Source organism: Devosia sp. MC521 (assembly GCF_014127105.1).
Lineage (GTDB): Bacteria > Pseudomonadota > Alphaproteobacteria > Rhizobiales > Devosiaceae > Devosia.
In genome coordinates, this window is the sequence record NZ_CP059902.1 from 1,209,182 (window position 1) to 1,322,476 (window position 113,295).

Sequence of the window (113,295 nt, forward strand, 5' to 3'; positions counted from 1 at the left end):
TGACCAATCGCTGTCTTTGGCTTCGCCGACAAAGCTTGCACTGGTGTGCAAAGTTAGGGGGATGTCTTCGAGCGTGTATCGCAGGTTGACGACGCCGACGTGGGCCGGACGACGAACTTCGATTTCACCATCAGCTGTTCGGGCGTGCGTATAGGTGTAGCTGGCGGAGGCGACAAAGCCATTGAGGAAATCGAGCGTGCCGGTCAGTTCCAGCCCTTGGCGTGTGCTGATACCGGGAAGATTTATGACGGTCGATGTCCCGGAGGAGCTGGCCGTTTTGATCAGATCTTCTAGTCTTTGATTGAAGTAGGTCGCATCGACAATCAGTTGGCCACCGAAGAGCGACTGCTCAACGCCAATGTCCCACGCAAAGCTCTGCTCTGGACGCAGATTTGGGTTCGGTGTGAACGTGCTGCTGCCGCCGTAGAACTGCTCGTAGAATGAGGGGTTAGAAGAGCCCGTGCCAAGGGAGGCGTGAAGACGCGTTCCAGCCTCGGGGATTTGCCAGGCAGAGCTAAGGCTGTAGCTGGTAAAATCCTCAAATCGATCATTGAGGTCGTGGCGCAGGGCAGCGGTAAGATAGAACTGGTTCGCGAAACGTCCGCGATACTCCCCGGTGAAAGCATGGCTCGAGCGCGTGAACATGTCGGCGTCGTAGGAAGACTTGTAGGTCTCTTGGGTCAGGTCGTAGCCGCCAGTGATGGTGTGTTCGGCATTGAGAAGGTCCGGCGTATAGAAGCGATGGCCGAGCTGATAGCTGCCCTTGTAACGGCGCGTTGTCGCGTCGGAGTCGCCCCATGCGCCGCCCTGAAACAGCTGGTCAACCTGATTTGCGCTGAAGCGCGCGGTTTGGAACCAGCTCGCGTCCTCATTCGTCCAGCGGCCGCCGAGCGAGCCGAGAAGCTCGCTCGTTCTGGTTGTGTCACCGCTGTCGTTCAATACGCCAAAGCTAACCTCATTGTCGCCTTCGGCGAGGGTGTTGGCATAGCGAAGATTGCCGTCGAGGGTGACGGACGGAGAAATGTCAGCGCGGAATTTGAAATTGGCATCAAAATGCTGCGCACCGTCTTTTTCATCGCCAATGCTGGAGATGTTAAAGCCGTCGGTCTGGCGGCTGGTAACACTGCCGGACCACGTGAAATTGTCCTGACCATATTGTAGCAGGGCCGAGCCCATCTTGGTGCCGTCACTGCCAAATTCGGTGCCGAGCGTGGTGCGTAACCCGCTGCGAATGCCGGGTTTGGTGACGATATTGATGACGCCCGAAATGGCATTGCTGCCCCAAAATGCGCCCTGCGGGCCGCGCAGAACTTCAATGCGCTCGACCTCGGCGATTTGCAGGCGGCCAAAGTCGAAGTCGCCATCGGATGCCGAATTGGCAACGACGCCGTCGATCATGACGAGGGTGTGGTTGGCTTCGCCGCCGCGAATGCGGACTTGAGACAAGGAGCCAACCGAGCCGCTGCTCGATACGGCCAGACCGGGCACTTGGCGCAGTACGTCGGCGATATAGGGGGCCTTGCTGATTTCAAGCTGCTTGGCGTCGATGACGGTGAGGGAGCGGCCCATCTGTTCGCGCTGCATGGGCGAGCGGTCGGCCTGAATAATGATGGTGCCGAGCACGGCATGCTGAGCAAGCGCGGGGGTGGCGCTGACAATGCAAGCGCTGGCGACAGTGGCCAGCAGTGCTCGTGACAGTGGGGAGATTGGAAACTGACGAAGCGTCGCCATGGCAAGTCCTCTTGCCGATCCGCCCGATCAGCACCCAGTGGATATCAGTTCCATGGCAGGTCTCCTGGCTTGCGGGTCAACCGAGCGCTCGCCTTCCCAGCTTTCGCCAGTGGCATGAGTAGCGCACGTCGCCGCTTACAGTTGCGGGGGCAGCTCCGGACTAAGGTCACGCCTTTACCGGATTCCCTATTATCCCCTCGCGGGGACCGTGGACCGCCTATCAATGCGTTTCCGGGGGAGGGGTGTCAATGTGGGCGAGGAGGAAGTTGCTGCGGCGATCCGCGCGGGCCTTGCAAAGCACTCTGCAGGCGTAAAAAAAAGGCCGCCAAAGGCGACCTTTCGTATTCTGATCGTAGCGTCGAATTACGACTGCAGCGACAGGTTGATTGCCGATTCACGACCGTCACGGCCGGTTTCGACTTCGTAGGTGACCTTGTCGTTTTCGTACAGGCCATCAACGCCCGAGCGCTGAACAGCAGAAATGTGTACGAAGTGGTCCTTGCCGCCGTTGTCGGGGGTGATGAAACCAAAACCCTTAGTGGCGTTGAAGAACTTGACGGTACCGGTGATGGAAGCCATTTTTATTTCCTTAAAGCTCGGAGCCGAAGCTAAACGAGCAATACTCCAAAGCGACATGCCTGGGAGCCTAACACGTTTGCAAGGTGCATCAGAAAGCCAAGGACCGGTAGAACCGGCAGAAAGGCAGCCGACTTAGGCTGAAAACGTATGAGCACTTTATGCCTGAATTTCATGGTCACAACAAGGCGAAACAGAAGAAATTCTCACTGACGCTACTAACGCCCTGTATGAATTCGCTTTTCCCGAGGCTTAAAGCGCCTGTTCTCGGCCTGAATGCGATCTTGAGCCGCTGATGTATCTAGCGAAATTTCCCCAGCGGAATAGCGCTGTCGATTGGTGAAATGGCCGGGAAAGCGGGACGCTGTGCTAGAGTTAGCGCTTATTGATCCCCGTTTTGAGTGACAAAGCCCAAATGAATTCTTCCCGTGTGGACACGCGAATCCTGATGTCGCGCCTAACCCGTTTGGGTGAGGTTGGGCGCGACGAGCGTGGTGTTCTGGCGCGTTTGGCGTGCTCTGACGCGGATCGGCAAGGGCGCGATCTGCTTTTGAAGTGGGCGCGCGAGTCGGGTTTTGAGACGCGTTGCGACGCGATCGGCAATCTTTTCATTGTCTACAATCCGAGTGGGTCGGACGAATCGCCGATTTTGATCGGGTCGCATATCGACAGCGTGATCAACGCGGGCATGTACGACGGTTGCTACGGCGTTTTGGCCGGGCTGGGCGTGTTGGAAACAATCAAAGCCGAGGGGGTGGCGATCAATCGGCCGCTCGCGCTGGTTGCTTTTACCAATGAAGAGGGTGTGCGGTTTACGCCTTCGCTGTTTGGTGCACGGGTTTTTACCGGCGTTTTGTCGCTCGAGGCCGCCTACGCAACGGCGGATCGGGATGGCGTTACTGTTGGAGAAGAGCTCCTGCGCATCGGCTATGTCGGCACGGATAGTTTCCCAACGCCTGCTGCCTATGTGGAACTGCACATAGAGCAAGGGCCGGTGTTGGAGGCTGATAAGCGCGACATTGGCGTTGTGACCGGTGTGAACGGGGCCTTTTCGATCCGCGTAAGTTTTGATGGTGTTGCCAATCATGCCGGGACAACGCCTATGCGGTTGCGGCGCGATGCGGGGCAGGGCGCAGCGCGGTTTATGCGCTTTGTTGATGAACTGGCGCGGGCACATACGCCCGAATTGGTGGCGACGGTGGGGACATTCTCACTTGAGCCGGGCGCCATTAATGTCATTCCCTCGCGCGCTGTTATGACTGTAGATTGCCGGAGCTCGAAGTCGGAGCTTTTGCGCATGGCGCGTGAGGCGATGGCAGCTGAGTTGGCGGCGATCTCTGAAGAGACTGCGCTGGGCACACACATGGCGGTGTTGGGAACCAGCGAGCCGGTTGATTTTGCACCAGATCTTATCGATTGCGTGGAAGAGACTGCCGTGGATCTTGGTTATTCCCATCTGCGTCTGCCCTCCGGAGCGGGGCATGATGCGCAGATGATGGCGGCGGTTTGTCCCGCCACCATGATCTTTGTGCCGAGCCTTGGCGGCATCAGCCACAATCCCCTTGAGCATTCTTCTGAAGAAGAATTGGCTAAGGGGGCCGCGGTATTGCTCGGGGTCGTTGAGGAATTGGTGACGCGTTAAGGCGTCGCCACTCCTTAGTACGGTCGTAGCATTGGGGCGGTGCCTGTAGGTCGTTCAGGGTTAGGACGGAATGCGGGCGATGACTTTGATTTCGAAGTCAAAACCAGAGAGCCAGTTCACGCCGACCGCTGTCCAATTTGGATAGGGCGCTTCTGGGAAAAATTCCGCGCGGACGGCCATGATATCACCGACCTGATTTTCTGGGTCGGTGTGGAATGTCGTTACGTCGATGATGTCTTCCAGACCCGCTCCAGCTGCGGCGAGAACCGCCTGAAGATTTTGGTAAGCACGTCGAACTTGATCAGCAAATACAGGCTCTGGCGTGCCATCTTCGCGACCGCCAACTTGGCCGGAGACAAAGAGTAAATCGCCCGAGCGCGTGGCAGCGGAGTAGCGGTGCGCCTCATAAAGGGCGTGACGGTTCGCCGGGAAAACCGGTGTGCTTGTGGGCATAAGAATTCTCGCATGTGTTGGTCGTCCGCTATGGGACGGCGCGCCTCGATGTGATATACGGCGCGTATGTGAATAGATACAGATACGCGCCGTATGTCAACTGGCATACGCAGTGTATGTGAGTTGGTATTTGAAATGGCCCGCAAAACCCGCGCTGAAATGATGGTAGAGACACGCGCCAAGTTGCTGGCGGCGGGGCGCAAGGCCTTTGCCGAGCACGGCTATGCTGACGCGTCGATGGATACGCTGACGGCTGATGTGGGGCTAACGCGGGGCGCGCTCTATCATAATTTTGGCGACAAACGCGGGTTGTTGGCTGCAGTCGTCAATGCAGTCGACACAGAAATGGCGGCGCGTGCCCACGATGCCGTTCGCGCGAGCAATCCTGCCAATCTTTGGGAGCAATTGGTTGCCGAAGGCATTGCCTATATGGAGCTGGCCACGGACCCGGAAATCCGCCGAATTGTGCTGCTCGATGGCCCGGCGGTTTTGGGCGACCCGTCACAGTGGGAAAGCCAGAGCGCTTGCCTCGTTGGTACGCGTTCGATCTTGGTGACGTTAATGGAAGAGGGCGTGGTCAAGCGGATGGATATTGAAGCGGCGGCGCGTTTGATGAACGGCGCAGCTCTCAATGCGGCGCTTTGGGTGGCGGCAAGTTCCGATCCCGATATGACCCTGCCGAAAGCGCGAGACGCCTTCCGGCATCTGATGAGTGGATTTTTAGCGCAGTGATATGTGCCGCCACCGAACCTGCGCCTGACTAAGGGGGAGGGATCGGGGCGGTGTTTGAGTAGCGCTGTAAACTAGGCCGAGAGCGTGGCTTGCACTTGCGCGATGTCCGGCAGGGCGGTGCGGGCGCCGACAGCAGAGACGCTGATCGCGGCGGCGGCACAGGCAAAGCGCAAGGTTTCAGCCAGAGATGCGCCGGCGAGATGAGCCGCGAGGAATGCGCCGTTGAAGCAATCGCCTGCGCCGGTGGCGTCAACCAAGCTGGTTGGGAAGCTGGACTGGGTGAGAGCTTGGTCGCGGGATACCGAAATTGCGCCTTCGGCGGCGCGGGTGACGGTGATCAGCTGCGGGCCGAAATCGAGGAGCTTTTCGACAGCGTCTGGCGTGAGGGGTTCGGCGGAGGTTGCCAGAAAACCGGGCTCATTCATGAAGACGATGTCGGACAGTTTTAGGAGCGCTTCGAGGCGTTCGCGATTGGGTGCAACAGCGGCTTCAATATCGATAGCGACAAGGCAGCCATCGGCGCGGGCGAGCCGAGAAATCGCGGTGAACTCTTCGATGTCATAGGGCATCGCATAGACAACGCGGGACTGCTGGACGGCTTTGGTGAGGCTGGCCTCATCGAAGGCAACGCCCGGCATGGGCGCGTAGACCAAAGCCTTTTCGCCTTCAGCGTTGACGATGATCATTGCGGAGGCGGTTGGGTCGTCCGAGACCGTCATATAGTCGTTGGAGATGCCGAGTTTGGCATTCTCTGCGAGCAGCATGGTGCCGTCAGCATCGGCGCCGACACGTCCGAACGCGGCAGTCTTGAGGCCGAGGCGGGCTGCGGCGCAAGCAACGTTTGCCGCTGTGCCGCCCCCAAATACGCCGAGCTTGCGACCCAAGAGCTTCTCGTCGGCCAGAGGGACCCGGTCGGCGAGATAGATATGGTCGGCGTTTGGATCGCCGTAAGCGAGCAGATCGATGGCGCGCGGGCTTGCCATGCTTAAGCGGCCTTCAACTGCGTTGCGGCTTGCTTGATCTTCCGGCGGGCGACGCGCTCCTGACGAATGTTGAACCCAACGAGGGCAATCAGGGTGAGGGTTGGCGGGATCATGAAGATGATCTGCGAGGGAACGTCAAACGCGCCGAGGCGTGCCGCAAAGACGGTCGATGCGCCAAAGACAAGCGCGGCAACCAGCGTGCCCCAAGGATTACGAGCGCCGAGGAACACTGCCGCAAGGGCAAGGAAACCGCGACCGCCGGTCATGTCTGCTTGGAACAGGTTGAGGTAGCCCATCGATAGGAAGACGCCACCAAGGGAAGCCAGAAGGCCGGAGAGCAGAAGAGCCGAATACTGGATTTTGCGGACCGAAATGCCCGAGGCGAGGGCGGCTTCGCGGTTTTCGCCGACAGCACGCAGGCGCAGTCCAAAGCGTGTGCGGTAGAGCAGGATGGCCAACAACGGCGCGGCGATCAGGGCGATGTAGACGATCATATTGTGGCCGTTGCCACCATCGCCGTTAAAGATCGGATCGAGCCAAGGCACGCCTTCAAGGAAAGGCATGGAGATATTAGGCAGCATAAAGGTCGTGAGCTGCGCTGTCGAACCCTTGTCACCCGTGAGGCTAAACAGCAGGAAGACGGTCAGGCCAGCGGCCAGAATGTTGACGCCGATGCCTGCAACGATGATGTCGGCGCCCAACTCAAGATGGAACACGGCCAAAAGGCCGGACACGAGAACGCCTGCGCCAACGCCACACACGAGGCCAAAGAGGGCGTAGAACCAGATCGGCGAGCCGGGGAACCAGATGGCGGCATAACCCGAAGCGATTGCGCCAAAGAAGGCCGCAATCAGCATAATGCCTTCAAGCGCGACATTGGTGGAGCCCGCCAGGTCGGAAATCAGGCCGCCCATGGCAGCCAAAATGATCGGGGCAGCTGCGCGCAGGACGGCGGCGAGCAAGGTGCCGAAGGTGACACCCCATGCGGCGAGTTCGAAAGTCATGCGCTGACCTCGGTGGTAGAAGACTTAGCCTTGCGCTGGAACAGCTTGGCGAAAAGGGCAGGGCCAAAGCGTTCAGCAACAACGAAGATGATGATGAAGGCCTGAATGATCATGACCATTTCACGGGTCACGTCAGTCGAGCGTTCCATGATCTGAGCGCCCACACGTAGATAGGCGTAGAGCAGCGCCACCAGCGGCACCGCCAAGGGATTATTGCGAGCCAGAAGCGCCACAACCATGCCCTCAAAACCAATGCCGGGGGCCAAATCCATCGGCAGGTTTTTAAGAAGGCCGTTGGCCGTGTGGAAACCCGCGAGACCTGCAAAAATGCCGCCGATGCCCATGGAGAGTGCAGTGGCCCAGCGCACCGGCACGCCAGCATATTTCGCAAAGCGCGGGTTTTCGCCGATCAGGTTGATCTCGAAGCCGGTTTTGGTCCGACGCATGATCAGCCAGACGATGATCGCGGCCGCGATAGCGAGGAAAATAACCGGGGTGACATTGGTGCGGTTGATCAGGATCGGCATCAGGGCTTCTTCCGGGAACGGCCCGGTTGTGATGAAGCCTGCTGTCGGATCGCGCAGCAGATAGGTGATGCAGAAGCGGTAGAATTGGAGCGCGATGACATTGAGCATCAGCGTCGCCACGATTTCATTGGTGCCGAAGCGAGCCTTCAGGGCCCCGGGGATCAGGCCCCAGATAAAGCCCGAAGTCATCGCGGCAAGGCAAGCGGCCGGCAGCACAACCCAGGACGGGCCTTGCAGCGTCATGCTGACAGCACCAGCGGCGAGAGCGCCGAAGAACAGCTGGCCGTCTGCGCCCATGGTGAACTGTTTGGCGCGGAAGGGGATCGCAACCGCTAGCCCCAGCAGGGTTAGCGTGGTGGCGTCTTCGAGCAGCGAACCGACGCGGGTGAGGCGCTTGATGGAAAGCTCGCCATCTTCAAACGAGATTTCGGGCCATGCGCCGGTGAGCAAGACCTTGAACGCGCCGACCGGGTCTTCGCTGGCGAAGGTGGTCATGATGAAACCGCAGAGCAAAGCTGCTGCGATAACGAAAACGAGGCGTCCGACGCGGGAGATCATGGAGCCTTTGGCAGAAGCTGGCGCGCTCATGAAGCTGTACTCTGAAGTTCGGTAGCAAAGGGGGCGCTGAGCTGGGCAGAGGCGTCTGGCTGACGCTTGAGGCCGGTCATGTAGAGCCCGATTTCGCGCTGATCGACGGTGTCGGCGCGGAAGTGAGCGGTGATCTCGCCCTTGAACAGGACCGCGATGCGATCCGAGAGGGCGAGCACTTCTTCAAGGTCGGCGGAGATCAGGAGCACTGCGCAACCACGGTCGCGCGCGGCAATGACTTCGTCGCGAAGGCCTTGGGCCGCGCCGATGTCGACGCCACGGGTGGGCTGGGCGGCGATGAAAAAGCGGGGCTGAGACGAGAGCTCGCGCGCCATGACCACTTTTTGCATATTGCCGCCGGACAGCGCAGCAACCGGGGTTTTGCCCGATGATGTTTTGACGCCGAACTTCTTGATCAGCTCAACGCCGCGCTGCTTGATATAGCTCGTGTTCAGCCAGCCAAACTTGGAGGTTGGGGCGTGATAATAAGACGTGGCGGCAAGGTTCTCGTCGATGGAGAGCGTTGCAGCGACGCCATCGCTGAGGCGATCTTCAGGGACCGCCGCCATGCCCATTTCGCGCGCCTTACGCACGCCCAGGCCGACAAAGCTGTCGCCACCGATTTCGGCAGTGCCGGAATGCGGATCGGCGAGACCAGAGAGAACGCGGGCCAAGAAGTCCTGACCATTGCCTTCAACGCCAGCGATGCCGAGGATTTCGCCCGGCGCGACGTCGAGGGTAACGTTGGAGAGTTCGATCGTGCCTTGATTGTTGATGTGACCGAGATTGCGGACCACCACGAGTGGGGTCTTGTCGCGGGCATCAACGCGCGGCACAGGGGGGATCGAGAGGGGGCGACCAACCATCATTTCAGCGATGGTTTTATGATCGATATCGACGGTGTCGGCTGCGCCAGTCACCTTGCCATCGCGCAGGACGGTAAGGCGATTGGAGATCGCTTTCACTTCCGCAAGCTTATGGGTGATGATGACTACTGTCACGCCGGACGCCACGAGGCGCTGGATCGCGGCAAACAGCTCATCGCATTCTTGCGGAGTTAGCACTGCTGTGGGTTCATCCATGAGGATGATGCGCGCGCCGCGGTAGAGCGTCTTTAAGATTTCAACGCGCTGCTGGGTCCCGATAGAACAATCGGCAACTTTGGCAGCGGGGTTCACGTCGAGACCATAGGTCGACGCGAGATCGGCGACCGCCTTTTCAGCGGCAGCGCGGTCCAGCAAGCCATTGGACTGGCGCGGCTCTTGGCCCAGCACGATGTTTTCGGCAATGGTCAGTGAAGGCACCAGATTAAGGTGCTGCGCCACCATGCCAACGCCAGAGGCAATCGCCTGACTGGGGTGGGTGAAGCGGGCAGGCTGACCATTGATCAAAATCTGACCGGAGGTTGGGGTTTCAAGGCCATAGATCATTTTCATGATCGTGGACTTGCCAGCGCCATTCTCGCCGCAGATCGCGTGGATTTCTCCAGCACGAATGGTCAGCGAGACGTGTTCATTGGCGAGCGTGCCATTGGGATAGCGCTTGGTGACGTCGCGCAACTCAATAGCAGGGGCGCCCTCGGAAATCGAAGGGGCGATGTGCATCTAAAAATCTCCGAGGGCAGATAGGCTTAGAGAGTTGTTGGGACGTCGATAGAGCCGTCGATGATCTTGGCTTCGATGGCCTTGATCTCTTCCATCACGTCAGCTGGAACGACAGCATCGGTGTACTTGTTGACGGCGATAGCGATCGCGCCTTCCTTCAGGCCAAGCGATTCAGCCGAGCCGAGCTTGAGCTCGCCCTTCTGGAGCTGCTCGAAAGCGTAGACGACAGAATTGTCGACCTGCTTGAGGACCGAGGTGAAGATGCGCTCTGCGGTTTCCGGACGGGATTCTTCGAACAGAAGAGCCTGATCAGAATCGACGCCGATGACATAGCGGCCAGCTTCAACAGCGGCTTCAATGGTGCCCTGACCCGAAGCGCCTGCGACCTGGAACACAATGCTTGCGCCCTGATCGTACATGGCCTTGCCGATTTCCTTGCCAACGGCAGGATCAGCGAAGGAGTTCGAGTACTGCTTGAGGACTTCGATTTCCGGGATGATCGACTTTGCGCCAGCTTCGTAGCCAACGAGGAAGTCATCGATAACCGGGATCGGCATTGCGCCGACAACACCGAGCTTGGAGCCTTCGGCAATGTCTTCAACGCCAGCCGTGGTGAGACGAGCCGACAGAGCGCCAGCAACGTATGCGCCTTCGTTCTGACGGAAGAGGATGGAATAGACGTTTTCACAGCCGCAAACGGCGTAGTCCACGGTGCCGTCAAAGACGACGAAGCGGATTTCTGGGAATTCTACCGCGATCTTTTCGATCAGCGGGACCATGGTGAAGGTGCCTGCAACGATGGTGTCGTAGTCGCCGCTTTCAGCGATATCGAACAGCGCTGCTTCCCAACGGGTTGGGTCGTAACCGCCTTCGACGGTCTTGGTTTCGATGCCCATTTCAGCATTGATGCGCTGAATGCCGCGTTCCGCGGAGTCGAAGAACGACTTGTCGCCGAGAGTGCCGTTGATGAAGTAAACGACACTTTCCGGGGCGCGCTGCAGATCTTCCGCCATCGCGCCACCCGCAGTCGCCAGCGTCAGTGCGCTAACAGCAAGACCTGCGGCCTTCAAAACCTTCAACATGAGCTCTCCTAAGCTACTTCGTGAGTTGGCTGAACTGGTTAATCCTGGTCGTGTAGCGATACGTCGATACGTAGCGCATCACGCAGTATTCGATGGGCTGGCGGCGATCGGACAAGGTGACCCGCTCACACAGCAGCAGGGGCGAGCCCTGCTCAACATTAAGATGGGACGCGTCTTCAGGCCCTGCGGCAATTGCGCCGAGGCTCTCAAGTGCTTCTGCCAGCGCGATATTAAATCGAGCGCGGAGCAGCTTATAAAGGGAACCAACCTCAGCAAGCTCGCTTAGCGTGAAAGAGCTGTTTTGGGGTAGGTTCAGATAGGCTTCCTGCAAACCAACGGGCCGGTCGTCGACCGTTCGAATGCGGACGACTTTGGTGATGAGGCGCTTGGGCTCAATCTCAAGCACACCAGCGATAGCAATGCTGGCCGGAAATTGTTCGACAGAAAGAACGGTTTGACCTGCGGTTTCGCCACGCTTGCTGGTGTCGACCGAGAAGCCATCGATGAACCGCGACATCTGCTGGACGGCCGGTGGGGATACAAAGGTCCCGCGCCCATGATCGCCGTAGACGACGCCGATCGTCTCAAGAAGTTTCAGTGATTTACGGACGGTGTCGCGACTGACTTGGTAGCGCAGGGCGAGATCGCGCTCGGCGGGCAGCGGCCCATCGGCGGCAAATTCACCTGTTTCGATCGCCCCGCGCAATTGTTCTGCGAGGCGGCGGTAGAGCGGTCCATCTGTGTTCAGTGCAGAAGAGGTCATGAGAGATCCCTGTCGGACGGGGCGTGCTAAGTGGCACGTACCAATAAGTCAACTTCACGGATTAGTGATTAAATATCAGGCAGGGCTGCGCAAAATTTGACTTCGGTGGTACGTACCAATAGAAGCCGGGGTGATATTTTAGGGAGTCTTTTGTATGGCTGAGCTGCCAAGCTTTATTGCGTTTACGGGTTTGGATAACCCCGCGCAGATCGGTGATTTGCGGGAGCTTTCAGCGCGTTACCCGATTGAATGGGGCGTCTTGGTGGATGATGCGCAGACAGAAAAGCCGCTGTTTCCAGATGCAGAAAAACGCAAAGCTTTTGTGACAGCTGGTGGGCTGCGCTTGGCAGCCCACGTGTGCGGAGAACAGGCACGCCGCATCGCCAACGAGCCAGACAGCGTGGACGTAGAACTATTTGGTTATTCCCGCGTCCAAGTTAATCACAGCTTTACCGGGAGTTCGGCCGCCCACATTGAGAACACCGTCTATTTCGGGCGGAAGATCGGGGTTCGCTCGATGCTGCAGTTCAGCAAAGAGACGCCTAGCGATTCTCGGCTCGATTGGTTGTTCGATGTGTCCTTCGGCACAGGCGTAGCTCCAACCGCGTGGCCGACGCTGGCGAAGAACGGTCCCTTCGTGGGCTTCTCGGGCGGGATCGGGCCAGACACGGTCAAGGATGTGCTGAAGGCGATCGATGCGCCGCAGGGCGTTCAGTACTGGATCGACATGGAGTCGCGCATCCGCACCGACGGTTATCTTGATCTGAACAAGTGCGAGGCCGTGTGCCGGGCAGTTTACGGTTGATTTCAGGCTAAAAAGCAGATGTGAAAAGGGGCGGTATAGACCGCCCCTTTCTTGTGCCAATTACGGGTGTGGTGCTGGTGCAACGGCCAGCTCGGCTTCAGGCGTTTCCTCCGGATGGATACGGAACCACGCCACGTAAAGCGCGGGCAGGAATACGAGCGTGAGGATGGTGCCCACCAAAATTCCGCCGATCATGGCGTAGGCCATCGGTTCCCAGAACACTTCCGTCGCAATCGGAATAAGACCCAAGCTGGCAGCGAGCGCAGTGAGGATGATCGGGCGCACACGGTGTTCCGTGGCGTCGACGACGGCGTTCCATGCATGCATCCCCTCAGAGCGCAGATGCTCGATCTGCACGATCAGGATCACCGAATTTCGGATGAGGATGCCGACAAGCGCCAAGACGCCGAGAATGGCGACAAAGCCCAGAGGTTTGCCGAAGGGCAAGAGCGCCGCGACGACGCCAATGACCGCGAGAGGGGCCACAGCGAAGACGAGGATGAGGCGCGAGAAGCTCTGCAGCTGGATCATGAGCACGGTGGCCATGATGAAGAGCATCAGCGGCACCACCGCAACGATCGGCGTGATCGATTGCTCGCTGCTTTCCACCTCACCACCGGTGACGACAGAGTAACCCGCGGGAAGCGATTGGGCGAAGTCAGCGACCAATGGGGCCAATGCGCTGGCAACGCTGGCGGGCTGGATCGTGCCGACAACATCAGCATTGAGCGTGACGGTTGGCGCACGGTCGCGGCGGTTTATGACCGGTTGTTCCTGCTCATAGCGCAGAGTAGCAATCGAAGAGAGCGGGATGGAGCGACCATCGCCCGTTGCCAACTGCATGTCTTGCAGGGGTTCTATAGACCCACGATCAGTGGCTTCAGAGCGTCCGGTGACAGTGACGAGATAGATATTGTCTCTAATCTGCGTAATGGGCTGCCCCGATGTGACGCCATTGAGGGCGGTAGAGATGTCGCTGTTGGAAATGCCCAGCTGACGGGCCTTATCCTCAAGCACATCGACCTGCACAACTTGCATGCTTTCCATCCAATCATAGCGAACCGGACCGAGGTCTGGATTCTGGCTGATGACGGCGGCGAGACGCTGCGCTTGAGTGCGGAGGGTTTGGATGTCCGGGCCGCTCACACGGTACTGGATCGGGCGGGTGACAGGCGGGCCGAGTGCCAGACGGCGCACATAGGTATCAGTGCCGGGGAAGGTCTGCTGCAGATAGGCCTCGATTTCCGCCTTCACCCCGTCACGGACTTTAAGCCCTTTTGTGACAATGACTGTCTGGGCGATGTTGGGCATAGCCACGGGCACATCAAGGGTCAGAACGAAGCGTGGCGCGCCTTCCCCTATGTGGCTCGAGTAGTGATCGATATTCGGGTTTTGAGCGAGGAGATCGGATTCGAACTTGGTGACCTGCCGTTCAGTTTCGGCGATCGAGGCGTTTTGCGGCAACGTCCATTCCACGATCAACTCTGGGCGATCCGACGATGGGAAGAACTGCTGCGGAACAAGGGTCATGCCGAAGAGGGAGGCGCCAAAGAGCGCAATGGTGACGACAATCGTGAGCCATCGATGGCGCATCGCCCCTTGAATGAGGGCTGAGAAGGCACGCATGGCACGGCTCTTTTTGCCAGCCTTGTGCTTCATCTGCTTTGGCAGAATGGAAACGCCAATGAGCGGGGTGAACAGCACGGCCACAACCCATGAAACCAAGAGGGCTATTGCCAACACCACGAAGAGCGTGAAGGTGAATTCGCCAGCCTGGGATGAGTTTAGGCCGATAGGGACAAAGCCCGCCACAGTGACGATAGTGCCGGTGAGCATGGGGAAGGCGGTGGAGGTGTAAACCGCCACGGCAGCCTTTTTGAGAGAGTCTCCTGCCTCAAGTCGAGACACCATCATTTCTACGGCAATCATGGCGTCGTCGACCAAAAGCCCGAGCGAGATGATGAGGGCGCCGAGCGACACACGTTGAAGCGAAATGTCGAGATAGCTCATGAAGAGGAAGGTGATTGCGAGCACGAGCGGGATGGAGAGGGCGACCACCATGCCGGCACGCAAGCCGAGGCTGACGAAGCAGACCACGAGAACAATGCCAACAGCCTCAAACAAGGCTTTGGTGAAACCGTTGACGGCTTCTTCAACCACGTGCGGCTGATCAGAGACGCGATGGATCTCGACGCCATAGGGCAGTTCGCCAACGATGCGTTCGACTTCGGCAGTCAGCTCTTCGCCGAAATGCAAGAGATTGCCACCAGCACGCATGCCAATGGCGAGGCCAATTGCTGGCTCCCCATTGTAGTGGAAGAGCGCCGTTGGTGGGTCGGTATATCCGCGCTGAACGCTGGCCACGTCGACGAGACGGAAGAACTGGTCGCCGATCCGCAGATTGACGCGCTCAAGACTTTCTTCTGAGGAGAATTGTCCACCCACGCGCACCGCAACCCGCTGAGCGCCTGCCTGGATGACACCCGATGGGCTAATCGCGTTCTGATCCTGCAGGGTCGCAATGACCTCGGCAGCGCTGACACCCATTGCAGCAAGCTGACGGGAGGAGAATTCGAGGTAGACCTGCTCACTCTGGGCGCCGATGAGTTCGACAGTGCCAGCTTCTTTGAGAGTTAAAATCTTGGACCGTGCATCTTCGACATAGTCGCGCAACTGACGATGGGTCAGGCCATCGGCCGTGAAGGCGTAGATATTGCCATAGACGTCGCCGAAGCGGTCGTTGAAGAAGGGTCCTTGTACGCCTTGGGGGAAGGTGCGGGCGATGTCGCTGACCATGGCGCGCACTTCGAGCCAAGTCTGGCGAACGGTCGCCGCCGGGGTCTCATTGCGCAGATTGACGAAAATTGTCGTCGAGCCAGCGGTGGTTGTCGAGCGCGTGAAATCGAGCGTCTGCAAATCCTGCAGTTCGCGTTCAATGCGCTCCGTAACCTGTGTCGCCATTTCTTCAGGTGCAGCGCCGGGCCAGGCAGCGGCAATGACCATGGTGCGGATGGCAAAGGCCGGATCTTCCTCACGACCAAGGCTTAAATAGGAGAATACACCCGCCACCATGGCGACGATCATGAAGTACCAGACCATAGAGCGGTGCTGGAGGGCCCATTCGGAGAGGTTGAAGGACTTCATTTTTTGCTCTCCAGAATGAGTTTGACGGACTGGCCGTCGGTCAGGCTGTTGACGCCCGCGACGACCACGCGCTCGCCGGCCTGTAAGCCGACGCTGACGATTGCACGCCCAGAAGCTGGCGCACCGCGGAGGACGACTTCTCGATAGTGAACGGTGGCGTTGGGTTCATCGACAATCCAAACGCCGGTTTTGCCATCTTCGAATTTGACAGCACTTGCGGGAATGGTGAGTTGCTGCTTGCTGGATGCCACCAAAGCTGCACTCGCCGTTGACCCCAGCCAAAAGGCTTCCACTTCGGTCTCAATACCGATTTTGATGCGCCAAGCCCGCGTTATCGGGTCTGCTTGGGGGGCGATCTCGCGTACCGTTCCGGGGACGCTCGTTTCAGGGGTCAATTGAGGCCAAATCTGAAACTCTGTGCCGACCGAGACCTCACCCATGAGGCTATCGGGCAGGTCAAGGACGAGATCGCGCGTTGTTGGGTCGGCTAGGATGATGATGGATTGCCCGGCAGCGACGACCGAGCCTGCTTCGGTGTTTACGGCAGTGACAATGCCGTCGAAGGGGGCGAGCAGAGTTGTGTAGGAGAGCTGTTCGTGCGTTTGGCGCAAGCGAGATTCAGCTTGGACGAGCATCGCCTTTGCCCCTGACGTCTGCTGTTCAGCAAGCTCAAGACTGGCAATGGAGACGACGTCCGTTTGCGTAAGGGTGCGCAGGCGCCCTTCAGCGGCGGCGGCATTGGCGTATTGGGCTTTTGCCGAAGCGAGATCGGCGCGTGCGGTTTGAACCGCTAGGTTTTGAGTGGTGGCGTCGAGATTGGCGAGAGGTGTTCCCTCGCTGACTTGCGCACCCAGATCGACCTGACGTGTGACTAAGGTTCCACCGACGCGAAAAGCAATCGAAGCCGATACGCGCGGGGAAACCACACCAACAAATTGTGGGGCAGACGCGTGCTGCTCTGTAACGAGTTGGGTGAGTACGGGGCGCACGGTTGCGATGTCGCCCGGCGCAGCGTCTTCAGCCCATGATGGTATCGACAGGCACAGCGCAAGCGCCGAGGCGGTCAGGAGAGTGACGGACTTCATGGCTGGGCCACCTCTCGGGTATCGACAACGAGGCCGGGGGACAGGAACTGACCGCCGGAGACGACCACCTTCTCGTTATCCTCAAGCCCATCGGCAAGGATCGCGACGCCGCTCTCGTAGCGTTCGACAGCGACTGCTCGCAGAGAGACTGTGTTGTCGGCGGAGACGAGCCAAACGGCCACTTGGCCATCAGCTAGCGTCAGAGCCTGCATCGGTAGGGTAACGTGATCGTCTTGTCTGACTTGCAAGCGGACGGAGACTGGCACGCCTAGGGGCAGGCTGGGGTCAACTTCAACTTTCACCGGGACAGTGCCTGTCGCGTCCAAAGCCGGAGCAATTTCGGCTATGCGTCCGGTGGTGATGGCGGCTGGATTTGAAATGGGGGACACCGAGACCTGTTGGTTCATGTCCCAGCCAGATATTGCGGCTTCCTGCACATTGATCCGGGCGTTGCGCGGGCCATCTTCTGCGATGAGAAAGACAGGAGCGCCTGCTTGGACGACTTCGTCGACATTGGCGAGTTTGCGGATGACCACACCATCCGCACGCGCCTTGAGTGTTGTGTAGCTGAGAGCTTCCTGGGCGAGTTCGAGCTGCGCCTGCGCACTCTCAGCTGTGCCGGAGGCCGTTTCCCAAGCCGTCTTCGCCCCATCGAGCGCGCTTCGCGTCGTCAGTCCCTGATCCCAGAGAGATGTCTGTCGATCGAGCGCAGTCTTGGTCTGCGCCAGGCGTGATTGCGCTGCCGTGACACCCGCCTGTGCCGCGTCAACATCAGCTTGGTATTCTGCAGGGCTCATGCGCGCTAGAACTTGCCCGGCCTGTACGCGCTGGCCGACGTCTACAGTGAGCGTCGAAAGTCTGCCGCTGATCAGAAAGGCGGCAGACGCTTGAGCTTTGGCTTCGACCGACCCTGTGAGGGTTTGTGAAAGCGTTCGGAGCTGATGAGTGACCGTTACGACCTCGACGAGCGGGGTCGGTTTGGTCGCAGTATTCGCGGGAGCGTCACACGCGGCGAGGCCGGCAATGCTGGCCAATGCGGCAAGTTTGAGTAGTGAGGGGGTGTTAAGCATCGGCTTTAGCGTCCTTCAGCCGGGAGGAATTGAGCGAGGTAGAGGAGGCGAGCGGTATCTGCCATGCGCGCCGCGAGATCGGCAGGCGTGCAGAGCAAATCCCCTCGGATCCAGCGCACGACGAGCCACATCGACCCGCCTGCGATAACGTCAGAGAGTTGGCTGAGTTTTTCACTTGCCAAGGGACTGAGATCGTCGGTCGTACGGGTGAGCATGCGCTGGCTGACGAATTGAACGAGCTCTTCGAAGAACGCCGCGGTGGCTGCGCCTTCGATAGAGCGCAAATAGAATGCGCGGTGGGCGTCGATGTGAATGAGGGCGGGCAGGGCATGTTGCGTCACGGTCTGCTCGATGGTCTCTGGTGTGCAGACCCCAGTGAATGGCGGTAATACGGTGGCGACGCGTTCAAGTGCTGCGCGCTGCAGAGCTGAGGAAACGTCCGGGAAATGCTGATAGAACGTCGGGCGCGTAACCCCAGCTGTCTCCACCAGCTTGGTGATGGAAATGGGCTGTGACGGGTCTGCGTCGACTAAGGCGACAACTGCGTCCAACAGGGCACGTCGTGTCCTGAGGAGGCGAGGATCGTCGTCTTTATTGCGCGGCTGCGGCTCTGACATGGCTGATCATGTTTTTTACAAACGTAAAATACATCTACAGCAAGCCGCGCGTCTGTCAATCGTCTTTGCGTGGCACTAGGGGTGTGCGAGAGCGCGTAAGGCCGGCCGGAGTTGACCGGAATGCGTGTTCAGGAGTGTCTCTGCGCTGGCAAGATCTGGCGCACCTGCTGCCAACAGAATGGCTGGTTTGACAGCGAGTTGGGCCCGCTCAAGTGCCGCTTGCGCTTCTGGAAATGAGACGCCTGTGATCTCGGTAATCATGGTCTGAGCGCGCGTGACCAATTTCGCGTTGTCGGCGACAACATTGACCATGTAGCCATCATAGATGTGCCCAAGCCGAAGAGCGGCCAGTGTGGAGATCATGTTGAGCGTGATCTTTTGTGCGGTGCCTGCGCCCATGCGGGTTGAGCCCGCTATAGTTTCCGGCGGCGTGCTGAGAACAATGTTTGCATCACCCAAACTTCCCAGAGGGCTGTCTGAATTGTTGGCGATGGCAATCACCTGCGCGCCATGCGACTTGGCAACCTGCGCCGCGGCAACGGCATAGGGGGTGCTGCCACTGGCGGAAATTGCGATGACGCAATCAGCATCGGTCAAATGGAGAGCTTCCGCTTCCGCTGAGCCCGCGGTGGCATCGTCCTCAGGGCCGCCGCGCAGGTGGCGCAGTATATCCGATCCTCCGGCGAACAAGACGATTATGCGTTCTTGGGGGAAGCCAAATGTGCCCGGCAATTCAAGGGCGTCGGCCAAGGCCATGAGCGCGGAGCTGCCAGCGGCTGCATAAATTAGACGCCCGCCGCTTTGCAGCGTTTTGGCGACAATGGTGGCTGCTGCGTCGATAGAGGGGATCGTGGCTGACACGCACTGTGCTGCCGCAACCTGACCATCAGCGAACAGTGCTAGAATCTCTGCGTTTGAACGAAGGTCTAACGCATTGGCGTTTTTGTTCTTTTGCTCGGTACGGGGTTGGGGCATTGCGGTCTCCAAACGTTTGGTCGAGATAAAAGCGCCAGTCGCGCCGTATCGCAAAAGTCGATGACGAGCTTAGCTGGTATGTGATTGGTATTGATTAGCAGTAAACGCATGGTACAAGATGGTCCCATGAGCACTGCGCCTGAAGGTCTTTTCGGCAATAGTCCTGTTGTCCTGCCTCGCGGGGGGCCACTCTATCTGCAATTGAAACGCTGGATAGAGGGCGTAATTTTGGCGGGTGAAGTCCTCCCGGGTCATGCCCTGCCGTCAGAGCGTGATCTGGCGATCCGCGCCAACGTGTCTCGCGTGACGGTGCGCAAGGCGGTGCAGCAACTGGTCGGAGAAGGCGTTCTCGTACAGCGCCACGGCTCGGGCACATTCGTCGCGCCGCACACTGAACGGGTTGAGCAATCCCTGTCGCAGCTCACCTCGTTTACCGATGATATGGCTCGGCGTGGGATGATCGTGCGGTCGGAATGGTTGGAACGGGGCGTGTTCCTGCCGTCGCCTGAAGAAACCATGTCGCTCGGGCTTTCAGCAGGAGAAAAAGTAGCTCGTATCAATCGCCTCAGGTTACACCAAGATCTGCCGCTGGCTATCGAGCGGGCGAGTGTTTCGGCGGAACTCATTGCCGATCCGAACAAGATCGGCGACTCGCTCTACAAATTTCTCGAAACTCGCGATGCGCGCCCGGTGCGTGCAGTGCAGCGCATCCGCGCGGCCAATATCAGCGAGACTGATGCGGCGCTCCTGCAAGTGCCGATCGGCTCAGCGGGGCTGCAGATCGAGCGGCTTTCCTATCTAAAAACTGGGCGTGTGGTTGAGTTCACGCGCTCGATCTATCGCGGGGATGCCTATGACTTTGTCGCTGAGTTGCGACTGAGCGCATAAGCCGCCCCAATCGACTTATTTCCTGACGAGCTGATGGCTCAAACAAGTGACGTATAAGAATGAGTGATATCCAAGCCTTCACCTGTGATCGCATTTTTGATGGTCATGCCTGGCACGAGAAGGCCGCATTGCTGGTCGAATTTGGTTATGTCGCGGGCATTGTCGACCAGGCAGCTGTCCCGTCGAATGCAGAGGTGACTGACTTGGGTGCAGGCATGGTTGTGCCTGGCTTCATCGACCTTCAAGTCAATGGCGGGGGTGGCATTCTCTTTAATAACGCGCCAACGCTTGAGTCTATCCGCACGATTTGCGCAGCACACCATCAGTTTGGTACGACCGCGCTCATGCCAACGCTGATCACCGATACGGCCCAGGTCAATGAGCAGGCGATTGCTGCTGGTGTTGCAGCGGACGCTGCACGCGTACCCGGTTTTATCGGTCTGCATCTCGAGGGACCGCATTTGGCCGTAGCGCGTAAAGGGACCCATGATCCTGCGCTCATCCGCCCCATGGATAGCGAAGATGAGGAGCGACTGGTCAACGCAGCGCAGACATTGCCGAACCTTATTTGCACCGTTGCGGCTGAAACAGTGCCTCCGGCGCAGATCGAACGGCTCGTTGCGGCTGGGGCTGTCGTGAGTATCGGTCACTCGGACGCGAGCTTCGACATTGCAAAGCAGGCCTTCTCAGCTGGCGCTTCCATGGCGACGCACTTGTTCAATGCCATGAGCCAAATGGGAAGCCGCGAGCCTGGTGTTGTAGGGGCTGTCTTGGACAGCGAAGGCGTTACCGCAGGGCTGATCGCCGACGGTATTCATGCCCATCCAGCTTCGATCGGCGTGGCGCTTCGCTCCAAACGCGGTTCGGGCAAGGTATTTCTTGTTACGGACGCCATGTCGCAAACGGGCACGGATTTGCAGGAAATCATTTTGAATGGTCGCACGATCACCCGTGCAGACGGCGCATTGCGTCTGGCCAATGGAACTTTAGCTGGTGCCGATCTCGATATGATCGATGCGGTGACCTATGTGATCGATGTCGTTGGTGTGGATGCGGAAGAGGTGTTCCGGATGGCCTCGCTCTATGCGGCGCAAGCGCTTGGCATCGATAATGAGCATGGCCATTTGGGCGCTAAGGCCGTCGGCAACTTCGTTCATTTAGATGACCAGAGAGCTGTCCAGTCGACGTGGATTAATGGAAGTTGCGTCTACGCAGCTTAACCAGTTTGGGGCGCGTGCAGGATACCTGCCGCGCCCTCATTGTTTCTAAATCCTGGTTTTCTCGCGCCAATAATAGTGGTGCCGTCATCTACTAAAGTGCCGAGTTAAGGTAAAATTAACCGCCGTTAACAGTTCGTCACTGAGTGTGTGCTGAATCTGCAACAACCTCTCCGCTACGAACCCCACCTCGCACCAAAACCGCTTCTGAACGATTGCGTACGCCTCCGGGTTGCGTAGAGTGGGTCTTGCGAATCCATGCATGGGATCGTTTGTCGGTCGCGACGCGACGACAACACACTGCACCACGAATAGTGTGGTCGCGTTACGACAAACCGCTGGGTAACCGGCACAAAAATATGACTGACTTTGGAGGTCAATAATGAAACTCAAGAGCCTTATCCTCGGTTCCGTTGCTGCTGCTGGTCTCTCGACCGCTGGTTACGCTGCTGATCTCGGCGTTCTCACCTCGCTCGACGTTTGCGACTCGCTCGGCATCTCGGGCCTGACCCTTTCGTCCTCGGACAACTGCCTCCAGATCACCGGCGGCGTATCGTATGAATTCGGTATCGGCCAGTTCCGTAACGAAGGCGTAGTTGCAGAAACTCACGATTCGCGTAAGGTTCCTGTTGCTCTCAACGGTGAACAGTGGGATAGCCGTACTATCTCCTGGATCAAGGCTGTTGGCACTGCAGCTTCGGACTTCGGTCCAGCTTCGGCAACCATCAAGCTGAAGAGCGACCAGCGTTTCCGTACCACTGGTACGCCACGCACCACCACCAACACTGAAAAGGAATTCGTCTTCATCGACGAGGCTTTCGTTCAGGTTGGCGACACCACCACCATCATGGCTGGTAAGAAGGGTTCGATCGCGAACCTCGGTGACGACGCTCCATTCAACTTCCTTGGCCTCTTCAACTCTGCATCGATCGACGGTGCTGGTGTTGGCCTCGACGGTGACTCCGATCTGCTCGGCGGCAACGTAATTCAGGTTGTTTCCGAAGTAGCTGATGGCGTTAAGGTTGGTCTGGGCTTCGAAGCCCTTGGCAACGATGTGAACGTTGCTGGCAAGCGTCCAGGTACTGTAGTTGGCGTTGTTGAATACGCTGGCGAAGGTATCACTGCGCACCTCACTGCAGCTGCATTCGAAGTTCTCAACAGCAACGTTGAATCCTGGATGCTGCATGCTGGCGTTACCAGCCAGTTCGACGCGTTCAAGGTCCGCGCTGCGGTATCGTACCTGAACAAGTCGCTCATCGGCGGCGCTAACTACCTCGGCTACAACCACCTGAACGCCCTGATCTCGGCTGAAGGTAAGTTCGACCTGTTCACCATCGCAGCTTCGGCTGAAGTTCTGAACGTTTCGAACCGCCCAGCTGGTGATTTCACCGACTACGGCTTCGGCGCATCGGCTGGCTTCGCTGTCACCGAAGGTGTTTCGATCAACCTCGGCGCTCGTTACTTCCACGCTGGCGTTGAAAACCTCAACACCACCCAGGTATCGGCACAGCTCGTTGCTGCTCTGACTGAAACCATCAAGGCAACTGCTGAAATCGGCGGTTACTTCGGTGATAAGATCCAGGCTCAGAAGGCTGCTGGCGTATTCAAGAACGACAACGTTATCTATGGTACCGTTGGTCTTGCTTGGGCACCAGGTGGCGGCTTCACCTCCTCGCTCGAAGGTACCGTCAACAGCGAAAACGCTTACAAGGTTACCTTCAAGGCTGCGAAGGAATTCAAGTAATCCTTGGATTAGCTTTGAATTGGGAAAGGCCCGGCTCACGCCGGGCCTTTTCTTTTTACGCTGTTCCTAACTGACCGAGCGTGTAACTCACAAAGGGCCGGATGCGTGGTTATCGGTCCGTGGAGTTTGCTGGCGGTGGTTAGCGTGTTATCGACATCTGCCACGTTCGTGCCGAAGCTTGCCATAATGTGGGGCTATATCCCCGATCGATATCCGGGCTTTGACTTGGTGGTCGACTAAGTGATTTGGGCGAGTGAACGCCCTATCCCGTTTAGTTGGGCGACCGGTCTACGAGCGTCCGCTGGGTAGTTTGAGAATTTCGTTCTGTGTGGGTGAGGGTTTCTGCTCGCATGCGCAACGCCCAAGTGGATCAGTGATCGAACGAATTTCGACATCACAATTCATTTTTTGGACCAATCGTGCGTCATTCCCGTGGTCTGCAAATCATCGTGACCGCTCAAGAATTGTGAACTGTTTCCAACCTTCTGCGTTATGGTTTATGACCCGTTAATGCGTGTGGGCTAAGGCTGGCTGAGCTGTAATCACACTGCCCATTGGGCTGCGGCGTTGCTAGACTTCGTCTTGGGGCAAAACTTTGATAAATCAGCGACTTTTCCTTCTTACCTGTGCTCTGGTTGCGCCGACGTCGTTCGTTGCGGCGCAGGAGTTTGGTGTTGTGCAGGCGCAGGGATTGGGCGTGTTGCAAGAGTTGAACACCTGCGATTACCTCGGCGTGCCCGGCATGACTTTGGCCTCAGATACTCACTGTCTGCAGTTGCGGGGTAGTGTGTCCTATGAGCTGGAGTTGGGGCAGTTTCGGGATGAAGTTGTTATCGCGCGGACGTCTCACGACACTAAATTGCCCGTCGGGCTTTATGGCGTCGATTGGAATACCAAGGTCAAGACTTGGCTGAAGTTGGTCGATGTCTCTGAAACGGATTTTGGCCCCTCTCGTGCGGTCATCCAGATTGGCACCGAGGAAGAGCAAAAGTATTGGGGCAGTGCAGTTGGTTACACTACTGACGGCCCAATGGCGTCGTCGCGCGGCAGCAATGAGCTAAAGATTGACGAGGCTTTTGTTGAGATTGGTGACGCGACCAAGTTGATGATTGGGAAGAAGGGGTCGGTTGCCATATTTGGCAATGACAGGCCGTTTAACTATCTCGGCTTGTTCAATACCTCTTCGTATGAAGGTGGTGGCGTCGGCATTGACAATGACAGCGAGAAGATTGGTGGGCATGTCGTGCATGCAACCTCTCGCTTGAACAATCAGTGGACCATTGCTGGCGGTATTGAGGCGATTGGGTCTGACACTGGCGGCACTGGGGTGGCTTCTATCGCCTATAATCGCGATGGTCTCTCCGGGCATTTAACTGGCCTGTTATTCGACCTCAGCAGTGCGGACCGTTCTTGGATGCTCCATAGCGGTGCGTCCGCATATTTCGATGGTTTTAGCCTCAGATCCGCAGTCGCATACCATGCGAACGCAAAGCATGACGGCATTGATCGCATTGACGCTATGGCCTCCGCCGAAGGGCGCTTTAGAAGTTTGACCTTCGCCGTGTCGTCCGAACTTATTCATGATGGTCCGCTGTTCGGGACGAACTTCATAGACTACGGCTTTGGTGCGTCGGTTGGCTTCCCGCTACATAGGTATGTTTCTGGCAATGTCGGTACGCGCGCTTTTATCGACGGTCGCACGGGCCTAGTGACGGGGCAGGTTGCTGGGCAGGTGAATGCTGTCATGACGGAAGTTTTCTCGGTCGGCGCTGAGGCTGGTGTCTATTTTGGCTCGAAGATCGCTGAACAGAAAGCCGCTGGTGCCTTCCATAATGATGTTGTGGGATACGCTGGCGCCCATGTGAACGTGACGCCAGGTGGCGGCGTCACTGGCCACTTGAAAAGTGAGTTCAACACCGAGGGCGGATATAAGCTAACAGTCCGCGCCGGGAAGGAATTCAAGTAAGCGCTCGATGCTTGAGTGAAGCCTCGGTGACGAAGTCGTGCTTGGTATGTCCCCTCGGCTTTGGTACGTTCAGGTGTTGCGGCGATAATCTGGAATTAAGTTGATGATCAAGGACATGCTCAAGCGAGCGGCCCCTGGTGTTGTTTTTGTTTGTATTGCAGGTTTTGTGAGTACGGTTCACGGGCAAGCGGGCACAGCCACCACTCCATCCGGCGCTGTCGAAACGGCGACGCCAAGCCCTACCACTCTCGTTTCTGCACCGGGCAGTTTCAGTTTCGTGGCCGTCAAAGTGCCTGGCGGTGCCTTGTCGTTTCGCGGGCAGGTGCCGTCGGAGGCGACGTTGCGCTATTTGAGCAATCTGTCTGGCGTCGTTGTTGACCGCTTGGCGGTATCGGGCAATGCACCCGACGATTTTGGCGCGAAGCTTCAGTCTGGCATGCGGTCCCTTATGGAACTTGATCAAGGCCGCTTAGAGTTACGGGATGGTGGCTGGACGTTGACCGGCGAAGTCGGGTCGGATGACGTCGCGCGACGCCTGGGGGCGGAGCTGGGTGGCGACAGTGCCGTTAGCTTAACAGTGACAATGTCACGCGACGAGTGTGTGGCGCGCTTGGCGGAGCTTTCTGCGCACAACGCCATACTTTTTCGGTCAGGTTCGTCGGTGATTGCTGAATCGGCTTCAGCTGAGTTGGACCTCTTTGCCCAAGCTTTGAAGGGATGCGGACACGCAGCCGTAGAGGTTGAGGGCCATACTGACAGCGATGGCGACGATCAGAAAAATCTTATCCTATCAGTGATGCGCGCCGAATCCGTTGTTAAGGCACTTGTGGGACGCGGCATCGCTGAAGAGCGATTTTACGCGATTGGCTACGGTGAGACTGTACCGGTAGCGGTCAACGATACGCAGGCTGGGAAATCGGCGAACCGCCGGATCGTCATTAGGCTGCGCGACTAGAGATTTAGCGGCGCGTGCGAGTCGACGGCGGCTGGGTAATCTGGCTGATGAAGCTGACAATGGTTTCGACCTCTTCAAAGTGTTCAAAAAGGGCAGGGGAGCCTTGCCCCGAAATGGTGAGTGCGGTCGCGTCAGGGCGGCGGCGCACCATTTCCTCGTAGATTTCCCGACGCAGAAGATCCGTCAGTTGCGTGCGGAAAATCAACAGTGGCGCGCATTGAAGGGTGTCAAAAAGCTGCCATTGAGGCACCAGAATATCGTCAAAATCAAATTGGTCGAGGCGTTTGATGAGGCGCTCATCGAATAGCGGGAGGGCCCGACCTTTTTTGCCGGTGCTATGCGTGCGCTTGGCGAGACTATCGAGCGCAATTTCGCTGAGCTCGGGGTAGTCGCCCCCAAGGATGCGGCGGAAGCCGGAACTCACAGCTTGCCCCTGCCACGAGGCAATATGGGCAATATTGCTACGCAAACGCACTAAGCCACGCGAATCGGTTACCGGACCGGCGTCGACCAGAACTGTGCCTGCGATCAGGGTTGGATGACGGGCAGCATAGAGCATGGCGATTTGGCCACCGTGCCCTTGTCCAAAAAATATGGCGCGCCCGATTCCTAAACTGGCCAGAACATCCTCGAGGTCGCGAACGTCATTGAGCGAGTTGTAATCCTCGATCTTCGAACGGTCGTCGGCTCGCCCGCGGCCGGGAAAGTCCACTAATATCAATGGCCAATCAGCCAGCTTGGTCTTTTGGAGAATGTCCAGAAAACCGGAGAAATCCGCCATGTTGCGATGGTAGCCAGCCAGGCAAACTAAAGGTGGCCGTCCGGGTTCGAACTTTCCCCTGATGTGGACTGCTGCGTGGGTCTTTCCATCGTGTAATGGGACGCGTGTGACATCCAGCCCAGCGAAGGCTGGGTGATCGGCGGGCGTGGTTCGGTGGCGTCGCAGCAACATGTCCATGCTTCTTGTTTATCGATCTGCGGACAGGACCCACAAGCACCATTTGCTTGTCTTGTGGCGACGCACCGTTGAAAGTATGGTGCAGCGCATCCTGCGCCGCGCGTGTGCAGGCAAGATTGGAATCACGCCAGCAAAGGGCTGGCGATAATTAGGGAATATCGGCAAAATGCTGCGAGGTTCGATTACGGCACTCATCACTCCCATGCGCGATGGGGTAGTGGATGAGAAAGCCTTCGCTAGCTTTGTCGAATGGCAGATTTCGCAGGGGACGCGCGGTCTGGTGCCGGTTGGCACGACCGGCGAAAGCCCGACGGTTAGCCACGAAGAGCACAACCGCATCATCGACATCTGTATCGAAGTCGCCAACAAGCGCGTACCGGTCTTGGCTGGTGCAGGCTCGAATGCAACGGCCGAGGCTGTGGCTCTGGCTCAGCACGCCGAAAAGTCAGGCGCTGACGCGGTTTTGTCGGTTGTTCCATATTACAACAAGCCGAACCAAGAAGGCCTGTTCCAGCATTTCTCGGCTGTCGCAAAGTCCATCGGTATCCCGGTCATTCTCTACTCGGTGCCGGGCCGTACTGTCGTTGATCTCTCCGTCGACACCATTGCGCGTCTCCACGAAGCGCACAGCAATATCATTGGTGTGAAGGATGCGACGGGTAATCTCGAACGCGCGTCCATCCAGCGCCAGAAGCTGGGCAAAGACTTCATTCTGCTGTCCGGCGACGATAGCACCGCTTTGGGTTTCAATGCACATGGCGGCATGGGCTGTATCTCGGTAACAGCAAACGTTGCTCCAGCTTTGTGCTCGCAAATGCAGGAGTTGTCGCTGGCGGGTGACTTCATTGCGGCGCGCGAAATCAACGATAAGTTGGCTTACCTGCACCGTGATCTCTTCATGGAGCCGAATCCGGCGCCTGCGAAGTATGTCGGTAATCGTCTCAATCTGTGTGCGAATGAAATGCGGCTGCCGCTTGTGCCTGTGAGCCAAGCAACGCAAGACGCAATGGACTTTGCAATGCGCCACGCAGGCCTTATCTAAGGTCTATGGCACAGGCAAAGAACGACAAGAGCAAGAACGGTTGGATCAGCCACGGTCTCGTGGCTGAAAACCGTCGTGCTCGATTTGATTATGAAATCGGCGATACCATTGAGGCCGGTGTGGTTTTAACCGGCACCGAAGTGAAGTCTCTTCGCTTAGGCAAGGCTCAAATCACCGAATCCTACGCCTCTCCAGAGATGGGGGAGCTGTGGCTGATCAACGCGCATATCCCTGAATATCTGCAGGCAAACCGTTTCAACCATCTTGAGCGCCGTCCGCGCAAATTGCTGGTGAGCAAGAAGCAGTTGGCCAAGCTGGACCAGGATGTGGCGCGGGCAGGGCACACGATTGTGCCGCTGAAGTTGTTCTTCAATGACCAAGGTCGCGCCAAGCTGCTGCTGGGCGTTGGCAAGGGTAAGAAGAATTACGACAAGCGCGCGACGGCCCGTGATCGGGATTGGAATCGCGACAAAGCCCGCATCATGAAAGAAGGCGGACGAGGATAAAAAAAGGCCCGGAGCGATCCGGGCTTTTTGTTATTCTTCGTGCGGGCGTGGCGCCTGTGGTGGGCGGCCCACTGTTTTCGCCAAATCAGCCACATCCATAAAGAAGTCGGCCTGACGACGCAGATCGTCCGAGATCATGGGCGTCTGGCTCGATAGGGTCGAGACCACTGTGACGCGTTTCCCGCGGCGCTGAAGTGAAGCCACAAGCGCCGTGAAATCACCGTCGCCGGAGAACAAGATCATGTGATCGTAGAATGGAGCTTGCTCTAGCGCGTCAACGGTGAGCTCGATGTCCATGCTGCCCTTTACTTTGCGGCGGCCGGTAGCATCTGTGAACTCTTTTGCTGGCTTGGTGACGACGGTGTAGCCGTTGTAATCAAGCCAATCGATGAGCGGGCGAATAGAGGAATATTCCTGATCCTCAATTAGAGCCGTGTAATAGTTTGCGCGCAATAGATAAGCTTTGCCGCTGAACTCAGTAAGTAGCTTGCGATAGTCGATGTCGATACCGACAGCTTTTGATGTGGCATAAAGATTTGCACCGTCAATGAAGAGGGCAATCTTCTCACGTGGATCAATAGCCATTATAAACCCCTCAAAGAGTGCCTAGGACTTGCCTGGCGAAATCAATATACTGTGTGGATAACTTAAGTTCGGTATTCGCACGTTTTTGATCGGCGAGCAACGGTGAGATCGCCGCATCTGGTGTTTTCGCTTCCGCTTGTCAAGCAGCCGTCCTTGGTGTATTCCGGCCCTTCATTCCCTTTAATAAAAAGTGGAGACGTTCGTGGCACGCGTCACCGTTGAAGACTGCATTGAAAAGGTCGAGAATCGCTTCGACCTCGTCCTCATGGCCGCTCACCGCGCGCGCATGATTTCCTCAGGCGCACAGATCACCGTTCCTCGCGATAACGACAAGAATCCTGTCGTTGCACTGCGTGAGATTGGCGACGGCATGATCTCGCCAGACGACCTGCACGAGGATCTGATTCACTCGCTGCAGAAGTATGTTGAAGTCGACGAGCCAGAAGATAGCGCTGCTCCGATGATCGAAAGCGCCGGCGACGACGATTCGATCAACTTCGACACCATTTCGGAAGAAGAACTTCTGCGCGGTATCGAAAGCCTTGCTCCGCCGGAGCGTCGCGACGACTGATCCCGCTTGCGGGCTAGCCAGTTCAAGCTATATCTGGAGCGTCCGGTTTTCAAACTGGGCGCTCTTTTCATTTCTAGTGCAGGCGCTAAGCTCTCCTCCCCAGAGCCGCGGCTACTTTCATGATGCGACAGTATGAGCTCGTCGAACGCGTTCAGGCGTATAACCCTGACGTCGACGAGAATTTGTTGAATAAGGCCTACGTCTACGCCATGCAGAAGCATGGTTCGCAAAAGCGCGCGTCTGGCGACCCCTACTTCCATCATCCGCTAGAAGTCGCTGCAATTCTCACAGAGTTGAAGCTGGACGACGCTTCGGTGGCTGTGGGCCTCCTCCACGACACCATTGAAGATACCGACGCGACTCGCGCGGAGATCGATCAACTTTTTGGCGCGGAAATCGCGGCCATTGTTGACGGTTTGACTAAGATTGAGCGCCTCAATCTCGTCTCTCGTGAAGAAGCCCAGGCGGAAAACCTGCGTAAGCTGCTGCTGGCGATTAGCCAGGACGTCCGCGTGTTGCTGGTGAAGCTGGCTGACCGGCTGCACAACATGCGTACGCTCGACTTCATGCGCGAGGACAAGCAGAAGCGCATTGCCCAAGAAACCATGGATATCTACGCGCCTCTCGCGGGGCGTATGGGTATGCAGGATATGCGTAACGAGTTGGAGGATCTCTCGTTCAAGATCCTGCAGCCCGATCATTACGCTGCCATCAAATCCCGCCTCAAGGAACTTGAGGACGAGAACCGCGAGATTATCGCTTCCATTTCCAATGAACTGACCGATCGTCTCGCCGATGCGGGGATCGTGGCGCGGGTAAAGGCGCGGGTGAAGGCCCCGTATTCGATTTTTTCCAAGATCGAACGGAAGTCGATCGCCCTTGAGCAGCTCTCGGACATCATTGGTTTCCGCGTGGTCGTTGGTTCAGTCGAAGAGTGCTATCGGACCATGGGTCTGGTGCACACGACCTGGAAGGTCGTGCCGAACCGGTTCAAGGACTATATCTCGGTCCCGAAGAACAATGATTACCAGTCGATCCACACCACCATTGTTGGGCCGGGGCGACAGCGTGTTGAGCTGCAAATTCGCACCGAAGAGATGGATCGGATCGCTGAGTTCGGTATCGCGGCTCACGCGCTCTATAAGGACGGTGCTTCCGCGAGCCTATCGCGCATTGAAATGGAATCGGCGGCTTACGGTTCTCTGCGCCAGACGATTAGCCATCTGACCTCGGGTATCCCCACCGAAGAATTCCTTGAATACACCAAGCTGGAATTGTTCCAGGATCAGGTGTTCTGCTTTACCCCGCGCGGCCGTCTGATCGCCTTGCCGCGCGGCGCGACCCCAATCGATTTTGCTTATGCACTGCATACCGACATCGGGGATACCTGCGTCGGGGCCAAGATCAACGGGCTTATTCTGCCACTCGTCACTCAGCTCCGGTCGGGCGATGAAGTGGAAATTATGCGCGACCACAATCATCGCCCGCCAAGCAACTGGAGCAGTATTGCTGCGACCGGCAAGGCGCGTGCTGCAATCCGTCGTGCTGTGCGTCAGCAAGCAACCCAGCGTGCCTTGGCGCTTGGCGAGCAAGTGCTGAGCCTGCTGCTCGACCGTGAAGGCGTGATGCTGGAAGACAGCGAAGCGCAGGCACTGGCTGAGGCTTTGAACCAGCCCAATAAGCGTGAATTGCTGATCGCATTGGGCGAAGGCAAAATTGGCTCAGAAGAGCTGGGCACTGCGCTTGAGCAGGTTAAGGGCATCCGCAAGCGTCGCCGGAAGTTGGAGCTTCCTGTGGCTGATACGGCTGATGGCTGGTTTGCGCTGCGCGCCACCGATCATTTCCGCTTCCGCGTTGCGGGTGGGCACCTCGAAGGTTCCGAAGCTTGGCGTGCGCTCAAGCAGCTCGACTTCCACACCGCTGTTGTGGTGTCGGGGGAGGGGGTTGTTCCGGGGGATCGCCTGATTGGCATTCTGCAGCCCGAAAAACCGCTTATGATCTATCCGGCACATTCCGAAGCGCTCATCGCTATGCATGATAGCGATGTGGCCTGGGTTGATGTGCGCTGGAACATTGCCGCGGACGCACCAGATAATCTCTACGCGCTGGTGATTTCGATGGAATCGGTCAACCGCCCGGGTTCTCTGGCGCAGATCTCGACCGCCATCGCGTCATGCGATGCGAACATCAATAACCTTGTCATGCGGATGATTTCGCCTGACTTCCACCAGATGATCTTTGAAATCGAGGTGCGCGACCTTGCGCAGCTCACCGATGTTCTGGCAACGCTCAAGCGTAGCCCTGGCCTCTCTGCCGTCCAGAGGGCTGGCCTGCGTGAAGCGGGAATGATCTCTACGCTAGAATGGGACGGCAAAGTCGACAGGAGTGCGCGTGATGAATAGGGACGAAGTTCTGGATATCTTCCGGGAATGCGGTGCGATGCTGGAAGGACACTTCATTCTGTCCTCAGGCTTGCGCTCGCCGGTTTTCCTGCAGAAGGCCAAGGTCTTCCAATACGCGCATCAGACGGAAAAGCTCTGCAAGGCTCTGGCCGAACGCATCAAGGCTGAAGTGCCGGGCGTGACCAAGGTCGTGTCGCCAGCAATCGGCGGCATTATTCCGGGTTACGAAACCTCGCGTCACCTCAACCTGCCAGCGCTCTATACAGAACGCGTCGACGGCAAGTTCGAACTGCGTCGTGGCTTTGAAATCTCGCCTGATGACAAGGTCATCGTGGTTGAGGATATCGTTTCGACTGGTCTTTCGATCCGTGAGTGCGTGGAAGCGCTGCGCGGCATTGGTGCCAATGTGGTGGCTGCTGCGTGCCTGATTGACCGCTCGGGTGGCGAGGCCGATGTTGGCGTGCCGCTGATCTCGTTGATTGAATTTAAGGTTCCTGCCTATCCTGCGGACAATCTCCCGCCAGAATTGGCCGCTATTCCAGCTGTTAAGCCGGGGTCGCGCGGGATTCAGGGCGTAAAATAACCGAACGACGGAACGCTTGTGGCTCGGGCTTCCTGTTCGGGTCACAGGCGATCACACAAAGGGAAAGAGTATGATCATCGGCCTCGGCTCTGACCTTATCGAGATTCATCGCGTGCAGGCGACGTTGGACCGGCACGGCGAGCGGTTCACCAATCGCGTGTTTACAGACATTGAGCGCGCCAAGTCGGACCGTCGGGCTGAACGGGCGGCTTCTTACGCGAAACGCTTTGCGGCGAAAGAAGCCATGTCAAAAGCCTTGGGAACCGGCATCAGTCGTGGGGTTTATTGGCGCGATATGGGCGTCGTGAACCTGCCGAGTGGCAAGCCCACCATGAAGCTCACCAATGGTGCAGCCAAAGCGCTGGCCCGGATGATGCCAGAGGGGCACGAGCCCCACATTCACATAACCATCACCGACGACGCAGGTTTAGCGCAGGCTTTCGTTATCATTGAAGCTCTCCCGGTCGCTCAAGGTTGACCAGAACAGCGCAAACGCCTAACCCTTCGGCAGCGCCTTATCGGATGAAAACATGAACCAGCTTGCGGACAAGCCCCAAAAAACGCTCAAGCCTAAGTCGGCAAAGAACGAATGGCTCGATACCATCATTGTGGTTGTCGAAGCGCTGGCGATTGCGATCTTCCTGCGGTTCTTCCTCTATCAGCCGTTCTCGATCCCGACCGCTTCGATGCAGCAGACGCTGATGATCGGCGACTACTTCGTCGCTAACAAGTTCGTGTGGGGCTACGGCAAGCACTCGTTCTCGCTTGGCCGCTATGGCAATTTCGCAGCGCTCGATTTCGAATTGCCAATCGGCAATCGTATCCTGGGTCGTGATCCGAACCGTGGCGATGTTGCTGTGTTCCGTCCCGTTCCGCAGAACATGGAATACATCAAGCGTATTGTCGGCATGCCGGGCGACCGTATTCAGGTTAAGGAAGGGCGTCTGTACATCAACGGCACCATGGTTGAGCGCGAAGAGATCGGCAAAGCCATGGATACCGACTCCAATTTCGACACCCGCGAAGTCACGGTTTACCGCGAGACTTTCCCGGAAGGCACGAGCCACATCATTCAGGAAATCAGCGACAATCAGCAGCTCGATAACACGCCTGAGTATGTTGTGCCGGCGAACCACTATTTCATGATGGGTGACAACCGTGACCGCTCGGCCGACAGCCGCGTGCTCAGCCAGGTTGGCTATGTCCCTTCGGTCAACCTTATCGCAAAGGCGGAAGCACGCTTCTTCTCCATCAAGGACAACCTGCCGCCGTGGCAGATTTGGCAGTGGCCTGCCAATGTTCGTTGGGATCGCATGTTCCAGTCCATTCACTAATGACATCACGTATTAAATCGCGGACCGCGCTGCAGGACCGGCTAGGCTATGATTTTGCCGACCCGGACCTGCTCGAGCGGGCCCTTACCCATTCCAGCGCTTTGTCTCCGGCAAAGCGCATTGACCGTTCTTACCAGCGGTTGGAATTTCTCGGCGACCGTGTGCTCGGGCTCGTCGTCGCTGACATGCTTTATCAACGCTATGAAAAGTCAAACGAAGGCGAGTTGAGCCGTACGCTCAACACGCTCGTGCGCAAGGAAACCTGCGCGGACATCGCGCGTCGTCTTGGCTTAGGCAAAGAGATGGTGCTCGGCGACAGCGAAGCGCGCTCCGGCGGCGCTGAAAAGGATGCTATTCTCGGCGACGTGACGGAAGCCATTATCGGGGCGATCTATCTCGATGGCGGTCTCGATCCAGCTGCCCATTTCATCCAGCGCAATTTCGAAGGCGTTCTGGATGGTGGTCAGGCAAACCGTGCAGACGCGAAAACGACCCTGCAAGAATGGGCGCAGGCGCGGGGACTTGAAGTCCCGGCCTATACGCTTGTCGAGCGCACCGGTCCCGACCACGCCCCAGAATTTACGATCGCCGTTGATCTTTCCGGCTTTGAACGCATTTCAGCTACAGGCCCTTCCAAGAAGATCGCCGAGCATCGCGTCGCCGAACAATTCCTGATCCTGCAGAAGGTCTGGAAGGAAACAAAATGACACAGAATATCGAAATGACCGACACCGCTTGCGGCTTTATCGCGCTGGTTGGCGCGCCCAACGCCGGTAAGTCGACCCTATTGAACTCGCTGGTTGGCACGAAGGTGTCCATCGTGACTCACAAGGCGCAAACCACCCGTAGCCAAGTGCGCGGTGTGCTGACGCTTGAACAGACCCAGCTTGTTTTCGTTGACACGCCCGGTGTGTTCCAGCCAAAGCGCCGTCTTGACCGCGCTATGGTCGATAGCGCCTGGGGCGGGGCAGGTGACGCTGACATCGTCGCCTTCATCGTCGACGCAGAGCGCGGCATCACGAGCGACATCGAAGCGCTCATCGAGGGCTTGAAGAACATCAACCACCCAAAGGTGCTGATCCTCAACAAGATCGACCAGGTACAGCGCGAAAAGCTGTTGCACCTCGCGCATGATCTCAACGAGCATCTTCGCTTTGAAGCAACCTTTATGCTGTCCGCGCTCAAGGGCGACGGCGTCAAGGACTTCATCGATTGGGCTGCAAAGCACGTCCCACCGGGCCCATGGCACTTCCCAGAAGATCACCTGACCGATCTGACCATGGCGATCACTGCGGCGGAAGTGACGCGCGAAAAGCTATTCCTGCGCGTCCATGATGAGATCCCATACAACTCCACGGTCGAAACCGAGAGTTTTAAGATCCAGAAGGATGGCTCCTACAAGATCGATCAGGTGATCTACCTGTCGCGTGAGAGCCATAAGAAGATCGTGCTCGGTGCAGGTGGCCAGACCATCAAGGCCATTGGCGCGGACAGCCGTCGTGAACTGATGGACATGTACGAAGTGCCGATCCATCTCTTCCTTTTCGTCAAGGTCCGCGAAAAGTGGGCTGAAGACCCAGAGCGCTATCAGGAAATGGGCCTCGAATTCCCCTCTGATAAGAAGTAGGGCGCTGTCCCGAGTACACGATGGAATGGACCGGTGAAGGCCTGCTGATAGGCGCTAAACGCCAAGGTGAAACCAGCCTCATTGCTGAGGTGATGGTGGCCGGGCGCGGGCGTCAGCTGGGCCTGATCCGGGGAGGGCGGTCGCCCAAACTGGCGGCCGCTTTGCAGCCAGGCAATGTGCTCCAAGTGACGTGGCGTTCGCGGCTTGAAAGTCAGCTTGGCTTTTTCACGGTAGAGCTACTCCATGCTCGTGCTGCAGAGCTGATTGCCGATCGCGATAGGCTCTATCTGGCGCAGACTGTTTTTGAGCATCTCCATCTCCTGCCAGAGCGTGAAGCGGCCGATCGGCTGTTGGGCATGGCCCTGCGTTTGATCGATGCGAAACCCGATGCGATTGCATTGGTGCGGTTTGAGCTCGCGCTGCTGGATGAATTGGGTTTCGGGCTAGATCTCACCCAATGCGGCGCCACTGGGGCTACACACGACCTTACCCACGTTTCTCCTCGAACGGGCAGAGCCGTATGCCGCGAGGCGGCGGAGCCCTATCGTGATAGGCTCCTGAAATTGCCGAGTTTTCTGTTTGAACGTGGGAATGCGTCGCCAGACGACATCCGGGATGCGTTCACATTGACAGAGCATTTTCTCAGGGCCCATTTCTGGTCTACCGGTCAGACCCATGCGCCAGCCACTCGTGCGCCACTCGTTGAAAACCTAACAAAGCATTGATTCACTTGCTGTAAATCTGGCCTTGTTATCCTTGCTCTACAGCTTAGAGCAGGAGGCTCGATTGGTTGGTAAAATCATATACTGGGTCAGCACCGCGATGTTTCTCGCCATTTATCTGGTGAGCACATTTGCCTACATCACTGACACGGCCGGTGCGCAAGCAGGGTATGTTGCGATCGGCTATCCTGCCTATCTCGTGCCGCTGATGATGATTGTGAAGCCGTTAGGCGTTTTGGCCGTTCTGGTTCGTAAGCCTGTCTGGCTCGCGCAGCTTGCTTATGCAGGTTTTTTCTACCACCTCCTCATCGCTGCGAGCGCTCATATTTCCGCGGGCATACCCGGTGTTGAAATCGCGGTAGCCCTCTTTGTTTTGATGCTGTTGTCCTATTTCACGCAGAACGTAGCGCGCGCTGAAAAGGCGGCTTATGTGCCTGATTGGTTTAACCGTTTCGCATAACACGCTGTTCTGACTCTTAGATTGACCGCCGCACGGAGTATTCTCTGGGTGGCGGCAAAAGTGCTCTCGGGTCCGGGAAACTGGGCAAAACGAAAGGTGAGTACATGCGCGAAACGTACTTGCGCTGTATTCTGCTCCCGATTCGTTCTCATGGACTGAAGCACTCATGTCAGATGCAGATACCACCCCGCCGCCGGATGACCTCCGGATCGTCGACCTTAAGCAGGCGCTTGAGGAGAGGTATCTAAGCTACGCCCTCTCCACCATTACGCAACGTGCGTTGCCAGACGCGCGTGACGGGCTCAAGCCTGTGCACCGCCGTATTCTGCACGCAATGCGACTGCTGAAGCTCGATCCGAGCCAGGGCTATAAGAAGTCCGCGCGTGTGGTTGGCGACGTGATCGGTAAGTTCCACCCACACGGCGACTCTTCGATTTATGACGCCTTGGTGCGTTTGGCGCAGGACTTCTCGCTGCGCTATCCGCTGGTCGACGGGCAGGGCAACTTCGGTAATATCGACGGCGATAGCGCTGCGGCGATGCGTTATACGGAAAGCCGTATGACCGAGGTTGCTACGCGTCTGCTCGAAGGCATCACCGAAAACGCCATCGATTTTAAGCCGACCTATGACGGGGAAGACGACGAGCCGATCGTGCTGCCGTCGAACTTCCCGAACCTGCTTGCCAACGGTTCCATGGGTATTGCTGTGGGCATGGCGACGTCTGTCCCGCCCCATAACATTGTTGAGCTGTGTAACGCATCGCTCAAGCTCATCCAGAATCCAAATGCGACGGTTGAAGAACTCATCCAGCAAGATCTGTCCGCGCCGCCAAGCATGGATGACCTTGTGCGCGGGCCGGACTATCCAACCGGTGGCCAACTGGTCGAAAGCCGCTCGGCGATTGTTCATGCCTATGAGACTGGGCGTGGCTCGTTCCGTACGCGCGCCACGTGGGACAAGGAAGACAAGGGACGCGGCGTCTATCAGATCGTCGTCACCCAGATTCCTTACGGCGTACAGAAATCGCGCCTCGTCGAAAAAATTGCTGAACTGCTGTTGGCGAAAAAACTGCCGCTGCTTAAGGACGTGCGCGACGAGAGCGCCGACGACATTCGTCTTATCCTCGAACCGAAGAACGGTCAGGTCGACGCTGTCATTCTGATGGAGCAGCTGTTCAAGCTGACCGAGCTCGAAGTGCGCTTCGGCCTCAACCTCAATGTGCTTGATCGGGGCACAATGCCCCGCGTGATGAGCCTCGCCGATGCACTGCGCGCTTGGCTTGAGCATCGTAAAGAAGTTTTGGTTCGCCGCTCGCAGTTCCGCGTTGACCAGATCACGGCCCGTCTTGAGGTGCTTGATGGTTACATCATCGCCTATCTCAACCTCGACGAAGTGATCCGGATCATTCGTGAGGATGACGATCCCAAAGCCAGTTTGATTGCGACGTTCAAACTGACGGACAATCAGGCCGAAGCTATTCTCAACATGCGCCTGCGCTCTTTGCGCAAGCTCGAAGAGATGGAACTGCGGACTGAGCACTCGAACCTGTCCGAAGAGCGCACCAAGCTTGAGGCATTGCTGGGGTCTGAAAAGCGTCAGTGGGGCGAAATCGCCAAGCAGGTGGAAGCTCTCAAGAAGTCCTATCCCTTGTTCACCAAAGACGGCGTGCCGCATCCGCTGGGCGCTCGGCGCACTATTCTGGGTGTTGCACCGAAAGCCGACCTCGCGGAGATCACTGAAGCCTTTATCGAACGTGAACCGATTACCGTGGTGCTCTCCGAAAAGGGTTGGATCCGTGCGCCAAAGGGGCACAATGCCACTGTGGACGATAAGGCGTTCAAGAGCGGCGACCGCTTGCGGCTGTCGTTCAACTGCGAAACCACCGACAAGCTGCTCATGCTGACCACGGATGGTCGTGTTTACACCATCGTTGCGGACAAATTGCCCGGCGGGCGAGGGCAGGGCGAGCCAGTGCGCCTGTTGGTGGATATGGAAGAGGGTGCCGACATTGTCGCGCTGTTTGTCCATAAGCCGGGCCAGAAGCGTATCATCGCCTCGTCGGCAGGGTATGGTTTCATTGTGTCCGAAGATGACATCATCGCCAACACCCGCAAGGGCAAGCAGGTGCTCAATGTCAGTGCGCCGGAAGAAGCGAAATTGATCGTACCGAGCGACGGCGACCGCGTGGCGATCATCGGGCAAAATCGCAAGCTGCTGGTTTTCCCAATGACACAGCTTGCGCAGATGACGCGCGGCAAGGGCGTTCGGCTCCAGCGCTATAAGGATGGCGGTGTTTCCGACATCAAGACCTTCTTCGCCGCTGACGGCCTCACCTGGCAGGATAGCTCAGGACGGACTTACTCCAAGCCGACCGAGGAGCTGGTGGATTGGGCCGGGGACCGAGCGGCAGCAGGGCGCCAACCCCCAACCGGGTTCCCGAAGAATAACAAGTTTGTTGGCTAATTAGCCCGATCTGAACAAGAGAAAGCCCACCTGACGGTGGGCTTTGTCGTTTCGGATCAGGCTCTTTTTTGACTCAAAGGTCTTATGTGCTGACCAGCTTCGTGCTTGTTGGGCATGGGGTTAATCATGAACACGTCAACGACCTTATCGAGGCGGTGCGCCTGCTCTTCGGTTTGCTCAATCGCAGCATTTGTTTCCTCGACTAGCGCGGCGTTGTGCTGGGTCATTTCATCCATCTCTCGAATGGAGCGGCTAATTTCCTCAATTGCTGCTGCCTGCACCTGACTCTTTTGGGCAATAACCTCGACGAGTTCGTTGGTTTTGCTGGCAGAAGTTTGCATCGCATCGAACCGATTGGCAGCTTCGGTAACAAGGCGCCCTCCGTTCCGCACTTCCACCCCCGACTGCTCGATCAGGCCTTTCACCTCACTGGAGGCCTGTGCAGTCGACTGCGCTAGGCGCCGGACTTCAACAGCGACGACAGAGAAACCGTTTCCGGCTTCGCCCGCACGCGCTGCCTCGACAGAGGCATTGAGCGCGAGGAGGTTGGTTTGGAATGCAATGTCGTCGATCATGCCGACAATCTTGGCGATCTTTTCGGACGTGTCTGCCAGTTGTTCCATGGCCGTTGTGGCTTCCGACATGGCGAGGCGTCCTTCTTCGGATGTCCTCATGGACAGGTTGGAGGATCCAGCGGCGTCATTGGCGATCTTGGCGTTGTCGAGGACCGCGTCGACAAGCTGGTTCATCCCGGTGGAGGGTCGCTCGATGGTTGCGGCTTGGCGCTGTGTTCGAGCCGAAAGATCGTTTGCACCGGAGAGAAGCTCCGATGTCGCGATTTTAAGCGACGAAGAGGTGTCTCGCAATTGATGGATAATGCCAGAGAGTTTTTCGCCCACAGCGTTGGTGTCCCGCTTAAGCTGAGCCATGCTGGGATCAAGCTCCTGCTCGATCCGCTCCCGTAGGTCACCATCTGCCATTTTTTGAAGGACATTGCCGGTTGCTGTCACAGCATGCAGAACCTTGTCGGCGTTTTCCTTGGAAATGGCGGCGGCGTCTTCGGTCATTTTGTCGAAATAGACGGTCACGGCCTGATCGACGTCGATGAGAATGGCTTTGAAGACCTGAGTGAGGGCGGCGCCGAGCTCAACAACCTTTTGGTTGGTCTCGGCATTGTCATTGCCGGTTTTCCGGCCAAACAGGCCCTTCGCACTCGTATGTAGATTATCGGCGATAAACTCTTGAATGACCCCGCTTACAAGGTGGTCGACAATCACGCCGTAGCCGCCGATGTACCAGCGGGGCTCTAGGCCGATACGCGCGTGGCGCAGTCCAATACGGCGGGAGGCCTCGACATACTGCTGGTCGAAGCGGCCTGCGGCGATCTTCTTCCAGTGATCAATTTGGCTACTTTCTGCTCGCCGCATTTGTGCATTGTCGGCAAAGAAGCGATTGACCGCTGGAACTGTCGCGATTTTCTCGTAGAACCGCTCGAGGGCCATAGGCAGGTGACGGTCGAGATACCCTTGGATGGTTGCGAGCTCCGCGAGAGCTCTTTCATCTAAACCAATGAAGGTGAGACGTTCTTCCAATTCACTGGCGGAGCTAGCTTGTGCAGCCATTTATGACCCCAGTTGATAACGATACAGAGCCCAAAGAGTGGGAATAATAGTCAGGGTGGTCGCTGGTTAGCTTTAGGTCTGTGCGCGATTAGCGGTCGACGCATATGCGGCAAAACTAACCAGTGTTATTCTTCGCTAGCCGCCCATGCGAAATTGCAGGCCCGCGCAGTGGTTTAATGCGTGAGCTTCAGAATAGTTTCAATTTGATGGAACTTTTTAGCGTGACGCCGCGAGCGTGCCTGTGCCGCCCAGGTTTTGGGAGTGTGCTAGTGCACGATCACCAGTTTTGTGCGAGCTAAACGGTCGATCAACTGCAGTCGCGCATACCGCTGACAACAAGCTCGGCAGTTGACGTCACGGAAGGCCTTACAAAACAGGCGTGTCTCTTTGCGCCCGTTCCTGATGTCCTATGGGGCTAATGCGTAGCACTCGAGGTCGGGTGTTGGGGCAGGTAGCGGGGCCACTCGGTCGTAGCGGGCCAGATGTTCGAGTGCGGGACCTTCGCTATAGGCGCTAATCACTGGCGCGAGGCGTGGATCTTGCTTGAGAAAATCAACAACGGGCCATTGGCCACCGAGCGCGCCAGGGGTGACAAGCAGCACATCCGGCGGATTGCAGAGCAGGTCATTGGCAAGGTCCGATCGGATATCATCAGCAATCGCCTGTAGCTTTGGTGAGAGGTCCTCTCCGCTCCGCAGGGTACTGTTTATCTTCACCAGCATCCAGTGATGGTAGTAGCGAGAGACGTTGATGAGGTCATTCCGTTCGAGAAGGGGCCAGGTTTGAGTGGGGTCAATGAGCACGGTCGCCACTTTTGTGCCGGGCGCTAAGTCGCTAACCAGTGGAGCTGCATACTGTTGGTACGGACGCTCATTCTGAACGAAGGGCGATAAGGCAAATCCGACCATTGCCACCAGTAAGGTGCGCTTGTGCAAAGTGATTGGGCCCTCTCTCCATACGATGTTGAAGAGAACAGCCATCAGCATTGCCGAGGCGACCGGGTCGCCGTGGTAGAGAAAGCCCTTAAACTGGACCAGCATGGAGCCGGTAAAGCCAACACCCATAGCGAGAAATGCTTGGGCAGTTGGCGGTATAGACCCCCGAAAACTCCAGAAATAGAGCGCTACAATCGGCAGCATGAGAGCGGCGCGGCTCAGGAAGACTCTGAGTTTATGGCCACCGAAATCGCCATAGGCTGCCGTGACGGCAGGAATGATGTCGGTGAAATAGGCAGGTGCAAAGATCGCAATGCTGGCGATGTAAACTACAGCGCCGATGGCAAGACATAGGGTTTCGGGGCGGAATGGCTTGAAGCTGCGACTTTTGTAAATCAGCCAAAGTTCAAGCGCGATTGGGACCAAGGCAATGTGAGGCTTGAGTGCGATCATCAGCGCGGCGAAGGAGCCGATGACGAGCGCTAGGGCCCATGAAGCGGCTTTACCCTCTGCGCGCCAAGCAATGAGCAGTACATAGGGCGGGAGGGCGATCAGCGCCATGTGATCGCGTTGCCCAAACTCGATGTAATGCGGGCCAATCATGCAGAACAGCAGCCCGGCGAGGATAAGCGTCTGCCGAGACGGCGACAGGTGGCGCAAGAATATCCAACACAGGGACAGCGACAGAGCGATCTGGAGCATAATGCCCGTGACCATGAGATTGGGCTGGGGCAGGCCTGTGAACGCTGAGAGATAGGCAACCGGCCGCGCCATCCAGAACCAGAGCGGCGGATTGGTCTCGTTGATCCACTCGTAGAGGGGGATGCCAGCGTTCATTTGGCGCGCGATCCACATTTGCCACCAGCTGTCGCTGGAGAACGGCGCAAATTGAACGAAGATGAGGGCAATAAGCCAGAGGCCGGCAGTTATGGTCGCAGGCGATAGGGCGTGGTTGGCGCGGCTGCGCCATTGTGCGGTATCCAACGTCATATTGGTCTCAACGCTGCGCTGCGATAGCGTGGGTCAGCTTTTCTTGAAGGTCGCGCGCGTCCTGCGGCTGAGCGTTTTCCGCGCCTCTGCGGATTTCATTGACGATGTAGAGCGGGCGGCGCTTAGCTTCCATATACATGCGCCCGAGATATTCGCCGAAAATGCCCAAGACGAGAAACTGTCCGGACCCGATCACAAGCATGATTGACGCAAGGCTCGTCCAACCTTCAACGGCGCGGCCGGTGACGAACGACCAGCCGGTATAGAGCAGCATCAGGAGGCCGGCGATGCCCATGAAGAAACCAAGATGGGACGCAAGCCGCAGTGGAACGATAGAGAAGCTGGTTATCCCATCCATGGCCAAGGCGATCATCTTTGGAAAGTTGTATTTGGTTTCGCCAATGAAGCGCTTGTCGCGATCGTAGATGACAGCGTCTTGGCGTAGGCCGACCCAGCTGATCATGCCGCGGACAAAGCGATAGCGCTCCGGCATGGAAAGAACATGGTCTAATGCACGGCGACTGATGAGGCGGAACTCCCCAGCGTCGAGAGGCATGTCAATGTCGACGAGACGACGCCAGAAGCGATAGAAAACATGAGCGGTTGCCAGCTTCATCCGGCCTTCGCCATCGCGGCGGCGGCGTTGGCCATAGGCAACGTCCGCGCCTTGGTCGAGGCGTTCCATAAGTTGGGGCAGTAGTTCTGGGGGGTCCTGCAAATCGGCGTCGAGGATGAGGATGCGCGCGCCGCGCGTTGCCTCCAGCCCGGCGCTGAGCGCGATTTGTTGGCCGTAATTGCGGGCGAGATCAACGACGACCAAGTGGTCATCGGTTGCGGCCAAGCGATAGAGGGTTTCGAGGGTTGCGTCTTTCGAGCCGTCGTTGACCAGAACTATTTCGTAATCGTTCCCGACGGTGGACTGGCAGATAGAGCTTACGCGGCGGTGGAACTCATCAAGTCCACTTTCTTCATTGTAGCACGGCGCGACAACTGAAAGAGCGACTGAATGAATATTGTGAAATTGCCGCTGCACCGTTGCCTCCACCGGTTTTGTGAAAGCATTGTTACGAGTATCTTCCTAATGCGGCGTAAAATTACTGCTGAGGAACAGTATTTCCATCGAGGTGTAGAGGCACCCAACCGAGATTGCCCTTTTGAACTTCAAGCGGCTGGTAATGCGCTTTGTAAGCCATCTTGGGAGAGCTTTCGACGAAATAGCCGAGGTAGACGTAGTCCAGCGCTGCAGCGCGAACTTGGGCGATATGATCGAGAATGATGAATGTCCCCAAACTCCGATGGCTCATGTCGGGGTCGAAGAAACTATAGACCATCGATAGCCCGTCTGGCAGCACATCAGTAAGCGCAACGGCGATCAAAGGCTGATCGGGATGATTAGCGAGCCGATACTCAACCAGAATGGACTGAACTGGTGTGTCTTCGACCATATATTCGTAATCTTGCCAGTCCATTTGCGTCATGCCACCGGTTTCGTGGCGCGCATGGAGATAGCGCTTGAACAGGTCAAACTGTTCGAGTGTGGCGACGGCCGGACGCACCTGTACGGCGATATCGGCATTCTGGCGCGATGTGCGTCGGAACCGCTTGTTCGGTACAAAGTCTTTGGTGATGATGCGCGCCGATTGGCAGGCGTTACAGCCATCGCATGCGGGGCGGTAAATCAGGTTCTGGCTGCGACGAAAACCGTTGTCGCTGAGCATGTGATGCAATGAAGTGGCCCGGCGGCCGGAAAGATGCGTGAATAGCTTACGCTCCATTCGGTCCGGCAAATACGGACACGGCATGGCTGCTGTTAGGAAGAGCTGAGTGGTTTCAGGCGTCTGATCGGTCATCTACATAGCAACTGAGCACAGAACGCATAGGATACTCCTGTGCTCGCTCGGCTGCAATCTCTCAGTACGTATCGTGACCAGTCGTCCGACGCCAATGGCGCACCATAGGAGAACGACGGACCATCAAGCCACCGACGACCAGATCATGCAGCATCTGGCGCCGTGGCATGAACAGCGGGAAAAGCACAGCAATTGGCCATGCGATCCAGAATGTCGCCCAGAACAGAGCGGCGTGGAGAATGGCCATCCAGCCATCGAGCGGCTGTCCCCGCGCTGGCGTGAGGACAATATCCATCATTTGCATGCCCCAAGTCGCCCGGCGATGCGAACCCAATGTCACTGCGTAGTAAATCAGTACTGAGGCCGGGACGACCAACGCCAGTGCTGCCCACGCCAACCCGAAAGTGAAAAAGCCCAAAATCAGGCCCGCGAATCCGAGGATCAGGGTGATGACCCCGATCAACGCAAGGTCGATAAGGTAAGCGACCACGCGCCGGGTCAAAACGCCCTCGAAAAGTTCTGGGGCAGTTGTTGGGTTCGGCAGTTCAGGGCGAGCGTCGAAGTCTGGGTTCATGCGTAAAACATGGGAAGTGGGGCCGTGTTTGCAAGTGGCGGGTAAACTAACTTTTCGAGGCAGTTTGGGCCTCGCTCTTGGGCTAGGCTCGACATATGGTCCGCAGAAGTCGTTTCAGCGGCATGAGTCGTTACCCTGAAGACCCTAGCCGGTATTGGTCAATGTCCACTTCTTCACCGCCCGCAGAGTTAAGTCACAGGCCTTTACGTGGGTTTGTGCTCATCGTCGCGGCGACGCTGCTTTTCGCCTATAATGACACCACCAATAAGCTTCTGCTCGAAGACTATAATGTGCCCATGGTTACGGCCCTGCGCTACATCGGGCATTGCTTGCTGATGATGGCCTTGGTCGCGCCCTTCCGTGGCAAAGAGATGGTCAAAACGGTACGTACCGGCTGGGTTTTGGTGCGCGCTGGCAGTCTTGCGCTTGGTTCGCTGCTCGTGAGCCTTGCATTCCAGCGAATGCCGGTGGCGGAAACCACTGCTATTGTCTATCTCGCGCCCGTGCTGGTTGTGGCGCTATCCGGCCCGATTTTGAGCGAAAAAGTTGGCCTAAATGCCTGGGTCGCGGCTGGTATCGGTTTTGCCGGCGTGCTGCTGATCGCGCGGCCGGGCGGCGGGCTGGACCCGTGGGGCGTGATTTTCGTTCTCGGAAACGTCATCGTTTCAGTTTCTTACAACCTGCTCTCGCGCGTGCTGGCCAGGACGGAGCGCACGACAGCCATGCTGTTTTATTCGGCCTTGGTGGGCGCTATTGGTTTCGGCATTTTCTTGCCCTGGACCATGCATGGCGTATCACCGACGCCGTTCCAAATGCTGCTGTTCTTTGGCTTGGGCGTGTCAGCGTGGCTGGGACATTATTGCTTTACCCAATCCTATCGCTATGCCCCCGCCGCATTCATCGCGCCGATGAGCTATATGCATCTGCTCTGGGCGGGCATTTTGGGCTGGGTGATTTTCGGCCATGCGCCAGAACCCATTGCTCTTGTTGGCATGGGCCTTGTCGCTGTTGCGGGTGTGGTTAGTGCACTTCGCCCGCGTCGGGGCAAGCGGCCAGCACAATTCGCCTCAGAAGATGGGCTGACCGATAAGGCCGGGTAGGGCGGTCGCCTAAATCGGGGCGGTCGACCGCCACCGGTTTAGGCCGTTTCGGGCGAGTTAGCGGTCTCGATGTAGCTTGGGATGCGCCTGACGAGCGCCAGTGCTGTAGCGCCGCAGATCAGAGTAATGCCTGTTGCTGCAATATACAGCGGGACGATGGAGCTCAAAACGCCCTCATTGCTGGTCGCGACTGCATAGCCCGCCATGTTCGCCACCACCCCGCCCAGAGCTGCGCCGATGGCATTGCCGGCCGATTGTGTGGTCGGGATGAGCGTAGACGTTTTATCCCGTTCCGCGGCGCTGCTCGACTCGATCAGGCTGATCATGGTGTAGCCTGTGCTTGTGCCAAAGCCCAAGCCGATGAAGATTTGCGCAACGGCCACGATCGGTGGCGAGGTTAGCTGCAGTCCGATCAGAACCGTTATCAGCCCAATCGCGACCAGCAGAGGGCCGATGCAGATGAATATCTTTCGTGTTGAGCGCTTCTTGATATTGGCGACGGCGATAGAAGACGCACTCCATGCCATCGACATAAACGCTGCAAAGGCACCCGCCAGCGTCGGGCCAAAGTCCCACAGCTGTTGCAGGAGCATGACGACGTAGACCGCTGACATTGTGCCCGCAATTGGCAGAAGGAGAATAGTCCAGAAGCCGGGGCCCAATGTCGTGTTCGACCAGAAAGCGCCCTTTGGCGTCATTGGGGTGGGGTGGCGGCGATCAAGCCAAATCGCAGCCGTTACGAGGAGTGCTCCCAGTGCCACGAGACCAGCGGCCTCCAACCAAGGCATGACTGCAGCGAGGGCTATCAGGAGGACGCCGACGCCAATTCCAAAGAGTCGAATGCCGGGGAACGCCATCTTCTCGGCACTGCTGCGTGTATTGGGAACGACAGCGAGGACCATCACACAGAAAATCAGCGCCAAGGGCACATTGACCAAGAATGCGGCGCGCCATGAAATGAACTCTGTCAAAGCACCTGCGCCAGCGGGGCCACCAAAGCCAGCAATCGCCCATATCATCGCATGGGTACCGAACACTTTTGGCACCAAGCGATTGGGAAAGAGCTCGGGGATAAGCGCAAAGCACAACGCGGCAACTGCGCCTTCACCCAATCCCTGAATGGCGCGGCCAATGAGAACCTGCGTCATCGAATTGGCAAAACCGGCGATGAGGGTGCCGATTATGAAAACGCCTGCGGTGGCGATAAGAGCCCAACGCGCGCCGAGCTGTTGTTTGACGAGTACGGCCCCAGCGCCACCTACAATGGCAAACACCAAAAATAGTGTCGTCGCCCAAGCGATAACTTCAACACCGTCCAATTCGCGCACTGCAGTCGGCAGGGTCGTCGTGGAGAGGAAGGAGTTGAACGCTAGTAATGCCACGCCAAGGCAAATGATTGCGGTCGCTCTGAGATAGGAGGGGCCGAAGATTTCGGCCCAACGGCCCTCAACACGATCTGACATTTGCGGCTCGTAGTTTTCCAAGTAAAAACTTGGTAAATCGCTTGGGTGCGGAAAGCAAGTGCGTGGTATGGAAGTGGCGCGATGCGAGCTTTGGCAAAAGGTCTCGCGAAATCATGGCCTTGTCTCGAAAAGCGGAATCAGACTGAGAGAAGGGCACACATAAAAATCCCCGCCGGAGCGGGGATTTCAAAGGTACTTTGCTAGGCCGGGCCTTATTTGGCCAGCTTGCGAGCCATTTCGAGGGCATAATAGGTGAGGATGCCATTGGCCCCAGCACGCTTGAAACTCCACAGGCTCTCAAGCACGGCAGCATCGCGATTGATCGCGCCAGCCCGGCCCGCGAACTCGATCATCGCGTATTCGCCACTCACCTGGTAGGCGTAGATCGGCACGTTGAACGCATCCTTGGCGCGACGGATGACGTCGAGATATGGCAGACCCGGCTTGACCATAATGCTGTCCGCGCCTTCAGCGATGTCCTGCTCGATCTCACGCAGAGCTTCATCGGAATTGGCGTAGTCCATCTGATACGTGCGCTTGTCGCCTTGCAGACGCGAGCCCGAACCAACCGCCTCACGGAAGGGGCCATAGAAGCACGAAGCGTATTTTGCCGAGTAGGACATGATCTGGACCTGATCAAAGCCTTCATCGTCCAGCGCGGAACGGATAGCAGCAACGCGGCCGTCCATCATGTCAGATGGCGCAATAATGTCGGCGCCGGCACGCGCCTGAACGATTGCGGACTTGACCATAGCGTCTACGGTTTCGTCGTTTAGAATTGCGCCGTCGCGAACAAGGCCATCTTGGCCGTTTGCCGAGTATTCATCCAAGGCAACGTCGGCAATCAGTCCGATCTCTGGAACGGCGTCCTTAATGGCAGCGAGAACCCGGCACATGAGGTTGTTTGGGTTATAGGCTTCTTCTGCACTTTCGCTGCGAAGCTCGCCCGGTGTATTCGGGAAAATAGCGAGGGCAGGGATGCCAGCATCGCGCGCCTGCTTGGCGGCTTCGACCATAAGATCGATAGACAGGCGTTCGACGCCCGGCATCGTCTTGATCTCAGTGCGCTCGTTCTGACCTTCGATAACAAAGAGCGGCCAAATCAGATCGCGGGGAAGCAGTTCGGTTTCGCGAACCATGTCCCGGCTCCATGCCGATTGGCGGGTGCGTCGCAGGCGACGGCCACCCAGGAAGCTCATGTCATGCTTGGGCCAGTTGCTCATCACTATGCTCCAGAGGAAAATGCTTTGGTGCGCTTATCCTCCCCTTGCGAGGGGCAAACAAGAAAATGCTGAATAAGGCACGCAGTGTTGAAAGGGTTATCCAGTGCTCTTATCAAACCTAAGCAAAAGCTCACAAGGCGCGGCTTGTCCCAATAAAGCGAGCCAGCTATCAATCATGCCATGTTGTTCCCTGCGCCCAATCACGGCCTTTACATTCGCATCGTCGCTCTCTTCACCCTGGCTCTTGGCCTGAGTGATGCTGCGCGCCTGTTGGGCGTGAGCACGGTCGGGGTCAGCCCAATGGAGCATATGGGGGCAACGGCTTTCACCTATCTCGGTGGTTTTTGCATCGCGCGCCTGTTTGCGGCGGTAGGGCTTTGGCTAAAATCCAGTTGGGGCGCGGTGTTAGTTGTCGCTGCGACAGTATTTGAGCTTGCGCTTTACCTTTCCGGTAACCCTGATGTGCGGATGTCGATGGCCGGTTTCTTCGTTCGCATCCTGCTTTTGCTCGCAATTGTGCTGATTTTTGCACTAACTTTGCGATTAAAACGCGCGGCGGCTGACTAAAAACTACAGCAAAACTTGCCTTTCATTTGCATCAAAGCACGGGTGTGGCGCAATTTTATGTGTTTACACCTGAGAAAGGTTACGAGTTTCTGACTAGGTGTAAGGCTCAATTAAGCTAAATTGTCATTGCATTCCAGTAAGATAGTTTTAAGCCTGTCAGTTAGTTCGATGTTTATGGGAGACGCCTAGTTTCATCCTCACGAGATGCGAAAAATCGCACAAGCAAAACAGTGAGGCACACTATGGCAATCAAATCGAACGCGGCCGAGGCGCTAACCCCTGAACGCTCTAGCGCAGGCCTGAAGCCACTCTACCTCGAAGCAGTATCCCGTGTTGAACGTCTCCACCGTCGTTTACTCGACCTGATAAAGGATGAGTTCGACCGTATGGGTTGGGACGACATCAACCCGGTTCAGGCGCTGCTGATGTTCAACATCGGTGACGCAGAGCTCACTGCAGGTGAACTGCGCTCTCGCGGTTATTACCTCGGTTCGAACGTCTCCTATAACCTCAAGAAGCTGGTCGAAACTGGCTACATCTTCCAGGAACGCTCGCGCACTGACCGTCGTTCGGTTCGCATCAAGCTGACCCCTAAGGGTGAAGAAGTGGCGGAAGTGATCGACGAGCTCTATGACCGTCACCTCAAGTCCATCGATAAGGTCGGTGGTCTGGGCGATGACGAGTTCGATGGTCTGAACAAGGCTCTCGCTCGACTTGAACGCTTCTGGGTCGACCAGATCCTCTACAAGCTCTAAACCCGCAACGATTAGAGCGGACACAAATCTTCGGCAGATGGTGGCGTGTGTTGCCTCCGTGCCACGACTCCGAAACAAGCGCCGGCCAGTTGGTCGGCGTTTCTTATTTATGCCGCAAAATTGCGCTTTTCAGTGCGTTACAGGGTTTGAAACCATTAACCGTTAGGTCTATGTCGTTTTCGTTCCTGCGTGACTGTTTTGGGGCATCCATCCTTTGATCGTTATGAGGATGGTAGGGGCCTGCGGGCAAAGAATTTTCTGGGTGGCTAGATGCTTTTGAATCGTCGCAAGTTTTTGGGAGGCTGCGCCTATCTTGGGGCAACTCTAACTCTCCCGAGCGCTCATGCTCAGGGGTGGTTCGGTGGCAATCGCGTTGTTAAGGTCGATCAGGCGGGCAACACTGCCGCTGCAGAGGCGCTCATTGCGACTCGCGAGCCTATCCTCTCCTTCGACACCCTTTACAATTTGCAGCTGGCGATCTCGCAATACGAACCTTTCGTCGCTGCTGGTGGTTGGGAAGAAATTCCGCAACAGGCATTCCGCCTCGCTCTCGGCGCGAGTTCTCCGGCCGTCGTTGCTGTGAAGCGCCGTCTGATTTCTTCTGGTGACATGCCATTGGTTGAATACGCGGACGACAGTTTCGATGCCGACACGGATCGCGGCGTGCGTGCTTTCCAAGCGCGCCACGGCCTCGTTGTGAACGGACAGATCGACGAAGCCACGTGGTACGCAATGAATGTGTCTGCAGCGCAGCGCATGCAGCAGCTTTATCTGAACTACACCCGGGTTCAGAACATGGCTGCCAAGCTGAACGCGCGCTATGTCGTCGTGAATATTCCGGCGGCAACCATTGAAGCGGTGAACGAAGGTGCGGTGGAACAACGCCACACCGCCGTCGTCGGTCGTGCCGATCGCGCTACGCCGATCATGGCCTCGAACATTCATCAGGTGAACTTCAACCCATACTGGCATGTGCCCAAGTCATTGATCCGTCAGGATCTGACCAAGTACATGATGGAAAATTCCAACTACCTCGCAGAGCAGAATATTTTCATCTACGACGGCAGCACCAAGATCGATCCGCAGACGATCAACTGGGCAAATATCTCCGATCGCGAAGTGAACTATATGTACCGTCAGGAGCCGGGCGCGGCGAACTCGATGGGTCACTGCAAAATTAATTTCTACAACCCGTACGATTGCTATCTGCACGACACCCCCGGCAAGGAATTGTTCGGCGAAAACGCGCGTTTCCACTCATCAGGCTGCGTGCGCGTTAATGACGTCAATCAGATGGTAAACTGGCTCCTGCGTGACAATGGTGACTGGGATCAGAACAAGGTCGACTCGACCTTTGAAGCGCTGACCCGTCTCGACGTTGAAGTGAAGGCGCGTGTTCCGATCCACACCACCTACATCACCGCTTGGGCCAATCGTCAGGGCACAGTCAGCTTCCGTGATGACGTCTACAAGTTTGATGAACAGGGCAAAGTTAGCTTCCAGGCGTAGGCGCTCTGGCTCGACAGGTTGTAAGGCTCCGCTCCGGCGGGGCCTTTTTGCTTTTTGGTGGCAGGGTGCCGGTTGCTGGGGCCAAGACAGCAAACAAAGCGGAGAAGGGGTGTCTGGTGGTCAGCGCCCCATGTTACCGAACTCGCAACTGTGCTAAAATGACGATAGAGCGCTGTTTTTGGAGGCCAATATGGAAGGCGAGGTGTTTTTCGAGTTCGTTCAGCTTGGTCAGCAGATGCGCGTTGCCGCCATTGACGTCGACAGTGGCACTGAGGTGATCGTCATCGCTCCGGTCAATACGGCGCGCGGTCATATGCAGCAACTTGCCCTAGCAAAACTCCGTAAAAAGCTGGCCCAGACCCAGCCTACGCCGCCTCCCGGCACATTGGGCAAATACGCTTAGCTTTAAGGACTAAGGCTTCTTCCCATTGAGTAGGTCAAAGATGCCTGTAGGTGGCCCATCGTCTTGCGTGCTGGCAGGCGTCGGGCGGAACAAGGCGTTGAGGATCAAGCCGCGTTCCTCTTTGGTAATCTCACTCTTCACATCCTTCACTAAGCCTAGATAGGTCATTGTCATTACTTCTCGATAACTGGCGTCGTCGGCTATAGCGCGATTGATCAGAAACACGCGGCTTACTTGCTTGCGTATCCACGCATAGCCCAAAGTCGGAATGAGGAGAGCGGCAACCAAGCCGAACGGGATGGAGCTTCCCGATTGGCTTACTACTTTAAGTTCTGGCCAAAGCTGCCAGACCAATAGGGCCGCAAGGGGCAGAGCTGCGCCGACCAACCAAAAGAAAAGTGATAGGAACTTCCGACTAGTCTTTTCAGCCGATGCTGCCTTGTTCTTCCAAAAAGTTGCAGGTGTGTCGACGCTAAGCTTCGTGTGGTAGGCCTCGTGAAGTGCCGAGATTTCGACTTTTTGCTCGCCAATCCAATTCACTAGTTCTTTTTGTTGGGCAGCTATGCCAGTTGATGCGGCTTTTTTTGCGGCTTCAATGTCGCTTACGAGTTCGCCGAAACGGTTTCCGATGTCCAATAAGTAGAGGTCTTGCTGGTTGAATGCGTTAGGAATGCTGTCGAGCGTGAGGCTGCTGTAAAGTTGGATTTCAACAGCGGTATTGGCGCTAGCGAGTTCGTCTTTTTCGGGTAGCCATTTTTTTGCTGTTAGAGCTTCGAGGGCTAGTAGAATCCCCAGAGGAGCGGCGTGGATAAGTTCCTTGATGGTTTTTCCAAAATGGCCATGAAGTACAGCAATTTGACGAGTGCGGACTTGCTCATCTAATATTTTGGGAAGGTCGGTCTCGCTTGCTCCTCCGATAGCGCTGTAAAACCTGTGATAAGCGGAAAAAAGAGTTTCGTACCGGAGGAGGGTATCGCCGGCTAAGGGCGACATTTGGTGCAATTTGCGGACACGCGCGTGAAGCGCATTCCATAACTCCAGCTCTCGCTCAATCCATTGGCGGGGGGAAGTCCAATGTAGAAAGCTGTCGTTCGAGTTATCTGCATGAGGAGGCGGGGCATCCTGAACGTGTTCGGCGTTGTCAATCATCACTGGTGTGCTCCCTAGCTACTGTCATTTAAGGATCTTCATCGCTGTGGGGCAAGATGCTGCTCTGCACATTCATCCCTCTTCCCCTTCGCCCCATTTTGCGGCATAACGCTCTGGTTCGTGCGACTGGCGAGTAAAGATGGGGAACCATCGGGGAGCGCGGACCTTGTTGAGCCGCTCGCCTGGGCACCCATTCGCAAATAGGGGAGCCCTATGGACCCTTTGCACATCGTCCGGCCTTGGAATCGCGCGCTTTCGCGTGATAAAGCCATCGCCAATTCGTCCACTTCGAACTCTTGCGAGGGAACCCTCCGATGAGCGCTGCAAATCTGTTTCCAAACTTCTTCACCAATTCCGTTGCCGAGACCGATCCGGAACTCGCCGCAGCAATGGGTCAGGAACTCGGACGTCAACAGCATGAAATCGAACTGATCGCGTCCGAGAACATTGTCTCGCGCGCTGTGCTCGAAGCACAGGGTTCGGTTCTGACCAACAAGTATGCCGAAGGCTATCCGGGCAAGCGCTACTACGGCGGCTGCGAATATGTGGACGTGGCGGAAAGCCTTGCCATCGAACGCGCAAAGCAACTGTTCGGTGTTGAATACGCCAACGTTCAGCCGAACTCCGGTTCGCAGGCGAACCAGGGCGTCTATCAGGCGCTGGTACAGCCAGGCGATACTATTCTGGGCATGTCGCTCGACGCTGGTGGTCACCTGACCCACGGCGCCAAGCCAAACCAGTCTGGCAAGTGGTTCAACGCTATTCAGTACGGCCTGCGTCAGCAGGACGGCTATGTAGACATGGATCAGGTGCGTTCGCTGGCTCGAGAGCACAAGCCAAAGATGATTGTCGCAGGCTTCTCGGCCTATTCGCGCGTCATGGACTGGGCTGAATTCCGCGCAATCGCTGACGAAGTCGGCGCGCTGCTTTTCGTCGATATGGCGCACGTTGCAGGCCTCGTGGCCGGTGGCCAGTACCCAAGCCCATTCCCACATGCGCACGTCGCGACCACCACCACCCACAAGACCCTGCGCGGCCCACGCGGTGGTCTGATCCTGACCAATGACGAAGCGATCGCGAAGAAGATCAATTCGGCCATTTTCCCAGGCATTCAGGGCGGCCCGCTGATGCATGTGATTGCTGGTAAGGCAGTTGCGTTCAAGGAAGCTCTGCAGCCTGAATTCAAGCAGTACGCGGCGCAAGTTGTTGCTAACGCTAAGGTGCTCGCTGATACCCTCGTAAAGGGTGGTGTTGAGATCGTCTCCGGCGGTACGGACAACCACTTGATGCTGGTTGACCTTCGTCCGAAGGGCCTGACCGGTAAGGCAACAGAAGCTGCCCTCGGCCGTGCTTACATCACCTGCAATAAGAACGCTGTGCCGTTCGATCCTGAAAAGCCAGCGATCACCTCCGGTATTCGTCTCGGCACTCCAGCGGGCACGACCCGTGGTTTTGGCGAGGCTGAATTCCGCGAAGTTGGTGAGCTCATTATCGAAGTTCTCGATGGTCTCAAGACCAACGGCGAAGACAACAACGGCGCTGTAGAAGCGGCTGTGCGCGAGAAGGTGAAAGCCCTGACCGCACGCTTCCCGATCTACAGCTAATAGAGGTTACGGCCCATGCGCTGCCCCTATTGCAGCAATGACGACACGCAGGTGAAGGATAGCCGCCCGACGGAAGATTCGGGCGCTATTCGGCGTCGCCGCGTGTGCAACGCTTGCGGGGGGCGTTTTACGACCTTCGAGCGCGTGCAGCTTCGTGACCTAACTGTCGTGAAAAAGAGCGGACGAAAAGTCCCGTTTGATCGGGATAAACTCGCCCGCTCTGTTAACACGGCCTTGCGTAAGCGCGCTGTAGAACCAGAGCGCGCAGAGCGCATGATCTCCGGTATCGTCCGTCAGCTGGAAAGCTTGGGCGATATGGAGGTCACCTCTGACCAAATTGGCGAATATGTGATGGAAGGCCTCAAAGGGCTCGACGATGTCGCATTTGTTCGCTTCGCGAGTGTGTATAAGAACTTCTCTGCGGCGGACGACTTCCGTAACTTCCTAGCCGAACTTGCTCAGGACAAAACCGTCCTGAGTGAAGATGACTGATAGAACCGATTGAACAGCCGATGACCGACCATCCAAAACGTGATCCCGGCGCTGTGCGCCCCGCTAATCAGCGTGGTGCTGCGCGCCTTGCCGCCGTTCAGGCGCTCTATCAGATGGATATTGGCCGCGCGACGCTGGAAGACACGCTCGCACAGTTCGGCGCCTTCCATCTCGGCCGTGAAATCGAAGGCGAGCAGTATCTACCCGCTGACGCCGATTTCTTCCGCCAGATCGTGTCCGGTGTTGCTAAGCACCAGCTCCAAGTTGACCCGACGGTCGACAAAGCGCTGGCAGAAGGCTGGCCGATTGGGCGTGTAGACGCGACCCTGCGCGCTATTTTGCGCGCCGCTGCCTTTGAGTTGCTGTTCCGCAAGGACATTCCGGCACGCGTCGTCATCACTGAATATGTTGATGTTGCACGCGCGTTCTATGAGGACGATGCAGCGGGCCTCGTGAATGGCGCTCTCGACAAGATCGCCCGAGACGCCGGTTCCGAGCTCTAAAAGAGCCAAAATCAAGAATTCAAAATGCCCGGAGAAATCCGGGTATTTTTTTGTTCTGCGATCGCCCTATCCTGACCGTTGGGAGGGTCGGGGATGGGACAGACAACCGCAGACAGACATGCGGGGGCGGATTTACTCCGCCTCGTCGCCTTCTGCGCGGTTGTTTGCATTCACGCCTATGGGGCTTTTCCCGAAGGCGATCCGATGCGCGATATACTGCGCGACCTGTCGCGCTTCGCCGTGCCAAGCGTTTTCATCCTTGCTGGATACTTCAGCGCCAAGATCGTCCCTGTTCGCAAGCTCTGGCAGCGCGTGGCATGGCCGCTCGTGTTCTGGCTCGCGTTCTATAACTTGCGCCCCAGTGCCTTTGTGGGCGACCCCGTCACGCTCGTGGAGCGAGTTCTGCTCGTCGCGTGGACCGGAGGGGCGGGATATCATCTGTGGTATTTGCCGGCCTTGCTCGTCGGCGGGGCGATCGTATTCGCTGGTTTGTCGAGCATGGGCTTTGCCGCAACCGCGGTACTGACGACTGTTTTATACGCAACGGGCATGTCGCTAGGCGTATATAGCGCGCTGCTGACTGGCGAAGTTTTTCCGATCTATTGGATGCGCAGCGGACTGTTCTTCGCGCCGCTATTCTTCCTGATTGGTGTCAGCCTGAAGCGCGATCCAAGGTGGATGCAACTCTCGACATGCTGGTGGCTCCTCGTGTGTCTTCTGGGGCTCGTGCTGCACGTGGTTGAGAAGTACAGGCTTCGAGGGGCAAACTTCTCGGACAACGAGTACTCAACTGGCACGCTGTTCTGGGCCGTGGGGGTAGGCGTTGTATTCCTACGTATCAGTAGGCCGACTTCGCCCATTCTGTCGGCACTCGCGCAAGCCAGTTTCGGAGCCTATCTGGTCCACGTCTTCATCCTAAGGCGGGTTGAGGAGTACTTCCCGCACTGGAATCCATACACGCAGATCATTGTGGTGATCGCGGTGTCGTTAGGCCTTGCAATGGCTTATCGGTATGGCCTCGCTTGGGCACAATCACAGCGGCCAAGAAAACAAAAAAAGCCTCGGAAAATCCGAGGCTTAAATTCGTTTCTGGAATCAGAATTAGAACGAGGAGAGGATCGAGTCGATGAAGGTCGCATCCTGACCGAAAGATGGGGTGCGGCGGGTTTCGATGTCGACCGCGCGGCCATCCTGTAGCGAGTAGACAGCGCGCTCGCTGACTTTCTTGCTCTTGTCGAAATAGACCGCCAGAACCGTACGTTCCTTGATCTGCGTGAAGCCAAACGAGGTTTGGTTCACCTTGGTCTCGACATAGTACCAAGCGGTCTGGTCACCGAATGTGTTGGTCGACTGTGGCGACCCCAGAACCAACTGTACCGTCTGCTGACTTTGACCCGGACGGATCTGCTGCAGCGCAGTGCTTGGGATGACGTACCCTTGGGTGCGCTGTGTCACCAGAGCAGTGCTGCTACTGCAACCAGCTAGCGCAACGGCCAGAATGGTCGCGACAACGGAGGCTTTTGCAAGACGCAGGCTCATAGTTTGACTTTCCCAATGGCTCTCGACTATAGGCGGTTGTAACGAGGCGCGTGCCTTTTGTGGCCGCCGGAATGTGTAGCTGTCAACTTAGCTTTCTGGCAAGCTGACAGTGGTCCGGCACCCCAATCTGCCTGTGTTTGACCCATACCGACGCCGAGCGCAATCCCATGATTATGTCCTTGTTTCGCAAGAACTCCGCTACAGAGCCAGTTTATGCGATTTATAACGCCATTGTGGCGCAATCCCGGCAGCCTATTTTCTATGCCGAATGGGGTGTAGCTGACACAGTTACTGGCCGTTTCGACATGATCAGCCTTCACATGGCCCTGCTTTTTCGCCGTCTGCGCGCGGGCAGCGAATCTGACAAGGCGTTTAGCCAAGCCGTATTCGATCTCTTCTTCAAGGATATGGATCGCTCGCTGCGCGAAATGGGCGTGACGGATATCGGTATTCCGAAGAAAATTCAGAAGATGGGCAACATCTTCTTTGGGCTCTTGGCAGCCCTTAATACCGCCATCGATAGCGGCGATAAGGAAGCCTTGAAGGCCGTTCTTGCCCGCAACGTTTATGACCAGCCGACCGACGAACATGTCTCGGGTCTTGCGACTTATGTGTTGGCACAAGACCAAGCACTGGTGGCGCAGAGCACCTCAGACATAACCGACGGTAAGCTGACTTTTGGAGCCTAAATTATGACTATCCAAGACGAGCCAATTTTCGACGCCATTGTGCGTCTTGATAAGCTCCCAGCGTCTGGTCGTTCCGTTAACGTCAACGCCGACGAAGCGCAGCGCGCTGCAATTGCTGAGTCGCTAAAAATACTCGCCGTTGATCGTTTTGTTGCCGAGCTGACCGTTGTGCCATTGCGCGGCGGGTTACGCGCGCAGGGTTTTGTGGACGCAGTAGTCCAGCAAGCCTCGATCATCAGCCAGGATCCGGTTGAAGAAAAGCTGCGTGAGCCTATCGATCGTGTGTTTTTGCCTGCAGCTAAGGGTGAAAAACCTGCTGCGCCAGGCTCGGAAGTGTTCATCGACCTTGAAGATGACGAATTTCCAGATCACATCGATGGCTCTGAGGTCGATTTGAGCGCTTTGATGCTTGAAACTCTTGCACTTGCGCTCGATCCCTATCCGCGTCTCCCGGGTGAAACCGTCGAGAGCTTAAACTTGCAGAACGAAGGGGAAGAAAATCCCTTTGCTAAGCTCGCAGCCTTGAAGAAGGACGCAGACAAGTCCTAGGTTGAAGGGCTTGCGTCGACCCCATCTTGGGATATGTTTGCTCGCCCCACCGGCGGGCCAGATAACAGGCTGAAATGAACGATACTATAACTATTTCCGTGGACGCTATGGGCGGCGATAACGCGCCCCGCGCGGTCCTCCACGGTGCCTATCTGGCGCTGAAAGAGCGCAAGAACACGCGTTTTATTTTCCACGGCATTGAGGAGCAGGTTGCTCCGCTCCTTGAAGAATTTCCTGCGCTTAAAGCCGCCTCGACGCTCATTCCGTGCGAAACCGTGATCGCGATGGACGAAAAGCCAAGCCAGGCTCTGCGCAAGGGGCGCGGTACGTCGTCCATGTGGAAGGCAATTCAGTCTGTTAAGGACGGCGAAGCCGATGTTGCCATTTCAGGTGGTAACACCGGTGCTCTTATGGCCATGTCGACCTTCTGCTTGCGGCCGATGGAAGGGATTTCCCGTCCTGGTATTGCAGCTATTTGGCCGACTGTGCGCTCGGACATCATCGTTCTCGACATGGGCGCGACCATCGGCGCTGACGCTCAGCAGCTGGTGGACTACGCCATTCTGGGTTCGGCACTAGCGCGTGCACTGTTTGATTCCGAAAATCCGACAGTGGGCCTGCTCAACGTTGGCACTGAAGAGGTGAAGGGCCTGGATTCTATCAAGGATGCTGGCAAAATCCTCGCTCAGGCGAGCGGCAATGGCTTCACCTATCATGGCTTCGTTGAAGGCGATGATATCGGCAAGGGCACCGTCGACGTTGTCGTCACCGAAGGCTTTGTTGGCAATATTGCGCTTAAAACTGCTGAAGGTACTGCCCGTCAGGTCGCTGCCTATCTCAAGCAGTCTCTGACCGCCAATTTGATGAGCAAGATTGGGGCGCTATTCGCGTCCTCTGCCTTGCGCGCTCTCAAGCGCAAAATGGATCCACGTACCGTCAATGGCGGTGTGTTCCTCGGCCTTAACGGCGTGGTCATCAAATCGCACGGCGGCACTGACGAAGTCGGCTACAAGAGTGCTCTCGGCCTTGCCTATGACATGGCGCGCAATCGCCTGATGGACAAGGTTGGCGATACCTTGCAGCGCTTCCCCATTAACAAGACAGAGACCTCTCTGCCTACAGAAACCGAGGCATAATCGGCGTGACCAGAGTACGATCCATCATCCGCGGTGTGGGCAGCTATCTGCCTGCAAACGCTGTCACGAACGAAGATCTCGCTAAGCGTGTGGACACTTCGGACGAGTGGATTCAGCAGCGCGTTGGTATCAAGAAGCGCCACATTGCAGCGGAAGGTGAGTTTACATCTGACCTCGCCACCGCGGCAGCACGTGCGGCGCTCGACAATGCAGGGCTCACGCCTGACGATATCGACCTGATCATCGTCGCGACCACCACGCCTGACTATACGTTTCCATCGGCGGCCTCGCTGGTGCAGATGAAGTTGGGCATGAGCCACGGCTTTTCATTCGATATCCAGGCCGTGTGTTCCGGCTTTGTCTATGCGGTGACAACCGCTGACACCTATATCAAGTCGGGCATGGCCAAGCGTGTTCTGGTTATAGGCGCGGAAACCTTCTCCCGCCTCCTCGACTGGAATGATCGCACCACCTGCGTCCTCTTCGGGGATGGGGCAGGGGCTATCGTACTGGAGCGCGTCGAATTGGCTGAGGGCGAGCCAGAGCGTGGTATCCTAGCGTCTGCTCTGCGTTCGGATGGCAAGCACTGGGACAAGCTTTACGTCGACGGTGGGCCATCGACGACAGGCACCACTGGCCACGTGCGCATGCAGGGTCCGGAAGTGTTCCGCCATGCCGTGGGCAAGATCACCGACGTTGTGTACGCAACATTGGAACAGGCCGGCTACACGACTGATGACCTTGATTGGTTTGTGCCGCACCAGGCCAACAAGCGGATTATCGACGGCGCTGGGGCCAAGCTTGGTCTGGCGCCAGAGAAGGTCGTGACCACTGTTGATCAACACGCCAATACTTCTGCTGCGTCTGTGCCGCTCGCATTGAGTGTCGCTGTCGCAGACGGCCGTATTAAGCCGGGTGATCTGGTGATGCTCGAAGCAATGGGTGGCGGATTTACTTGGGGCGCTTCGCTCATTCGCTGGTAAATATCTGACATGCATTGACGTTAAGCTGTTCAAGGCATTACTGTCTCCCTCGGGGAGAAGGATCCAATGCCTGGAGCGTGCTTATGCCGCGAAATGGGCAGTATTCGTTGTGCCAAAGGGCGCAGCAGTCTCGTCGCTTTCGATACTGGGTACGGACATTCAGTCCGTTGGATTTTGGGGGTGCTATGTCGCAGAAGACTATTACGCGCGCCGATTTGGCCGAAGCAGTTTATGGTTCTGTGGGTCTATCTCGGACGGAATCTGCTGAGCTTGTCGAACGAGTGCTTGAGCTGGTCTCAGACGCTTTGGTTGTCGGTTCTCACGTCAAATTATCGTCCTTTGGGTCGTTCCACGTGCGTTCGAAGAACGAGCGTATCGGACGTAATCCTAAGACGGGCGAGGAGGTTCCGATTTTGCCTCGGCAGGTTCTTGTGTTCAAACCGAGCAACGTGTTGAAGTCCAAGATCAACAAGTCTATGGTTTCCTCTGCAGAGTAAGGCTTTCTTACGAGGGGACCGGCTGTTTTGGATAAGTCGCCCGACGCGTTCCGCACGATTTCGGAGGCAGCTGAAGAGCTGGATCTACCGCAGCACGTACTGCGGTTCTGGGAAACTCGGTTTGCTACCATCAAGCCTCTAAAGCGAGGTGGTGGCAGGCGATACTACCGGCCGGAAGATGTGATGCTTTTACGCGGCATCCGCCATTTGCTCTACGATCAAGGGTTTACCATCAAAGGCGTCCAGAAGATCCTCAAGGATCAAGGGCCGCGCTATGTCATCGCCGTAGGCGAGGGGAAAGGGCTTGATGAGATACTGCCACTGATTGAAGAGGCGGAAGCTGCGGGAGATGCAGCTGAGCTTGAAGAAGCCGTGCTGTCGGCTAGCCCTGAGCTCGATGAAGATTCGCGCAATAAGCTTTCAGAGGTTCTGCGCGAACTGCTCGAGTGCAAGCGTATCCTAGAGCGGGCTCGCGAACACTAAATCAGTCACGCAATGAATACGGAAGAGCCGCGCTTAGCGCGGCTCTTCGTCGTTTTGAGTGGTCTCTGTCGGTGCCGCCTCTGGGGGCGAAGCGTCGTTCTTTGGGAATTTGACGAAGAAATTCCATACGAAGTAAACCAGAACTACGCAGACGATAGAGGCCCAGAACATGTCGCCTGTATAGAGCAGTTCCCAGCCTAGCCAAATCGCAAGGAACACGGAGATACCGCCGCGTATCCACATCGGTCTAAAAAAGCTGACGTCGTTTTCTTTCAGCGCCATCTGGCCCCCTCACAAAAACATTGAGGGCCTTAGTACAAGGCCCTCAACCAATGCTCCAGCATTTATTACGCAAGTGTTACGCTGTTTGTAGTCTGTTTGGGGTGCTGTCGCGTTCGACCCAATAGATAAACACCGATGCGCCAACAATCAAAAGGGCGCCAATCCAGAAGTAGCCAGACGGCACTTGTCCTAGAGCGATCCAGCCGATCAATCCGCCAAGCGGCACCTTGAGGTCTCCAAAAGGCTGCAGATAGGTAGCGTCTGCATTGCGATAGGCAAAGGCTAGCAGATAGTTCGCTGCAGCGGTGAGTGCGCCGAGCAGCAAAAGCAGGACCAGGCCAAAACCTTCAGGCAATGCAAACGGGAAGCCAGTGGCCAGTCCCGCAGGGAGCACTGTCGGGGCAAGCCAGCCGAGAGCATTGACGATCAGTAAGATTGCCAGATGGTTGGGCGTCACCAGCAGCAGAAGCGAAATGGTAAGCGTTTCGGGGCTCTCCTCGCGGGCGAGGTGTTTAGTGATAATATCTGTACCGGCCCACAGGGCTGCAGCGAAAATGGGTATCAGTGTTTGTGCGGAGAAGCCTTCGCTGCCAACGCCCGAGACGATGACTGCGCCGATAAAGCCCACGATTGCCGCGCCAAGGCGGGCAGCAGAGACGCGTTCCCCGAGAAAGAAGTACGAGCCCATAATGATAAAGAGGGGGCCGGTTGCAAGTAACGTCACCATTTGCCAGATCGGTACGCCGGAGGCGAAGCCGTAAACGAACACGTGCACGCCCAGTGCCGACACAAACGCGCGAAGCTCGTGTAACATTGGGTGTCGTGTTCTGAGGTTTTGCAGGCCAATGCGCATGATCAGCGGTAGGGCGAGCAGGGAGGCAATGACATATTGCCAGAATGCCATGCCTGTGGAGCTCATGTTAAACTGCCAAGGCAGCACAGACTGAAGCGTGTTTGATCCTGCGAAAGCAAGCGAGGCAGCGAGCATAAACATCGCGCCGACGGCAGCATTTCGGGTCGGGGAGGAAATCTGGTTCATTGTCGTCCTTTCCGTAACCAGTTTCCTCAGGGTTACGGGCGGCGACAGCAGGTATGCGCGCGCAAAGGCATGCATACCCAATCTGGGTACCTAATCCCGTTCTCTATCATCCGGACTATGACCGTCGGCTCCGGAATCACACCGGATCTGCTGACCTTCCCGAAGGAAGCGCTCGCGGGCTCGGCCTTGTGAGCCTTACCGCCGGTGGGGACTTGCACCCCGCCCTGAGAACTATGCGGTTAATCCCGCATGCCTCAGACCTAGGGGAGGGCGCCAGAGAATGCAAGAGAGCACAAGAGTGTAACTGGCGCAGGAAGGCGACGGGGCCGCTTAAGTTTCTAGAAAGCGTACTCAATCCGGATACCTCAGCACCCGGATCGAGCCTAGCTTGCTAGCTCAGGATAGGGCCCTAAGAAGAGAACGACGATTAGCGGTTGGCGACCAGAGCGCCGACAGCCGCACCGCCAGCGCCACCAACGACAGCGCCGGTATAGCCGCCAAGGGCGCCGCCAACTAACGCGCCGCCAGCGCCGCCTACAGCTGCGCCGGTCACAGTGCGCTCTGTGGTTGTGCATGCGGTCATTGTCAGAGCAGCGAAAGCGACAAGTGCGATTGGTGCGAACTTCTTCATTATAGTCCTCCGGATAGGTATGGGAGTTTGAGCATAGTCGCTCTCGCAGGCGAGCAAAACACTTATCCCGCACCCGCAATGTGGCTGTTGAACCGCCGACTTTGCGGGGCGGTGAGCTATTGCCGTCATTGGTGCCCGAGATGTGTAAAACCTCCCGATACTCGGCAAATGGTCGATGCGCCGACTTTTTAGGGGTTGCGCCAAAACCCCTGTTTCCTTATGAGATTTTCTAGTCGGGGCGTAGCGCAGCCTGGTAGCGCATTTGTCTGGGGGACAAAGGGTCGTGGGTTCGAATCCCGCCGCTCCGACCATTTTAATGATGACAGTTCGCACGCCGCTTAGCCTCGCTGAGCGGTTTTTTTGTCTGCTAAACCTTCGAGGCTTGGCCGCTTCTTGCCTGCGGCGAGTGTTAGGCGCGGCTGGGCGAGTATCAGCGGCCAAGAGGCCGCTCGGTCGTCTCCTGAGCTGCCTCAATATCCTTGCATTTATGGGAGTCGGCTGTCCCCAAGGCCGGGGAAGACTAGCGCCAGGGCGTGTGCTGGTTCTACCTTGGGAAAGCTAATCGCAGCACGACGGGACTTAATACGCATTCCCGGACGAGAAGAGGCGGAACGGCGTAAGTACAAGGATCTTGAGGTCGAACAGGATCGACCAGTTTTCAATGTAATAGAGGTCGTGGTTCACGCGCTGTTCGATCTTATCGAGCGTATCAGTTTCGCCGCGCCAGCCGCTAATTTGAGCCCATCCGGTTATGCCGGGCTTGACCTTGTGGCGAGCAAAATACCCTTCCACGGCTTCATAATACAGCGTGTTCGCGGCTTTAGCCTGTAGAGCATGGGGGCGAGGGCCGACGATCGACAGTTCACCTTTGAGCACATTGAAAAGCTGCGGTAGCTCATCAATTGAGGTCCGGCGGATAAACTTACCAACTTTGGTGACGCGCGGATCGTCCTTAGTCACCAGTTTTGTAGCATTGGCGTCGAGCATGTCCGTTCGCATAGAGCGGAATTTGTAGATGCGGATCAGCTCGTTGTTGAAGCCATGTCGATCTTGGACGAAGAATATCGGACCTTTGCTCTCTAGCTTGATAGCAAGTGCGGTGATGAGCATGATGGGCGAAAGCGCGATGAGCGCAAGTAATGCTACTGTTTTGTCAAAAGCCCATTTGAACACAAGGTTCCAGTCTGAAATCGGTCTGTCAGCCATGTCGAGCACGGGCAGGTCGCCGACATAAGAATATGCCTTATTGGTGAAACGCAATTTGCTCATATGCGCTGAGAGTCGGATGTCGACAGGCAAAACCCAGAGCTGGGTCAGCATGTCGAGAACGCGCTTCTCTGCGGACAGTGGCATGGAGACGAGCACGAGGTCGACACGCGTGCGACGGGCAAATTCCACCAGATCAGAGACACGGCCGAGCTTATAAAATCCACTCACTTCATCTGGTGAGCGATCGTCAACGCGATCATCAAAAAGGCCGATAAGCTCAATGTCGGACTTGGCGCTAGTTTGGATCTGGTTGATCAGCTGAGCTGCGTCTTGTCCGCCACCGACGATAACAGTCCGACGCTTGAGTTGTCCGGCGTCGCTCCAATGTTGAACCAACGAACGCAGACTAAGTCGATAGACTACGAGGGTAATGCCACCGAGGGCCCACCAGCTCATCAGCCAGACGCGGCTAACCTGATCGCCCGCTTTGAAGAAGAAGAACCCGATAGCCAAGATTGCGATGACACTGGACCAGCCTGCTAACACGCGCCCCAGTTGCCAAAATCGCGATCTATAGGCGCGGATACGATGGGTTCGCGCAATGTTGAAGAACAAGTTTGCCACAAGGCCACTTGCCAAAATGACCGGCAGATAGAAATTCTCTTGTCCCGTGCCGACGTAGCTCCAGTAGATCGCACAGCCAATTGTGATCAGTAGGATCGCTTCAACGATCTGCGCGATACCCGTAATAACAGCGCTTGAATATCCCACGTCAGCAGGTTCGCTTATGAGTTCCTCTGCGCGCGGCGATAATGTGCCATCAGATGGTGCTCTCTGGCTTACCTGATTTTGTAATACTGACTGCGTGTCGATCTGAAACATATCGAATTAATACCCGCTCTATGGGTACTATTGACCACAAACATCAGCTAATGTGTGAATCGATATGGTCGAAGTTATTTGCTTGGTTGATAGATGTTTAATATCGACGTTGTCATTGAATCTAACGTAAAGAATTCAGAGACATAGCTGCGACGGGCGTGCATCGCATTGATTTCGTTCGTCGGGTTAGAAAGGTGCGCCTGCATTGCCTTGGTCAGGGCGGTTGTATCACCGGCTGGAATTAGCCGCTCCTGAGTGGGGCCGAATATTTCAGCGATTCCGCCAACACGGGTGCTGATCACCGGGAGACCTGCGGCGGTTGCTTCCATCACTACATAGGGTAGGGATTCAGCGAGGGACGGGAGCACTGCGCACTCGCCCAGCGCAAAAGCCTCGCGCGCCGGACGCGATCCTAAAAACTGGACTTGATCAGTCAGTCCTAGGGTTGAGATCATTTGCTCGAGTTCTGGTCGAGATGGGCCATCGCCTGCCACGACGAGGGTCGGTCCGCTACCATCGGCTCGCTTGATTTGGGCCAGCGCTTCTACAAGGTGGAAGATGCCTTTGAGCTCGCGTAGCTCGCCCACAAAGACAAAATCCGACAGCGGCTGGATATGTTCGAGGGGCTCGAATTCGGCAGGGCGGAGCCCGTTATAGATAACACTCGTCGGGCAGGTGGGTGCTCCGATCAACGCGCTGTAGGTTTTGAGCGCGAAATGGCTTTCGAAAATTATCGCATCTGTTTTGCGCATGAGTGCGCGTTCCAACTTGTGGAATATCTGCCCAGAGCGTGAGGTGGACGGAAAATGCAAGACACCACCGTGAGGCGTGTAGACGGTGCGGGCCGTATTGCCGCCCAGCCGGGCGAGACGAGCGTAGAACCCGCCTTTGGCACCGTGACCGTGAATAACATCCACGTTTAGGCGTTTGGCCAATTTGTTGACCGCGAACGGTGTTTTGAGGTCGCCCATGCCGAAAACGCGGGGCATTGGATGGCGGTAGACGCCCAAGCTCGTGAACTGTTCTATCGCTTTGAGTTTATCTTCTGTCTGGGCGTCGCTGGCGAGGGCATCAACGACTATGCCGATTTCGTGTCCGCGCGCCGAAAGCTCTTCGGTAAGATCGCAAACATGACGGAAAAGGCCGCCCACCGGAGCGCGCAGCACCTGCAAAATACGCATTGGTACGCTCCTTATGCGCGAATATCTGTTTAGAACCAGCGCTCTGAAACCACCACCGTGTCGCCGGGGGCAATCGGGAAGTCCAGTGGTACTGGGCTACGGCCCATCTTGTCGGCCTGGCGGCGATAGACGACCACTTGGTTTCGGTCTGCGGTGGGCGTGAAACCACCGGCAGTGGCGATCGCCGCGCGCGCTGTCATGCCGTAAACATATGGAAATTGGCCGGAGGTTTTCACTTCGCCGGCAATATAGAACGGGCGATATTGCTCGACCTCAACTGCCACATCCGGGCTGCGCATGTAGCCATTGGCGAGCGCCGAGGCGAGACGCTTTGACGCCTGTTCTGTTGTGGTGCCCCGGACCTGAACCGCGCCGACAAGCGGGAAGGCAATGGCGCCCTTGTCGTCCACACGGTAGCTTTTGGATATTTCGGGGTCGCCGTAAACCGACACCCGAACAGTATCACCCGTGTCTAGTTGGTAGGGGCCGCGTGTTTCAACAGAATAGGCTGTTGGGCGCGTTGTGGTGCATGCGCCCAACATAACCGGCAAAACCAACGCAATAATGAGAGCGCAGCGCATCTTAACCCTACTTATTCTGTCTTTGAACTTATGTTCTGTCGTGGTTAAGAAAGTGATAGCGTCGAGTAGGTGTTAGTAAAAACGCGAGAAGATTAACTGAATTTTGATCGTAACGGCGCTCTATTCCAACAAGGAATTTGGGGTCCACTAATGGTTTACGAGTCACCAGTCATCGATGATGGGCGAATTAACGTTGCTGGCTTGCTCTCTGCAGTAGGTCGGAAGTTGCCGCGAATTATCGCGGTAACACTTGCTTTGCTCGCGGTGACATTCGTAATTCTAATGTTTGTTCCAAGGACTTACGAAGGTACTGCGGCTGTTCTTGTGGAGCCGCGACAGAGTGCGTCCGGACAGAATTCGGGTGATGCGCGGCTTAGTATGTTTGCCACGAACCCGGCCGGTGTGGTGGCAAGTCAAATACAGCTCATCAAATCACCTGACACTCTGATGCGGGTAATTGATGAGTTGGATTTGCGCTCGGTGCCCGAATTTAGTGGCGCTGAAGAAGGTGGCTTTGACCTCGGTGCCTTGCTGCCGCAGCTCGTTCGCCGCGCGGAAACACCACAAAGCGTCGACGCACAGGTTTTATCAGCTCTTTCTGCTAGCTTATCCGTGTCGCAGCAGCCTCAGTCCGCCGTGATCGCGATAACGGTCTCGTCGCGTGATCCGCAGTTGGCCGCCCAAATCGCCAATGCCATCGCGAAAGCGCATGTTGAGCGTCGTGCGGGATTGAGCCTCTCCGATAATGTCGAGACGTCCGGTTGGCTACTCGAGGAAATCGATCGCCTGCGGGTGTCCGTCGGTGAAGCCGAGCATGCGGTCGCTGACTTCAAAGTCGCCAATGACCTTTACATAGGACAGGGAAACACCAGTCTGCTTGATCAGCGGCTGTCGACCATTGCGTCGCAGATCAGTGCGGCACAGGAGCAGCGTGGCAATGCTGAAAAACGCGCTGCGCTGATCCGTGACGTCATCGGGCGTAACCAGCCGGTAGAGAGTTTGGTGGACGTTCAGTCATCCCTCGTCGTGCAGCAACTGTCGCAAGAGAAGGCGCGCATTCAGAGTGAATTGGCCCAGAGGTCTGCAACGCTCCTCAGCAGCCATCCAACGATGCGTGCTCTCAATGCTCAGATGGGCGAACTCAATGCGCAGGTCCGTGCCGAAGCGCAGCGGATGGCCGTCGCGCTAGAGGCCGAAGCGCAGATTTATACCGACCAAGAAGCCTGGCTGCGTGCTGACTTTGAAGCGGCCAAGAACACCGCGTCGACGGCAACCATCGATACTGTGACCCTTGATAGCTTGCAGCGTGAGGCTAAGTCGCAACGCGACCTGCTGGAAGCGTATTTGTTGCGCTACAACGCCTCGTCAACACGGGTCGACATCAACTCGGAATTGCCTGACGTCCGTGTCGTAACTGCTGCTGCTGCTGCTTCTTCCCCGTCAGCGCCGAAGACCGCTCTCATTATGTCTGCGGTCGCATTTGTGTCGATTTTCTGCCAAATCGGCGGGGCAATTTTTGGGGAGCTGATGTCCGGTCGCGCGCTTGTGTCGTCGCGAGCAGGGCCGGAACTTTGGGGCCAACAAGCCCGCCCGTCGGACGAGCCCAATAGCAGTACCGGGGGCGATCTCGCAGAGCATATCGCTACGCTGCAACAGCCCGTTCTCGCTGGAGCCGCTTCTGATGATGAGACCATCGCAACTGCGGAACAATCGCAGTCCGGCGGTGTGGATCTGGCAAATGTCAAAGAAATGGTGCGCAAGATTCTTGCCGAGACAGACCAGAACATGGCTCCTGATGCTTCGCCTGCTCATGTAGAGGATGCGTCTGTTGAGCGGTTTGGTTTCAATGCGGCTGAGCCTGTCGTTGAGCCCGTCGACAAGGGACTGATCCGTTATGACGAACTCGTTGCTGATCTGGTTTTGGGGCGTACCAATCTCCTTCTGCTGACCGATCACGGAGCCGAGGAGGGTGGTGAGCATCTTGCTGAAATTCTCGTCGCGGATGCGCTTGCCAAGGGCCTAAGTGTGGCTCTGGTTGATGCGGGGTCTGGCAAGGTTACGGCCGCGCCGGGACTGTCCGATCTCACTCTGGGCGAAGCGCGCTTCGGAGATGTGGTCCAGAAGTCTGCCGATAACAGCTTTGCAGAAGTGTCTTGGGGTCGCCACGCTGGTCTCGATCGCACCTCACCGCGTCCTGTGACATTGATTGAAGCCCTGACGGATATCTACGAGGTCGTCGTCGTCCTGACTGGGGAAACGAAGACGCAGTCCTTGCTTGCTGATTTTGCGCAAGTGGGGGGGCGTGTGGTTCTGGTTGTTGGTCGCAATAGCGAATTGACGTCAGCCTTTGTGGCCCGACAAAAGCTGCTTGAGGCCGGATACGCTTCAGTGGACGTCGCTGCGGTCACCAAGTCTGTCGCAGCCTAGGCAGTTTGACTATGGCGTTAAAATACACCTTGATCCGTGCCGCTTTTGAGGCACTTTGGCTCGCGAACGCATCGAGGTTGTTCGAGCAGTTTTCAGACGCGCGGGGCGTCATTTGGACACTGCATCGCGTGCTGCCTCAGCCCCCAAAGGCTTTTGCGCCAAACGGCATATTGCAGGTGCAGCCGGAATTCCTCGCCTACTGCCTCGAGCGTCTGGCCGATCGCAAAATACCGGTTGTAAACTTGGACGAGGCGCTGGATCGCCTCACGATGCCGAGGGCCAAATCGACATTTGTCGTGCTGACTTTCGACGATGGCTATAAGGACAATTTGATCCATGCCCTCCCAGTGCTGCAGGCCGCCCGCACCCCATTCACGCTTTATGTGCCGACCGCATTTCCTTCGGGCGGCGGGCAGCTCTGGTGGCAAGCTATCGAGGACATAATCGGCAAGGCAGGGGAGGTTCGGTTCCAAGGCCCCGCGGGTGCCGTCGTTCTCCCTTCTCGCTCAACAAAAGAAAAGCACACCGCTTTCAATCAGCTCTATTGGCATATGCGCAAAATGCCGGAAACGGAGCGACTGGCGCTGCTGGCGGAATTCACTGCCAATTACGGCTATGACCTCTCAGCCCAATGTCGCGCAGAAATCATGGGTTGGGACGAGATCAAGCAGGTGGCCAATCACCCACTGGCAACGATCGGGGCGCACACGGTCAACCACTATGAATTGGCCAAACTGCCGTTGGAGCAAGCACGCGCTGAAATTGTCGAGTCGGTGACCGCGTTAGAGCAGCGCCTTGGCCAGCGGCCGAAACATTTCTCTTATCCCCTCGGCGGGCCGCTTTCTTGCGGGGAGAGGGAGTTTGAACTTGTCGCGCAGCTGGGGTTCACCTCGGGCGTGACGACGCGACCCGGCGGTCTTTATCCTCATCATCGCAAAACACCCACGGCGTTGCCGCGGGTGTCACTCAATGGGCTGTTTCAACAAAAGCGGTATGCCGACGTCTTCGCCAGTGGCGGGCTGTTCACCCAGTTGGGCCGGATATCGGGTTAGCGTTGGGGCAGGGGATTGGGCTTGGCCATCCAGCGAATGAGAATCATTGCTGGGATCGTCCAACCCATGCCCGCAAAAATAAAATAGATGATCAGCACTAGCCCCGGCAGCCCTTCAGGCAAGAGTAGATAGCCCCAAGTGCCCAAAACGGCCCATCCAGCGATGGAAATGACCAGCAAAAATGCGCCAATCAACTTGCGGTTACGCTGACTCATATGCGGCATCCGGTCTGTTGCGATAATGTCGCGGGGGGATTACCACTCCCGCACCTTAACTGATACTGGAAATTAGCGTCGTGACCTTCATGCAAGATGCGGCCCCGGGCAAAGTGAGCTTTGCGGCCGACCGCCTCCGCCCGGTGCGTATTTGGCTTTATGGCATGGCGGCATTCGTGCTGCTGATTGTCGTTGTGGGCGGCATCACCCGCCTCACCGAGTCTGGTCTGTCGATCACAAGCTGGAATGTCGTCGCGGGTGTAATTCCTCCATTGACCCAAGCCGATTGGGAAGCGGAGTTCGAAGCCTATAAGCAGATCCCGCAATACACGGTCATCAATCATTGGATGAGCTTGGATGATTTCAAGCTGATCTTTTTCTGGGAATGGTTCCACCGTCTTTTGGCGCGCGCGCTCGGGTTCGTCTTCCTGATCCCATTTGTTGTGTTCTTGGCTCAGAAGCGCTTTTCCAAAGACCTTGCTCTGCCGCTTTTCGGTCTGTTCCTTTTGGGCGGTTTCCAGGGCTTCCTTGGCTGGTGGATGGTGTCCTCGGGCCTGTCTGAGCTGACCTCGGTATCTCAGTATCGCCTAGCGGCGCACTTGTCCGCCGCTGGCGTGCTGCTCTACGCCTTGCTCTATGTTGCACGGACGATCACACCCGGACGTACACTTGGACACGTCAGCAGCTTTAACTGGGTGACGACGATTGCTCTGCTGCTCGTCCTTGTCTTGCAGATCGCTGCGGGTGCGTTTGTCGCCGGTATGGATGCGGGGAAGGGCTATCAGACTTGGCCACTCATGGATGGCTCGATCATTCCGAACGGCCTCTTCGTGATGGATCCGGTTTGGAAGAACTTCTTTGAGAACGCTCTGACTGTTCAGTTCAATCACCGCAACATCGCCTATCTGATCACAGCCTTCGTTGGTTTCCTGATCTGGCGTCGTGCCAAGGACGGTGGTTTCGCTGGCGTGCACACTTGGCTAATCCGCATTGGCGTGCTCGTTCTCGCTCAAGTCGCCCTCGGTATTGCGACACTCCTGTCGGACATTCAGATCGATCTGGCTGTCGCGCATCAGGGTCTCGCCTTTATTCTGGCAGGCGCTATCGTGCTCTATTTGGCTGATATGCGTCGCGCCCGATAACAACACGAAGAACTGCGGTAATATAATACCGCAGTTCTAACCTGTTGTTTTTGTTGAGCTTTTTAAAGGCTCTTGACGGGTGAGGGAATCCCTCTTAAACCCGCCACGAAACGGCCATCCGTGCGCGGAATTGGCCTCCTGAATCTAGGGAATTCGATTATGACAACGTTCTCGGCAAAACCGAGCGATATCGAAAAGCAGTGGATCCTGATCGACGCCGAAGGCCTCGTCGTGGGTCGCCTTGCTTCGATCATTGCATCGCGCCTGCGCGGCAAGCACAAGCCAACCTTTACCCCACACATGGACATGGGTGACAATATCATCGTCATCAATGCCGACAAGGTAAAGCTCACTGGCCGCAAGCTCGACCAGCACCGCTTCTACTGGCACACCGGCTTTGCTGGTGGCATCAAGGACCGCACTGCACGTCAGCTGCTCGAAGGTCGCTTCCCGAACCGCGTTCTTGAAAACGCTGTTCGCCGCATGATGCCAGGTGGCCCGCTCACCCGCGCTCAGCTCAAGAACCTCCGCGTTTACGCTGGTTCCGAGCACCCACACGTCGCACAGAACCCAGCTACGCTGGATGTTGCTGCGATGAACCCCAAGAATGCACGGGTGAAGTAACATGGCCGAAACCATCAATTCTCTCGAAGATCTCGGCACTGCAGCAGTCGCTCCGGCTGTTAACACTGCTCCGGTTCACGTTCAGAAGCTCGACAGCCTCGGCCGCGCCTATGCAACCGGCAAGCGTAAGAACGCTGTCGCTCGCGTATGGATCAAGCCAGGCAAGGGCACTCTGACCATCAACGGTCGTGAGTTCTCCAAGTACTTCGCTCGTCCAGTTCTCCAGCTCATCGTCAAGCAGCCAATCGTTGCGACCGAGCGTCTGGACCAGTACGACGTGAACGTCACCGTTGCCGGTGGTGGTCTGTCCGGTCAGGCTGGTGCTGTTCGTCACGGCATCTCCAAGGCTCTCACCTACTTCGAACCTACCCTGCGTAGCGTTCTGAAGAAGGGTGGCTTCCTGACCCGTGATAGCCGTGTTGTTGAACGTAAGAAGTACGGTAAGGCGAAAGCCCGTAAGTCCTTCCAGTTCTCCAAGCGTTAATCGCTACGGATTCTGTATTTGGGAAAGGGCCGGGAAACCGGCCCTTTTCTTTTGCGCGGTTGTGGCGGTAGAGGACAGCGCATTATTCTTCGTGCGCCCCTCCCAATTGCGCGGGGCATCGCTATATAGCCCATCATGCAGTCTCTTATTACTCGCTTCCATCTCTTGGTTTTTGGCGTCACGGTCGCGATAGCGGCGGTCGGCTATCTGCAGATTCCTGAAACGTTTCTATTCCCCGCGCATTTCACACGCAGCACCGCCGATTGGCTGTGGCCGCGCAATCTTGCACTGCTCACTCCGCCGGCGATCCAACTCGTCATTATGCTGGGGTTCTTTCTCCTTGGTCGCGCGTTTACGAAAAACCATTTTGCCAAAACTCAGCATATTTTAGAGCCTGCTATCCGGTTGATCTTGATGGTCATCGCGGGATGTCAGCTTGGCTTGTTGCTCATGGGGATAGGGTCAGACCTTGATTTCTTTCGTGTAACTGCGGGCTTGTGTGCAGCAGCACTTATGGTGCTGGCGGCAATGCTGTTTGAAGCAGAGCGTCACAGCTACGGCGGCTTGCGAATGCCGTGGCGCGTCGTTTCGGATCGTGCGTGGGTGATTGTGCATCGTGGTTCCGCACTCGTCAGTGCGCTCGGCGCTGTGAGCCTCGGCTATGCGGCGTGGTCAAATCCGGGGCCGGGGGCCTTAATCCTGACTATCTCGGCAGTTTTCCTCGTCCTGCCATTGGTGGCGGGTATACTGACTTTGCTCACGCGCCGCTCTTGATACTGTTTTCGGCGCGATCGCATTAAGCGAGTAGAAAAAACTTCTCTCCCCGAAGGAAATGAAACGCCATTCGCTGCGTTTCGTAACTCACAGGCGTAGAGTCTGGCCAATTACTAGGCAAGTTGCTCACAACTCGGGCGATGCCGTTCTTTGGGGAAGAAAGAAAATGCCCACCTCATTATCGTCAGGCGTCACCTCTCGCGCACCAAAGCCTTGGTACACCAATTTCGGTGTCCAGGTTCTCATCTCCATGGTGATTGGCCTCATCCTGGGCTTTATCGCCCGCAACATGGGGCCAGACGCCGCCGGCGGCGCGAACTGGCTCACTGTTACACTGTCCACCGTCGGCTCCTCCTTTGTGTCGCTGCTGCGCGCTCTGGTGCCTGTTCTGGTGTTCACCGCCATTGTGGCCTCCATTGCCAATCTGCGTGAGCTCAACAACGCTGCTAAGCTCGTCTGGCAGACGCTTCTGTGGTTCGCCATTACTGCCCTCATTGCTGTCGCCATCGGCATCGCGCTTGGTCTGATCATTCAGCCGGGTGTGAACACTGCAGTCGCCGCAGAAGCGGCTCGCGCGCCTTCGTCGACGGGTTCCTGGCTCGATTTCTTGAAGGGCCTCATCCCGTCCAACTTCATTGGTTTGCAGGCATCAACCCGCGTCACCGACGCTGGCGCGACGACCAGCCTTAACTTTAACGTTCTGCAGATCCTGATTGTCTCGATCGTTGTGGGTATTGCTGCGCTACGTGTTGGCCCCGCTGCTGATGCGTTCCTTGCGTTCAATCGGTCCTTCCTCAAGATCATCCACAAGGTACTGTGGTGGGTCATTCGCCTGACCCCCATCGGCACCATTGGCCTTCTGGGCAATGCTGTGGCGGTCTATGGTTGGGACGCGCTGGCGCAACTCGGCTGGTATGCCGCTGCCATCTACATCGGTCTCTTCCTCGTGCTCTTTGTCGTGTATCCGGTTCTGTTGCAGGTCAATGGCCTCAACCCCATCCGTTACTTCCAGAGCGCTTGGCCTGCTATTCAGCTTGCCTTCGTGTCACGTTCGTCCATCGGCACATTGCCCGTCACAGAGCGTGTGACGGAAAAGAGCCTCGGCGTTCCGCGTGAGTATGCCTCCTTCGCTGTGCCTCTAGGCGCGACCACTAAGATGGATGGTTGTGCTGCGATTTATCCGGCGATCTCCGCAATCTTTGTCGCGCAGTTCTTCGGCATCTCGCTCGGTCTGGAACACTACCTGCTCATCGTGTTCGTTTCGGTGATCGGTTCGGCGGCGACGGCTGGCCTGACCGGCGCGACCGTCATGCTGACCTTGACCCTATCGACCCTTGGTCTGCCGCTGGAAGGCGTTGGTCTGTTGCTGGCGATTGACCCGATCCTCGACATGGGCCGCACAGCGGTCAACGTGGCTGGGCAGGCTTTGGTCCCGACCATCGTTGCTAAACGTCAGGGCATCCTCAATCAGTCTGTCTACGACAATGGCAAAACCATCGAAGACCTCGATGCAGACGCCGTTGCCGCAGAATAAGCGCGGCACATCATCCTGAATCAGAAGGGGAGGCTTTTGGGCCTCCCCTTTGTTTTTGCACGCGTTTCGACTTCTGGTACTATTAGCGCTTGAACTACTTCCAGCTCACCATGAGCTTCGTGAGGCCGTGGAAGTGGTAAACGTCTCCATACTTTGGCTCTTCAGCGATGCGCAAATTCGGTAGGCGCTCGAAAAGCACGCTCATGGCCTCCTGCAACTCGATACGCGCGAGCGGCGCTCCGATGCAGAAGTGAATGCCCGCGCCAAACGACACGTTCGCGCCATCAGTCCGGAAGGGATCAAAAGTGTTCGGGTTAGCGAAACGTACCGGATCACGGTTCGCCGCGCCCAACATCATGCCGACCACATCACCCTTGCGCAGGGGGATGCCGTTCAGCTCCGTGTCGTTACCCAGTGTGTAGCGGGTGAACAAATGCAGCGGCGCGTCATAGCGCAGGCATTCTTCCACCGTCTTTTCCGTCTGCTCTGGCGTTGCGAACAACGTTTTGGGATCAAGACCGCTCTCGAGGATGGATTTTACTCCATTGCCCGTCGTGTGCACGGTCGCTTCGTGACCGGCATTGAGCAGAAGAATGGCGGTCGACATGACCTCATCTTCGATCAGAACGTCGCCATCGCGGTCTGACGTCAGCATGTGGCTGAGGAGGTCCGCCTTGGGCTCCTTACGACGTTCAGCGATGACCCCGCGCAAATACTTGGTAAATTCCTTAGCCGCCTGATTGGCGTCGAGCTCGGTGTCCATGGTCACATTGTACATGTACATGGTCACCATACGGTTGGACCACTCGAGCAGCTTGGGTGCCATTTCCGCAGGTAGGCCAATCATCTCGGCGATGATGATTGCCGGAATAGGGGCGGCAAAAGCTTTAATCAGGTCAACGCTGTCTTGGCCCTCAAACTTATCGATCATGTCGTTGGCCAGCTGGCGAATGCGCGGACGCAAGGCCTCTACCTGGCGGGAGACGAACGCGCGGTTCACCAGCGTGCGCAGGCGCGTGTGCGCTTGGGCTTCGAGATTGAGCAGCGAGTATTTTTCGGTCAGATCGAAGTCTGCTGTGTGCGCTTTTGGCGGTTCGAGGCCAATTTCTTCGCGCGTTGCCACATGCAGAATGTCGCGGCCGAAGCGCTTGTCGCGCATAAGTAGGCTGACGGTTTTAAAGTCCGCAAAGCACCAGTGGCCATATTCCTCCCAGAAGAACGACGGGCTCGTGGCGTGTCGTTCAGCATAAAACGGGTAGGGGTTCTGGAAGAATGCGGGGTCTTGTGGCTTGGCACTCGCCCGCAAATGGGCGGGGACATCGGTGACTGGTCGAACTTGAAGAATGGAGGCCATGGGTCGGGACTTTCATACGATGGCCCAGCTTAAGGCGCTCTTGCGACAAAGCAAATCCACTTCTTGCATGCCAGTTTGCCCGCAAACACCGAGCCTTTCAAAAGCCACTGTGAACATAGAGGGCTTGGCATTTGCCTCGCAATCATGTCTTGAAGGAGCAAATACGACTGAGGATTCTGGACAAGTGAGCGATATCACCGTCTCTGCCGCGATTGACGCCGTACTGGCATCGATCAAGAACGACAACGAAGACTTGGACCTGCAGATTGCAGCGCTCAAGGCCGCTATGGCCCATGAAGGCGTCAAGGAAGCAGTGTTTGAAACAGCCAAGCTTCCCCAGCCGAACCGTCAGGGTCGCAAGCTGATGCAGTCCTACTTCAAAAAGAAGGGCGTAGCTGTCAGCTTCAGCTGATAAATTTGCGCCTATTTACCGTTCTGCATCATAGGGCGTGCTTCCTATTGAAGCTTGCCCTATGGGTGCCTATCTCTGCCTTTACCGCGCGTTAAGGGCAAATCGAATGCAATCGGCTTCAAACGCGCCGATTCGTTTCTTTGTCACGTTATGGTCCTGTCCGGTGCGCGTAAGGGACCAGAGGTGAACTAAAACCGCTCACCCATTCGGGGAGCCAAGGGGCTACACATGCGGGATCCGCACGATATTCTGACCAACACGCTCGTTCCGATGGTCGTCGAGCAATCCAATCGTGGCGAACGCGCGTTCGACATTTACTCGCGCCTGCTGCGCGAGCGCATCATTTTCGTGACCGGTCCGGTCGAGGACAACATGGCCTCGCTGATCGTCGCGCAGCTGCTTTTCCTTGAATCGGAAAACCCGAAGAAGGAAATCGCGCTCTACATCAATTCCCCGGGCGGTGTTGTGACCTCGGGCCTGTCGATCTACGACACCATGCAGTTCATCCGCCCTGCGGTTGCGACCATGGTTATGGGTCAGGCATGCTCCATGGGTTCGCTCCTGCTCGCAGCGGGTGAGGCTGGCATGCGTACAGCGCTGCCAAACTCGCGCATCATGGTTCACCAGCCTTCCGGTGGTTTCCAGGGTCAGGTCACTGACATCATGATCCACGCCAAGGAAGTTGAAGGCCTGAAGCGTCGCCTGAACCAGATTTACGAGAAACACACTGGTCAGACTTACGACCAGATCGAAAAGGCTCTCGAACGCGACAACTTCCTGTCGCCAGAAGAAGCCAAGGCAATGGGTTTGATCGACACCGTGCTTGAAAAGCGCGTTGTTCCAGACGCTGCCATCTAAGGTTTGGTGCGTTAAGCACTAAACCAATGCGCCGTGGAGTGTGATCCTGGTGCAATTGCGCATAGCCGAAGCGACCTTTAAGGTTGTTTCGGCTTAGACTTTCTTTATGCCTTGAGCGTTAGCCTTAAAGGCGAATGCTTGATTTTGGGGGCGATGAGTCTCCGGGAGTGACTGATGTCCAAAGAGACAACAAACGGCGAAACGTCCAAGAACACGCTTTACTGCTCGTTCTGCGGAAAGTCGCAGCACGAAGTTCGGAAGCTAATCGCCGGTCCGACCGTGTTCATCTGCGATGAATGCGTCGAGCTGTGCATGGACATCATCCGCGAAGAGAACAAGACCTCTATGGTCAAGTCCTCCGAGGGCGTGCCGACCCCTGCAGAAATCTGCAAGGTGCTCGATGATTACGTCATCGGCCAGTACCGCGCTAAGCGCGTGCTCTCCGTGGCTGTCCACAACCACTACAAGCGCCTGCACCACGCGCAGAAGAATCAGGATGTTGAACTTTCCAAGTCCAACATCATGCTGATCGGCCCGACGGGTTCGGGTAAGACTCTGCTCGCGCAGACCATGGCTCGTATTCTCGATGTGCCGTTCACCATGGCTGACGCCACCACGCTGACCGAAGCCGGTTACGTTGGTGAAGACGTTGAAAACATCATCCTGAAGCTGCTTCAGGCTGCTGACTACAACGTTGAAAAGGCGCAGCGCGGCATCGTCTACATCGACGAAGTCGACAAGATTTCCCGCAAGTCGGACAATCCTTCGATCACTCGCGACGTGTCGGGCGAGGGCGTACAGCAGGCTCTTCTCAAGATCATGGAAGGCACCGTTGCCTCCGTGCCTCCGCAGGGCGGCCGTAAGCACCCGCAGCAGGAATTCCTGCAGGTCGACACCACGAACATTCTGTTCATCTGTGGTGGCGCGTTTGCGGGCCTTGAAAAGATCATCTCCGCTCGCGGTGAAGGTTCCGGCATCGGCTTTAACGCTGTCGTCAAGGATCCAAACGATCGTCGCGTCGGCAAGATCCTGGCGGATGTTGAGCCAGAAGATCTGGTTCGCTTCGGCCTGATCCCAGAGTTCATCGGTCGTCTGCCAGTTCTGGCAACGCTCGAAGATCTCGACGTTCCGGCACTGCTCGAAATCCTGACTGCACCGAAGAATGCACTCGTTCGTCAGTATCAGCGCCTCTTCCAGATGGAAGAAGTTGAACTGACCTTCCACGAAGACGCTCTCAAGGCGATCGCGGAGAAGGCAATCGAACGCAAGACCGGTGCTCGTGGCCTGCGCTCGATCATGGAAGGCATTTTGCTCGACACCATGTACGACCTGCCAAGCCTCGAAGGCGTCCAGGAAATCGTCATCTCGGAAGAAGTGGTCAAGGGCAAGGACGTTCGTCCGCTCTACATCTACTCCGACAAGGCCAAGGAAGAAGCCCCGGCAACCGCCTAAGCTTCCCCGCCTACGAATTGGAAAAGGCCTCCCTTCGGGGAGGCCTTTTTGTTTTTGGGTAAAGGTCCCCTGCCGGTTCCTGCACCCCATCCCCCGTCATTGCCCGGCTCGACCGGGCAATCCATTGCTATGGCGCGTCAGTCTCGATCCCCGAGACAAGCCCGGGGATGACGGCTTGGAGAGGGCAGTGGGTGAGTGTGTGGTGCCTAGCCCTCTTCCCCCGTCACAAACTCCATCGGCCCAGGCTCTTCGCCCATTATGGATCGCCCAAAGAGGCTGGCGACCAAATCCACGAGAACCGTGGCGCTTTTCCCGCCTTCATCGAGGAACGGGTTCAGCTCCACAACATCGAGCGACCCCATAACGCCGCTGTCGTGGATCATTTCCATCATCAAATGCGCCTCACGATAGGTGAGGCCCCCCGGCACCAGCGTGCCACCACCCGGAGCAACCGAGGGGTCGAGACTGTCGACGTCAAAGCTGACGTGCAGATGCGCTCCCGCAATATTCGCCTTGTCGATAACTTTTTGCATAGCAGCAACGATACCAAGCTGATCCAGACGGCGCATATCGACCACATCGACACCGCGCGCTTGCACCAGCCGCCGTTCATCGCGATCCACAGACCGCGCACCAAAAATCGTCACATTGCGAGGCTCAATCCGACCGAGCCAGTCGCCTTTAAAACTCTCGTCAAACTCTGGCTCGCCACAGAGCAGCGCCAGCGGCATGCCGTGCAGATTGCCGGTAGGGGAGGTTACGGGCGTGTTGTAGTCCGCGTGGGCGTCAATCCACAACACATGCACAGGTCGGCCCGTTGTCGCGCAGTGGCGGGCGACGGCCGACACCGTTCCGATTGCGATCGAGTGGTCGCCACCTAAAAAGACCGGGGTATTCCCAGCCTGCAAAATTGCAAAGCCAGCGTCGCTGGTGCGAGCCGCCAAATCCAGCACATCTGCCTTGCGCACTTCGGGCAGGCGCGTGCTGGATGGATTGGTGGAGACTTCTGGCTGAGAACGCCTCAGGTCGCCATAATCGGCAACCTCGTGGTCAAGGTCGATGAGGGCTTCCACAAGGCCCGCGACACGGAGCGCGTCAGGGCCCATGCCGCATCCTCTCACTGAGGCGCCAGACGCGGTTGCGATCCCTAGAATGTCGATGCGCTTGGGTCGGAATGGGCCAGTCATGGGGCGCTCCTTGTGCTCCGGTTCAGAAACTATACACCCGGCCTGAATGCAAGGCACATCAGTGTTCCCTGTACTCGGACATATCTCCTGTGCGTAGGGCATAGATGTGATAGAAAAGCGTCATTGGTCACTTGCGACAGCGTTCCTTAAACCTATTTATTAATGGAAATCGCCCAACCTAGTTTGGTTGAGTTGTCGCAATACGGGTGCGTCATTTGCCTGCCTCAGGCGCACCTCGGAAAGGAAATGTGATGTCGGAAGTTACTTCCACCGGCGAAACCAGCCGGGACCGGGTTTATCCGGTTCTCCCTCTGCGCGACATCGTCGTCTTCCCAGGCATGATTGTGCCGCTGTTCGTTGGCCGTGAGAAATCGGTCAAGGCGCTGGAAGAAGTTATGCGCGACGACAAGCATATCCTTGTCGTGACGCAGAAGAACGCGCAGGACGACGATCCGGCGCCAGACCAGATTTATCCTACTGGCACGATTGCCACTGTGCTGCAGTTGCTCAAGCTCCCCGATGGTACCGTTAAGGTACTGGTGGAAGGGCTCAGCCGCGCCAGCATCGACCAGTATTTGCAGACAGAAGACTATTTCGAAGCCGAAGCGTCTGTGCTGGAAGAGCCAGTCGAAGACGCCACCGAAATTGAAGCGCTGTCGCGCTCGGCTCAGTCCGAGTTCGAAAATTACGTCAAGCTGAACAAGAAGATTTCAGCTGAAGTCGTTGCCGCTGTTGGTCAGATCGAAAACGCTAGCAAGCTGGCCGATACAATTGCGAGCCACCTCGTCATCAAGATTCCTGAGAAGGAAGAGCTTCTGCAGATGGTCAGCGTTATCGAACGCTTGCAGAAGATCATCGTTCTCATGGAAGGCGAAATCGGCGTCCTTCAGGTCGAAAAGCGCATCCGCTCGCGTGTAAAACGCCAGATGGAGAAGACCCAGCGCGAGTACTACCTGAACGAGCAGATGAAGGCGATCCAGCGCGAGCTGGGCGATGGCGAAGAAGGTGCCAACGAAGTCGCTGAGCTCGAAGACCGCGTTGCCAAGACTAAGCTTTCCAAGGAAGCCAAGGCTAAGGCCGAAGGCGAAATCAAGAAGCTTAAGGCGATGAGCCCGATGTCGGCGGAAGCCTCAGTCGTTCGCAACTATCTCGATACGCTGCTCGGCCTGCCTTGGGGCAAGAAGAGCAAGGTCAAGCGCGACCTGGCTATTGCCGAGAAGGTTCTCGACGCGGATCACTATGGCCTCGAAAAGGTCAAGGAACGCATTCTCGAGTATCTGGCTGTTCAGGCGCGTACAGGCACGTTGAAGGGGCCGATCCTCTGTCTCGTTGGTCCTCCGGGCGTCGGTAAAACCTCGTTGGGCAAGTCGATTGCTAAGGCTACAGGCCGTGAGTTCGTCCGCATGGCCCTAGGCGGCGTGCGCGATGAAGCCGAAATCCGTGGGCACCGTCGTACCTATATCGGCTCCATGCCGGGCAAGATCATCCAGTCGCTCAAGAAGGTGGGTAAGAACAACCCACTGTTCCTGCTCGATGAAATCGACAAGATGGGCCAGGACTTCCGGGGCGACCCGTCGTCGGCTCTGCTTGAAGTGCTCGATCCCGAACAGAACAACTCGTTCTCGGACCACTATCTGGAAGTCGATTTCGACCTTTCGGACGTGATGTTCGTGACGACCTCGAACACGCTCAACATTCCAGGTCCTCTGATGGACCGTATGGAGATCATCCGCCTCTCCGGCTACACCGAAGAGGAAAAGCACGCGATTGCTAAGCAGCACCTGCTTCCAGAGGCTGCGAAGGAAAATGGCGTGGCGCACGGTGAGTTCATTCTCTCCGATGAGATGCTGATGAAGGTTATTCGCGGTTATACCCGTGAAGCTGGCGTCCGTAACCTCAAGCGTGAAATCTCCAAGCTGATGCGTAAGGCTGTCACCGACATCGTGCGCAAGAAGGTCAAGTCGATCACCATCGATGATGAAAAGCTGACCGAATATCTCGGCCCGCTGGTCTTCAAGCACGGCGAAATCGAAGCGGAAGCACAGGTCGGTCTGGTGACTGGTCTGGCGTGGACTTCGGTTGGTGGCGAAATGCTGACCATTGAAGGCGTGATGACGCCGGGTAAGGGCCGCATGTCGGTCACCGGTAACATCAAGGAAGTGATGAAGGAATCGCTGACTGCGGCACAGGCCTATGTGAAGTCCCGCTGCATCGACTTCGGCATTAAGCCGCCGATGTTCGACACGCGCGATATCCACGTCCACCTGCCAGAAGGGGCAACCCCGAAGGATGGCCCATCGGCCGGTATCGGTCTGGCAACCGCAATCGTTTCGGTCATGACCGGCATTCCGGTTCGCAATGACGTTGCCATGACGGGTGAAATCACGCTGCGTGGTCGCGTGCTTCCAATCGGCGGGCTCAAGGAAAAGCTCCTTGCGGCACTCCGTGGTGGCATCAAGACCGTGCTGATCCCAGAAGAGAACGTTCGCGATCTCGTCGAGATCCCGGACATCGTCAAGCAGGGCATGGAAATCATTCCTGTGAGTCGGATGGATCAAGTCATCGAGCATGCTCTGGTGCGCAAGCCTGAGGCAATCGAGTGGAACTTCGACGAACAGCCAGTGGTCAAGACCACTGACACTTCTGACGAAGCAGCGCTCGGCGTGACCCACTAATCGGGCCGCAGACCAAACTTTTAAAATGGCGACCTTCGGGTCGCCATTTTTGTTTCTGGTTCGGAATCAATGTCTGAGAGACAATCGCTAGTGCATTGTTTCAAAACGAAAACAGCGCCGTCCCAAAGGAGGCGCTGTTGGCAATTTTAGTGATAGGCTCTTAGCTCAGAGCTTGCTGGGCCGTGGAAACCGACGTGCACCCGCAGCTGCGGCAGCGATCGTCGCCTCGATAAAGGTCACCGAGGTTTCTAGCCCGTTTTCCTGGTTTAACGCTTCGCCGATGTTGCGTGCGTTAATGGCCATTTGCTTATTGCTCGTGACTTCATGCAGCGCGTCAGCGAGCTTTTCTTGTGTCATCTCGCGTTGACGGATCGGCGCTGGGCCGCAGCCCAAGGCGCGCACGCGACGGCCCCAATAGCGCTGGTCATATGCCTGCGGCACGGTGAAGGTCGGACGACCTGCGCGCAGCCCCACAGCCGTGGTTCCGGCGCCACCGTGGTGCACGACTGCCGAGCAAAGGGGGAAGAGCTTGTCGTGTGGGGCTTCATCGACCGCAAAGACGGTATCCGGCAAATTGTCGGTGTTGATGCCGCCCCAGCCGCGCGAAACGATTGCCCGACCGCCCCAGAGGTTGATCGCGCCGCGCAGAATTTCCGTATTGCGATCCGATCCAAACGGCATTGAACCAAAGCCGATGTAAACCGGGGCAGGGCCCGCATCGAGAAACGCTTGCAGTTCTGCTGATGGTTTCCAGCCTGTGCGGTCGTCGAGGAACCAAAAGCCCGTCACAACCGCCGTCTGCGGCCAATCCCGCGGGCGCGGGGAAACCAGCGAGGAATAAGTGTAAAGCGTCGGCAGATTATTGCCGAGGCTGTCCTTAAACAGCCCGCCCTTCTTGCGCGGTCCGAGACCCATGAGTTCCTTGCGCAAACGATCGCGCGGCAGGTCAAAATAGGCCTGCTGGAAGTTCATCGAGATATAGGAGAGCTTATTGAACGTCGCTCCGAGATCAGGAATTTCGTAGGCGCTAATCGGGAATTCGCGCGTTGGGTTCAGCGGCTGCATCGCCGTCATGATGACTGGGATGTTCAGCGCTTCGGCAATATCGATCCCAAAGCTGGTGTTGATATTGACCACAATCGCGTCGGCGCCCTGCGCCATGGTCCAGGCATTGCGGGCAGCAGTTTCGACCAGCGCCTGACCCTTGCGCAGGATCTGAGGGAACTGGTGAATCTTCATCTTGCTGACCGCGTCGTCGAACCGGCTGTCGTTCAACCAGTCCTGAATACGCGTTCCAAGATTGCAGAATTCGATGCCGTGGCTTTCCACAAGGTGCTGAAAGTCGGCGTTAGTGCCCAGAATCACATCATGGCCGGCTTGCTTCAATTCCAGCGCAAGCGCGAGATAAGGGCGAACGTCGCCCGAGGTGCCTATGGTTGCGATAGCGATACGCTTCTTCATGCACCTACCTGAATAATTCCGGCCGATAACCCTTGGGTCAGACATAATTGTAGCGCCTCTACGGCATTTACAAGCACGGTCGGACAACTTATGAAAGCTTGGTCACGCGTCGACGTGGTACCAGAAGTCGTTTCCGAAGGGCAAGAGACATGGCGTCTCCGTTCACTGTTGCATGGTTTGGAGCTGCGCTCACCGGCAATATTGTGGCGGCCGTTGCGGTCGCTAAGGCGAGCGCCCGATAGCTCTTCCCAATGGCCACGAGCTGGCCGGGAAGAGCCGAATAGAATTTGTCGAGGTCCGCCGAGCGGACTCTTAACCCATTCAGAACCACAATTCCGCGATAATTGATCTCCTATACAGAGGTCTGCTGCCTGTGAGCGCGTCGCGACCTGTTTCGGTCGAAAAGACCACGAGGACCCCATGAGCGAAGTATTCCATCGCATCCGTCGTCTCCCGCCCTACGTTTTTGCTCACATTGACCCGATTAAGGCCAAGCTGCGCGCCGATGGCGTAGACATCATCGATCTGGGCATGGGCAATCCAGATATGCCGACCCCTGAGCGTATTGTTAATAAGCTCAAGGAAACGGTCAACGATCCGCGCACCCACCGCTATTCCACTTCGCGTGGCATTCCCGGCCTGCGCCGCGCCCAGGCAAACTATTATGAGCGTCGCTTTGGCGTGAAGCTGAACCCGGACACTCAGGTTGTTGCAACCTTGGGTTCGAAGGAAGGCTTTGCCAATATGGCTTCGGCCATCACCGCTCCGGGTGACGTGGTTCTGGTGCCAAACCCGACCTATCCAATTCACTCGTTCGGTTTCATCATGGCTGGCGGCGTTGTCCGCTCCATGCCTGCTGATCCTAATGAAGATTTCATGCGCTCGCTTGATCGCGCTGTGCGCCACTCGATCCCTAAGCCGATCGCATTGGTTCTGAACTACCCAGCGAACCCGACCGCCTACACCGCGACGCTCGATTTTTACGCTGAAGTCGTAAAATACTGCAAAGAGCACGACATCTTCATTCTGTCGGATTTGGCCTATTCGGAAATCTTCTTCGACGAAAGCGAACCACCTCCGTCGGTTCTGCAGGTTCCGGGCGCGATAGACATCACCGCTGAATTCACCTCGATGTCGAAGACTTATTCGATGCCAGGTTGGCGCGTTGGCTTTGCCGTCGGTAACGAACGCCTCATCGCCGCTCTTGCCCGCGTAAAATCCTACCTCGACTACGGTGCATTCACGCCGATCCAGGTGGCAGCAGTCGCTGCGCTCAATGGTTCGGACGATGTCATTGAAGACGTGCGTAAGATCTACAAGAGCCGCCGCGACGTTATGGTCGAGAGCTTTGGCCGTGCTGGTTGGGATATTCCTGTGCCAAAGGCGACCATGTTCGCTTGGGCACCAATTCCAGAAAAATATGCGCACCTCGGTTCGCTCGAGTTTGCAAAGCTTCTGGTTCGTGAGACCGGCGTTGCCGTGGCTCCAGGCGTTGGCTTCGGTGAATACGGCGACCAGTACATTCGTCTGGCCTTCGTTGAAAACGAACAGCGCATTCGTCAGGCGGCCCGCAACATCAAGGCTTTCCTTGGCGGCAAGTCTGATGAGAGCAACACCGCTCCAGTCGCTGAAGTAAAGTAATTTCAAGCTTAGGGAGGCGGGGTCCGCCTCCCTATTTGCCGTGAGGTAAACGGGTGAATTCATCTCTGAGCACCGTTATGCAATGCGGCTACTACGACAATGGCGTCTGCCGCTCGTGTACGCTCATGGGGACACCCTATGATGCGCAGATTTCCTCAAAAGATGCGCATGCCCGCGCGTTGCTCGCCGCATACCCTTCGGCGCAATGGCTACCAGCCATGCTCAGTCGCCCTGAGGCTTTTCGCAATAAGGCCAAAATGGTTGTGGGCGGCACGATAGAAGCGCCGACACTCGGCATTCTCGACGCAACCCAGCACGGCGTCGATCTCTCAGCCTGTGGCATTCTCGAAACTGGTCTGCGTGCCGCTTTCGACCCAATCAAAGCCTTCATCACCGCCGCGCGAATGCCGCCCTACGATGTTGCCAATCGTCGTGGCGAACTCAAGAACGTCCTCCTCACGCAATCCGCCACCGGCGAATTGATGGTGCGCTTCGTTCTGCGTTCCACCGAAGCGCTGAGCCGGATGCAAAAACATCTGCCGAACCTGCTTTCCGCGCTCCCTCAGCTAGCTGTCGTTACTGCAAACCTGCTGCCCGAGCATAAAGCCGTGGTGGAAGGGGATGAGGAGGTTCTGCTGGCGGGCGATGAAACGCTCGCTATGCGTTTGGGCGAGCATGTGCTGCACCTGCGCCCGGCGAGCTTCTTCCAGACCAACACCGATATTGCCAAGGCTCTATACGATCAGGCGCGCGAGTGGATCGACGAAGCCGAAGCGCACAACGTTTGGGACCTGTATTGCGGAGTAGGGGGCTTTGCCCTTCACGTCGCTGAGCCGGGACGGAAAGTGCATGGCGTCGAGGTTAGTCAGCCCGCCGTCGAGTCTGCGCGTCTGAGCGCCGCTGAAGCGGGCCTCGCCGATGTCACCTTCGCTGTCGGAGACGCCACAGGGCTCGATGCTCAGACAACGATTGACGCCATCATCGTCAACCCGCCACGTCGTGGGCTTGGCGACAAGCTTTGTGCTACGCTCGAAACGACTGAGGCCGAGACAATCATCTATTCCAGCTGCAATGCCGTCACCTTGGCACGCGACTTAGAAATGCTGCCATCCTATGCAGCCGAGCGTATCCGCCTCTTCGACATGTTCCCGCAAACCGATCACTACGAAATCATGGTTTTGCTCACCCGTCGAAACTGACCACGCGGGCATCCAATAATTTACATGACAATGATTGTCATCTTTTGTAGGTTTCACTAAACCGCAAAAGGGTGCGCAATGCTGACGAAGTCGATTGTATACGCCGTTCCGCTGTTCCTGCTCGCTGGCGCCAGTTTCGCCCAAGAGTTCCCCCTCACAATGCAGCACACCTACGGGGAGACAATCATCCCTGAGAAGCCGGTTCACATTGTCACTTGGGGCTGGGCCGTTCAGGACGCTGTCGTTGCCTTGGGCGAAGCGCCTGTCGGCATTCCGCATTTCACCTACGGTGGCGACGATAATGGGGCTCTGACTTGGACCAAAGACGCGATTGCTGCGCTTGGCGCTGATTTTCCCACTATTCTCTCGCAATCCGGTGGCGTGCCCTATGAGGCCATCGCAGCGCTTACGCCCGATGTGATTATCGCCGTTTATTCCGGCATCACCGAAGAGGAATACACCCGCCTCAGCCAAATCGCGCCCGTTGTAGCATTCCCGGACAAGCCATGGAGTACGACCTGGCAGGACACAATCACCCTGACCGGCACGGCTATGGGCAAGGCCGCAGAGGCTGACGCATTGGTCGCTGAATTGGAGCAGTTTATTGCAGACGAAACGGCAAAATACCCGCAGGTACAGGGCGCCAGTTTTGCCGGTATTGGCGGTTATGATGGCGCTGTGTCGGTCTATACGGCGGTCGATCCGCGCATGACCTTCCTCGAAGACGCTGGCCTCACCCTCGCGCCCAGTGTTGCGCAATTGGGTGACGTGAACAGCTTCTACTACAGCCTCAGTTTCGAGCGTGCGAACGAGCTGACCAGTGACATCTATATCACTTATGCTGACACCGACGCCGATGCGGAGGCCTTCTTTGGCCACCCAGCCATGGCACGAACCCTTCAAGTGCGCTCCGGCGCTATTGCCAGCATGGTAGGTCCCGAGTTGATCAATTCAGTATCGCCCCCGAGCGCTCTTTCGCTCAAATGGGGCTATCCAGAATACATTCGGCGCATCAGCGAAGCCGTGGATAAGTCTAAAGCGCAGTAATATCGGGGCGAAACGCCTTGGCGTTAAATTGACATCCCCTTAGGCGCTGATAGCCTGCCTGAGGGGATATTGTCGGGGCGTCGTGCTGCTGCCCCTGTTTGTGGGCGGCTGGACTGCACTAATGTCGACGACTGTAATCCTGCTGGCTTTAACCGCAGCAATTTTTCACGCCACGTGGAATGCCTTCTTGCGCTCCGGTGCCGATCGCCTCTGGGTGCTGACGGTCATGAGCTTTGCCGGCACCCTGATCTCTATTCCGCTGGTGATCGCCTTGCCTATGCCGAGCGCAGAGGCGTGGCCTTACATTCTTCTTTCGGCACTCTTTCAGACGGCCTATGGCTTCTTCCTTGTGGCGGCCTATCGTTACGGCCAACTGGGGCAGGTCTATCCCATTGTTCGCGGCACCGCTCCTCTACTGGTTATGCTGGGTGCATTCCTGCTCACCGGAATAGTGCCATCGCAACTTCAGATCATTGGCGTTGCGATCATCGCAGTCGGCATCATGAGTCTGGCTTTTTCGCGGGGCAGGGCCAACACCAGTTCCATACTCTTTGCCTTTGCCACAGGTCTGTTCGTTGCCAGCTATCAAACCGCCGACGCAATCGGCGTGCGGTTTGCCGAGAATGCCATTGCCTATTCGGCCTGGGGCAATATCTGCTTTGGCATTCTGCTGCCGGTCTGCGTGCTGGCCGTTCGCAGGCGATTCACTGTCGATTGGAAAAGCAGAGAAACCCACAAGGCTCTTCTTGGTGGCGCGATCTCCATGGTGAGCTATACGCTCGTCATTGTTGCATTCTCCATCGGTTCGGCTGGGCCCGTATCTGCCTTGCGTGAAACCTCAGTTGTGTTTGCGGTGATCATCGGTTGGCTGTTCTTGGGCGAAAAACTCAACGCATGGCGCATCGTCTCGGCGGTCATCGTCGCTATAGGCGCGATTTGCTTGGGTCTCGCTCGATAATCGACCAAACTCCTATTGACCTCTAGGCGATTTCCTATGCAGATGGCGCCCACTATGAGTGACATTCAGTCTTTCCGCCAAACCGTCGAATCCTTCATCTCTGCTCGTGGGTGGACACCCACCCGTTTCGGCAGAATTGTTGCAGGGGATCCGCTGTTCGTTTTCGATCTGCGCGATGGCCGTGAGCCACGCACCGAAACGCGCGCGCGTATTCTCAAGGCGATGGCGGAATTCGGCGAAGCTGACCGCCAAGCACCACTACGCATTGGCGTAGCTGGCCTTGGCAATGTGGGTGCGACCTTGGTTCGTATCCTGCAAAAAGACGGCACCGAACTCACGCGAAAACTTGGTCGACAGCTCGAAGTTGTTGCTGTTGCCGCGCGCTCGCGTTCCCGAGATCGCGGCATTGATATTTCTAACATAGAGTGGTTCGACGATCCGGTCGCCTTGGCGAAATGGGATGGCATCGATCTCTTTGTAGAACTCATCGGCGGCGAAGATGGCCCCGCCTATGCAGCCGTTAAAGCTGCTCTCGAAATCGGCCGTCCGGTCGTCACTGCAAACAAGGCCCTTCTTGCCAAGCATGGCGTGGGCCTTGCTAAGATCGCCGAAGAATCCGGCGCGCAGCTCGGCTTTGAAGCCGCCGTTGCGGGCGGTATTCCGGTCATCAAAACCCTGCGCGAAGGTCTCGGCTCCGCTCGTATCGCCAAGGTCTTTGGCATTATGAACGGCACCTGCAATTACATCCTGACCCGCATGGGCAACGAAGGCATTTCCTTCGCCGATTGCTTGAAGGATGCGCAGGCCCTTGGCTATGCCGAGTCCGACCCGACCTTCGATGTTGAAGGGTTTGACACCGCGCACAAGCTTTCGATCCTCGCGACTCTTTGCTTCGGCTATGAGATTGCGCCGGACAAGATGCGCATCGAAGGCATCTCCAACATCACCCAGCACGACATTCAGGTCGCGCAGGACCTTGGTTATAAAATCAAGCTCCTCGGCATTGCTGAGCGCACCGAGAACGGCGTTGAACAGCGCGTTCACCCGACATTCGTGCCCAAGGGCAGCGCCATTGCTGGCGTAGATGGCGTGATGAACGCCGTCGCGCTCGAAACCGACCACGTGCACGAACTGCTCCTCGCAGGTCCAGGCGCAGGTGGTCCTCCGACTGCGTCTTCGGTTCTTTCGGATATTCTAGATATTGCCCGTGGCACCCGCGTGCCGCCTCTGGGCGTGCCAAGCGACGAGCTACTTCCCTATGTTGAGGCGCCATCGCTTCCTCATGCAGGTGGGTTCTACGTTCGCCTTGCCGCTAAGGATGTTGCTGGGGCTTTGGCAGCCATTACCGCACGCATGGGTGAAAAGGGAATTTCTATCGATTCTGTCATCCAGCGGTCTGATCTTGGTGCTAAGGCAGTCGCTCCGGATGGGTCACCAACCCGTACCGTTGTGATGATTACCCAACAGACTTTGGAATCATCCGTGCGAGAAGCGCTTGCGCTCATCGCAGCAGATGGGTTCATAGTCGGGAAAGCACAACTGATCCGCATCGAAAAGCTCTGACCTTACCGGTCTGGGCCTAGTGCTCGGAGGGGGACGGCATGAAGCTGAGTAAAGTCGACCAGGACAGAAACGCAACCAAGCTGCATCGCTGGCTGACGCTGGAAATGGTCCGCGTCACCGAGCGGGCCGCAATTGCTGCCGCTGAATGGCGCGGCAAGGGCAATGAGAAGGCCGCTGACGAAGCGGCTGTCTCAGCCATGGTGACCGAACTCAACCGCGTTCAAATCTCCGGTAACATCGTTATTGGCGAAGGCGAACAGTTCGAATGTGACGATCTCTACGTCGGTCAGACAGTCGGCTTGGGCGAGGGGCCCGAAGTCGATATTGCTGTCGATCCGCTCGAAGGCGTCACCCTCTGCGCCAAGAACCAGCCTGACTCGATCGTCGTACTGGCCATGGCCGAACGAGGCGGTCTGCTCAACGTTGCTCGCAACGTCTACATGCACAAGATCGCCATTGGTGCTGGCTACCCGGCCGGAACGGTTCACATTGATTGGACCGCCACTGAAAACGTCACTTCGCTCGCGAAGGCCAAAGGCGTTCCGGTAAGTGAAATCACCGCTATCGTGCTCGATCGTCCCCGTCACGCCGCTCTCATCGAAGAGCTGCGCAGCGCTGGTGTTTCCGTAAAACTCCTCAGCGACGGCGACATCGCTGGCGTTATCCACGCGGTGAACACTGAAGATACCGGCGTCGACATCTACCTCGGCTCCGGCGGCGCGCCTGAGGGCGTTCTGGCGGCCGCAGCACTGCGCTGCATTGGCGGGCAGATGCAGGGCAAGCTCATTCTCGACACGCCCGACAAGCGTAAGCGCGCGCATGAAATGGGCATTACCGATCCAAACCGCGTCTACGATGTTTCCGAGCTCGCCTCGGGCGATGTTTTGTTCTCGGCAACTGGCGTCACCGATGGTTCGCTCGTCGATGGCGTCCGCCTCCGCCGCACGACAATCGAAACCTCCACCGTTGTCATGCGCTCCTGGAGCCAAACCACTCGCTGGATCAAAGCCCGCCACGCAAGGTGACGGCTATGCCTTACGCCCTTGCCGCTGCATCTATTTTAGACATCGTGTCCTCGGTGGCGTTCCAGAGGGTTAAATATTCGGGCCTTAGCAAATATCGGCCGCCGCCGGTGAGCTCATGCCTTATGCCGTAGTAGAGGTCTTGCGCGAGAGCGTAGCATTCAAACCAGTTTGCGTCCTCATTCGGGTCAACTGATAGTCGTCCGTTTCGGTCTAGTCGGCGCCTGGGCAGCGATCTGACCAATTTTTCGCCGGAAGCCGCGTACTGTTTGGTAATGTTGGATAGAGCTGCGCTGACACTCATGTTGCGCCTTTCGTTCGTGAATTTCGAACATAGGGAGTGCTATTATGCATTTCAAGGGTGCTAATGAAAGCTTCATCCCTCTCGACCGCGCGACCAAAATCGCCTAACCCTGCCTCATGCAAGAAGCTCCGCGCCATTTCCTCGACGTCACCTCCTCCATCACCGGTCGTGCATGGGTGGATCGTTTGGACACAGCGACAGGGCGCATCGCGGCCGCGATTTCCCAGCGCTCTGAACTGCCCGATATTCTGGCGCGCATCATTGCCGGGCGCGGGATTGGCATCGAGGAAGCAGCGACTTACCTAGAGCCCACCATTCGCAATCTCATGCCCGATCCGTCCACCCTCACGGCGATGGACGAACTGGCCGAGCGCATTGCCAAAGCCGTCGCCGACAATGAAAACGTCGCGCTCTTTGGTGACTATGACGTCGATGGCGCGTGCTCCTGTGCGCTGATGGCGCGCTTCCTGCATCACTTCGGGCTCAACCCGCAGGTTCACATCCCCGATCGCATCTTTGAAGGCTATGGCCCCAACATCGGCGCGATGGATAAGCTCATCGACGGTGGCGCAACGCTCATCATCACGCTCGACTGCGGCACCACCAGCGAAAAGCCAATCGCCCATGCGCGCGAGCGCGGCGCCGATGTTCTGGTGATCGACCACCATTTGGCCGACCACGCTCTGCCAAATGCCAATGCGCTGGTGAACCCAAATCGGCCCGATGATATCTCGGGCCTTGGCCACCTCTGCGCCGCAGGCGTAACCTTTATGGTTCTGGTCGCGGTCAATCGTGTGCTGCGCAATCGCGGCGACTCAGGCCTCCCAGACCTGATGAAATTGCTCGATCTTGTGGCACTAGCGACTGTTTGCGATGTCGTGCCTTTGGTCGGGCTCAATCGCGCCTTTGTCCTTCGCGGTCTCGAAGTTGCGCGCAAGGGCGAGAAGCCCGGCATGCAGGCGCTTAGCTTAGCCGCTCGCCTCAATGGTCCCCTTAACCCGTATCACCTTGGTTTCCTTTTGGGGCCGCGCATCAACGCTGGCGGTCGCATCGGCGATGCCGCTTTGGGCACCAAGCTCCTCACCATTGATGATGAGCAGCAGGCGATGGTCATTGCGGCCAAACTCGATGAACTCAACACCGAGCGTCAGCGCATTGAAGTTGAGGCCGTCGAAGAAGCCTACGCCACTGCCGAGCTTGAAATCGCCGGCGGTGAGGGGCCTCCGCTTCTGGTTCTGGCTTCGGCAAAGTGGCACCCTGGCGTTGTCGGGCTCGTCGCTGCGCGCCTCAAAGAGCGTTTTGATCGGCCCGCCTTTGCCATTGCCATCAATCCGGATGGGACCGGCACGGGCTCGGGCCGCTCGGTTCCGGGCGTGGATCTCGGTAGCGCGGTTATCGCTGCTGTGGACGCCGGCATTCTGCCCAAAGGCGGTGGCCATGCGTTGGCGGCAGGCGTCACCATCAAGGAAGGCGACCTCGGCGTCTTCCGCGCCTTTATGGCTGATCGTCTTGAGGCCAGCGTGCGCACGGCGCGCGCCGCTTCCGCGCTCAAAATTGACGCTGCGCTCACGGCCCGTGGGGCAACAGTTGATCTTCTGCACAAAATCGAAAAAGCCGGGCCTTATGGCTCTGGCAACCCAAATCCGGTCTTCGTCTTTCCGGCGCACCGCGCGCGCTATCCGCAAGTTGTGGGCAAGGGCGGTCACGTCAGTTTCACCCTCACCTCCGACGATGGTGCCAAGCTCAAAGCCATCGCCTTCCGCGCGGCGGGCACACCAATTGGGGACACGCTTTTGCGTGAGGCCGATCAGCCATTCCACTTCGCTGGCAGCCTCTCGCTCGATCATTACCACGGCCGCGAGCAAGCTCAGCTTCGCCTTACAGATATTGCTCGTCCCGGCCGCTAAAGCGGTGATCTGGGAACTGCCCGCTTGCGTATCCATTTGCAGTGAATAAACTAAGCGCTGACCTGTAGTGCGCCCAAGGGCGAGCAACACTTCGGGTGCCTGCGCTTAGATGTCTCGGCGACGGCCATGAGCCATCGCCTTTTTGGATGGTAGGACGACACGGCAATGAGCAAGACAGCTGTCAATAATTCCAACGGCGGCGCGTCTTTGTGGGCGCATTTTTCGTCTTGGTTGGTCGCGCAGATTGGCGTTTCTCTAATCGGCAATCCGCGCCATGGTTCCCTAACGGTTGTGTTTCCCGATGGTCGCAGTCGGACTGTCGGGCAGGGGAATGCTGGTGGCCATGCCACGCTTCGCCTGAACAATTTTAAGGTCCTTAAAGAAGCCAGTCAGCGCGGCACTGTTGGCTTTGCAGCCGCCTATATGAATGGGGATATTGAAGCGGATGACCTCACGCAGGTGTTTCGCTTCTTCCTGCAAAACCGCGACATGTTCGATAATGCCAACAAGGGGTTCTTTAAGAAGGCCGCTGGCGATTTGCACTATCACCTTTCGCGCCGGAACACGCTTGAGGGCTCCAAGAAAAACATCTCCGAGCACTACGATCTCGGCAATGACTTCTACGGGCAGTGGCTCGACCCTTCGATGACCTACTCGTCAGCGCTCTTCAGTTCCGGTGACCAAAGCCTTGAAGAGGCGCAGCTGGCAAAATATCGCCGCGTTGCCGATATGGCAGGCGTCACGGAGGGGAGCAGCATTCTCGAGATCGGTTGCGGCTGGGGCGGGTTCGCTGAAACGGTCACGCGAGACTATAAGGCCCATCTGCGCGGCATCACCCTGTCTGCGGAACAGCTCAAATTCGCCAAAGAACGCCTCGCCCGCCAAGGGCTGGATGATCTCGGCACTCTCGTCTTTGAGGACTATCGCCATACGCAGGGGCAGTTTGACCACATCTGTTCCATCGAAATGATCGAAGCCGTCGGCGAAGACAATTGGCCAAGCTATTTCAAAACCCTGAATGACCGTCTCAAGCCCGGCGGCACCGCCGCCATCCAAGCGATCACGATCCGGGAAGAGGATTTTGAGGCCTATAGAAGTGGCCCTGATTTCATTCAGCGTTACATCTTCCCGGGCGGCATGCTGCTGACCAAGTCGGCGATGAAGGAATTTGGCGAGCGCCACGGCCTCGTGCTCGAAAACACATCGCTCTTCGGGCTGTCCTATGCGCGCACGCTAAAACTCTGGCGTGAGCGCTTCCTGGAGCGTTGGCCCATGATCGCGCCGCTAGGCTATGACGAGCACTTCAAGCGCAAATGGGTCTATTATCTGAGCTATTGCGAAGCGGGTTTTGCTGAGGGCGCTATCGACGTCGGTATCTATCAATACAGAAAGCCCGAGTAATTTCGGGCTTTTCGCCAACGGTTTGACAAAGCTGTCTAAATGGCCATGATGGGGCCATGAACGGGACGATCTGCATAACCCGATTGTTGGGACACGGTCTTCGCCAGGCACTTTAGTAGCCTGGTGTTGCTACCTGCCGTAATGGCAAGAGCGGCACCAGGATAACCTCAGTGTTCCCCTCTCTCACATTTTGAACGCTTTAGCCGGATGCTTTCTGCATCGGGTCTATTTGCGCATGAGATCCTGTCGATGACCTATAAGTATTCAGTCACCCTCCCTATCCTTGGCAGCCACAAGCTGAGCCGTTTCAAGGCTTGGGCCGATGCTCACATGCCGGAGCTCGATTACAATCTTCCACCACAAACGCCGATCAAGACGGAGACGATGACCATCCGTCTGCGCTCGCTGGAAGACCGTCAGACACTGTTGCAGAACATCTCGCGAAGGTCGCTCGACGGCTCGGAGAAATGAATGCAGGTTCTCCGCTATTGTCGATCCTGTTCAGGACCGAGGCCACGGGCAGCTAATCGCTGCCCGTGGTGCCTGCGCGATTTCGATAAGCCCCCTGCGGCACCAGAACACTTATTTACCACCTTTGACCGAGCATCGAAAATTCCATCGACCGCCTTGTCCCTCAAGGAGACCGGAAAATGACGACCATTTCTTTGTCTGATTGGATGCCTTCGCCAGAGCTCCTCATTGGCGAGCAGGATCATAAGCGCCTGACGGTGGCAGCTCTGACCGAAGTTGGACAAACCGCCGAGCGCATGGACTTTCTACTCTATGAGCTTGATCGGGCAAGCATTATTGCCGATGCGTTCTTGCCGCGAGATGTCGTGCGGATTGGCAGCTTGGTCAAATATGTTCTGCTGCCGGGCGAAGAGCGTTGCGCCAAGCTGGTCATGCCGGAAGAGGCGCAATTGGGCGGTACATACCGCCTATCGGTGACTTCGGCAGAGGGCGCGGCCCTTCTCGGCTTGCGGCCGGGCCATGTCATGAGCTGGGTTGAAGGGGCGGATCAGGCCGTGCGGCGCATTAAAGTGCTTAGCGTGTCAAACCCAGACACCACCGACACAGATCCATCTGGCCCCACGGCAGCCTAAAAACCACTGGCAGTCTCTGTTCGCAGGGGCTGCCAATTCGAACGGAAAATACACAGCGGACTTGCGTCTGCTTGAACTATAACAGTGTGGGGGAGGAGAGATCGTCCACCGTTGTAAGGAAAACAGGTGGAAAGTGGTACGCCCTAGGGGAATCGAACCCCTCTCTGCACCGTGAAAGGGTGCCGTCCTAACCGATAGACGAAGGGCGCATCAGTTCGATGAAGCTCGTATAGATGGAGGTTGCGGCTTGCGCAACCCCGAGCGCGAAGAAAAATGCAAACCTGTTAGTTTTCAACAGCCTGAGAAGGTAACAGGGCCGCGATAACCGCGTGGACGATCGCGAACGTCGACGTGGATGAAGTTCCGGCCCGGATAGCAACCTAAGCCGCCAACACTGGGAAGATTGCGTGCGAAGGCGATGAGCTGGTCCTTCGGAACACCCGGTATGTAGAAGTCCGCCGCCATGCACTTGGTGTGGAACGAGTTGGAGGCACCGCCAGCCGCATTGTTATGCGCAGTGTCGCGATAGCCCGACTGCATGACCACCTTCTTGCCAAAGCGACCTTCAAACTCCCAGATGACAAATCGGAGTTTTGGAGAAATGCAGAAGGCATTCACCTGCTTTGACGCGACGTAGGTGCCCCAGTCTTGGCGCACGCCACTGTAGCCAGATCCTGAACCGCTCGCGAATAGAGCCATTGGCAAGCAGCCCGCCAAAACAGTGGCGGTGGTGATGATAGCGGCGAGTGAGCGTGCGATAGGGGGCATGAGCGATTTCCACGGGGCCGGTGTCGTCATTGCGCAACAGGCAAGTGGCCGGTGAGATAATCGCTAAAATTAGAGATGTTTCGCTAACCACCCGCTAACTGGAAAGGTTAGCGAAACATGAATTCGCTCTAAACGCTGTTTACCAGCTGCCGGTGTTCGGCATCGAGAGCCATGGCTCTTGTGGTTCAAGGGTGCCGTCTTGGATCAGTTCAACGGAAATGCCGTCTGGCGACCGAACGAAGGCCATGTGCCCGTCGCGTGGTGGGCGGTTGATGACGACGCCCATGTCCTGCAAATGCTGGCACAGGGCATAGATGTCCTTAACGCGGTAGGCGAGGTGGCCGAAGTTGCGTCCACCTGTGTACTCTTCTGGGTCCCAATTATAGGTGAGTTCGACTTCTCCGCCCTCATCGCCCGGGGCGCGGAGGAAGATCAGTGTGAATCGACCTTTTTCGCTCTCGCGGCGGCGCACCTCTTCAAGGCCGAGGCCTTCACAGTAAAACCGCAGGCTTTCTTCGATATTGGTGACGCGCACCATCGTGTGTAGATACTTCAAGACATCCTCCAATCGGACGAAATTCCCTCTGGGCTACCAAGTCACTGGCAATTCGACAATGCGTTCACGGCATATGTCGACAAATCAGCAAGAACTTCTTAACTTCTGACACTGAATCGGACAGACTGATTTGGTCTAGTGGTTGAGTACCCGCGTAAGCGGACGTGTAAAAGGGCTGAGGGGTCATGGGGGCCAAGGGCATGGGCGACAGCGACGGCACTATCGATCTGTCCAGTGAGGCAGCGGTGACGAAACGGGTTGACGAAACTGCCCTGTCTCCACAGGGCGCTTTAGACACCATAGAAGTTACCGGTACCATTAAGTGGTTTGACGCGGGCAAAGGTTTTGGCTTCATCATTCCCGATAATGGCACCGCAGATATCCTGCTGCACGTCACTTGCCTCCGACGAGATGGCTATCAGACCGCATATGAAGGCGCGCGCATCGTTGTCGAAGCGCTGAACCGCCCTGGTGGTCTGCAGGCCTTCCGCATTGTTTCCATGGACGAGTCGACGGCTCGCCATCCTTCCCAAATGCCAGCAGCGCGCACCCATGTGGTGGTTGAGCCAACCTCCGGCATGGTTCGCCTTGAAGTGAAGTGGTTCAATCGTATCCGCGGGTTCGGCTTCCTCTCGGAAGGCGAGGGTGCTCCGGATGTGTTTGTTCACATGGAAACCCTGCGCCGCTTCGGCATTACAGAACTGCGTCCCGGCCAATATGTGTTGGTTCGTTATGGTAACGGCCCGAAAGGCCTTATGGTCGCCGAAATTCGGCCTGACGGTTGGGGCGACGCGCCGTCGTCACACTGACGGCTGCCCTACGTGACGAGGACCTCATGATACACAGCGTAACCCGCACTCTCGCCGCCGCTGCGACCGCTCTTGTCGTTGCGCTGCCCTTGGCTGCGTATAGCCAGGGAGAGGGCCTGACGATAAAGTCGGCGACCGGTGATCATGTGTTTACGGTTGACGTTGTCGATACGCCTGAGACCCGTGCCAAGGGCCTGATGAATGTCCATGAGCTCGCGCCAGACGCTGGCATGCTCTTTGACTTCAAAGAAGAGCGTCCCGTTGCTTTCTGGATGATGAACACCTTCATCCCGCTCGACATGCTGTTCATCACCGCGGATGGCACCATCAAGAACATTCACGTCAACGCCGTCCCGCATGACAAGACCTCAATCCCTTCGGATGGTCCTGTGCAGTATGTGCTTGAAGTGCCCGGCGGACGCACCGTCGAATTGGGCATCGAGGCTGGCGACAGCGTCGTTCATTCGCGCATTCAGTAACCGCTACATCCGTGCAACGATCATACAGTCAATGACGGCCCAAAGGTGCAGGCTTGCCCCTGCCACCACAAACACGTGCCAAAGCGCGTTTTGGAAGCGAAGCTTTTCCCACACGTGGAAGATGATCCCCGCCGAATAGGCGACGCCGCCTGCCAGCAACAGCCATAGGGTTGTTGGGGGCAGGGCGGTGGCAAGGGCGTTGAACACGAAGATGCCGCTCCAACCAATCCCGAGATAAAGCGGGATGGCAACGCGCCCAAAACGCTCTGGCACGATCAGCTTTAGCGCTACTCCGACGAGCGACGCGCCCCAGACAATTGCCATCATCGTAATCCCGAGTGTGGAATTTCCGAGCACTGCCAAAAATGGCGTGTAGCTACCCGCGATGAAGAGAAAGATGGCCGCCTGATCAAGGCGCGCCCACACGTGTTTCCAGGAATTGTGGGGCCATAGATTATAAGCGAGCGATACGCCCAAGACGAAGATCAACGTGCCAACGTAAATCGACAATGCGGGCACCGCTTCCGGGGCGGTCTCGAAGGCTGTGAGCGTCAGCAGAGCCGAGCCAGCGGCAATCGCCACTATCAGGCCTAGGACATGCACCACCGCGTCGGCCACCATTTCGCCAACCGAATATCGGCGGCGCGGGTCGAACTGCATGGCATTGGTGCTGTAACTGGTCTGTTTCATGTTTGGCCTTTTCCAGCATCCTGTGGGACGGGAATGACCGAAACCTTTCTTCAGTTCCGCAAAATACGGCCATGGTCTAGAATGCTCTAACAATCTCAGTGAACAAACTCTGAGGAAGTTGCGTGCTCACTTGACGGGTAACTCTGATGTTACTTTAAACCAGAGTATGAAGCGCAAGACCAAAGCCCCCATCGCAGTTTATTCCGCACTCGGCGACGCTACGCGCTGCCGCATTATCGAGATCCTCATGCAGGGGCCTATTCCCGTGCATAAGCTCGCGGACGCCTTCACGATCAGCCGCCCGGCCATTTCGCGCCATTTGCGCGTGCTAAAGACGGCGGGGCTCGTGGTTGAGGTGAAGAAGGGGCGCGAAAACCTCTACACTCTTAAAACCAAGCCGCTGGTGAAAGCCACCGATTGGGTCGAGCTTCTGCTCAGTAAAGCGGTCGTGGATGATGAAGCCGATGTGCTCGTCTCAGCCGACGAACAGGTAACCGTGTCGGCTCCGGTCGCTGAAAGTTTTGAAGCCACTGAACACGCCCACAGCGCGCCAGTGTTACCTGCCGAAACGGAAGACCCGCAGCACGTTGAGCTGGGCGAATATATTGCGCCGGTGTTTGACGAAGAAGCGCTTGCATCTGAACAGCCAGATGACATGACCTCCGAAGCCGAAGCCGAAGCCGAAGCCGAAGCCGAAGCCGAAGCCGAAGCCGAAGCCGAAGCCGAAGCCGAAGCCGAAGCCGAAGCCGAAGCCGAAGCCGAAGCCGAAGCCGAAGCCGAAGCCGAAGCCGAAGCCGAAGCCGAAGCCGAAGCCGAAGCCGAAGCCGAAGCCGAAGCCGAAGCCGAAGCCGAAGCTGAAGCCGAAGCCGTATTTGCGGCCATGGATACTTTGGAAGACGCTGAGGTCTTTAGCGCGCCTGCTTATGCCTCTACCGACGATACGCCGTTCTTCGACGGGGAGGAGCTCGCTGCCGCCGCTGAGGACTTCGTTGTCGAGGATGAAAGCGTCCTGCAGGGCACGGATTTGGAAGAGGCAGCTTCTGAGGTCGGCGTCACGCAGCCTGTGTCGAGCGATGCCAGTGCCGCTGACGCAAAGCCCGTGGACGACCTAGAGTCGATCTTCGTCATTCAGTCCGAGGCGGATCTCGCTGCTGAAGCGGCAGCACTAGCTGCGGCCGAAGAGGCCGCAAAGGCCAAGCAGAAGCCAAAGAAGAAAGACAAAAAAGTCGAAGCCGAAGAGATTGAGCTTTCGATCAACCAAATGGGCTTCGACTTCTAAAGAGGTCGGCTGTTAGACGACAGGCGCAGCGACAGGACCATACATCGGCAGCGAGTAATCATCGCTGTCGAAGGCGTTATGGACCGCGCGTTCAAAATCAGCTGCACACCACATAATCTGCGAATTCGGGATGCGCTGTTCGATCGCGCCAAGTGCTGCTCTTGCGCCCAAGGCGATCGGGCGAATGGTGTGGCCGATAATTTCCGAAGCCGCTTGTGCAGCGGCAATGTCTTTACGCTGGTCGCCAATGTACCAGATCACGTCGGTCCGGCGGAGGTCGCGGCCAATATTGGACAGCGCTTCGAGGATCGAATCTGGCCACGGCTTTCCGCGGCGTACGTCTTCACGGAACACGGCCGTCGAGAAATACTTCCGCAGATCGAAAGCTTCCAGCACATCATGGCCATAGCCACGGCCAAGGCCGTTGCTGACGACGCCAGTGGCAACACCTTCGGCGTGGAGGCGCTCGAGGACGCAACGCATGTTCTCGCATGGCGAAAGCATCTCGTTGACCGTCTTACGACGCACTTTGTGGATCGCGCGGTGAACCAATAACCGCGGTGGGCGTTGTTCTTTTAAGCGCTGACGACGCTGCAGACGGAATCGTGCTGCGAGCCGTCCACCCTTATGGGAACAGTCGTCCAAGAATTCGAGCATTTGCAGCACGCGTGGATTGACGTGGTGCACCAGGGTCCCATCAAGATCGAAGAGGACGATGGTTGGTCGGTTCGCTTGGTTAGCCAGAGGTTCAGCTCCCGTTAGACGATAGTTAAAATGGCCTAAATTTGTCCGCCGTACAACCCTGCAGGGCCAACCCCGCGCCCACTTGCCGCGGAGAAGCCACAATATCGGGCGCTCAAATCCGATCTTTCCACTGCTCTGAGCCCGAACAAATTCCCAAAAAGCTCAGGGTTATCGACCAGTTGAGCGCTCTATTAAGTCTCTGACCTGAGCTGGAAATTTATTCCCGAACGCTGTGGCGGGTCCCAGAGAGTGGCCCTTGGGACTTCACCCTCCAGAAAATGCACTTGGAAGAACTCCCATGGCCGGGCGCAAGGTGCCTCCCGCTCGTTCATGCAAGGTGAAGGCGCGGCGTCTTTTGCCAGACTCACCATGTGCCGAAGCGCAAAACCACGCGGCATAAGCGCAGTGTTTTGGGGTACTCTTAAATCCTTATTAACCATGCGAGCCGTTGATGGCATTAAGGGTAACTCCTGTGATTTGGAGGCGGAATTGGGCCAGCAACGCGCGCACGTCATTGTGGTGGGAAATGAGAAGGGTGGCTCCGGCAAGTCGACCTTGTCGCTGCACCTAGCTGTCTATTTGCTGCATCAAGGTTTTCGCGTTGCCACGGTCGACGTCGATAGCCGCCAGCAAACGCTGACCCGCTACATCCGCAATCGCCGCAATACGCTCGACACCACGGGCCGTGACATTCCTATGCCAAAGCACGTCCATGTGCCCACTGGCTGGAGCGACTCGATCAAGGAAAACCAAAAGGCCGAGCTCGAGCTCTTTTCGCGCTCGATGGATAAGCTTTACGAAGAGGTCGATTTCATCGTCATCGACACGCCGGGATTTGATGCTCATCTCGCCCGTCTCGCCCATAGTGCAGCCGACACGCTTGTGACCCCCGTCAACGACAGCATGATCGACCTCGACGTGTTGGCGAAAATTGACGTGCGCACCGGCGATCCAGAAAGTCTCTCGCCTTATTCCAAGAACGTGCAGCGCGCCCGCGCCGAGCGCCAAATCGCCACCGGCGCTCCAAGCGATTGGGTCATTGTCCGCAACCGCATCTCGGCGCTCTCTAACCGCAATGGCGCGAGCGTGCATGATAGCGTGGTGAAAATTGCCGATGCACTGACCTGCCGCGTCGCCGATGGCATTGCCGAGCGCGTGATCTTCCGCTCGCTCTTCCCCATCGGCATGACCGTGTTTGATCCATTGGACGCCCAGCTCTTGGGCGCGGCGCCGTCCATGTCCCACGTCAATGCGCGGCAGGAATACCGCGATCTGGTCGCCATGCTGCATTTGCCAGACCCGCGTCTCGCGCAGGACGAACGTCTCTCAGCATAAAAGAAAGCGGCGCCGAAACGCCGCTTTTTGTCTGTCTGGCTACGCGCCAAACAACACTTGTAAGCCCACCACGATCAGCGCTGTGAACGCGCCATTGAGCGCCATGCCAATGCCTGAGAACGCGCCCCCCACGTCGCTCACCTGCAAGGCGCGGGCGGTGCCGATGCCATGCGAAGTTACGCCGACAGCAAAGCCACGCGCCGCATAGTTCTTGATCTTGAGGGCGTTCATCAGAGGCGTAACCAAAATAGCCCCGGTAATGCCCGTGGAGATCCCCAAGACGGCGGCCAGCGATGGAATGCCGCCAAGGCTCTTGGCTAGCTCCATCGCAATCGGCGCACTGACCGATTTCGGGGTAATCGACGCGATCACCTCAGCCGGCGCGCCAAAGAGATAGACAATGCCCACGGCGCTCGCCATGGCCACGATAGCTCCCACCACCAGTGATACCGCAATTGGCACCAGCGAGCGCTTCACCGCGTCGATATTCCGGAACAAGGGGATCGACAGCGCAACCGTTGCTGGCCCAAGCAGGAAGTGCACGAACTGCGCCCCCTCAAAATAGGTCGGGTAGCTCGTTCCGGAGATCAGCAGGATCGGAATGATGATCGCGGCGCTGATCAGCACATTGTTGGCAAAGGGAGAGCCTTTGAAGAATGCCCCGATCTTGAGCGAGGTGGCATAGGCCACCAGCGTCACTGCCAGCCAGGTGAGGGGGGAGGCTGCGAGATATACCCAAACGCCCGTCAGCCCGGTCATGGCTTGCCTCGGTTTATTAGCTTTTCTGTCAGCAGGAACGTGCCAACCGTCGCGAGCAGTGTCAGCACCGTTGAAACGACCAGCGCCAAGACAAGGGGAATGCCCCAAGCCAGCACGAGATCGCCATACTGCATCACGCCCACTGCCGCAGGCACAAATAGCATTGCCAAAATGCCGAGGAGGGCATTGCCGACAGCCATCACCGAGCGACGCTGTTTTGGTAATCTGGGCAGCAGCGCCAGCAAGAGCAGCATTCCCGCCACAGGGCCGGGGAAAGCAAAACTAGGCAGCACAATGCGGATCGCATGCACCAGCACTTCCCCCGCCAATTGACAGAGGATGAGAATGGCAAACCCGGCGACATAATCACCGGGCTTTAGCGGCTGTTCTTCGATTGGGGGCACCGAAATCTCCGTTGTGAAGCGTGCATAGGGCTGCCGCTTCGCTGAGCTATTGCGCCCGACATATGCCGCTCCCCGCCAAGACGCAATCGCCTGCCTCGGCCCTGTCACATCTGCCGCATGAAAAAAGACTAAGCTTGTCAGTCAGATAGGCAGGCGTTTTGAATCAGTTTCGCCACAACCCGATAACTCACTCCCACCTCGGCGAGTTCCTTCTGCCCTTCCATCCACGACCGCGATGCACGCCTCCCCCTTCAGGGGGAGGTTGGGTGGGGGAAACAAAAAGGGCAGCATGCCCTTCAGCACATCACCCTCTAAAGTATTGGATGAAAATTCTAGTCCGCGTGCTCGAAGAGTTACTATTTGCTTCTCGTCAGAAAGGGAGGTCCTCAACTTCTTTAATGAGGCGGTTTTGTAGAGTTTCAGCTCGGTCGAGAAGTATTCTGAAGCCGGTGGGGTCAATCCTAGAGCCTTCTGCGTACTTCAACGCTCTAGCGATATCTTCGATGACCCCGTTCACTTCTCTGAGCACAATTGTATGCTCTGCCTTGCCGAAACTTGCCTGGGCTCTCTCGAAGCTGGAAGCAATTCGCTCATACTCTAGGGACACCGGAGTGCGTGGTCGAGCTAGGGGACCGCGAGTTGAGGTAAGGTCTTCAACCATCTTTCGAATATAGTGCATTTCCGTCCGCAAAACGTCCATAGACATGGCGTCTTTTTGGCCGGTGACGTCTGGTATTTTAGCGGGTTCAGTCAGAGATAGCAGTCTGACAATGGAATTTACATTTCCGCTGTCTGAAGTCGACTTCTGTGTTTCGGTGATTGCCTCACTAAGCTTTCTTTGTGTCTCCACCACATCGTGATAACGCATCTCCTTAGAGTAATCTAAGCACCTGATCGGCCCGATATCGAATATTTTTGGCGTACCCTTTTCTTGGATGAGGACCACGGGCAGGTCGAAAGCTTGTCTTATTCCCAGTTCGAAAAGGACATTCGGATTTCGTGTGCTGAGATCACAGATTGCCACCGGTGACTCTATGGTTTTTCTCAGGATATCGAGGTGAATGAAGTTACTCGCCTGAACGTCATCGGCGCGTACTGCGGAAAAGCCTGCGACATCGCATGCAGGTTTGATTATGTCATCGTATACATGTCTGAAATGATTAGGATCGTACCCTTCGAATTCAGATATGGGCATAATAACAAAGCAATCTTTGTTCGTAGTGTTATTTTCATCCTTCTTAATTTTTTGACCTGTGGTCTTTTCCATCTTTTTTGGTAGCGCCCTAAGTGATATATCAACTTGTTTATATGATTTGATATTTTTTTGTATTAGAGCAAGTCTCTTTTTAAATGGCTGATCGGGGTGCTCGCGCATTTCTAATGCAAACAAAAGGGCGGCGGCGACCTCCGTCACCACCACCCTCAAAACGCTTCAGCCCAAAAGAACCTCAGTCCCTCAAAACGCTTCAGCCCAAAAGAACCTCAGTCCCTCAAAACGCTTCAGCCCAAAAGAACCTCAGTCCTTCAACCGCTTCTCGCCCGCCTCAATGCGGATCGGTAGCACGTTTTCGGCTGGCGGCAGCGGGCACACAGCGAAATCGGTAAACGCACACGGCGGATTCAATGCCTTATTGAAATCCAGTACAATGCTGTTTTCGCTCACGTTTTCACCAAACACAAAGCGGCACGCGCCATAGGTACTGTCGCGGCTGGTCAGGTCGCGAATGACGAACTGCGGGCTTTCCTTGGTGCCGTGCGTTGCCAGCAACTCATAGGTCACGCCGTCCCTGTCGAACACGGCCTTATGCGTTGCCTGAACTTCGGTGGGGATCGCCTTCGAGGTCGAGATGGAGAGGTTCTTCGCCTCTTCGAGCGCCACCCACTTGGCTTCAATGCGCCAGCTTGGGTCCAGATCGAAATATTCGATCTCGCCCAACTCTTCGCCAGCCTTGGACGCGGTGTCGCGCACGCGAACAGCATTCTCGCCGTTCAGTGTTGTGACTTCAAGAAGCAGGTTCTCAGCCGTGAAGCGCGGTGGCTTATACTTGTTCAATTCGAGCTTAATCGGCGCCGAGCCATCAGCCGCGGCATAAGTCACTCCGCCGTCAGCGTCCTGTGTCAGCGTGCCGACATAAGCCGGGCCGGTCGGCAAGATAATGTCGTTATCGTCTGCCGCGCCAATTTTGACTGTGCCTTCACTCAGCCAGTCGCGCGCAATGATATTGAGCCAGCCATCTGGAGCCTGCAGCGCCTCAAGGCGGCGGATTTTCCAGGCGGCATATTCAGTTGGATAGTCAGTCATAGCTCTTCATCCTTGAACGAGAGGCGCGGCACGCTGGCGAGCAGCCGCTGCGTATAGGCATGTTGCGGATTGGCGAGAACTTCAGCAGTCTTACCCTGCTCGACGATCACGCCCTTTTCCAAAATGATAATGTGTTCGCACAGCGCTGCGACGACCGCGATGTCATGCGAAACGAAGAGTAGGGCCATATCGCGGCTCAGTGTGCGGAGCAGTTCAACAACGCGCACCTTGGTCGTCAGATCCAGCGCGCTCACGGCTTCGTCGGCAAGCAGCAGCTTGGGCTTTGCTACAATTGCGCGCGCAATAGCGGTGCGTTGACGCTGGCCGCCCGAGAACTGGTGCGGGTAGCGATTGGCACTATCGGCCTCAAGGCCAACGGCCTCCAGCGCAGCCATAACCATAGCCTTGTGGTCGCCTGCGATACGCAGCGATTTCAACGGCTCGGCAATAATGGAAAACACTTTTTGGCGCGGATCGAGCGAGGAGTAGGGGTCTTGGAACACCACCTGCGCCTGCCGACGATAATCGCGCATAAACGCCCGATTGCTCGGGTCGAGAACCTGCCCATCAAACCGAATGGTCCCGCCCTGGGGCTTGGTCAGGCCCAGCAGCAGACGGAGCAGCGTGGTTTTGCCCGAGCCGGATTCCCCCACAAGGCCAACGGTAGCGCCCGGTGCGATCTCAGTGGAGACGCCAGCCAAAATCTGCCGCTCGCTTGTATAAGCGAAGCTGACATTGTCGATGCTAACGAGGCTCATGCTTGGCCCCCGATCGCGTTGTCAAAGGCCTTCGCTGCCGCCAGCAGGCTCTTGGTGTAATCATGCTGAGGCGAACGGAATACCTCGCCCACAGCACCGGCTTCCACGGCTACCCCGTGCCGCATTACCACCACACGGTCCACCGTATTGGCGACCACCGGCAGATCGTGGCTGATAAAGAGAAGTGCCATGTTACGTTCCGCCACGAGCCGTTTGATAAGACTCATGATTTCGGCCTGCGTTGTCACGTCGAGCGCAGTCGTCGGCTCATCGGCAATGAGCAGCTCCGGCTTGCAGGCCAGAGCCATCGCAATGGCGATACGTTGGCGCTGACCGCCCGACATCTCATGCGGATATTTGCTGGCGAGCGATGCTGGCAGGTTCACTTCACGCATAAGCGCCGCGACGTCCGCATCCATCTCAATGCGCGTCAGCCGATCGCCATCGCGCTTGGCGCGGCGGGCCACCACTTCGCTGATCTGCTCGCCCACCCGCATCAGCGGATCAAGCGCCGTAAGGGGTTCTTGGAAAACAATGGCAACAGTCGTCCCGCGCAGCGGATTGAGATCGCTATCTTTAGCGCCGATGATTTGCGTGTCGTTCAGTACCACCGAACCTTCAGCCGACAGCCCCCGAGCCAATAGTCCGGTAACGGCGAGCGAAGTCAGTGATTTGCCCGACCCTGATTCCCCGATCAGCCCCAGACGTTCCCCCTTGTCGAGGGTGAAGCTCAACTCCGAAACCAGAACTTTGTTGCCCGCCTTCACGGTGAGATTTGCAACACTAAGAAGGCTCATCGTCCCTGCCTCGTCGGATCAATGACGTCGCGGAGACCGTCTGCAAGAAGATTGACGCCGATGGCCAGCGTCACCAGTGCCACACCCGGTGCGATGGCGCCCAGCGGCGCGTTGTAAACCGTGGCCTGCGCTTCCTGTAGCATTCGCCCCCACGAGGCGTTTGGCGGCGGCGCACCGAGGCCCAGATAAGAGAGCGAAGCTTCCGCGATCACCGCGAGGCCAAATTGCAGCGCAAAATTCACCGATAGCGTCGGCCAGATATTGGGGATGATGTGGACGAAGACGATTTTTAGCCAGCTCGACCCCGAGGTTCGCGCCGCCGTAATGTAGTCCATCACCAGCACGCGCTTGACGAGGATACGCGTCAGCCGCGCCACAATCGCCGAAAGCGCAATGCCCAGCGCCAGAATGGCCGAGCCCAACGACGCCGTTTCACTCGCTGCCACAACCAGCATGGCAATTAGAAGTGTCGGGAAGGCGATGAGAATATCGAGCGTGGCCGCGAGAGCATCATCAAGCCAGCGCGTTGCGAAGGCGGCGATTGTGCCCAGCGTCACACCGATTACCCCGCCAATGATCACAGCGGAAACGCCGACCTGTAGCGCGATGCGGCTACCGATCATCAATTGGGTGAACAGATCGCGACCGAGACGGTCGGTCCCTGTCCAGTGCAGCCAGCTCGCGCCTTCAAGCCGTCCGCCGGTAAAGGCATTCGGGTCGTACGGCAGCCACACCAGCGTGAGCAGGCCCACGACCACATGCAGGCCAACGAGAAAAATCCCGGCCCACAAGGTGAGTGAAAGTTTTGGTTTGGCTGGCGGGCTTAAGTCCATGGTCTGACTCATGCTTGCACCCGCGATTTTGTCCGCAGACGCGGATCGACAACACGTTGCAAAATGTCCGCAGCAAAGCCGATCAGCAGGACGAGAAGGGTAGAGATAATGAGGACACCCTGCACATTGGGGTAGTCGCGCTGTTGGATCGCCAGCAGCAGCATCGAGCCCATGCCCGGCAGGCTAAACACCTTCTCGATCACCACGGCGCCAAGAAATGTCGTCGCCAACTCAATGCCCAAAATAGAAATCACCGGCACAGCGCCATTGCGTAGACCATGCTTGAGCAGAGCTTCGGTAAAGCCTGCGCCCATAGCGCGGGCCGTCCGCAGATAGTCACTGCCCAGAACGTCCAGTGTTGCTGCTCGAACATAGCGCAACAGCGAAGCGCCCATCACCAGCCCAATGGTCACCGCCGGTAGGATCATGCCAATCGCAGCGTCAGAGAAATTAGCCCATCCCTTGAGCGGGAACCCGCCAGAGGGGAGCCAGCGCAAATTGATGGCAAACAGCGTCACCAGCAAAATCCCCACCCAGAACACCGGGATGGCAATACCCAATTGGGAAACCACCGAGATCAACCAGCCATACCATTTGTCCGCTTTCACCGCAGAGACGATGCCAAGTGGGACAGCAATCAAAATAGAAAGGACAAATCCCAGCAGCGCCAGTGGCAGCGTCACCGACATGCGGTTGCCGATTTCCTCAAGCACCGAGGCTTTGCTGACAAAGCTATTGCCGAGGTCAAAACGGATGAGGCTTTGCAGATAGCTGCCAAATTGCACGTAAAGCGACTGGTCAGAACCAACCTGCGCGCGCGCCGCTTCAATTTGTGCTGGAGTTGCTCCGACACCAAGCAGCGCATTGGCTGGGTCGCCGGGTAGCAAACGCAAAAGGACAAAGAGCACAATCGCCGCAATAAACAGCGATACCAACAAGATGAACGTGCGTCGGATCGTATAGGCGAGAATGGCCGAGAATCCCTAATTCGAAGAGAAAGCGCGACATTAGCTTCCTCGTAATGACAACGCCACCGGGCGAACCCGGTGGCGCGTATAATTCGTGTCTCTAAAGACTATAAGCGCGAGGCTTATTCAGTCTTTTCGATGCCATAGGCTGGGAACTGCGAGTTCAGGCCATTGACTGGGTAGCCGGTGACATTTGCGGCCGAAACCACGATCTGTGGGTAGAGGTAGAGCCAGTTGCTGGCTGCATCTTCCGCAATGATCTTGTTGGCTTCGGTGAGCTTAGCCACCTGTTCGGTTTCGTCGGCCGCAGCTTCCGCACCAGCAATCAGCTCAACAACCGCTGGGTTGTTGTAGCCCCAGTAGAAGTCTGGGTTGCCGTAGAACACGATATCGCGGTGATTGACGTGTTCCTGCAGGGTCGCCTGGAAATCCTTCGCTTGGTAGATCTTGGTGTACCATTCGTTGGAGGTGATGATGTTGATGTTCACCTTCACGCCGATCTTGGCATATTCCGTCTGCAGGAACTGCGCGATGATCGGATGCGGATCGTAGTCTGGGGTGTCGATGGTGAATTCAAAGCCATCTGGATAGCCAGCTTCCGCCAGCAGAGCCTTTGCGCTTTCAACGTCATAGGCATCGACGCCGGTCAGGTCTACATACCAAGGATCGGTGGGTGGGACGAACGAGCCGATCAGCGTGCCATAGTCACCCCAGATGGAGTTCAAGAGGCGCGCCTTGTCGGTTGCGCGGGCCAGAGCCTTGCGAACCTTGACGTTATCAAACGGTGCAACGCGGTCGTTGTAAGCCAGCAGCGCCTTGGTGGTCGAAGCGCCTTCGGTCACGGTGTAGGCCGGATTGTCAGCGAACTGCTGCAGCGAATCCGGGCTCTGTACCGAGGTCACAACGTCGACCGCATTGGTCAAAAGTGCGTTGTTGAGCGCAGTGGCATCCGTGAAATAGGTATAGATCACTTCAGCGTTCTTTGGCGCTTCGCCCCAATAGGCATCGTTGCGGGTCAGCGCCAGCGCCGAACCACGGCGCCATTCGCCAAGCTTGTATGGGCCAGTGCCGTCGGCCGCAGCAGTGATGTCACCAGCAGCGTCGTTGACGATCCATACATAAGAGAGATTGTACGGCAGGTTCACCGAACGTGCGGACAGGGTGATGACCACGGTCTGATCATCTGGCGCGTCGATTGCGGTGATGGTCTTGAGGCTGTTCTTACGCGAGCTCTTGGAAGCCTCTGCGGTAACGCGCTCGATCGAGTTCTTCACGTCAGCAGCGGTCAGCGGATCGCCCGAGTGGAAGGTCACACCAGACTTAAGCTTGAAGGTGTGGGTGAGACCGTCTTCGCTGACTTCGTGGCTCTCAACCAGCTTGGCGTCGACAGTGCCTGCGTCGGTCAGTTGGTACAGAGCTTCATAAACGTTGCCGTTGAAAGCTTCGTTGATGCCCTGGCCAGCGCCTGCGGTATTGTCGAGGTTCTGCGGCTCATAGAGCGAACCAATGCGGATGGACGCATCTGGGTTATAAGACTGCGCCCAAGCGGTCGTGGCGGTGGAGACGCCAGCGAGGAGAGCGGCGGTGATAAGAAGCTTTGAGACTTTCACTTTTGGAACTCTCAGTTAAAACATTGGCTGAAATTATATCCCTCTCGTTTCGGGAAAACACTATCGAGCGGGTAGAGATTTTCGCGAAACTCGTTCGCTTTTGAGAATATCTTTCTCTGCTGAGCGGGCGATTTGAAACGAGTAAATGAGGCTGGCATGAGAGTTTTGATCGTTGGTGCAGGAATCGCAGGCCTTAGCTTGGCATGGCGGTTACGCAAGCGCGGGGTAGAGGTCACGCTGTTCGATCAGGGCCCCATCCCGAACCCAATCTCATCGTCCTTCGATGAGCATAGGATCACGCGTCACACCTATACGGGAATGCCGGGGTACACCGCGCTCATGCCGCGGACTTTTGAGCTCTATGACGAACTCTGGGCCGACATTGGCGCGACCCATATCCATAAGACCCCGGCGATCTATGTCTCCCGCACTGACGCGGACATATACACCAGCACCGCCACGGCTTTGGATGCGGTGGGCATCAAGCATCGTCCGCTCACACTCACCGAGCTCGAGCAGCGTCTTCCCTTCCTCAATATGAAGGGCGCTGTCAGCGCTTATGAAGCGGATGGGGCAGGGCTCC

109 protein-coding genes, 2 tRNA genes and 3 riboswitches (2 of these 114 only partly in view) are annotated in these 113,295 nt (G+C 56.9%); of the genes, 62 read left to right on the plus strand and 49 right to left on the minus strand.

From position 1 onward, the window contains the following. Both H4N61_RS05705 and H4N61_RS05710 read right to left on the minus strand, forming a co-directional pair. Window positions 1-1,731, minus strand: the 5' portion of a protein-coding gene (locus tag H4N61_RS05705; RefSeq protein ID WP_182395357.1) for a TonB-dependent receptor. The gene continues 183 nt to the left of window position 1, outside the view; the window shows 1,731 of its 1,914 coding nt (coding positions 1-1,731); the start codon lies at window positions 1,729-1,731; its stop codon lies beyond the left edge, outside the window. A gap of 36 nt (window positions 1,732-1,767) precedes the next feature. Beyond that, a riboswitch (cobalamin riboswitch) is annotated at window positions 1,768-1,957 on the minus strand. A gap of 137 nt (window positions 1,958-2,094) precedes the next feature. Then, window positions 2,095-2,310, minus strand: a complete 216-nt coding sequence (locus tag H4N61_RS05710; protein WP_169196044.1) for a cold-shock protein — start codon at window positions 2,308-2,310, stop codon at window positions 2,095-2,097. A 412-nt stretch (window positions 2,311-2,722) separates the two neighbouring features. On the opposite strand from H4N61_RS05710, the gene H4N61_RS05715 reads away from it, so the two are divergent. After that, window positions 2,723-3,949, plus strand: a complete 1,227-nt coding sequence (locus H4N61_RS05715; protein ID WP_169196045.1) for a Zn-dependent hydrolase — start codon at window positions 2,723-2,725, stop codon at window positions 3,947-3,949. 60 nt (window positions 3,950-4,009) lie between these two features. Here the strand turns inward: H4N61_RS05715 and H4N61_RS05720 are convergent, their stop codons facing one another. Further along, window positions 4,010-4,402, minus strand: a complete 393-nt coding sequence (locus tag H4N61_RS05720) for a RidA family protein (RefSeq protein ID WP_169196046.1) — start codon at window positions 4,400-4,402, stop codon at window positions 4,010-4,012. Window positions 4,403-4,537: 135 nt separating this feature from the next. On the opposite strand from H4N61_RS05720, the gene H4N61_RS05725 reads away from it, so the two are divergent. Then, window positions 4,538-5,134 carry a TetR/AcrR family transcriptional regulator gene (locus tag H4N61_RS05725; protein WP_182395359.1) on the plus strand — a complete coding sequence of 199 codons (597 nt, stop codon included), beginning with the start codon at window positions 4,538-4,540 and terminating at the stop codon, window positions 5,132-5,134. A 71-nt stretch (window positions 5,135-5,205) separates the two neighbouring features. On the opposite strand, the gene H4N61_RS05730 is transcribed toward H4N61_RS05725, so the two are convergent. The 6 genes from H4N61_RS05730 to H4N61_RS05755 are packed head-to-tail and all read right to left on the minus strand — an operon-like array spanning window position 5,206 to window position 11,685. Next, window positions 5,206-6,117 (minus strand): carbohydrate kinase family protein, encoded by a 912-nt coding sequence (locus tag H4N61_RS05730; protein WP_182395361.1) that lies wholly within the window; start codon window positions 6,115-6,117, stop codon window positions 5,206-5,208. Between the two features lie 2 nt (window positions 6,118-6,119). Further along, window positions 6,120-7,121, minus strand: coding sequence for an ABC transporter permease (locus H4N61_RS05735; protein ID WP_169196049.1), 1,002 nt, complete (start codon window positions 7,119-7,121; stop codon window positions 6,120-6,122). Continuing rightward, complete coding sequence (locus tag H4N61_RS05740) at window positions 7,118-8,236, minus strand: ABC transporter permease (RefSeq protein WP_169196050.1); 1,119 nt, start codon at window positions 8,234-8,236, stop codon at window positions 7,118-7,120. The genes H4N61_RS05735 and H4N61_RS05740 overlap by 4 nt, the downstream gene beginning before the upstream one ends. Further along, on the minus strand, window positions 8,233-9,840 hold the full coding sequence (locus tag H4N61_RS05745; RefSeq protein ID WP_169196051.1) for an ABC transporter ATP-binding protein: 1,608 nt from the start codon (window positions 9,838-9,840) through the stop codon (window positions 8,233-8,235). The genes H4N61_RS05740 and H4N61_RS05745 overlap by 4 nt, the downstream gene beginning before the upstream one ends. A 26-nt stretch (window positions 9,841-9,866) precedes the next feature. Further along, entirely contained in the window at window positions 9,867-10,922 is a 1,056-nt protein-coding gene (locus H4N61_RS05750) for a BMP family ABC transporter substrate-binding protein (protein WP_169196052.1), read from the minus strand. Window positions 10,923-10,935: 13 nt separating this feature from the next. Then, entirely contained in the window at window positions 10,936-11,685 is a 750-nt protein-coding gene (locus H4N61_RS05755; RefSeq protein ID WP_169196053.1) for a GntR family transcriptional regulator, read from the minus strand. A gap of 154 nt (window positions 11,686-11,839) precedes the next feature. Between H4N61_RS05755 and H4N61_RS05760 the strand changes: the two genes are divergently transcribed. Beyond that, on the plus strand, window positions 11,840-12,490 hold the full coding sequence (locus H4N61_RS05760; protein ID WP_182395363.1) for a phosphoribosylanthranilate isomerase: 651 nt from the start codon (window positions 11,840-11,842) through the stop codon (window positions 12,488-12,490). 60 nt (window positions 12,491-12,550) lie between these two features. On the opposite strand, the gene H4N61_RS05765 is transcribed toward H4N61_RS05760, so the two are convergent. The 5 genes from H4N61_RS05765 to H4N61_RS05785 form a co-directional block, all read right to left on the minus strand. Next, window positions 12,551-15,634, minus strand: a complete 3,084-nt coding sequence (locus tag H4N61_RS05765; RefSeq protein ID WP_169196055.1) for an efflux RND transporter permease subunit — start codon at window positions 15,632-15,634, stop codon at window positions 12,551-12,553. Continuing rightward, a complete protein-coding gene (locus H4N61_RS05770) occupies window positions 15,631-16,719 on the minus strand; it encodes an efflux RND transporter periplasmic adaptor subunit (protein ID WP_182395364.1) in 1,089 nt (362 codons plus the stop codon). The genes H4N61_RS05765 and H4N61_RS05770 overlap by 4 nt, the downstream gene beginning before the upstream one ends. Beyond that, on the minus strand, window positions 16,716-17,789 hold the full coding sequence (locus tag H4N61_RS05775) for an efflux RND transporter periplasmic adaptor subunit (RefSeq protein ID WP_169196057.1): 1,074 nt from the start codon (window positions 17,787-17,789) through the stop codon (window positions 16,716-16,718). The genes H4N61_RS05770 and H4N61_RS05775 overlap by 4 nt, the downstream gene beginning before the upstream one ends. A 5-nt stretch (window positions 17,790-17,794) precedes the next feature. After that, entirely contained in the window at window positions 17,795-18,406 is a 612-nt protein-coding gene (locus H4N61_RS05780; RefSeq protein WP_169196058.1) for a TetR/AcrR family transcriptional regulator, read from the minus strand. Between the two features lie 75 nt (window positions 18,407-18,481). Continuing rightward, window positions 18,482-19,435: an N-acetylmuramic acid 6-phosphate etherase gene (locus tag H4N61_RS05785; RefSeq protein WP_349236476.1), complete on the minus strand. Its 954-nt coding sequence runs from the start codon at window positions 19,433-19,435 to the stop codon at window positions 18,482-18,484. A 72-nt stretch (window positions 19,436-19,507) separates the two neighbouring features. Here H4N61_RS05785 and H4N61_RS05790 point away from each other — a divergent pair, with 72 nt between their 5' ends. The 5 genes from H4N61_RS05790 to H4N61_RS05810 all read left to right on the plus strand — a co-directional run bounded on the left by H4N61_RS05790 (window position 19,508) and on the right by H4N61_RS05810 (window position 26,151). Further along, window positions 19,508-20,269: a GntR family transcriptional regulator gene (locus H4N61_RS05790; RefSeq protein WP_169196060.1), complete on the plus strand. Its 762-nt coding sequence runs from the start codon at window positions 19,508-19,510 to the stop codon at window positions 20,267-20,269. Between the two features lie 59 nt (window positions 20,270-20,328). Continuing rightward, window positions 20,329-21,489 (plus strand): N-acetylglucosamine-6-phosphate deacetylase, encoded by a 1,161-nt coding sequence (gene nagA, locus H4N61_RS05795; protein WP_169196061.1) that lies wholly within the window; start codon window positions 20,329-20,331, stop codon window positions 21,487-21,489. A gap of 379 nt (window positions 21,490-21,868) precedes the next feature. Continuing rightward, window positions 21,869-23,230, plus strand: a complete 1,362-nt coding sequence (locus H4N61_RS05800) for a hypothetical protein (protein WP_169196062.1) — start codon at window positions 21,869-21,871, stop codon at window positions 23,228-23,230. Between the two features lie 595 nt (window positions 23,231-23,825). After that, window positions 23,826-25,196, plus strand: coding sequence for a hypothetical protein (locus H4N61_RS05805; protein ID WP_169196063.1), 1,371 nt, complete (start codon window positions 23,826-23,828; stop codon window positions 25,194-25,196). 166 nt (window positions 25,197-25,362) lie between these two features. Beyond that, complete coding sequence (locus H4N61_RS05810) at window positions 25,363-26,151, plus strand: OmpA family protein (RefSeq protein WP_169196064.1); 789 nt, start codon at window positions 25,363-25,365, stop codon at window positions 26,149-26,151. Between the two features lie 4 nt (window positions 26,152-26,155). On the opposite strand, the gene H4N61_RS05815 is transcribed toward H4N61_RS05810, so the two are convergent. Next, window positions 26,156-27,109, minus strand: coding sequence for an alpha/beta fold hydrolase (locus H4N61_RS05815; protein ID WP_349236477.1), 954 nt, complete (start codon window positions 27,107-27,109; stop codon window positions 26,156-26,158). 166 nt (window positions 27,110-27,275) lie between these two features. On the opposite strand from H4N61_RS05815, the gene dapA reads away from it, so the two are divergent. Both dapA and smpB read left to right on the plus strand, forming a co-directional pair. Continuing rightward, window positions 27,276-28,151: a 4-hydroxy-tetrahydrodipicolinate synthase gene (gene dapA, locus H4N61_RS05820; protein ID WP_169196066.1), complete on the plus strand. Its 876-nt coding sequence runs from the start codon at window positions 27,276-27,278 to the stop codon at window positions 28,149-28,151. 5 nt (window positions 28,152-28,156) lie between these two features. Beyond that, complete coding sequence (gene smpB / locus H4N61_RS05825) at window positions 28,157-28,657, plus strand: SsrA-binding protein SmpB (RefSeq protein WP_169196067.1); 501 nt, start codon at window positions 28,157-28,159, stop codon at window positions 28,655-28,657. 30 nt (window positions 28,658-28,687) lie between these two features. On the opposite strand, the gene H4N61_RS05830 is transcribed toward smpB, so the two are convergent. Beyond that, window positions 28,688-29,242, minus strand: coding sequence for an NYN domain-containing protein (locus tag H4N61_RS05830; protein WP_169196068.1), 555 nt, complete (start codon window positions 29,240-29,242; stop codon window positions 28,688-28,690). 202 nt (window positions 29,243-29,444) lie between these two features. Here H4N61_RS05830 and rpoZ point away from each other — a divergent pair, with 202 nt between their 5' ends. From rpoZ to parC, 10 genes are all read left to right on the plus strand, one after another. Then, window positions 29,445-29,813, plus strand: coding sequence for a DNA-directed RNA polymerase subunit omega (gene rpoZ, locus H4N61_RS05835; protein ID WP_169196069.1), 369 nt, complete (start codon window positions 29,445-29,447; stop codon window positions 29,811-29,813). A 119-nt stretch (window positions 29,814-29,932) separates the two neighbouring features. Continuing rightward, window positions 29,933-32,215, plus strand: coding sequence for a bifunctional (p)ppGpp synthetase/guanosine-3',5'-bis(diphosphate) 3'-pyrophosphohydrolase (locus tag H4N61_RS05840; protein ID WP_169196070.1), 2,283 nt, complete (start codon window positions 29,933-29,935; stop codon window positions 32,213-32,215). Next, window positions 32,208-32,798, plus strand: a complete 591-nt coding sequence (pyrE, locus tag H4N61_RS05845; protein WP_169196071.1) for an orotate phosphoribosyltransferase — start codon at window positions 32,208-32,210, stop codon at window positions 32,796-32,798. Before H4N61_RS05840 ends, pyrE begins: the two co-directional genes overlap by 8 nt. 70 nt (window positions 32,799-32,868) lie before the next feature. Continuing rightward, window positions 32,869-33,276, plus strand: coding sequence for a holo-ACP synthase (gene acpS / locus H4N61_RS05850; protein ID WP_169196072.1), 408 nt, complete (start codon window positions 32,869-32,871; stop codon window positions 33,274-33,276). A gap of 52 nt (window positions 33,277-33,328) precedes the next feature. Beyond that, window positions 33,329-34,132, plus strand: a complete 804-nt coding sequence (gene lepB / locus H4N61_RS05855; protein ID WP_169196073.1) for a signal peptidase I — start codon at window positions 33,329-33,331, stop codon at window positions 34,130-34,132. Continuing rightward, entirely contained in the window at window positions 34,132-34,839 is a 708-nt protein-coding gene (gene rnc / locus H4N61_RS05860) for a ribonuclease III (protein WP_169196074.1), read from the plus strand. The genes lepB and rnc overlap by 1 nt, the downstream gene beginning before the upstream one ends. Next, window positions 34,836-35,759, plus strand: coding sequence for a GTPase Era (era, locus tag H4N61_RS05865; RefSeq protein ID WP_169196075.1), 924 nt, complete (start codon window positions 34,836-34,838; stop codon window positions 35,757-35,759). Before rnc ends, era begins: the two co-directional genes overlap by 4 nt. A gap of 20 nt (window positions 35,760-35,779) precedes the next feature. Beyond that, window positions 35,780-36,484 carry a DNA repair protein RecO gene (recO, locus tag H4N61_RS05870; protein ID WP_169196076.1) on the plus strand — a complete coding sequence of 235 codons (705 nt, stop codon included), beginning with the start codon at window positions 35,780-35,782 and terminating at the stop codon, window positions 36,482-36,484. A 61-nt stretch (window positions 36,485-36,545) separates the two neighbouring features. Beyond that, window positions 36,546-36,941, plus strand: coding sequence for a DoxX family protein (locus H4N61_RS05875; RefSeq protein ID WP_169196077.1), 396 nt, complete (start codon window positions 36,546-36,548; stop codon window positions 36,939-36,941). A gap of 166 nt (window positions 36,942-37,107) precedes the next feature. Further along, window positions 37,108-39,405, plus strand: a complete 2,298-nt coding sequence (gene parC / locus H4N61_RS05880; protein WP_169196078.1) for a DNA topoisomerase IV subunit A — start codon at window positions 37,108-37,110, stop codon at window positions 39,403-39,405. 56 nt (window positions 39,406-39,461) lie between these two features. On the opposite strand, the gene H4N61_RS05885 is transcribed toward parC, so the two are convergent. From H4N61_RS05885 to H4N61_RS05905, 5 genes are all read right to left on the minus strand, one after another. Continuing rightward, entirely contained in the window at window positions 39,462-41,027 is a 1,566-nt protein-coding gene (locus tag H4N61_RS05885; RefSeq protein WP_182395366.1) for a globin-coupled sensor protein, read from the minus strand. A 407-nt stretch (window positions 41,028-41,434) separates the two neighbouring features. Next, window positions 41,435-42,952, minus strand: coding sequence for a hypothetical protein (locus tag H4N61_RS05890; protein WP_169196080.1), 1,518 nt, complete (start codon window positions 42,950-42,952; stop codon window positions 41,435-41,437). A gap of 7 nt (window positions 42,953-42,959) precedes the next feature. Then, on the minus strand, window positions 42,960-43,985 hold the full coding sequence (locus tag H4N61_RS05895; protein ID WP_169196081.1) for a glycosyltransferase family 2 protein: 1,026 nt from the start codon (window positions 43,983-43,985) through the stop codon (window positions 42,960-42,962). 61 nt (window positions 43,986-44,046) lie between these two features. Continuing rightward, window positions 44,047-44,802, minus strand: a complete 756-nt coding sequence (locus H4N61_RS05900; RefSeq protein ID WP_169196082.1) for an arginyltransferase — start codon at window positions 44,800-44,802, stop codon at window positions 44,047-44,049. A gap of 61 nt (window positions 44,803-44,863) precedes the next feature. Beyond that, window positions 44,864-45,376, minus strand: coding sequence for an RDD family protein (locus tag H4N61_RS05905; protein ID WP_182395368.1), 513 nt, complete (start codon window positions 45,374-45,376; stop codon window positions 44,864-44,866). A gap of 161 nt (window positions 45,377-45,537) precedes the next feature. Here H4N61_RS05905 and H4N61_RS05910 point away from each other — a divergent pair, with 161 nt between their 5' ends. Further along, the gene (locus H4N61_RS05910; RefSeq protein ID WP_199368500.1) at window positions 45,538-46,476 is read left to right on the plus strand and encodes a DMT family transporter; all 939 of its coding nucleotides are present in this window, start codon (window positions 45,538-45,540) and stop codon (window positions 46,474-46,476) included. A gap of 38 nt (window positions 46,477-46,514) precedes the next feature. Here the strand turns inward: H4N61_RS05910 and H4N61_RS05915 are convergent, their stop codons facing one another. Together H4N61_RS05915 and hemB are read right to left on the minus strand one after the other, a co-directional pair. Further along, window positions 46,515-47,939, minus strand: a complete 1,425-nt coding sequence (locus H4N61_RS05915) for an MFS transporter (RefSeq protein ID WP_169196084.1) — start codon at window positions 47,937-47,939, stop codon at window positions 46,515-46,517. Window positions 47,940-48,151: 212 nt separating this feature from the next. After that, window positions 48,152-49,162, minus strand: coding sequence for a porphobilinogen synthase (gene hemB / locus H4N61_RS05920; protein ID WP_199368501.1), 1,011 nt, complete (start codon window positions 49,160-49,162; stop codon window positions 48,152-48,154). A gap of 180 nt (window positions 49,163-49,342) precedes the next feature. Between hemB and H4N61_RS05925 the strand changes: the two genes are divergently transcribed. The 4 genes from H4N61_RS05925 to H4N61_RS05940 all read left to right on the plus strand — a co-directional run bounded on the left by H4N61_RS05925 (window position 49,343) and on the right by H4N61_RS05940 (window position 52,396). Then, window positions 49,343-49,729 (plus strand): hypothetical protein, encoded by a 387-nt coding sequence (locus tag H4N61_RS05925; protein ID WP_169196085.1) that lies wholly within the window; start codon window positions 49,343-49,345, stop codon window positions 49,727-49,729. Window positions 49,730-49,971: 242 nt separating this feature from the next. Beyond that, window positions 49,972-50,484, plus strand: a complete 513-nt coding sequence (locus H4N61_RS05930) for a MarR family transcriptional regulator (RefSeq protein ID WP_169196086.1) — start codon at window positions 49,972-49,974, stop codon at window positions 50,482-50,484. Window positions 50,485-50,754: 270 nt separating this feature from the next. Continuing rightward, window positions 50,755-51,993 (plus strand): L,D-transpeptidase family protein, encoded by a 1,239-nt coding sequence (locus tag H4N61_RS05935; protein WP_169196087.1) that lies wholly within the window; start codon window positions 50,755-50,757, stop codon window positions 51,991-51,993. Between the two features lie 190 nt (window positions 51,994-52,183). Then, window positions 52,184-52,396 (plus strand): hypothetical protein, encoded by a 213-nt coding sequence (locus H4N61_RS05940; protein WP_199368502.1) that lies wholly within the window; start codon window positions 52,184-52,186, stop codon window positions 52,394-52,396. 9 nt (window positions 52,397-52,405) lie between these two features. Here H4N61_RS05940 and H4N61_RS05945 read toward each other — a convergent pair whose 3' ends face one another. Further along, window positions 52,406-53,545, minus strand: coding sequence for a DUF6161 domain-containing protein (locus H4N61_RS05945; RefSeq protein ID WP_169196089.1), 1,140 nt, complete (start codon window positions 53,543-53,545; stop codon window positions 52,406-52,408). 112 nt (window positions 53,546-53,657) lie between these two features. Further along, window positions 53,658-53,740, plus strand: a riboswitch (ZMP/ZTP riboswitch). A 119-nt stretch (window positions 53,741-53,859) separates the two neighbouring features. Between H4N61_RS05945 and glyA the strand changes: the two genes are divergently transcribed. The 4 genes from glyA (at window position 53,860) to H4N61_RS05965 (ending at window position 57,341) form a co-directional block, all read left to right on the plus strand. Next, window positions 53,860-55,149 carry a serine hydroxymethyltransferase gene (gene glyA / locus H4N61_RS05950; protein ID WP_169196090.1) on the plus strand — a complete coding sequence of 430 codons (1,290 nt, stop codon included), beginning with the start codon at window positions 53,860-53,862 and terminating at the stop codon, window positions 55,147-55,149. Window positions 55,150-55,164: 15 nt separating this feature from the next. Further along, window positions 55,165-55,641 carry a transcriptional regulator NrdR gene (gene nrdR / locus H4N61_RS05955; protein WP_169196091.1) on the plus strand — a complete coding sequence of 159 codons (477 nt, stop codon included), beginning with the start codon at window positions 55,165-55,167 and terminating at the stop codon, window positions 55,639-55,641. A gap of 20 nt (window positions 55,642-55,661) precedes the next feature. Next, window positions 55,662-56,144, plus strand: coding sequence for a transcription antitermination factor NusB (nusB, locus tag H4N61_RS05960; RefSeq protein WP_169196092.1), 483 nt, complete (start codon window positions 55,662-55,664; stop codon window positions 56,142-56,144). Between the two features lie 93 nt (window positions 56,145-56,237). After that, on the plus strand, window positions 56,238-57,341 hold the full coding sequence (locus tag H4N61_RS05965) for an acyltransferase family protein (RefSeq protein ID WP_182395370.1): 1,104 nt from the start codon (window positions 56,238-56,240) through the stop codon (window positions 57,339-57,341). Here the strand turns inward: H4N61_RS05965 and bamE are convergent. Then, window positions 57,246-57,683 (minus strand): outer membrane protein assembly factor BamE, encoded by a 438-nt coding sequence (gene bamE / locus H4N61_RS05970; protein WP_169196094.1) that lies wholly within the window; start codon window positions 57,681-57,683, stop codon window positions 57,246-57,248. The genes H4N61_RS05965 and bamE overlap by 96 nt on opposite strands. A 167-nt stretch (window positions 57,684-57,850) precedes the next feature. Between bamE and H4N61_RS05975 the strand changes: the two genes are divergently transcribed. The 6 genes from H4N61_RS05975 to H4N61_RS06000 all read left to right on the plus strand — a co-directional run bounded on the left by H4N61_RS05975 (window position 57,851) and on the right by H4N61_RS06000 (window position 62,020). Then, window positions 57,851-58,372, plus strand: coding sequence for a ubiquinol-cytochrome C chaperone family protein (locus tag H4N61_RS05975; RefSeq protein WP_169196095.1), 522 nt, complete (start codon window positions 57,851-57,853; stop codon window positions 58,370-58,372). Window positions 58,373-58,375: 3 nt separating this feature from the next. Then, the gene (locus H4N61_RS05980) at window positions 58,376-58,921 is read left to right on the plus strand and encodes a YceD family protein (protein WP_169196096.1); all 546 of its coding nucleotides are present in this window, start codon (window positions 58,376-58,378) and stop codon (window positions 58,919-58,921) included. 74 nt (window positions 58,922-58,995) lie between these two features. Beyond that, window positions 58,996-60,057, plus strand: coding sequence for a phosphate acyltransferase PlsX (plsX, locus tag H4N61_RS05985; protein ID WP_169196097.1), 1,062 nt, complete (start codon window positions 58,996-58,998; stop codon window positions 60,055-60,057). A gap of 5 nt (window positions 60,058-60,062) precedes the next feature. After that, entirely contained in the window at window positions 60,063-61,040 is a 978-nt protein-coding gene (locus H4N61_RS05990; RefSeq protein WP_169196098.1) for a beta-ketoacyl-ACP synthase III, read from the plus strand. 185 nt (window positions 61,041-61,225) lie between these two features. Further along, entirely contained in the window at window positions 61,226-61,537 is a 312-nt protein-coding gene (locus tag H4N61_RS05995) for an integration host factor subunit alpha (protein WP_169196099.1), read from the plus strand. Between the two features lie 27 nt (window positions 61,538-61,564). Next, window positions 61,565-62,020, plus strand: a complete 456-nt coding sequence (locus H4N61_RS06000; RefSeq protein WP_169196100.1) for a MerR family transcriptional regulator — start codon at window positions 61,565-61,567, stop codon at window positions 62,018-62,020. A 33-nt stretch (window positions 62,021-62,053) separates the two neighbouring features. Here the strand turns inward: H4N61_RS06000 and H4N61_RS06005 are convergent, their stop codons facing one another. The 3 genes from H4N61_RS06005 to H4N61_RS06015 all read right to left on the minus strand — a co-directional run bounded on the left by H4N61_RS06005 (window position 62,054) and on the right by H4N61_RS06015 (window position 63,972). Further along, complete coding sequence (locus H4N61_RS06005; protein ID WP_169196101.1) at window positions 62,054-62,302, minus strand: hypothetical protein; 249 nt, start codon at window positions 62,300-62,302, stop codon at window positions 62,054-62,056. A gap of 76 nt (window positions 62,303-62,378) precedes the next feature. After that, complete coding sequence (locus H4N61_RS06010) at window positions 62,379-63,341, minus strand: DMT family transporter (RefSeq protein WP_169196102.1); 963 nt, start codon at window positions 63,339-63,341, stop codon at window positions 62,379-62,381. A gap of 94 nt (window positions 63,342-63,435) precedes the next feature. Beyond that, window positions 63,436-63,577, minus strand: a riboswitch (FMN riboswitch). A 191-nt stretch (window positions 63,578-63,768) separates the two neighbouring features. Next, window positions 63,769-63,972 (minus strand): YMGG-like glycine zipper-containing protein, encoded by a 204-nt coding sequence (locus H4N61_RS06015; RefSeq protein ID WP_169196103.1) that lies wholly within the window; start codon window positions 63,970-63,972, stop codon window positions 63,769-63,771. A 234-nt stretch (window positions 63,973-64,206) separates the two neighbouring features. Here H4N61_RS06015 and H4N61_RS06020 point away from each other — a divergent pair. Further along, a tRNA-Pro gene (locus H4N61_RS06020) sits at window positions 64,207-64,283 on the plus strand. A gap of 268 nt (window positions 64,284-64,551) precedes the next feature. Here the strand turns inward: H4N61_RS06020 and H4N61_RS06025 are convergent. The 3 genes from H4N61_RS06025 to H4N61_RS06035 form a co-directional block, all read right to left on the minus strand. Further along, window positions 64,552-65,952 carry an undecaprenyl-phosphate glucose phosphotransferase gene (locus tag H4N61_RS06025; RefSeq protein WP_248306570.1) on the minus strand — a complete coding sequence of 467 codons (1,401 nt, stop codon included), beginning with the start codon at window positions 65,950-65,952 and terminating at the stop codon, window positions 64,552-64,554. A gap of 185 nt (window positions 65,953-66,137) precedes the next feature. Continuing rightward, window positions 66,138-67,244, minus strand: coding sequence for a glycosyltransferase (locus H4N61_RS06030; protein WP_169196105.1), 1,107 nt, complete (start codon window positions 67,242-67,244; stop codon window positions 66,138-66,140). Window positions 67,245-67,273: 29 nt separating this feature from the next. Further along, a complete protein-coding gene (locus tag H4N61_RS06035; protein WP_182395374.1) occupies window positions 67,274-67,825 on the minus strand; it encodes a polysaccharide biosynthesis/export family protein in 552 nt (183 codons plus the stop codon). Between the two features lie 150 nt (window positions 67,826-67,975). Between H4N61_RS06035 and H4N61_RS06040 the strand changes: the two genes are divergently transcribed. Together H4N61_RS06040 and H4N61_RS06045 are read left to right on the plus strand one after the other, a co-directional pair. Continuing rightward, the gene (locus tag H4N61_RS06040) at window positions 67,976-70,252 is read left to right on the plus strand and encodes a GumC family protein (RefSeq protein WP_182395376.1); all 2,277 of its coding nucleotides are present in this window, start codon (window positions 67,976-67,978) and stop codon (window positions 70,250-70,252) included. Window positions 70,253-70,263: 11 nt separating this feature from the next. Beyond that, window positions 70,264-71,304 carry a polysaccharide deacetylase family protein gene (locus H4N61_RS06045; protein WP_169196108.1) on the plus strand — a complete coding sequence of 347 codons (1,041 nt, stop codon included), beginning with the start codon at window positions 70,264-70,266 and terminating at the stop codon, window positions 71,302-71,304. On the opposite strand, the gene H4N61_RS06050 is transcribed toward H4N61_RS06045, so the two are convergent. Next, window positions 71,301-71,519: a DUF2842 domain-containing protein gene (locus H4N61_RS06050; RefSeq protein ID WP_169196109.1), complete on the minus strand. Its 219-nt coding sequence runs from the start codon at window positions 71,517-71,519 to the stop codon at window positions 71,301-71,303. The genes H4N61_RS06045 and H4N61_RS06050 overlap by 4 nt on opposite strands. Before the next feature lie 89 nt (window positions 71,520-71,608). Between H4N61_RS06050 and H4N61_RS06055 the strand changes: the two genes are divergently transcribed. From H4N61_RS06055 to H4N61_RS06075, 5 genes are all read left to right on the plus strand, one after another. After that, entirely contained in the window at window positions 71,609-72,661 is a 1,053-nt protein-coding gene (locus H4N61_RS06055) for a COX15/CtaA family protein (RefSeq protein ID WP_169196140.1), read from the plus strand. Between the two features lie 159 nt (window positions 72,662-72,820). Beyond that, a complete protein-coding gene (gene rplM, locus H4N61_RS06060; RefSeq protein ID WP_169196110.1) occupies window positions 72,821-73,285 on the plus strand; it encodes a 50S ribosomal protein L13 in 465 nt (154 codons plus the stop codon). A gap of 1 nt (window position 73,286) precedes the next feature. After that, entirely contained in the window at window positions 73,287-73,769 is a 483-nt protein-coding gene (gene rpsI / locus H4N61_RS06065; RefSeq protein ID WP_169196111.1) for a 30S ribosomal protein S9, read from the plus strand. A 135-nt stretch (window positions 73,770-73,904) separates the two neighbouring features. Further along, window positions 73,905-74,543, plus strand: coding sequence for a hypothetical protein (locus H4N61_RS06070; RefSeq protein WP_182395378.1), 639 nt, complete (start codon window positions 73,905-73,907; stop codon window positions 74,541-74,543). Between the two features lie 166 nt (window positions 74,544-74,709). Next, a complete protein-coding gene (locus tag H4N61_RS06075; protein WP_169196113.1) occupies window positions 74,710-76,077 on the plus strand; it encodes a dicarboxylate/amino acid:cation symporter in 1,368 nt (455 codons plus the stop codon). A gap of 94 nt (window positions 76,078-76,171) precedes the next feature. On the opposite strand, the gene H4N61_RS06080 is transcribed toward H4N61_RS06075, so the two are convergent. Further along, window positions 76,172-77,431, minus strand: coding sequence for a cytochrome P450 (locus tag H4N61_RS06080; protein ID WP_169196114.1), 1,260 nt, complete (start codon window positions 77,429-77,431; stop codon window positions 76,172-76,174). Window positions 77,432-77,615: 184 nt separating this feature from the next. Between H4N61_RS06080 and H4N61_RS06085 the strand changes: the two genes are divergently transcribed. The 3 genes from H4N61_RS06085 (at window position 77,616) to clpX (ending at window position 80,153) form a co-directional block, all read left to right on the plus strand. Beyond that, window positions 77,616-77,843 (plus strand): hypothetical protein, encoded by a 228-nt coding sequence (locus tag H4N61_RS06085; RefSeq protein WP_169196115.1) that lies wholly within the window; start codon window positions 77,616-77,618, stop codon window positions 77,841-77,843. 228 nt (window positions 77,844-78,071) lie between these two features. Then, window positions 78,072-78,701: an ATP-dependent Clp protease proteolytic subunit gene (locus H4N61_RS06090; RefSeq protein ID WP_169196116.1), complete on the plus strand. Its 630-nt coding sequence runs from the start codon at window positions 78,072-78,074 to the stop codon at window positions 78,699-78,701. Between the two features lie 174 nt (window positions 78,702-78,875). Then, complete coding sequence (gene clpX, locus H4N61_RS06095) at window positions 78,876-80,153, plus strand: ATP-dependent Clp protease ATP-binding subunit ClpX (protein ID WP_169196117.1); 1,278 nt, start codon at window positions 78,876-78,878, stop codon at window positions 80,151-80,153. 206 nt (window positions 80,154-80,359) lie between these two features. Here the strand turns inward: clpX and rocF are convergent, their stop codons facing one another. Continuing rightward, a complete protein-coding gene (gene rocF / locus H4N61_RS06100) occupies window positions 80,360-81,340 on the minus strand; it encodes an arginase (RefSeq protein WP_182395380.1) in 981 nt (326 codons plus the stop codon). Between the two features lie 251 nt (window positions 81,341-81,591). Here rocF and lon point away from each other — a divergent pair, with 251 nt between their 5' ends. Next, entirely contained in the window at window positions 81,592-84,015 is a 2,424-nt protein-coding gene (lon, locus tag H4N61_RS06105) for an endopeptidase La (RefSeq protein WP_169196119.1), read from the plus strand. 165 nt (window positions 84,016-84,180) lie between these two features. Here the strand turns inward: lon and H4N61_RS06110 are convergent, their stop codons facing one another. Next, entirely contained in the window at window positions 84,181-85,476 is a 1,296-nt protein-coding gene (locus H4N61_RS06110; protein ID WP_169196120.1) for a glycosyltransferase, read from the minus strand. Window positions 85,477-85,896: 420 nt separating this feature from the next. Here H4N61_RS06110 and H4N61_RS06115 point away from each other — a divergent pair, with 420 nt between their 5' ends. From H4N61_RS06115 to H4N61_RS06160, 10 genes are all read left to right on the plus strand, one after another. Continuing rightward, complete coding sequence (locus H4N61_RS06115; protein WP_169196121.1) at window positions 85,897-87,117, plus strand: LL-diaminopimelate aminotransferase; 1,221 nt, start codon at window positions 85,897-85,899, stop codon at window positions 87,115-87,117. Window positions 87,118-87,170: 53 nt separating this feature from the next. Next, entirely contained in the window at window positions 87,171-88,316 is a 1,146-nt protein-coding gene (gene rlmC, locus H4N61_RS06120) for a 23S rRNA (uracil(747)-C(5))-methyltransferase RlmC (RefSeq protein WP_199368503.1), read from the plus strand. A 78-nt stretch (window positions 88,317-88,394) separates the two neighbouring features. Further along, complete coding sequence (locus H4N61_RS06125) at window positions 88,395-89,363, plus strand: ABC transporter substrate-binding protein (RefSeq protein WP_182395381.1); 969 nt, start codon at window positions 88,395-88,397, stop codon at window positions 89,361-89,363. Between the two features lie 121 nt (window positions 89,364-89,484). Next, entirely contained in the window at window positions 89,485-90,321 is an 837-nt protein-coding gene (locus H4N61_RS06130; protein ID WP_182395383.1) for a DMT family transporter, read from the plus strand. A 222-nt stretch (window positions 90,322-90,543) separates the two neighbouring features. Continuing rightward, window positions 90,544-91,884: a homoserine dehydrogenase gene (locus H4N61_RS06135; RefSeq protein WP_248306596.1), complete on the plus strand. Its 1,341-nt coding sequence runs from the start codon at window positions 90,544-90,546 to the stop codon at window positions 91,882-91,884. Between the two features lie 38 nt (window positions 91,885-91,922). Continuing rightward, entirely contained in the window at window positions 91,923-92,909 is a 987-nt protein-coding gene (glpX, locus tag H4N61_RS06140) for a class II fructose-bisphosphatase (RefSeq protein ID WP_169196125.1), read from the plus strand. 417 nt (window positions 92,910-93,326) lie between these two features. After that, window positions 93,327-95,117, plus strand: coding sequence for a single-stranded-DNA-specific exonuclease RecJ (recJ, locus tag H4N61_RS06145; RefSeq protein WP_182395386.1), 1,791 nt, complete (start codon window positions 93,327-93,329; stop codon window positions 95,115-95,117). Between the two features lie 165 nt (window positions 95,118-95,282). Further along, entirely contained in the window at window positions 95,283-96,518 is a 1,236-nt protein-coding gene (locus tag H4N61_RS06150) for a cyclopropane-fatty-acyl-phospholipid synthase family protein (RefSeq protein WP_169196127.1), read from the plus strand. Between the two features lie 207 nt (window positions 96,519-96,725). After that, window positions 96,726-96,989, plus strand: coding sequence for a hypothetical protein (locus tag H4N61_RS06155; protein WP_248306572.1), 264 nt, complete (start codon window positions 96,726-96,728; stop codon window positions 96,987-96,989). A gap of 179 nt (window positions 96,990-97,168) precedes the next feature. After that, the gene (locus H4N61_RS06160; protein ID WP_169196128.1) at window positions 97,169-97,621 is read left to right on the plus strand and encodes a GreA/GreB family elongation factor; all 453 of its coding nucleotides are present in this window, start codon (window positions 97,169-97,171) and stop codon (window positions 97,619-97,621) included. A gap of 134 nt (window positions 97,622-97,755) precedes the next feature. Here the strand turns inward: H4N61_RS06160 and H4N61_RS06165 are convergent. From H4N61_RS06165 to H4N61_RS06175, 3 genes are all read right to left on the minus strand, one after another. Continuing rightward, window positions 97,756-97,830: transfer RNA gene (locus H4N61_RS06165), tRNA-Glu, on the minus strand. 82 nt (window positions 97,831-97,912) lie between these two features. After that, complete coding sequence (locus H4N61_RS06170) at window positions 97,913-98,389, minus strand: D-Ala-D-Ala carboxypeptidase family metallohydrolase (RefSeq protein ID WP_182395388.1); 477 nt, start codon at window positions 98,387-98,389, stop codon at window positions 97,913-97,915. 139 nt (window positions 98,390-98,528) lie between these two features. After that, entirely contained in the window at window positions 98,529-98,945 is a 417-nt protein-coding gene (locus H4N61_RS06175; protein ID WP_169196130.1) for a VOC family protein, read from the minus strand. 200 nt (window positions 98,946-99,145) lie between these two features. Here H4N61_RS06175 and H4N61_RS06180 point away from each other — a divergent pair, with 200 nt between their 5' ends. Together H4N61_RS06180 and H4N61_RS06185 are read left to right on the plus strand one after the other, a co-directional pair. Further along, entirely contained in the window at window positions 99,146-99,754 is a 609-nt protein-coding gene (locus H4N61_RS06180; protein WP_248306052.1) for a cold-shock protein, read from the plus strand. A 26-nt stretch (window positions 99,755-99,780) separates the two neighbouring features. Beyond that, entirely contained in the window at window positions 99,781-100,233 is a 453-nt protein-coding gene (locus H4N61_RS06185; protein ID WP_182395390.1) for a DUF192 domain-containing protein, read from the plus strand. A gap of 3 nt (window positions 100,234-100,236) precedes the next feature. Here the strand turns inward: H4N61_RS06185 and H4N61_RS06190 are convergent, their stop codons facing one another. After that, complete coding sequence (locus tag H4N61_RS06190) at window positions 100,237-100,923, minus strand: hemolysin III family protein (RefSeq protein ID WP_169196133.1); 687 nt, start codon at window positions 100,921-100,923, stop codon at window positions 100,237-100,239. A gap of 166 nt (window positions 100,924-101,089) precedes the next feature. Between H4N61_RS06190 and H4N61_RS06195 the strand changes: the two genes are divergently transcribed. Beyond that, window positions 101,090-102,202 (plus strand): metalloregulator ArsR/SmtB family transcription factor, encoded by a 1,113-nt coding sequence (locus H4N61_RS06195; protein WP_182395391.1) that lies wholly within the window; start codon window positions 101,090-101,092, stop codon window positions 102,200-102,202. 12 nt (window positions 102,203-102,214) lie between these two features. On the opposite strand, the gene H4N61_RS06200 is transcribed toward H4N61_RS06195, so the two are convergent. Further along, on the minus strand, window positions 102,215-103,048 hold the full coding sequence (locus H4N61_RS06200; RefSeq protein WP_282567623.1) for an HAD hydrolase-like protein: 834 nt from the start codon (window positions 103,046-103,048) through the stop codon (window positions 102,215-102,217). 387 nt (window positions 103,049-103,435) lie between these two features. Between H4N61_RS06200 and H4N61_RS06205 the strand changes: the two genes are divergently transcribed. After that, a complete protein-coding gene (locus H4N61_RS06205) occupies window positions 103,436-104,281 on the plus strand; it encodes a division plane positioning ATPase MipZ (RefSeq protein ID WP_248306573.1) in 846 nt (281 codons plus the stop codon). A 39-nt stretch (window positions 104,282-104,320) separates the two neighbouring features. Here the strand turns inward: H4N61_RS06205 and H4N61_RS06210 are convergent, their stop codons facing one another. The 9 genes from H4N61_RS06210 to H4N61_RS06250 all read right to left on the minus strand — a co-directional run bounded on the left by H4N61_RS06210 (window position 104,321) and on the right by H4N61_RS06250 (window position 112,691). Then, entirely contained in the window at window positions 104,321-105,040 is a 720-nt protein-coding gene (locus tag H4N61_RS06210) for an LrgB family protein (RefSeq protein ID WP_169196137.1), read from the minus strand. After that, window positions 105,037-105,444, minus strand: coding sequence for a CidA/LrgA family protein (locus H4N61_RS06215; RefSeq protein ID WP_248306574.1), 408 nt, complete (start codon window positions 105,442-105,444; stop codon window positions 105,037-105,039). The genes H4N61_RS06210 and H4N61_RS06215 overlap by 4 nt, the downstream gene beginning before the upstream one ends. 370 nt (window positions 105,445-105,814) lie before the next feature. Continuing rightward, the gene (locus H4N61_RS06220) at window positions 105,815-106,858 is read right to left on the minus strand and encodes a hypothetical protein (RefSeq protein ID WP_182395395.1); all 1,044 of its coding nucleotides are present in this window, start codon (window positions 106,856-106,858) and stop codon (window positions 105,815-105,817) included. Between the two features lie 102 nt (window positions 106,859-106,960). Further along, the gene (locus H4N61_RS06225; protein WP_169194159.1) at window positions 106,961-107,746 is read right to left on the minus strand and encodes a DUF1684 domain-containing protein; all 786 of its coding nucleotides are present in this window, start codon (window positions 107,744-107,746) and stop codon (window positions 106,961-106,963) included. Then, a complete protein-coding gene (locus H4N61_RS06230; RefSeq protein ID WP_169194158.1) occupies window positions 107,743-108,504 on the minus strand; it encodes an ATP-binding cassette domain-containing protein in 762 nt (253 codons plus the stop codon). The genes H4N61_RS06225 and H4N61_RS06230 overlap by 4 nt, the downstream gene beginning before the upstream one ends. Beyond that, window positions 108,501-109,301 (minus strand): ABC transporter ATP-binding protein, encoded by an 801-nt coding sequence (locus H4N61_RS06235; protein ID WP_169194157.1) that lies wholly within the window; start codon window positions 109,299-109,301, stop codon window positions 108,501-108,503. The genes H4N61_RS06230 and H4N61_RS06235 overlap by 4 nt, the downstream gene beginning before the upstream one ends. Then, window positions 109,298-110,146 carry an ABC transporter permease gene (locus H4N61_RS06240; protein WP_169194156.1) on the minus strand — a complete coding sequence of 283 codons (849 nt, stop codon included), beginning with the start codon at window positions 110,144-110,146 and terminating at the stop codon, window positions 109,298-109,300. Before H4N61_RS06240 ends, H4N61_RS06235 begins: the two co-directional genes overlap by 4 nt. After that, entirely contained in the window at window positions 110,143-111,090 is a 948-nt protein-coding gene (locus tag H4N61_RS06245) for an ABC transporter permease (protein ID WP_282567630.1), read from the minus strand. Before H4N61_RS06245 ends, H4N61_RS06240 begins: the two co-directional genes overlap by 4 nt. Before the next feature lie 134 nt (window positions 111,091-111,224). Continuing rightward, entirely contained in the window at window positions 111,225-112,691 is a 1,467-nt protein-coding gene (locus tag H4N61_RS06250) for an ABC transporter substrate-binding protein (RefSeq protein WP_248306597.1), read from the minus strand. 177 nt (window positions 112,692-112,868) lie between these two features. Between H4N61_RS06250 and H4N61_RS06255 the strand changes: the two genes are divergently transcribed. Further along, window positions 112,869-113,295, plus strand: partial view of an FAD-dependent oxidoreductase gene (locus H4N61_RS06255; RefSeq protein WP_169194155.1) — the 5' portion only. It continues 680 nt past the right edge of the window; the window shows 427 of its 1,107 coding nt (coding positions 1-427); its start codon is at window positions 112,869-112,871; its stop codon lies beyond the right edge, outside the window.

What these genes read in the sequence shown, in the direction of transcription:
- H4N61_RS05815 (WP_349236477.1), bottom strand. Translation starts at nt 27,109, where the DNA reads ATGGACATGTTGCTGCGACGCCACCGAACCACGCCCGCCGATCACCCA.
- H4N61_RS06015 (WP_169196103.1), bottom strand. Translation starts at nt 63,972, where the DNA reads ATGAAGAAGTTCGCACCAATCGCACTTGTCGCTTTCGCTGCTCTGACA.
- H4N61_RS05885 (WP_182395366.1), bottom strand. Translation starts at nt 41,027, where the DNA reads ATGGCTGCACAAGCTAGCTCCGCCAGTGAATTGGAAGAACGTCTCACC.
- dapA (WP_169196066.1), top strand. Translation starts at nt 27,276, where the DNA reads ATGCTGCGAGGTTCGATTACGGCACTCATCACTCCCATGCGCGATGGG.
- H4N61_RS05980 (WP_169196096.1), top strand. Translation starts at nt 58,376, where the DNA reads ATGACTATCCAAGACGAGCCAATTTTCGACGCCATTGTGCGTCTTGAT.
- H4N61_RS05730 (WP_182395361.1), bottom strand. Translation starts at nt 6,117, where the DNA reads ATGGCAAGCCCGCGCGCCATCGATCTGCTCGCTTACGGCGATCCAAAC.
- H4N61_RS06235 (WP_169194157.1), bottom strand. Translation starts at nt 109,301, where the DNA reads ATGAGCCTTCTTAGTGTTGCAAATCTCACCGTGAAGGCGGGCAACAAA.
- H4N61_RS06150 (WP_169196127.1), top strand. Translation starts at nt 95,283, where the DNA reads ATGAGCAAGACAGCTGTCAATAATTCCAACGGCGGCGCGTCTTTGTGG.
- H4N61_RS05830 (WP_169196068.1), bottom strand. Translation starts at nt 29,242, where the DNA reads ATGGCTATTGATCCACGTGAGAAGATTGCCCTCTTCATTGACGGTGCA.
- H4N61_RS06045 (WP_169196108.1), top strand. Translation starts at nt 70,264, where the DNA reads ATGGCGTTAAAATACACCTTGATCCGTGCCGCTTTTGAGGCACTTTGG.
- H4N61_RS06055 (WP_169196140.1), top strand. Translation starts at nt 71,609, where the DNA reads ATGCAAGATGCGGCCCCGGGCAAAGTGAGCTTTGCGGCCGACCGCCTC.
- H4N61_RS05945 (WP_169196089.1), bottom strand. Translation starts at nt 53,545, where the DNA reads ATGATTGACAACGCCGAACACGTTCAGGATGCCCCGCCTCCTCATGCA.
- H4N61_RS05790 (WP_169196060.1), top strand. Translation starts at nt 19,508, where the DNA reads ATGAGCACTGCGCCTGAAGGTCTTTTCGGCAATAGTCCTGTTGTCCTG.
- H4N61_RS05740 (WP_169196050.1), bottom strand. Translation starts at nt 8,236, where the DNA reads ATGAGCGCGCCAGCTTCTGCCAAAGGCTCCATGATCTCCCGCGTCGGA.
- rocF (WP_182395380.1), bottom strand. Translation starts at nt 81,340, where the DNA reads ATGACTGGCCCATTCCGACCCAAGCGCATCGACATTCTAGGGATCGCA.
- lon (WP_169196119.1), top strand. Translation starts at nt 81,592, where the DNA reads ATGTCGGAAGTTACTTCCACCGGCGAAACCAGCCGGGACCGGGTTTAT.
- H4N61_RS05940 (WP_199368502.1), top strand. Translation starts at nt 52,184, where the DNA reads ATGGAAGGCGAGGTGTTTTTCGAGTTCGTTCAGCTTGGTCAGCAGATG.
- H4N61_RS05935 (WP_169196087.1), top strand. Translation starts at nt 50,755, where the DNA reads ATGCTTTTGAATCGTCGCAAGTTTTTGGGAGGCTGCGCCTATCTTGGG.
- H4N61_RS06160 (WP_169196128.1), top strand. Translation starts at nt 97,169, where the DNA reads ATGACGACCATTTCTTTGTCTGATTGGATGCCTTCGCCAGAGCTCCTC.
- rplM (WP_169196110.1), top strand. Translation starts at nt 72,821, where the DNA reads ATGACAACGTTCTCGGCAAAACCGAGCGATATCGAAAAGCAGTGGATC.
- H4N61_RS06005 (WP_169196101.1), bottom strand. Translation starts at nt 62,302, where the DNA reads ATGGCGCTGAAAGAAAACGACGTCAGCTTTTTTAGACCGATGTGGATA.
- plsX (WP_169196097.1), top strand. Translation starts at nt 58,996, where the DNA reads ATGAACGATACTATAACTATTTCCGTGGACGCTATGGGCGGCGATAAC.
- H4N61_RS06195 (WP_182395391.1), top strand. Translation starts at nt 101,090, where the DNA reads ATGAAGCGCAAGACCAAAGCCCCCATCGCAGTTTATTCCGCACTCGGC.
- H4N61_RS05725 (WP_182395359.1), top strand. Translation starts at nt 4,538, where the DNA reads ATGGCCCGCAAAACCCGCGCTGAAATGATGGTAGAGACACGCGCCAAG.
- H4N61_RS05745 (WP_169196051.1), bottom strand. Translation starts at nt 9,840, where the DNA reads ATGCACATCGCCCCTTCGATTTCCGAGGGCGCCCCTGCTATTGAGTTG.
- nagA (WP_169196061.1), top strand. Translation starts at nt 20,329, where the DNA reads ATGAGTGATATCCAAGCCTTCACCTGTGATCGCATTTTTGATGGTCAT.
- H4N61_RS05915 (WP_169196084.1), bottom strand. Translation starts at nt 47,939, where the DNA reads ATGTCAGATCGTGTTGAGGGCCGTTGGGCCGAAATCTTCGGCCCCTCC.
- H4N61_RS05900 (WP_169196082.1), bottom strand. Translation starts at nt 44,802, where the DNA reads ATGACCGATCAGACGCCTGAAACCACTCAGCTCTTCCTAACAGCAGCC.
- H4N61_RS06040 (WP_182395376.1), top strand. Translation starts at nt 67,976, where the DNA reads ATGGTTTACGAGTCACCAGTCATCGATGATGGGCGAATTAACGTTGCT.
- H4N61_RS05780 (WP_169196058.1), bottom strand. Translation starts at nt 18,406, where the DNA reads ATGTCAGAGCCGCAGCCGCGCAATAAAGACGACGATCCTCGCCTCCTC.
- H4N61_RS05775 (WP_169196057.1), bottom strand. Translation starts at nt 17,789, where the DNA reads ATGCTTAACACCCCCTCACTACTCAAACTTGCCGCATTGGCCAGCATT.
- H4N61_RS05765 (WP_169196055.1), bottom strand. Translation starts at nt 15,634, where the DNA reads ATGAAGTCCTTCAACCTCTCCGAATGGGCCCTCCAGCACCGCTCTATG.
- glyA (WP_169196090.1), top strand. Translation starts at nt 53,860, where the DNA reads ATGAGCGCTGCAAATCTGTTTCCAAACTTCTTCACCAATTCCGTTGCC.
- H4N61_RS05975 (WP_169196095.1), top strand. Translation starts at nt 57,851, where the DNA reads ATGATTATGTCCTTGTTTCGCAAGAACTCCGCTACAGAGCCAGTTTAT.
- H4N61_RS06240 (WP_169194156.1), bottom strand. Translation starts at nt 110,146, where the DNA reads ATGAGTCAGACCATGGACTTAAGCCCGCCAGCCAAACCAAAACTTTCA.
- H4N61_RS06050 (WP_169196109.1), bottom strand. Translation starts at nt 71,519, where the DNA reads ATGAGTCAGCGTAACCGCAAGTTGATTGGCGCATTTTTGCTGGTCATT.
- clpX (WP_169196117.1), top strand. Translation starts at nt 78,876, where the DNA reads ATGTCCAAAGAGACAACAAACGGCGAAACGTCCAAGAACACGCTTTAC.
- H4N61_RS06090 (WP_169196116.1), top strand. Translation starts at nt 78,072, where the DNA reads ATGCGGGATCCGCACGATATTCTGACCAACACGCTCGTTCCGATGGTC.
- H4N61_RS06190 (WP_169196133.1), bottom strand. Translation starts at nt 100,923, where the DNA reads ATGAAACAGACCAGTTACAGCACCAATGCCATGCAGTTCGACCCGCGC.
- H4N61_RS06070 (WP_182395378.1), top strand. Translation starts at nt 73,905, where the DNA reads ATGCAGTCTCTTATTACTCGCTTCCATCTCTTGGTTTTTGGCGTCACG.
- H4N61_RS06210 (WP_169196137.1), bottom strand. Translation starts at nt 105,040, where the DNA reads ATGACCGGGCTGACGGGCGTTTGGGTATATCTCGCAGCCTCCCCCCTC.
- H4N61_RS06080 (WP_169196114.1), bottom strand. Translation starts at nt 77,431, where the DNA reads ATGGCCTCCATTCTTCAAGTTCGACCAGTCACCGATGTCCCCGCCCAT.
- H4N61_RS05770 (WP_182395364.1), bottom strand. Translation starts at nt 16,719, where the DNA reads ATGAAGTCCGTCACTCTCCTGACCGCCTCGGCGCTTGCGCTGTGCCTG.
- H4N61_RS06135 (WP_248306596.1), top strand. Translation starts at nt 90,544, where the DNA reads ATGGCGGAATTCGGCGAAGCTGACCGCCAAGCACCACTACGCATTGGC.
- lepB (WP_169196073.1), top strand. Translation starts at nt 33,329, where the DNA reads ATGAACCAGCTTGCGGACAAGCCCCAAAAAACGCTCAAGCCTAAGTCG.
- nrdR (WP_169196091.1), top strand. Translation starts at nt 55,165, where the DNA reads ATGCGCTGCCCCTATTGCAGCAATGACGACACGCAGGTGAAGGATAGC.
- H4N61_RS06115 (WP_169196121.1), top strand. Translation starts at nt 85,897, where the DNA reads ATGAGCGAAGTATTCCATCGCATCCGTCGTCTCCCGCCCTACGTTTTT.
- H4N61_RS05710 (WP_169196044.1), bottom strand. Translation starts at nt 2,310, where the DNA reads ATGGCTTCCATCACCGGTACCGTCAAGTTCTTCAACGCCACTAAGGGT.
- H4N61_RS06155 (WP_248306572.1), top strand. Translation starts at nt 96,726, where the DNA reads ATGCTTTCTGCATCGGGTCTATTTGCGCATGAGATCCTGTCGATGACC.
- H4N61_RS06110 (WP_169196120.1), bottom strand. Translation starts at nt 85,476, where the DNA reads ATGAAGAAGCGTATCGCTATCGCAACCATAGGCACCTCGGGCGACGTT.
- bamE (WP_169196094.1), bottom strand. Translation starts at nt 57,683, where the DNA reads ATGAGCCTGCGTCTTGCAAAAGCCTCCGTTGTCGCGACCATTCTGGCC.
- H4N61_RS06010 (WP_169196102.1), bottom strand. Translation starts at nt 63,341, where the DNA reads ATGAACCAGATTTCCTCCCCGACCCGAAATGCTGCCGTCGGCGCGATG.
- acpS (WP_169196072.1), top strand. Translation starts at nt 32,869, where the DNA reads ATGATCATCGGCCTCGGCTCTGACCTTATCGAGATTCATCGCGTGCAG.
- H4N61_RS06230 (WP_169194158.1), bottom strand. Translation starts at nt 108,504, where the DNA reads ATGAGCCTCGTTAGCATCGACAATGTCAGCTTCGCTTATACAAGCGAG.
- H4N61_RS06035 (WP_182395374.1), bottom strand. Translation starts at nt 67,825, where the DNA reads ATGCGCTGCGCTCTCATTATTGCGTTGGTTTTGCCGGTTATGTTGGGC.
- hemB (WP_199368501.1), bottom strand. Translation starts at nt 49,162, where the DNA reads ATGAGCAACTGGCCCAAGCATGACATGAGCTTCCTGGGTGGCCGTCGC.
- nusB (WP_169196092.1), top strand. Translation starts at nt 55,662, where the DNA reads ATGACCGACCATCCAAAACGTGATCCCGGCGCTGTGCGCCCCGCTAAT.
- H4N61_RS06130 (WP_182395383.1), top strand. Translation starts at nt 89,485, where the DNA reads ATGTCGACGACTGTAATCCTGCTGGCTTTAACCGCAGCAATTTTTCAC.
- H4N61_RS05800 (WP_169196062.1), top strand. Translation starts at nt 21,869, where the DNA reads ATGAAACTCAAGAGCCTTATCCTCGGTTCCGTTGCTGCTGCTGGTCTC.
- H4N61_RS06180 (WP_248306052.1), top strand. Translation starts at nt 99,146, where the DNA reads ATGGGCGACAGCGACGGCACTATCGATCTGTCCAGTGAGGCAGCGGTG.
- H4N61_RS06075 (WP_169196113.1), top strand. Translation starts at nt 74,710, where the DNA reads ATGCCCACCTCATTATCGTCAGGCGTCACCTCTCGCGCACCAAAGCCT.
- H4N61_RS05840 (WP_169196070.1), top strand. Translation starts at nt 29,933, where the DNA reads ATGATGCGACAGTATGAGCTCGTCGAACGCGTTCAGGCGTATAACCCT.
- H4N61_RS05930 (WP_169196086.1), top strand. Translation starts at nt 49,972, where the DNA reads ATGGCAATCAAATCGAACGCGGCCGAGGCGCTAACCCCTGAACGCTCT.
- era (WP_169196075.1), top strand. Translation starts at nt 34,836, where the DNA reads ATGACACAGAATATCGAAATGACCGACACCGCTTGCGGCTTTATCGCG.
- glpX (WP_169196125.1), top strand. Translation starts at nt 91,923, where the DNA reads ATGAAGCTGAGTAAAGTCGACCAGGACAGAAACGCAACCAAGCTGCAT.
- H4N61_RS05715 (WP_169196045.1), top strand. Translation starts at nt 2,723, where the DNA reads ATGAATTCTTCCCGTGTGGACACGCGAATCCTGATGTCGCGCCTAACC.
- H4N61_RS06030 (WP_169196105.1), bottom strand. Translation starts at nt 67,244, where the DNA reads ATGCGTATTTTGCAGGTGCTGCGCGCTCCGGTGGGCGGCCTTTTCCGT.
- H4N61_RS06225 (WP_169194159.1), bottom strand. Translation starts at nt 107,746, where the DNA reads ATGACTGACTATCCAACTGAATATGCCGCCTGGAAAATCCGCCGCCTT.
- H4N61_RS06170 (WP_182395388.1), bottom strand. Translation starts at nt 98,389, where the DNA reads ATGCCCCCTATCGCACGCTCACTCGCCGCTATCATCACCACCGCCACT.
- H4N61_RS05995 (WP_169196099.1), top strand. Translation starts at nt 61,226, where the DNA reads ATGTCGCAGAAGACTATTACGCGCGCCGATTTGGCCGAAGCAGTTTAT.
- smpB (WP_169196067.1), top strand. Translation starts at nt 28,157, where the DNA reads ATGGCACAGGCAAAGAACGACAAGAGCAAGAACGGTTGGATCAGCCAC.
- rnc (WP_169196074.1), top strand. Translation starts at nt 34,132, where the DNA reads ATGACATCACGTATTAAATCGCGGACCGCGCTGCAGGACCGGCTAGGC.
- recJ (WP_182395386.1), top strand. Translation starts at nt 93,327, where the DNA reads ATGCAAGAAGCTCCGCGCCATTTCCTCGACGTCACCTCCTCCATCACC.
- H4N61_RS05755 (WP_169196053.1), bottom strand. Translation starts at nt 11,685, where the DNA reads ATGACCTCTTCTGCACTGAACACAGATGGACCGCTCTACCGCCGCCTC.
- H4N61_RS05750 (WP_169196052.1), bottom strand. Translation starts at nt 10,922, where the DNA reads ATGTTGAAGGTTTTGAAGGCCGCAGGTCTTGCTGTTAGCGCACTGACG.
- recO (WP_169196076.1), top strand. Translation starts at nt 35,780, where the DNA reads ATGGAATGGACCGGTGAAGGCCTGCTGATAGGCGCTAAACGCCAAGGT.
- H4N61_RS05720 (WP_169196046.1), bottom strand. Translation starts at nt 4,402, where the DNA reads ATGCCCACAAGCACACCGGTTTTCCCGGCGAACCGTCACGCCCTTTAT.
- pyrE (WP_169196071.1), top strand. Translation starts at nt 32,208, where the DNA reads ATGAATAGGGACGAAGTTCTGGATATCTTCCGGGAATGCGGTGCGATG.
- H4N61_RS05890 (WP_169196080.1), bottom strand. Translation starts at nt 42,952, where the DNA reads ATGACGTTGGATACCGCACAATGGCGCAGCCGCGCCAACCACGCCCTA.
- rpsI (WP_169196111.1), top strand. Translation starts at nt 73,287, where the DNA reads ATGGCCGAAACCATCAATTCTCTCGAAGATCTCGGCACTGCAGCAGTC.
- H4N61_RS05760 (WP_182395363.1), top strand. Translation starts at nt 11,840, where the DNA reads ATGGCTGAGCTGCCAAGCTTTATTGCGTTTACGGGTTTGGATAACCCC.
- H4N61_RS05910 (WP_199368500.1), top strand. Translation starts at nt 45,538, where the DNA reads ATGTCCACTTCTTCACCGCCCGCAGAGTTAAGTCACAGGCCTTTACGT.
- H4N61_RS05925 (WP_169196085.1), top strand. Translation starts at nt 49,343, where the DNA reads ATGTTGTTCCCTGCGCCCAATCACGGCCTTTACATTCGCATCGTCGCT.
- H4N61_RS06125 (WP_182395381.1), top strand. Translation starts at nt 88,395, where the DNA reads ATGCTGACGAAGTCGATTGTATACGCCGTTCCGCTGTTCCTGCTCGCT.
- H4N61_RS05905 (WP_182395368.1), bottom strand. Translation starts at nt 45,376, where the DNA reads ATGAACCCAGACTTCGACGCTCGCCCTGAACTGCCGAACCCAACAACT.
- parC (WP_169196078.1), top strand. Translation starts at nt 37,108, where the DNA reads ATGTCAGATGCAGATACCACCCCGCCGCCGGATGACCTCCGGATCGTC.
- H4N61_RS06185 (WP_182395390.1), top strand. Translation starts at nt 99,781, where the DNA reads ATGATACACAGCGTAACCCGCACTCTCGCCGCCGCTGCGACCGCTCTT.
- H4N61_RS05965 (WP_182395370.1), top strand. Translation starts at nt 56,238, where the DNA reads ATGGGACAGACAACCGCAGACAGACATGCGGGGGCGGATTTACTCCGC.
- H4N61_RS05735 (WP_169196049.1), bottom strand. Translation starts at nt 7,121, where the DNA reads ATGACTTTCGAACTCGCCGCATGGGGTGTCACCTTCGGCACCTTGCTC.